Raw genomic sequence first — 115,343 nt, 5'->3', positions numbered from 1 at the left:
GCTACTTTTGCGGCTATATTTCACAGGTATAGCCCTATAAGTTAGCTGGCTAGCACTTGTTGAGTATAACTTCTCTGCTCTCTCCGCTATCCTATTGTCACCCGGTCAACGGCACTGTTTGTGGTGCGTGCGGCCCTGCTTACCTGTATTTACATGAAGAACACTTGTGTCGGCTTGCTGTGGAGCTGGCTTCTTCTACTCCTTGTTTCGGGACCCGCCGCCGCTCAGGATCAGCCTGCGGCCCCGGCTGCCCAACCCGCGGCTCCCGCGGCCGCCCCGGCAGCAAAGGCCGCCAAAATTGTGCTGGATGGTCAGTGGAAAGGCGAGCTGCCGGTTCCCGGTGGTAGCCTGCCCGTTGTCATTACGGTTACTGACCTGGCGGGCGGTGGCTATTTTGCCGTGCTCGACGTGCCGGCTCAGCGCATCAGCCACGCTATTCTGAACGTGCAGCAGCGCGGCGACACGCTGCGGTTTATCTCCGATGAGCTGGGGTGCCACTTCACCAGCCAGCGCTCCGCCGATGGCAAGCAGCTGGTGGGCATGTGGCAGCTGCAAACCTACCAGACGCCCCTCACGCTGAACTTCGCGGCCAAGAGCGGCCCGTCGAAAAACTTCAAGTTTCCGCCGCCTTACCGCGTCGAGGAAGTATCGTTCCCCAATCCCCAGGATAACGTCAAGCTCAACGGCACGCTTACGATTCCTCCCGGGGAAGGGCCTTTCCCCGGCGTGGTGCTGCTCAGCGACATGGGCCCCCAGGACCGCGACGCTACCCAGGGTGAATTCAAGATGTTTGGCGCCCTGGCCGACTTCCTTACCCGCCACGGTATTGCCGTGCTGCGCCTCGACGACCGGGGCGTGGGCCAGTCGGGCGGCGACTACACCACGACGACGACTGCCGAGCGAGTGCGCGACATCCAGGTCAGCCTGAACTTCCTGCGCACCCGGCCCCTCATCGACTTTGGCAAGCTCGGCCTGATCGGGCACGGGGAAGGCGGCAACGTAGCCCTGCTAACGGCCGCCCAGCCCCTGCCGCCCGCCTTCGTCGTGACGATGGCCGCTTCGGGCATGGGTGGTACCGATGTACTCAGCCAGCAGGCCATGGGCTTCCTCAAGGCCGGTGAAGCCGATACCGCGCAGGCGGCGCTGGTAAAACGGCGGCTGCAGGACCAGTGGCTGCTCAACCAGAAAATTGCGCAGCTGCGGGCCAAAGGTGCCAACACCGCCCAGATTCAAACCCTCGAAATTCAGTACAACATGCGCCAGCGCGCCGAGGAGAAAAAGGTGCAGGAGGCTATTGCCAAGCAGCAGCGCGCCATTCTGGACGTTATCCGGCAGACGGCCGACAACACGCAGGCCCTGCCGATTGTCACGAATATGCTCACGCAGGCCAACCCCGGCCTCGACCAGGCCCAGATACAGGCCCGCGCCAACCTTATTACCAGCCGCTGGTACCGCTCCTACCTGGATTTTGACCCGCAGCTGGAACTGGGCAAAGTAAAAGGTGCGGTACTGCTCGTGCACGGCACCGAAGACAACCAGGTGAACATCAGCAACCTGACGGCGCTGGAAAAAGGTCTGAAAAGCAAAGGCAACAAGCGCGTCGACGTGCGGCGCCTCTCGGGCATCAACCACCAGTTTCAGCCCCCCGTCACGGAGTGGCCCCTGATGGGCACGGAGCCTAAGCCCGTCCTCTCGCCCCTGGTACAGCAAACCGTCCTCGACTGGATCAACCTGAAGCTGGCCGAATAGACCGCCTCCATAGCTCCTGCCAAACAAAACAGCAACGCGTCCGGCTGATTCTCCCACGGGAATCGACCGGACGCGTTGCTGTTGGTAAGCTGGGCTATTTCAGGCTGTAGATCCGCTCGATAATCTCCACGACCTTCATGCCTTCCAGGGCATTGGTGGTGGCGAAGCCGCGCTTCTGCACAGTATCCACCACGTTTTCAATGACCTGCACGTGGTTGGCGGCGCTGCCCTGGTAGGGGCCGTAGTCGTTGGCCGGGTTGGTGGGCGGCAGCGCGGGCAATTGGTAGTCGCGCAGGTGGCAGTATTCTACCTTGTCCATATACTGCCCGCCCAGCTTGAGGCTGCCGTGCTCGGCTACTACTGTCAGGCTGCTTTCCAGGTTCCGGTCCCACACGGCGGTGCTGTACTGCAACGTGCCACTGCCCCCGCGCACTAAGTCGAACGTCACCAGGCCGCTGTCCTCAAACTCGGTGATGTCCTGATGGTTGAAGTCGCGGAAGCGGGCCGAGATATTGGTAATGTCGCCAAACACCCAGTAGAGCAGGTCGATGAAGTGGCTGAACTGAGTGAAGAGCGTGCCGCCGTCCTGCTGCTGCGTGCCTTTCCAGCCCCCGGCCTGGTAGTAGCGCGCATCCCGGTTCCAGAAGCAGTTGATTTGCACGAGGTAAATCTGGCCCAGGCGCCCCTGCTCATACACTTGCTTGAGCCAGGCAGCGGGCGGCGAGTAGCGGTTCTGCATCACCCCGAACACCAGGCGGCCGGTTTGCAGGGCGGTGTGCACAATGGCTTCGGCCTCGGTTTTGCCCAGGGCAATGGGTTTTTCAATGACGACGTGCAGGCCGTGGCGCAGCCCGGCAATGGCCTGGGGCGCGTGCAGATGATTGGGCGTGGCGACGGTCAGCACGTCGGCGGCCGGCCCGTGGGCGAGGTAGTCTTCCAGGGAGGTGAAAAAGGGCACCCCGGCAAACTCGGCGGCCAGCGTTGGGGCCAGCTCGGCCCGCACGTCAATCAGGGCCACGAGCTGGGCGGCCGCATGGTGCTGGACGAAGGTGGCGTGGCGGCGGCCGATATGACCAACTCCGCAAATGGCAAAATGAACGTGGGCAGCAGTATTCACAGACTGCGAATGTAGCGGAATACCCTGCTTTCCGGGCACTGCTCCCAATAAAAGCTCGAGAGCAAGGCCGCAATGGTCACTGAGCCAGCAGTTGGGTTCATTCACACAGCGACTACTGCCAATAGGATAAGTTTTTTCCATTCCTACCGGCCTTTTCTGAGTTTCGCAGCGGATTAGCCATGCTCTTGCTTATCCGCACAGCAAATTCTTACTCCTTTCGGCGTATGCCCATCAGACAAGCTCTTGCGTTTCTTCAGTTTCTGGTGTTGGCTCTGGCCTGCTTCGGCGGGGCGTATTATTTTGCCCGGCAGCACCCCTTAAAGTCAGCTTCCGTTGCCTCACGTGCGCCGTTGTCTCATTCCCCAGCCTTTATAGCGGCCCGTAAATAGCTACCAAGCTGCCTGCTACTGCTACGAGCTGAACGCCCGTACAGCTTCGACCACGCGCTGCTGCTGCTCCTGGTCCAGGCACGGGTGAATGGGCAACGAAAGCACCGTGCGGCACAGCTGCTCGGCCACCGGAAACTGCCCGGCGCGGTACCCCAGGTATTGATAGGCCGGCTGCAAGTGGGTAGGCACCGGGTAATACACCACACTGGGCACACCCTGCTCCCGCAGATACGCCTGCAGCGCGTCGCGCCGGTCGGGCGCCACAGTGATGGTATACTGGTGAAATACGTGGGTGCTGCGCGGGTCCCGGACCGGGATGCGCAGGCCGGGCAGCTCAGTCAGAGCAGCATCATAATAAGCGGCTACCTGCTGCCGGGCCGCCGTCCAGGCGGGCAGGTGGCGCAGCTTCACCCGCAGCACGGCGGCCTGCAGCGTGTCGAGGCGGGAGTTCAGGCCGATGTGCTCGTGGTAGTACTTGCGCGTCTGCCCGTGGTTGGCCAGCTGCCGCAGGTACGTGGCGCGGGCCGGGTCGCGGGTAAACAGCGCCCCACCGTCGCCGAGGGCCCCAAGGTTCTTCGACGGAAAGAAGGACGTGGTGCCCACTTCCCCTACCGTGCCCGCTACTGCAGGCGGACCGTCGGCCAGTTGGTAGGTGGCCCCAATGGCCTGGGCATTATCCTCAATAAGGGCCACCTGATGCTGGCGGGCCAGGCGCGTGAGAGCCCCCAGGTCGGCGCACTGACCAAACAGGTGCACGGCAATAATGGCGCCGGTGCGGGGCGTAATGGCCGCCGCTACGGCCGCCGGGTCGAGGCCAAAGGTGCCGGGCAGCACGTCGGCGCATACCGGCCGCAGCCCCAGAATAGCCACGGCTTCCATCGTGGCCACATAGGTGAAGGCTGGCACGATGACCTCGGCGCCGGCGGGCAGCCGCAGGCTCATCAGGGCCAGCTGCAGGGCGTCGGTGCCATTGCCGCAGGGAATTACTTCGGCCTCTCCCAGATACTGGCTTAGCTCCTGGGCAAACTGGCCCACCGCCGGCCCCTGAATGAAGGCTGCCGCGCGTAGCACCCCCTGCAGGGCCGCCTCCATTTCCGCCTGAATGGGAGCATGTTGGGCCGCTAAGTCGAGCAGCTGAACGGGGATGACGGGCGCAGGTAGGGTTGGCAAGGCAGACAGGCAAATCGGGGTGAACCCCAAAGATAGAAGGCCCCGGCAAACCGGCCCGGAATAGCAGCTGGCGCAACCTGAACCGAAAGGCTTGCGTTAAGCGGGCCAAACGCCTGTATTAAAAGCGGGCTATATTCTTCTCCCACCAACCGTCCACACCATGTTTAAAAAGCACCTCTCCATACATGCCCTGGCAGCTATTATGCTGCTGGGTGGCGCCACGTTCACGCAAACCAGCTGCTCGCAGGCCGATAAGCAGGAAGTGTCGCAGGAAAGCGACCAGGCGTACGAAGACTTCAAAACCTTCGTGAATACGGCTGAAACCCAAGCCGACAACGTTGGCGACAAGGCTGAAGCTGACTTCGAGCGGGAAACCACGGAGATGCGGAGCGAATTCGACGCCAAAGTAGCGGCCGTGGATAAATATGCCGACCAGTACGACGACACGCGCCGCCAGGAAATCGAGCAGCTGCGCACCCGCTACACCACGGCCTTCGACAAGCGCGACATGGCCTGGAAAAACCGGCCCGGCAGCGTTGCCGGCACCAGCACCACGGGCGGCACCACCACGCGCCTGTATGAGTCGGCGGCCGGTAAGTACGGCGGGCTGACGGCGGCTAACATCCGCGGCACCTACGAAGCCTTCACGGCTCAGATCAAGCAGAACGAGAACCGCTACGGCATCGAAGACTGGCGCGCCGTGAATGCCGACTGGAAAGCCCTGGACGACCGTTACGACCAGATCAAGAACGAAGTAAGCACGGCCGACCGGGCTGAAATTGCCAAGGAAAAGCTGAAGTACGCCGCCTTTAAGTCGTACGACAAAACCGAGGCCCGCGTAGCGCAGGGTGCTGATGCTGTGCAGGGCGGCGCCCAGAACGCCGAAGCCGAAACCCGCGACGAGCGGCAGGCTGTTGGCACCGCCGCCTCCAACACGGCAGCTGACGTGAAAAACGCCGGCAAGTCAGTAGGCCAGAAAATTGGCAACGCCGCCCAGAAAGTCGGTGAAAAAACCAAGGAAGGCTACAAAGAAGTGAAGTCGGAAGTAAAGAACACCGACAACGACTAGCCTGCTGAATCTAACGTAAAAAAGCCCGCTGAAGCAGTTCAGCGGGCTTTTTTACGTTCGGCCGACTGGCTCAGCTCCTGCAGCAGCCAGTAGAGCTTCAGCAGATCCAGCTTCCGCAGGTTGGGCGCGGACGAAAGCAGGTTGCGCCGCAGCGCGGGCTGCACCAGCCGCACGGTAGCCTGCAGAAACCTGCACAGCCTGGTTTGGCGCACCTTCAGGGCCAGGCGCATCAGGCGAGTGTCGCCGCCCAGCTTTTCGCGCTGGTAGAGCAGGGCCAGGTTGCGGACGGCCTCGTGGGTTTTTGCCAGAAATACGTCGGCCGGCTCCAGGCCGTCGTGCAGTACCGGGTTGTCGATATGGCGCACGGCTACCTGGGCCTCGCGCAGCAGCCAGCCAAACTTGGTATCCTCGTGGCCGTAGCGCGTCAGGTTCTCATCAAGGCCAAACTGCCGGAATACGTCGGCCCGGATGAGCATGTTATTGAGTGTCAGCTGGGCGTGGGGCTCGCGCTGCCGCTCTTTGGCCCGGCGGGCCTCCCGCTGCCGGCCGTAGTGCCAGCGCAGGCGCAGCTCGGGCTCGGGCGGCGGGGCCGGGTCGTAGGTAGTGCCCCCGATGAGCACCGGCGCCAGCGTGCGGGCCTGGGCGTAGCGGGCCACAAACTGGTCGTCGGGCAGCAGACTGTCGTTGTCGAGCAGCAGCAGCCAGGAGTGCGTGGCCCGGGCCGCCAGCTGGTTGCGAATTGCCGACCGGCCCACGTTGCGGGGCAGCTCGCAGTAGCGCACGGCGGGCCACACGCACAGCAGGCGGTTCAGCTCCTGAAAGTCGGGGGTGGAGGCATCGTCCAGGCACACGATTTCGGCCGGGCCGCCCCAGTCCGGCAGCTGTTCCAGCAGGGTGCTCACCAGCGGCGTTACGTCGCGGTTGTACACCGGAATCAGGACCGAAAGGCCGGGCGCGGGCATAGAGTCAGAGTTACTCGGGCAAAGCCACGGCTACCCGGGCTGAGTCGAGCAGTTGGCCGTTTTCGCACTTGAGAATCCGCTTGGGGTACTGGCGGATAATCTGGTAGTTGTGCGTGGCCATGAGCACGGCCGTACCCGCGTTGTTGATTTCCACGAACAGGCGCATGATGCTGTCGGCCACATCGGGGTCGAGGTTACCGGTAGGCTCGTCGGCCAGCAGCAGCACGGGCTCATTGAGCAGGGCACGGGCAATAACGACGCGCTGCTGCTCGCCGCCGGAAAGCTGGTGAGGCATTTTGCTGGCCGAGCCGGCCAGGCCCACGCGCATCAGCACTTCGGAAATGCGCTGCTGAATCTTGGCCTTGCCGCTCCAGCCGGTAGCCTTCAGCACAAACAGCAGGTTTTCGGCCACGGTGCGGTCAAACAGCAGCTGGAAGTCTTGGAAGATGATGCCCAGCTTGCGGCGCAGGTAGGGCACTTTGTCGGTGTCCAGCTTCAGCAGGCCGTAGCCGGCCACGGTGCCCACGCCCCCGCCCATGGGCAGGTCGGCATACAGGGTTTTCAGCAGGGAGCTTTTGCCCGAGCCGGTGCGCCCCACCAGGTACGCAAACTCGCCTTTCTCAAGCGTGAAAGAGACTTTCTGCAGAATGGTATTAACATCCTGCATCACGTAAACATCGTGCAGCTCGATTACCGGCGCGGAAGAAGTGGGCATGCTGTGAAGAAAACCTTAGAGAATACAGCTCCAGGCTTGAACCAGGAACGGGAAAAGCCAGCGGCTGGCCGGCAGGCCGAAGGTTAAGCCAGCTCCAGCTTCTGCAATTTACCAAACAAAAGGCCCTCAATGACGGCCGCCAGCTCGGTTTCCTTGCCTTCCAGGCCGTAGCGGTGCAGGTCTTTCAGCGGCCGGTCGGCCCGGAAATAGGCAATGAGCACGAAATTCTCGTCCCGCAGCTGAATGTAGTCCGGAATCTTGGCCTTGCCTTTTACCTTGATGATGTACATGAGACTAATCTGGCAAATGTGAAAAATGTGGCTGAATGTGGGAAATGTAAAAATGGTGCTTGGAAAGCATTTGCCACATTTCCCACATTCAACCACATTCGCACATTAAGAGTTAACCTTCTTGTGGTCGGCCAGGAACGTAGCCAGGCCGTTGTCGGTCAGCGGGTGCTTGAGCAGGCCGGTGATGACGTTCAGGGGGCAGGTAACCACGTCAGCCCCGATTTCGGCGCACTGAATCAGGTGGGGTACGTGGCGCACGGAGGCGGCCAGCACCTGGGTAGGGTAGCCGTAGTTGCTGAAAATATCCACGATCTGCTGCACCAGCACCAGGCCGTCGTGCCCAATGTCGTCGAGGCGGCCCACGAAGGGCGACACGTAGGTAGCACCGGCTTTGGCGGCCAGCAGGGCCTGCCCGGCCGAGAAAATCAGCGTGCAGTTGGTTTTAATGCCTTTTTCGGAGAAGTACTTAATAGCCTTTACCCCGTCGCGCGTCATGGGCACCTTCACCACGATGTTCGGGTGCAGATCGGCCAGCATCTCCCCTTCCCGCACCATTTCCGCGAAATCGACGGCAATAACTTCGGCCGATACGTCGCCGTCCACGATTTCGCAGATCTGCTTGTAGTGGGCCATTACGTTGTCAACGCCCTTGATGCCTTCCTTGGCCATCAGCGAGGGGTTGGTCGTCACGCCGTCCAGTACGCCTAAGTCAACGGCTTCCTGAATATCCTTGAGATTGGCAGTGTCAATGAAGAATTTCATGCGGGATTGGGTTAAAAAAAGAATCCCCAAAGCTAACCGATTGCCGGCAAAAGCGGCGCGGGGAAGCGTTGGGGACAGGACAAAAAAATAGCGAGCCAAAATCGCACCGCTCAACCACCTACCCTTGCTACCTTCCGGTCCTGGGGGAGTTCAGCAGGAGCTGGTCGTTCTGACTCGCCGCTGCAAATATACACGGCTTATTCGGCAGAAAGCTAAAATGGCGTCAAGATTTTTGTCTTAACGCCATTTAGATGCAGAGTATCAGCTGTTTTATTTTTCCAAAGCCGGCTTTTGGCGGGCTTCTACCGGTTGCTTAGTGCTTCCAGGCCTTGGTAGCGGCCTTGCTTTGCTTCTTTAGCTGCCGCTCGTAGTTTTCGATGGGGTCCAGGCGAAAAGTAGTTGGCTGCAGCGAGTTGATGGGCAGCTGCAGCTCCTGGTAGCCGGCATAGCTGGCCCGCAGCACGGGCGTAGCCGCCGTCGACTGAATCATGAACTGGCCGTCGGCATTGGTGGTAATTACCTCCCCTTTCTCCGACATGATGGTGGCCCCGGCCAGGGGCTCGCCCGCCTCGTTGAGCACGTAGCCCGTCAGCACTTTGGTGGCGTTTTTCACAACCGGGGCCTTTTTCACGACCTCCGCCGGAGCCGCTTTGGCTGCCGGATCGAGCACGGCTACCGCTTCGGCACCTACTTTTTGCCGGGGTGCACCCGACTTGGGGGCCGTTTGGGCCGCTCCTAGCAACGGAAACAAAACGCAGGCTAAGCTGCAAACAGAACGAGTCAAGTGCTTCATCCAGAGATGGGTAAAGTGAATAACAGGTTACCTCCCGGGCTTTCCTTCGGGTAAGTGCCAGGGGTATACGCAAGAGTCCGGCTGATGGCTTAGCCGCCTACTGCCGGCCCCTTTCACCGCTGACAGTACGGCCCTTAACGCAAAAAAGCCCCTGGCTGATACAGCCAGAGGCAACAGGATTTTGGCCAAAACGCTTCCTCTGCAAAGGAAAGCCTGGCGTCGGGCCCGCTATTGCCGGCCGCTGCGGGCCAGCTTCTTCTTGTTGGGGGCGGGCACCATGCGCACGGCCGTGGGCAGAAAGTTGCTGGCTTTCAACTGCTGGTCCTCGTAGCCGGCGTAGCTGAAGGTGAGCGTGTTTACGCCCGAAGGCACGAGCAGACTGTACTCGCCGTCGGCGTTGGTGCTGGCAATGGCGGCCACATCCTTGGCAAACACCACCACGCCAGCCAGGGGCTTGTTCAGCTCATCCAGCACCCGGCCTTTCACCGTCACCAGCTCGGCCGACGCGGCAGTGGCTGGGGCAGTTTCGGCCGCCGTTGTGACGAGCGAATCAGGGCGGCCGGCCGGGCCGGCGGCCGGCGGCGGGGTGGCTTGCTTTTCTACCTGGGCCGCAATCAGCGAAGGGTTGGCGGCAGTCTGGGCCTGGGCGGTGCCCACGGAAGCCAGCAGGCAGAAAAGGCCATATACTCGTAGAAGGTGGGACATGGAAGCAGAAGTTAAACCGATTTTTTTTCCAAATATGCCCCCGATATGCTGGCAGGAAAAGGCTAAAAGGCTCTTAACTGTGAAGTTAACAATACCGCTATTACATAGCAAAAAACCTATTTAACCGGGTGTGGTCCGGCTTTTATATAACTCAATCCTCTGATTTACCTACCATTTGTGACAAGTCTTTAGCTAGCCTAGCTACTTCGGCCTTGGGCAAATGATAATGCAAAACCGTTTGGCGCGCGTGGCGGCGGTTGCTACCTTTGCCCATGCCTCAACAGATTTTAATTCTCGATTTCGGCTCCCAGTACACGCAGCTCATTGCCCGACGCATTCGGGAATTGAACGTTTACTGCGAGATTCACCCGTTTACGCACGCCCCGGACCTCACTGAGGATATCCGGGGCGTTGTGCTTTCAGGCTCGCCCTGCTCGGTACGCGACCCGGAAGCGCCTAACCCCGATCTGAGCCGCTACCTGGGCAAAGTGCCGGTGCTGGGCGTGTGCTACGGCGCCCAGCTGCTGGCCCAGCAGCACGGCGGCGAAGTGCTGCCCGCCACCATCCGGGAGTACGGCCGGGCCCGCCTCAGTCACCTCGACGAGAGCAACCCGCTGACCCGGGAGCTGACCAGCGGTTCGCAGGTGTGGATGTCGCACGGCGACACGATTAAGACCCTGCCCGCGGGCTTCGAAATTATTGCCAGCACCCCGGAAGTGGACGTGGCCGCCTACCACGTGCGGGGCCAGCAAACCTACGGCATTCAGTTTCACCCCGAGGTGACGCACTCCACCGAGGGCAAACTGCTGATGCGCAACTTCGTGGTGGATATCTGCGGCTGCGACCAAAGCTGGACGCCCGAGCACTTCGTGGACAGCATGGTGCTGGCCCTGCAAAACACCATCGGGCCCGACGACAAGGTAATTCTGGGCCTTTCGGGCGGTGTCGATTCGTCGGTGGCAGCCCTGCTGCTGCACCGGGCCATCGGGCCACGTTTGCACGGTATTTTCGTGAACAACGGGTTGCTGCGCAAAGACGAGTTCGAGAGCGTGCTGCACTCCTATAAGGACCTGGGCCTGAACGTGCGCGGCGTGGATGCTTCCCAGGAGTTCTACGCGGCCCTGGCCGGCATTTCCGATCCGGAGGGCAAGCGCAAGGCCATTGGCCGCACTTTCATTGAGATTTTTGACCAGGAAGCCCAGAAGGTGGAAGGCGCCCGGTGGCTGGCCCAGGGCACGATTTATCCGGACGTTATTGAGTCGGTGTCGGTGAAAGGGCCGGCCGTGACCATCAAGAGTCACCACAACGTGGGCGGTTTGCCGGAGAAGATGAACCTGAAAATCGTAGAGCCGCTACGGGCCTTGTTCAAGGACGAGGTGCGGCAGGTAGGCGACGCGCTGGAACTGCCCCACAACATTCTGCACCGCCACCCCTTCCCCGGCCCCGGCCTGGGCATCCGGATTCTGGGCGACGTGACCCCGCACAAAGTGGATTTGCTGCAGCGCGCCGACGCTATTTTCATCGACGGCCTGCGTGAATTTGGCCTGTATGAGCACGTATGGCAGGCTGGCGTGATGCTGCTCCCGATTCAGAGCGTGGGCGTAATGGGCGATGAGCGGACCTACGAGCAGGTAGTGGCCCTGCGCGCCGTGACCAGCGTGGACGGCATGACGGCTGACTGGGCCCATCTCCCCTACGACTTCCTGGCCCACGTGTCCAACAAAATTATCAACCAGGTGCGTGGCATCAACCGCGTGGTCTACGACATCAGCTCCAAGCCCCCGGCAACCATCGAGTGGGAGTAATCCAGCCCCCGGATTCGGCGGATTATTTGAGTTGGTCGGATTTCGTAACTGATTACAGTTCCTAAAAAAGCTGCTCCGGAGATTCTGGAGCAGCTTTTTTGTTCCCGGCTTTAATCGTTGCGGAGCCGCAGGAGTTTCTACTTTTGCCTGAATTACAAATTGGAACGTGTATGGTGGCTGCCGCTTTAGTTGTTGCTTTTATTAGCCTGTGGATGGCCTGGCCGGGGTTGCAGCGCACAGCTGGCACTACGCCCCTGAGCTACTCGCTGCGGTGGGTGCTGTTTGGGCTGCTGGTGGGTAGCACCGTGTTTCTGCTGTATCTGTTCTACGGCATCAAGACGGGCGCCCCAACTCCTTAAGCCCCTGAAAGGCCGGCATGGGCAGTACCCCCTCCCCTGTTTTCTTACGGCCGCCTATTGACGCACTTCCAGGAGCGCCTCCCCTTGGATGTCATAGGAAACCGTATCGTGCCGCACCCGCCGCAGGATAGTTCGCAGAAACAACGTTAGCGCCACCTTCGGGGAAGCGGCGTGCAGCGTCAGGCTGGCGTTGGGCACTTCCACGGCCTCCTGCGGGTCGGAGCCGTGCTGGCGGGCCAGCGAGTCGCCGACGGCGCTGATGGGCAGGCTGAGCTGCCGCGCCCATTTGCCGGTAGAAGTCAGCTGGTCCAGATGTAAGACGTTACCCCGATTTTCAGTCCGCAGCCGGAAAGTACCTTCCTGGGCCTTTATTTCCAGCCGCATTGGCTCGTCGGAGAGATATGAGTTCACCGAGCTTACCCAGTAGCGTCCTTGGCCCAGGGCCTGAAAGTCGGGCCGCTCGGTGCGGAAATGCGCCAGCTGCTGGTCGTCGCCCTCGTGGTACCTGTCAGTGGTTTTAATGCCGCTTAGCTGCTGCAGATGGCTGGAAACCCAGCTTTCCTGCTCCCAGCGCTCCTTGCTGCGCATCGAATCGGGTAGCGCCAGGCTGGCCGTGAAATACGGCTGGAGTTGGTCCAGCGCATTCCGGTCGTGGAAATACTCAAAAATCGAGGCCAGGCGTTTTCTGACGGGCCGGGCCAGATTCGGGACGCGCTGCGTGATGTTATCGAGCTTGCCGTTACGCAGCAGCTGGTATTGCCCGACCAGCTCCCGCAGCTGCCCCAGCTGGCTGCGCTCGGCCACGGCAAAGGCGCCCCAGGGCCCGCCGGCCGCCACTAGGGCCACCACTGCCAGCGAGGCCGGAATCCAGATAATGCCCTGCCCCCGGCGCCGCAGAAAATACGTGGCCATCAGTGCCAGCCACCCCGCCAGCAGCAGCACGAAGTAGCGTTCCTCGGTGATGCCGTAGGCGCGGATGCGCGTGCCGATGGCCACGGCCAGCAGGCCCAGGAGCGGAAACAGGGCCCGGTAAAACCAGCGCGCGAAGGTGCGGATCCAGGTGTTTTCGGCCGCGTGGCGCACCGGGTGAATCAGGAGCAGGGCGAAGATGCCGGCCACCGACAGCGCCAGTATCAGCACCGACACCCAGCCCTTGGGCAGCTCCCACTGCAGCACAATGCGCCCCATGTAGGCGTACAGAATGCCCAGGTACAGCACCACCAGCGGCAGCAACACAAACTGCGTGAACAGCTTGAGGCCCTTGGGATAGGGCGCGTGCTGTTCCAGCGCCGCGAAGTCGTGGGGCACGCCAGCCAGGAAAAACCAGGTATTGAAGACCGTGGCCAGCACCGTGAATAGGTGCTGGTAGAGGTAGCGGTCCAGCTTGACGTCGAACAGGTTTTCGACTGCAACCAGGGCCAGCGCGCAGCCCGCAAAAAGCACCCCGGAATAGAGCCCCGCAATGAGAATGCGCAGAAACAGTGTTTCGTTGTAGCGCCAAAAACCCGGCGTATCGGCCTGGCGGCGCAACTCGGGCAGATACGGCACCACGGCCACCAGCAGGTGCTGGGCCACCAGCAACAGCAGCAGGCGCAACTCCCAGACCGTATCCGAAGCGGCCGGGCAGAGGGCGTACCAGAGGCCGAGCAAGGCCAGGGCGCCGGCATTGGCTGCCAGCTTCCGTCCCGCCGACCAGCGGTAGCGCTCAGCTGCCAGGGCCACGGCCAGCGTCAGGGTAAGGCCCAGCGCGGCGGTAGAGAGGGTGGGAAAGAGCCACTCCCGTTGGTTTTCCTCCTCGGAATTAAGCCGCTGGGCATAGATACCAACGCCGCATAACACAAGGCTGCACAGCAAAGTCAGGGAGAAGCGGCGTGCCACGCGGGCGGCCTCCGCCGTAACACGACGCAGGGAAGGAAGCTGCATGAAGGAAGATGAGGGGACGAATAACTTCGTCAAGAAACAGCTTTCTGTCGAGTTTCGATGAGCCGTCGGCGCCGCATGTCACCGCGTGACTTGTGCGCTGCGCGTGGGCCAACCACAGCCTCCGACGCCCCTCTTCGGTGGTAGCGTGGCGCATTGGCACGCCTGTGGCTGGCGCTTGCTAGCCCTAGGAAGGAACCGCACTCAGGCGCCCCATAAGGCGCACGGTGCTGTAGCCCAGCAGCAGAAACACGCCAAACAGCAGCGTGACGCCCCAGGTGCCGGGGTGCTGCACCGGATGCAGTACGCGCGTCAGAATGTCGTAGAACAGGTTCAGCGGGTTGGTAATGATGTCCCAGCTGTTGAAGCGCAGATAGCGGCCCAGATAGATACCGAAGCTGCTGAGCAGCAGGGCCACGACCACAAACGCCCAGCTAGCGGCTTGGCCCAGCCGCCGCCGCACCAGATTCTGCATGTCCAGCAAGGAGGCGTAGGCCAGCATCAGCCCGTTCCAGGCGCAGCTCAGAATCAGGGCCAGGTCGTACCAGTAAGGCACGCCGTTGCGGGGCTCCAGGTGGAATAAGTCGGTGAGGATGTAGGGCGCGTTGGGAAAAAACAGCAGCCACACGGCACCCACCGGCAGCAGCACCCGGGCCCTTACCGGGCCGGCGGCCAGCCCCAGCATGGTGCTCAGGCCAAACGGAATCAAGGCCAGAAACAGGTTCCAGAGTAGAAAAACGAAGTATATCTGCTGGGTCAGAAACACCCGGAAGGCTACCAGCGCCACGCTCAGCGCCAGCGAGGCGCCCAGCACCAGCAGCAGATTGAAGCGTTGGCGCAACTCGGGCTGGGAAAAAGCAGCTGGGGACGTTGACATAGGCACTACCGAAACTATAGATCTAAGGGCGCAGACAAGTACGCCATTCCAGACGAAACGAACCGACGCGGGCCGTATTGTAGCGGCGGCCGACAAGTTGCCCTTACGCTACGGCCCCGCCCCTATTGTGCCCCGGTGCGGCAGCAGGCCGCACGGCGCGGCCTGCTGCCGCACCTTATTGCGCGGCTTGGGCGCCGCCGGCAGCCCAGCGCAGGGTGGCCTGGGTTTGGGCATATTTGGCCTGCAGCTCCGCCAGCTTCACCCGGGCACTCACGAGGGAGGCTTCCCGGGTGTTGAGCAAAAACACCGAGCTTTCCCCGTTCTCAAACCGGATTTGCTCCCCGCGCCGCATCCGCTCGGCGTTCTGCACAATCTGTTCCTGCAGGCTCAGCTGCTCGCGCAGGGCTTCCCAGTCGTTGGCCACGGTGCGCACTGTAGTTTCCACCGTGCGGGTGTCCTGCTGCAGGCTCAACTCGGTTTCCTGCAGCTTGAAGCGGTTGAGCTGCAGCTTGCTGCGCTCCTGGCGCAGCAGCAGCGGATAGGCAAAGCTGACGCCCAGCTTGTAGTTGTTTTGCAGGTAGCTGCCGTTCAGGCTGGCGGGTTTCTCGGCGCTGAACGGCTGCCCGGCCTGCAGCAGGTTGTAGTCGAGTGAGAGTTTGGGCAGCAGCTTGTTGGACAGCAGCCGCCGCTCGATGCTGAGCTGGCTGAGCTTAGCCCGGCTTTTCTGCAGGTCGGGGTGAATCTGGCGGGCCAGCTCACTCAGGGCCGCTACCGAATCGGGGGGCAGCGTGGGCCAGGTGGCGGGCAAGGGCTGGGGCCGCACGGCGGCGGGCAGCTCCACGGGCTGGTTTTGCTCGTTCCAGAGGTAGTTGCTCAGCAGCAGCGTGGCATTGCGCCACTGCACCCGGGCCTGGGCCAGCGTGGCCTGCCGGTTTTGCAGCTCGGTCAGGGCTTCCACCGAGTCGATGGCGGCCAGGTCGCCCTGCCGCACCCGCTCGCGCACGGCCCGAAACCGCACCTGGGCCAGGTCGACGTTGGTGCGCAGCAATTCCAGGCGCTGGTAGTTCAGGCTCCAGTCCCAGTAGTCTTTGGCGGCCTGCAGCACCAGCTTGTTCAGGGCGCCGCGCCGCTCGGCTTCGGCCAGCCCGCGCAGGGCCTGGGCCTGCCGCACGGAGGCCCGCCGCTCATCTATCAACAGGCCCTGGGCCAGGGGCACCGACACGCCCAAATAGCTCAGGCCGGCCGGGGCCGTGTAGTTTTCGGGGTTGACGTAGGTGCCCGTACCCCGCTCAAAGCCGGCTTTCACGTCGGCCCCAAACCAGAGCGGCACCCGCAGCTGGGTGTCCCAGTCGTGGAAATACTCCTTGCCGCCGAGGGTTTTACCGTAGTACTTGCTCGTGGCATTGGGGTCGAACAGGCCGCGGGCGTAGCGCACCTCCTGCTGGGCGCGCTCGGGCAGCAGGGCCGCCTGCCGCGCCACCGGGTGGCGCAGCGTCACGAAGGTCAGCAGGTCAGCCAGGGCAAAAACCGGCGCGGCCGAATCGGGTGGCGCGGCGGCCGTGGGGGCGGGCCGAACCGGGGGCTGGGCGGCAGCCGGACTTATCAGCAAGCCGCCCAGCAGCAGCATTATGAGCGTCCTCATTTGGCTTCCTCCTCCTCACTGCCACCCGCTTTTGCGGTTTTGTCGGCTTTCTTTTCCTGACCGGACTTCCCATCCTTGGCGGGGCTGCCCACGAAGTTCGGCGGGAAGCCGTTGAGCTGCCGCCACAGCTCGTACCAGATAGGCACGTCGTCGAGCAGGGCCCAGCCGTACACGCCCGAGCCCACGCGCAGGGGCCGGGGCCAGGCCTCCAGCGCCGGGTCGGGAGTTACCAGAATGCGGTACTGTCCCTGGGAGTCGATGTTGTCGATAACCGATACTACCCCGCCGAACGTGCCGAAGCTGGTGCCGGGCCAGCCGCTGAACACCAGGGCCGGCCAGCCGTCGAACTGCAGGCGCACCTTGCGGCCCACGCTCAGCAACGGAATGTCCATGGGCTTCACGTACAGCTCGGCGGCCAGGGCCGGGGCGTTGGGCATCACCGTCACCACCGGCTCGCCTTCCTTCACAATTTCGCCCAGGCCTTCCTTCAGGGCGCGCACCACGTAGCCATCCTGCGGGGCCGTGATATGGTAGTAGCCGGCCCGGATGCTGAGGTTAGCCAGCTCGTTGCGCATCTTGGCAATCTGGCCTTCCGTGTCGAACTGGTAGCCTGTAGTCGAGCGGCGGTCCGACTCCGACTTGGCCAGCTTGTCCTGGTACTCGGCCTGCAACGACGACAGCTCCAGCTGGGCATTGATAAGCTCCTGGCGGCTGGCGGCCAGCTTGTTTTCCACGGCCTGGCGCTTGGCCGTGCTTTCCTGGAACTTGAGGCGGCGCTGCTCCAGCTCGGTCAGCGACTTGAGGCCCTGCTGGTAAAGGTTTTCCTGGCGGGCCAGTTGCTGGCGGGCAATGTCGAAGTCGTTGGCAGCGGCCCGCAGCTCGGCTTCCTCCGAATTTACCTTCAGGCGCGTCTGGCTGACTTTGTTGCGGGCCTTTTCCAGGCTCACCTGCAAGCCGCTGCGCAAGGCCACCTGCTGGGATTCGAGAGCGGCACCCTTTGCCCGGTTTTCGCGCAGAGAGGCCATTTTGGCTTCCAGCTGCTCCTGGGTGCGCTGCAGCAGCTCGGGGTCGAAGTACTTCTCCTTGATTTCGGCAATGGCCACCAGCGTGTCGCCCTTCTTCACCGACTGGCCTTCCTGCACCAGCCACCGCTCGATGCGGCCCCCGATGGTGCTGGGCACAGTCTGGGGCCGGTCCTGGGGCCGGAGCGTGGTAAGCGTGCCGGCCGAGCGGATGTTCTGGGTCCAGGGCAGGAAGCCGGCCAGCAGCACCAGCACCCCCAGCCCGGCTGCCCAGCGCGCCAGCGTGCGGCCCGCCTCCGGCGTCTGCACCCGCTGATACGAGCGGAAGCGGCTCGTAAAGGGGCTGGTTTCGTCAAGAGGTTTCTCTGCAAAAGGCATGGAATACGGCGTGTTTGTGTTCGTAATCAGCAAGGGATGATAAACCGGGAGAAGCGGTGGCTTAGGCCAGCAGCTCCTGAAACTCGGCTTGTTGCACGATGTCGGCGTAGGCGCCGTCGGCTACCAGCTCGCCTTCGCGCAGCAGCGCCAAGCGTGGGCAGTAGGCCAGCAAGCGCAGGTCGTTGGAGGCCAGCACCACCGTCCAGGCCTGGGCGGGCTCCAGCAGGCGCTGCAAGATCCGGCGAGCCTCGGCCGGCTCCACGCCCGGCAGGAAATGGTCGAGCAGCAGCAGGCGAGGGCGGCGCACCAGGGCCCGGGCCAGCAGCAGCTTCTGGCGCAGGCTGTCGGCCAGGGGCGTGCCGATGCCCAGCGGGGTATTCAGGCCCAGGGGGCGGGCGTAGATGTCGTCGCGCAGGCCCACCAGCTCCAGGGCCCAGGCTACGTCGCCAGCGCTGATGTTGGGCTGCTTTAGGGTCAGGTTTTCCAGCAGGGTGCCTTCAAACAAGTTCTGGTGCGAGATATTGTCGCCCACCACGCGGCCCAGGGTTTCGGCCTGAATGTCCTGGAGCGCCAGTCCGTCGTATGCCACCACGCCGGTGTAGCCCTGCAGCAGCCCGGCCATGACGCGCAGCAGCGTGGTTTTGCCCGAGCCGTCGAAGCCGGCCAGGCCCAGGTGCTCACCCGGCGCCAGCACCAATGACAGACCCTGCACGGGCTTTTTCTGGCCGCCCGGATATTCGTAGGCCAGCTGGCGCAGCTCCACGCTCAGGCCCGCCGATGACTCAGGCAGCGTCAGGCCCGCGCCGGGAGTAGGCGTCACTACCGGCAAGTCCAGCACGTGACCGATTTTGTCGATGGAGGTCAGCGCGTCGTAGACCACGTCCAGCTTGAGCAACACTTTTTCGATGGCCGAAATCGTCATGATGATGATGATTTCGGCGGCAACGAACTGGCCGATGTTGATTTGCTTGTTAATCAGCAGCCAGCAGCCCAGAATAAGCAGAGCTGCGGTGATGAGCGTTTTGAAGGCCACGAAGCCCATATACTGCGTGAGCAGCACCCGAAAGTGGCTTTGGCGGGCCGTGATGTAGCCTTCCACCAGCTCGTCGGTGCGGCTATGGGCCAGCTCCTGCCGCGGGGAGTGCCGGAAGGTGTAAACCGTGCGGGCCACGTCTTCGAGCCAGGCCACCACCTTGTACTTGTATTTCGACTCGGCCAGGCTGGTACTGAGCCCTTTGGGGCCGCTGAGGCGTAGCAGCAAGGCCAGCAGAGCCACCAGCAGGGCCCCAAAGGCAATAAAGATGGGATGGTAGAACGAGAGCAGCAGCAGGCCGAAGAGAATCTGCAGGGCCGCCGCCGAAAACTCGACCAGCAGCGTAGCCATGCCCTTCTGCAGGGTGGGCACGTCGAGCAGGCGGTTCATCAGCTCCGGCAGGTACTGCCCGTTCAGGGACTCGGTCCGGACCCGGGGCAGGCGCACAGCAAAATCCAGGGCCATGCGGGCAAACAGGCGCTGCTGCATAAACTCGACCAAGTAAATCTGCATCACCTGCAAGGCCCCGACCAGCAGCGTGCCGAGCACGATAAAGCCGATGAGCACAATCAGCGAGGTGCTGACGGCCCCGCTGCTCACGAAGCCAATGACCGACTGCACCCCCAACGGGAGGGTCAGGCTGATGAGGCCGGCCAGGGCCGCGTATACATAGAGGTAGGTGATGTCGCGGCGCTCGAAGGACAGCAGCCGAAACAGGCGCTGGCCGGGGGTAAGCGAAGACGAATTCTCAGCCATGCTTGCTGGTACTTAATTAGTTGAGTAAAAAAACCGGGAGACAGCCGCACCCATCGGGTGCGCAGCCGTTACGCCGAAACGGGCTCGGCTTACGCCAGCACGCCGAAAGCCAGGCCCTCGAGAAAGGCCAGAATATCGGCTTCCACGTCCTGGCGGGTCTTAGTATCGGTGAGTGAGGGCAGGTGCTGGGCGTAGAAGAGCTGCTTGCGCGCCGCCTCCAACACGGTGCTTACCAAGGCGTGGGGGAACGGGTAGTCGGGCTTGATGGCACTGACAATAGCCGCGACATCGGCTACCAGGCTCTTGTGCTCCCGAAACAGGCCGGCCCGGTTGTCCTCGTCCACGTCCCGGGTCAGGTACGACTTGGATGCTTCGTTCACCACCACCCGGTACAGGGCCGCCTCGTCGAGCGGAGTGGTGGTGGGGTCGTCGTGGTGGGCCCGGGTGAGGATTTCCAGCACCAGGCGCAGGCGCTGGCGGGGTTCGGCCACATTGTGAGTATGAAAACGAATCTGGAACCGCAGCGAGGCCCAGTACCACGACACGAGGTAAACCAGCAGGCGGTGCTTGTTTTCGAAGTAGCGGTAGAGCGAGGCCTCGGTGGAATCGATGCGCTGGGCCAGCTTCTTAAAGGTGAACTGCTCGAACCCGATTTCGTCGATCAGCTTCACGCTTTCCGCCACCAGCCGGCGGCCCAGGTCCGTGTCCTGAGGGTTGCGCAGGTAGAGCTTGGCGTTGAGGTCGAGGCGCAGGGAAGTAGTCATGGAAAACAGGAAAAAAAGTACGGCTCAACGGCAGTCAATCAGGGCTGGCAGCAGGAGGAAATGCACCGGCCAGCGGCCAGCTTATTTTCCTCCAGCGGCACAAATATACGGGGCCGCGTTCATTCTGATAGCAATACTATCACATTAAATAGTTTTAATATCACATTAAATAGCTTTAATATCCAACTTCCTTCTCCCAATCTTCCTTGCGGTTCCTGCGTACCTTTGTCCGGCGAAGCCAGCTGTCTCCCTGGGGCAGTTTGGCCGCTTTTACATCATTCTACCTCTTGGTTCCGCTGGTATGAGGCATTTTTGCGCCCCGCGACTATTTGCGTTATGTTCTCTTCTGGCCGTGAGCTGCGTTTCCTGGGCCCAACAGCCTGCTACGCGGCCGGCCACTGCCACACCAGCACCGCCCAAGAAAGCCCCCGTTACCCCCGCAGTCAGCAAGCCCGGCACCGTGGCCGCGCCTACCCGCAGCACGACGCCCGCCAAAACGGCCGCGCCCACCACTGCTCCCAAGCCCGGCGCTACGACCACCAAACCCAGCCCGACCGGCAAAACCCCGGCTACATCGGCCAAGCCCAGCCCGACCAGCACCGCGCCCGCCAAGCCCGCCACGTCGGCAGCCACAGCGGCTCCGAAGCCGGTGGTTACGGCCCCGGCCAAGCCCGCCGGTCCGCCCCTGCCCACCAACCTGGGCTCCTCGGACCCAACCGTGCGCTACCAGAACGGCAAGACTTTGATTACCCAAACCCGCTACGACCTGGCCATGCAGGAACTGGAGCCGCTTACGCCGCCCGCCGCCCGGTTTGAGCGCGCGCCCGAAGCTGCGTATCTGTATGCCGTAGCCGCCACGCGCGCCAAGAAGTGGGCCGAGGCCGAGCAGATGCTCAATTTGCTGCGTACCGAGTATTCTGCCTGGCCGAACATGGCCGAGGCCTTTTTCCTGCAGGCCCAGGTTTCCTTCGAGCTGGGCGAGGCCGACAATGCCCTGAAAATGTTGACCCAGATACCGGCCGGCCGCCTCGAAACCGAGCGGGAAGCCATGAAAGCCGTGTATCTGCCCCGGGTGAAAGACAAGCTGCTCTACCAGACGCTGCTGCAGCACTACCCCCAGGACGCGGCCGTAGCCCGCGCCTACGCCGACAAGCTCGTGAACGGCGGCTGGTACACCGATGCCGACAAGCCCGTACTCGACCAGCTCGTCACCCAGTTCAGCCTCGACCGGACCCGCTACACGCCCCGCCCCCGGGCTCAGAAGAAAAGCAGCTACAACGTGGCCGTGCTGCTGCCCTTCGAGTTTGATGACCCCAGCTGGGAAAAGCAGCGCAAAAACCAGTTTGTGACGGACCTCTACGCCGGCATGCGCCTGGCCCAGGACTCTCTCCAGCGCGAAGGCCGCCCCATTCAGCTCTACTCCTACGATACCGGCGCCGACACGCTGCAGCTCAAGCAAGTATTGGCCCTGCCCGAGCTGGCCTCAATGGACATGATTATCGGGCCCGTCTACAAGTCGGGCAGCAAGATTCTGGCCCGCTACGCCCAGCAGCGGCAGATTATCTGCATCAATCCACTGTCGCAGGACGGCGACCTAGTGCTGGATAACGGCTGGCACTACCTGTTCGAGCCCAGCACTGTGACGCAGGCCAAGGCTGCCGCGCAGTTTGCCATTTCCCGCTTCACGAGCCGCACGGCGGTAGTCGTCTACGAAGATACCAAAGATGAAGCCGCCTTCGGCCAAGCCTACAAAACGGCCTACGAAGCCCTGGGCGGCAAGGTCCTGCAGCTGCGCCGCGTCAACTCCGACGTGGAGGAATCCATTGGCGCCGGCTTCGCGGGCATCGACCTGAAAACCGTGGGCCACCTCGTCGTTGCCTCCGACCACCGCAAGGCCGGGCCCTATACCCTGGGCGTGTTGCAGGCTCAGGGCGCCCGGCTCCCGCTGCTCACCTACGCATCGTGGCTGGAAAATTCCCGGGTGAGCCTGGGCCAGCTCGACGCGCGCGACGTGTTTTTCATTCATCCCAAGTTCCTCGATAAGACGGCCTACGGGGTGCGGCGCTTCCGCCAGCTTTACATTCAGCGCCAGAACCTGCCGCCCTCCGTGTTTGCCTTCACCGGCTTCGAGCTGCTGTATTACTTTGCTTCCCAGCTGCACCTGCACGGCCCCGGCTTCCAGCAGAACCTGGCTGCCTCGGGCCCGGTTTCCGGCTCCATCTTTCAGGGCATCGGCTACCCGGCCGGCGCCCACGACAACCAGTACGTGCCTTTCACCAAGCTCGAACGTCTGGAAGTGGAAGTACAGAACCCCGTGGGCATCCGCTAGGTTATAGCTACGCCCCGGCCCTTGAGCACTGTCTGTTCCTGGCCGCTGGTTACTCCCAACGCTTTCATTTCCGACCCGATTTCTCTTCTATGAACTCCTCCCCGACTGCCGCTACGCTCAACCTGTCTACTTCCGACGCGCTATTTACCCGCGCCAAAGACCATATTCCCGGCGGCGTCAACTCGCCGGTGCGCGCCTTCCGCGCCGTGGGCGGCCACCCCGTGTTCATGCAGTCGGCCAAAGGCGCCTGGCTGACCGACGTGGACGGCAACCGCTACCTGGACTTCATCAACTCCTGGGGCCCGATGATTCTGGGCCACGCGCCAGACGTGGTGCTGGAAGCCGTGCAGCAGGCCATTCCAGCTTCTCTCTCGTTTGGGGCGCCCACCCGCCGCGAGGTGGAAATGGCCGAGCTGATCAAGCAGATGGTGCCTAGCATCGAGAAGGTGCGGCTGGTAAACTCGGGCACCGAAGCCACTATGTCGGCTATCCGGGTGGCCCGCGGCTACACCGGCCGCAACAAAATCATCAAGTTTGAGGGCTGCTACCACGGCCACGGCGACTCCTTCCTGATTGCGGCCGGCAGCGGCGCCCTGACCCTGGGCACCCCCGACTCGCCCGGCGTAACTGCCGGCGTAGCCCAGGACACCATCACCGTTGCCTACAACGATTTGGAAGCCACCCGCCAGGCCATCGAAGCCAATAAAGACCAGGTGGCCGCCCTGATTCTGGAGCCCGTGGTGGGCAATATGGGCCTCGTGGCGCCGGCCGAAGGCTACTTGCAGGGCCTGCGCGACTTGTGCACCGAGCACGGCATCGTCCTGATTTTCGACGAGGTAATGACCGGTTTCCGCCTGGCCCGCGGCGGCGCCCAGGAGCGGTTCGGCATCACGCCTGACATGACCACATTGGGTAAAATCATTGGCGGCGGCATGCCCGTGGGGGCTTACGGCGGCCGCCGGGATATTATGGACTGCGTGGCCCCGGCCGGCAAGGTGTATCAGGCCGGCACGCTCTCGGGCAACCCCATTGCCACCGCCGCCGGCATTGCCCAGCTCACCTACCTGCAGCAGCACCCCGAGCTCTACACCGAGCTGGAGCGCATCACCACCCGCATTGCCGACGGCACCCGGCAGATTGCCGCCGAGCTGGGCCTGAACTACACCGTGAACCAAGTGGGCTCAATGTTCAGCGTATTCTTTACCTCGGTGCCCGTCAATAACTTGGAGGACGCCAAAACCTCCGACACCGAAGCCTTCGGCCGCTACTTCCGCGCCATGCTGCACCGCGGTATCTACCTGGCCCCGGCCCAGTACGAGGCCCTGTTTATCTCCACGGCCATTACCGACGAGCTGGTCGACACCTACCTGACTGCCTGCCGCGAGTCGATGATTGAGGCCCACGGCTTGTAAGCCTGCACCTGTCCTTGCCAGGACGCAGGACGAAGCACCCGAAGGACAGCGCAGCTAATCCGTCCGCTGATAGTGACAGACGCTCTTTTAACAGAAAGCCCTTTATCGTTAGTTCGATAAAGGTCTTTTCAGTTTAGAAGGCTCCGCCCATTTCAGCGGACGGATTAGCTGCGCTGACCTTCGGGTGCTTCGGCTAGCGCCCCGCAAGGACATGCTTTCCCCGCCTCACCCACAGTTTTTCCGCTCCTTTTCCCAACCACGACGGCAACTGGTTACCTTTGCGGCCAATCTGCTTTGCTGCCATGCGCCAATTTCGCCTTCTGTTCTCCCTCGTTTTCCTGCTTGTCGCCTCGCTGGGCCCCTTGCATGCCCAGGTAGAAGCGCCGGCCGCCGCCAACAAGCGCCTGTTCGACCGCACCGTGGACGAGCTGAATTTCCGCACCATGGAAACGGTCTACGACAAGTCGTTTACCCGCAACAAGTTTCCCGTGACGCTGCGCAGCCACAAGGCCCGCAAGGAATTCGACGGCTTTGGTGGCAATGCCAACCTGAAAAAGCTGTTTCTGAATTACAACGACGTGTCGGAGCGCTTCAAAAGCCGCTTCGGCAGGGGCCGCACCGACCTGGCCGAGTTCGAGAAGCAGCTCAACGCCCTGCTGATTGACAAGAACTTCGAGTTCTTCATCCGCGTGCTGCCCCGCGACGAGCGGGTGGCCCTGATTCGCTCCCTGCAGCGGGCCATCAAGCAGGCCTCGGCTCAGTTCAACGCCTCCGAAGACCCCAACCCCGAGGACGTGGCCGTGGATGAAGCCGCCGTGCCCCCGGCCGACATCGACGCGGTGCCCACGACTACCGACCCGGTGGAAGACCCTGCGCCCCAGCCCGATGCGGCGGTCGGCTCCTCGCTTAGCTCCCCGTCGGCCTTGGCCCGGCCCCTGGATATTTCCGTGCGCCACGACTGGGTTGATTATCTGGCCCTGCTCCTGTCGGCCACGTCCACGCTGCTGCTGGTCTATATCATCACCACCGTGCTGCCCGACCTGCGGGCCCGGCTCGATGGCCTGGCCGAGGAGCTGGAAGAGCGTCAGCCTGCCGATGCCATGCGGCCTCGCAAGCGCCCGGCCGGCTCTCTGCCCCAGGACCGCTACGGCGACGAGGACGACCCGGAATAAGGCTTGTTGTTGAGTGTTGGTTGCTACTTGCTGCTTGCGTGAAGTGCTTCGGCAGGCAGCAACCTCGAACATTCAACAACCACCCAATAGCAAGTAACAACCAGCAATCAACAACACCCTTTTCATGATTCTTACCGATCAGCAGATCCTGGCCGAAATTGAGCGCGGCAATATCGTCATCGAGCCCTACGACCCGAGCTGCCTGGGCACCAACTCCTACGATGTGCACCTGGGCCGCTACCTGGCTACCTACCGCGACAAAGTGCTGGATGCGCGCAAGCACAACGAAATCGACGTGTTTGAAATATCGGCCGAGGAAGGCTTTGTGCTGGAACCCGGCGTGCTGTACCTGGGCGTTACGGAGGAATATACCGAAAGCCACGCCCAGGTTCCTTTCCTGGAAGGCAAGTCGAGCGTGGGCCGGCTAGGCATCGATATCCACGCCACGGCTGGCAAAGGCGACGTCGGCTTCTGCAACACCTGGACCCTGGAAATCTCGGTAACCCAGCAGGTGCGCGTGTACCCGGGCATGCCCATCGGTCAGCTTATCTACTTCGCTGTGCAGGGCGACGTGCAGACCTTCTACAACCGCAAAGCCAACGCCAAGTACAACGACCGCACGGACAAGCCCGTGGAGTCGATGATGTGGAAAAACACCTGGTAGAGTTTCTCTACCGCCCTGACGTTCTCCGCACCTGTCCTTGCAAGTGAAGCGCAGCCATCCGGCCGCTGCGCAGTCACAACTGCTCCTTCAGTGAAAAGCCCTTTATTCCAGCTGGAGTAAAGGGCTTTTCACTGAAGGAAGCTCAGCACATTTCAGCGGACGGATGACCGCGCTTCGCTCGCAAGGACAAGACGAGCAGTAGCACCTGAACCCTGGTTCCTGCTAGCTTCCCCTAAAACTTATACGAACTCCCTGGCACAGTTTTTCGTTAGGGAATGACATCTGCCGGGCGCTGAGGCTTTTATTTCAGCCGGTGGCAGCCTTCCATCTATACATCAAACGCTTCTACATCATGAGAAATCAACTTGCCACCGCCGCGCTGATTCTGGCTGCAACGCTGGGCGCGCAGGCTCAGCAGAAGCCCGCCATAGTTCAGCCCCAGGATAAAACCCGCCCAACGGCCCGCCTGAATCCGGTGCAGGAGCGCGCCAAACGCCTCTCCGACCAGATGGCCCGCGACCTTCGCCTCAATGGCTACCAGTCTTCCCGCCTTCGGGCCATCAACGAGGATAAAGTTGCTAAAATGGCCGCCATTGAGCAGCGCAACGCCGGCAACACCCGCCTGATTGATGAGCAGTGCGGGGCCGTGTGCCGCGAGCGGGACCAGGAACTGCGCGGTGTACTGAGCAACTCCCAGTATAGCGCCTACTACGACTCGCGCGAAGATTTCTACAAGTACGACAAGGACTACGCCAAGCAGACCAATGCCGTATTCGTAAAATCGGTGCAGAACCCGCTGCCCGCCAGCAGCCGAGGTGCTACCATCGGGCCAGCCCGTACTTCCACTACCGAAACCACCCGCTAGAACACGTAGCGTACCAGCATAGAAAAGCCCCGCCGGATTCGTCCGGCGGGGCTTTTCTATTTACTTACCTAAACGAGGTAGCGGCGCATACTTGCGTCGCTACGCGCGCCGACTAGCGCTGCTCGGCTTCCTGCTTGTTCAGGTAGTCGGTCAGCTCGCGGCAAAGGTTGCGCATTTTGGTGGCCATTTCCGTGTCATTGGTGGCCGTTACCAGGCTTTCGGCCATAGCCCCCATCGTGTCCACGCAGAAGCGCTTCATTTCATCAACGGGCATTTCCTTGGTCCACAAATCGATTTTCATCGTGCCCCGCTCGTCCCGGTCCCAGAGGGCAATGTTGATGGCCTTGGCAAAGTGAATATCAGGACCCGCGTCGGTGGCCGTCCAGCTGATGGCCTCGGGCACTTTCTTATCGTCGAGGGCAATGCTGAAGCGGATTTCGGATTTTTTCATCGGTTGGGTGTTCTTGTAAAAAAGGTGTCATCCTGAGCCCAGCGAAGGACCTTATTGCAGTTGAACGATGGTCGTTGAAGCGACTCGTTCTGTCGTGATAAGGTCCTTCGCTGGGCTCAGGATGACAGATGATTTGAGTTGGCAAAGGGGCTACTGCGCTGTCTAAACCGCGCTTACACGTAGTTGTTCAGCATCACCGGCATCACCAGCATCAGGATGCTTTCGTTGTCGTCGGCGACGGTGGGCATGAGCAGGCCGGCGCGGTTGGGCGTGCTCAGCTCCAGAGTGATTTCCTCGGAGTCGATGTTGGACAGCATTTCGGCCAAGAAGCGGGCATTGAAGCCGATTTCCATGTCTTCACCTTCATACTGGCAGGCCAGCCGCTCGTTGGCTTCGTTGCTGAAGTCAAGGTCTTCGGCCGAGATGGTCAGCTCGGAACCGGCCAGGCGCAGGCGCACCTGGTGGGTGGTCTTGTTCGAGTAGATCATGATGCGCTTCACCGAATTCAGAATCTCGGCTCGGCTGATGATGAGCTTATTGGGGTTGCTCACCGGAATTACGTTTTCGTAATCGGGGTAGCGCTCATCAATCAGGCGGCACACGAGGCGCATCTGGTTGAAGCTGAAGAAGGCATTGGAATTGTTGAACTCGACGCGCACGGTAGTTGCCTCGGAGGGCAGGGCACCTTTCAGTAGATTAAAGGCCTTGCGCGGAATAATCAGGTTGGCCGTCTGGCCCGCACCTACGTCGGAGCGGCGGTAGCGCAGCAGGCGGTGGCCGTCGGTGGCCACAAAGGTTACCTGTGAGTCGGCCAGCTGCACCAGGATGCCGGTCATGGCGGGGCGCAGCTCGTCGGTGCTGACGGCGAAGATGGTCTTGGTAATAGCGCGCGACAACGACGAGGAGGGAATCTCAATCGGCGAGGAGCCTTTCACCACCGGCACGCGGGGGAAGTCGGTGGCATTTTCGCCGGCCAGCTTGTAGCGGCCGTTGGCCGAGGCAATTTCGATGGTATAGGTTTCCTCGTCCAGGGTGAAGGTCACGGGCTGGTCGGGCAGGTTCTTCAGCGTATCGAGCAGAATGCGGGCCGGGGCGGCAATGCGGCCACTCTCGCGGGCTTCCACGGGCAGTTCGGTAATCATGCTGGTCTCCAGGTCAGAGGCCGTAATCGTCAGTTTGCCATCCTCGATTTCAAAGAGAAAGTTCTCCAGAATCGGCACCACAGGGTTGTTGGTCACCACGCCATTGATGCTCTGCAGCTGCTTGAGCAAGGCGGAAGACGATACGATAAACTTCATATAGGCGGGGTTGGCTGGCGGTTGTAAGGAAGAGGACAAAGATAGGAAACCGCAGCGGGGTTTTCTAGCGCCATTGCCGGGCAGTTTCAGGTGCCCCGGGCCTCTTTTCGTGGGCCTGGGCGCTGCTACTGCCCAGGTTGGCTGCCCCGCCACCCGATTTTATTGAACCGCCTGCGTTGCGTTTCTGTCGTAATAGCGTTTACTTAATATTGCTACTTCTACCCGATGTCCTCCCACCCGCCCCAGCTTCTGCACCACTTAGCCTATCAAAGCACCGCCACGGGCCTGCCCACCGAGCAGGATCTGGAGGAACTGCTGGTGCAGTCGCGCACTTCCAACCTGGCGCACCACATCACCGGGGTGCTGCTTTACTGCGAGGGTCGTTTCATGCAGGTGCTGGAAGGCCGCAAGGAAGACGTGCACTTGATTTACGCCCGGATTGAGCGCGACGTACGGCACCACGATGTCACCAAGTTCACCGACGGGCCCATTGCCCAGCGCAGCTTCTCGCAGTGGTCGATGGGCTTCAAGTCGGTGCATCCCGAGGACTTCGAGCACCTGGCCGGCTACCTTAATCCGGCCGCTCCTACCTACCCCGCCCTCTACGCCAGCAAGGGCGGCGTGTCGCTGCACACGCTGCTGGCCGCCTTTATCACCGACGAGCAAATCCGGTACTAAGCTGCCGGTAACCGCCCCGGCGCCCGAGCGCCGGATAGGCTCTGTTCGGTCAGGGCCTTGCGCTGCCCTTACCCCTCTCGTTTTCCTGTTACCACCTATTTGCGCTGCATGCCTTCCTCCTCCCTCTATCACTTAGTGTATCAGAGTGCGGCTACCACCCGCTTCACCGACCACGACTTGGAAGCTCTTTTGGTGCAGTCGCGGGCCTGGAACCAGGCCCATCAGCTGACTGGGGTGCTGCTCTACTGCGACGGCGACATTCTTCAGGTGCTGGAAGGTCCCGAAGACGAAGTGGAGTACATCTTCCGCCGGATTGAGCAGGACCCGCGCCACTACGATGTCACCAAACTGGCCGACGGGCCCATTACCCAACGCAACTTCTCACAGTGGTCGATGGGCTTCAAGTCGGTGCATCCCGAGGACTTCGAGCACCTGGCCGGCTACCTCAACCCGGCCCAACTGGTGGCGGAAGCCAAGGCCCCATCCCTGCACGAGCTGCTGGCTTCCTTTGTCACGGATAAGAAGATTCGCTACTAGATCGGGGCTACGTTTGGCTCGGAGAAGCTTTCAAAGCTGGTATTGTATTCGGGCTCACCCAACTCAAACAATTTTGGGCAAACAATTTAAATTGTTTGCCCAAAATTGTTTGAACTTACTACGGTCGTTACCCCCATCGGTATGTCTCAGGAAACCCGCGCCATGTTTGGCCTCACCCAAGAGCTTATGGCCAGCTGGCTGGGCGTGCCGCGCGCCAGCCTCGCGCTGGCCGAACGCAACCATCAGTATCTGAAGTCGGACTTGAGCACCAGCGTGCAAGGCCTGCGACTATATCTGGCCGGAGAAGGCAAAGTGCTGGACATGTCGGGGGTGCATGCCACGGTGCCCCCCCTGTCGCCCCCCGCCCCCGAACCCAAGCCTCTGGAACGGCGGCTCCGCGACTGTCAGTATCAGCTGCTGCGCCTGCGCCGCGACCTGGAAGCCATGCAGAAGAAGGCGGCGCAACTGGAGAGGCGCCTGGTGGCCCTACCCGCCCTGCGGGCCTGGGCTGGGGAGGTAAAGAATCCGGCCCGGGAGGAAAACTGGCTGGCTTTGTTTGAAGGAGAAGCAGTCAGCGGCCTGCTCTATGACTGCGGTGCCGGGCCTCAGAAGCTGCTGGAGACCCGCATTGCGGGGCTGGAGCGGGAACTTTGTTATTTGCGTACTCCGCGTCGTTTGGGTTATAGCAATGATTATCGTTCAGGTGCGCGAACTACAATGTTCGCGCTACTACCAAACTTATCTTAACATGCACCAACGGCAATGAACGGCATGCTAGCTAAAGGTCTTCTAGGTGAACTGCTGCCCAAGGCTTACCAGCCCATTTCGGAAGCTGATATACGTTTTCTGACATCCCACCCAGTTGATTCAGCACATACAGCACTGAGCCCTCTACGTAATTCCATTTCGGGGTTTCCGATTCTACCCTGATACAGCGACGACCAGTTTGGTTAATCCAATCCAGGCCAACGGCTGACCTTGAATGTGTTGGGTGGATTATATCCAGACAATTTTCAAACTCTTCATTGAATTGTAAAGGCAAGCCAGTCAAGGCGGCTAGTTTCTCTTTAATATCTTCCTTGGTAGGGTTGCACTCAAAGTGAACAATGTGCAATCTAATTCCTCCCATGACTCATATAGAGAATATCCCCCGCTACACCGCAGCTTAGAACGACGCGTAGCGCCGCTTCCTTCTCCACGCCCGCAGGGCTCCGAAGAGTCCCAGCAGCACCAGCGGGGCGGCCAGGTTCAGAAGCTGCCAGCGGCTTTTCTGCTCGATGACTTTGAGCTTGTCCAAGGGGCGCAGGGTGATTTGCTTGCCGCGCACCGAAATCAGGCCGCTTTCGTCGAGCATATAGTCCACCGCGTTGAGCACCAGCTCACGGTTGGCAAATTCGGTGTTGGCCAGGCGGTCGAAGCCCAGGCGGTAGGGGTTGCCGGTTTTGGGGTCCAGCTCGGAGCGGATAAAGTCGCCGTCGGAGATGACCAGCACTTTGGAGGGCTTGGCGTTGGCGGCAGCAGCCGACTGAAAGTTGCTGGTGCCGGGCTCGGCGCGGTTGGCGTAGAGCGACTGAAACTGGCCTTCGAGCAGGTAGCCCACGGGCTTGAAGCTTTCCTTGTAGAGCTTCTGGTTGGGCTCCAGGCGGGCATCGTTGAAGTTGATGGGCACCGGCGCGGGCAGCACGCGGGTATAGCGGGAGGTAAACATGAGTGGCGTCTTGCGGATGCCGGCGGCCTTTACCGTGTCGATGGTGCTGACGAACTTGGTGTACACCGCGTCGAGGTTGCGGGTGATGGGGTGCTTGCTGAAGGAGTTGATCAGGGGGTAAAACTGCCAGGGCATAGGCTCCACCTTGGGTTTGTCGCCCTCGGTGCCGGTTACCAAGGGGATGACGCCGGAGTTGAGGTCGAGCAGCAGGTCGGGATTCACGCGCACGCCGTACTTGAAAAGCTGGTCTTCCAGGTTTAGATCCAGCGGGAAGGACAGCATGCCGCCGCGGTTGGCACTGTCCAGGTTCACGCGCATGGCATCCACGAAAAACAGCGCGTTGCCGCCCTGGGTAATGAACTGGTCGAGCTTGAACTTCTCAGGCTCGGTGTAGGGCGTGCTGGGCTTGGCCACGACGATGGCGCTGAGCGTGCGCAAGTCCTGGGGCCGGGTTTTGCGCAGATCCACCCGGAACACGTCGTAGTACTGCTGCAGGGAGCCGATGATGTCGCCGGCTTCGGCGTTGCTCAGCTCCCCGTGGCCTTCGAGCACCCCGATGCGCTTGCGCTGGCCGGGGTTGAGCTTGCGCACGGCGCTGGCCAGCTCGTATTCCAGGCCTTCAATGCTTTGGTTGAGGCGCACGTCGGAGGGCGCGGCCTGGTTGCCGCGCAGCAGCAGCACCTGCTCTTCCTTGCCCCCGGCCGCTACCGTGGCCCAGGGAAAGATGATTTTCTCAACCCGCTTGCCGTTTTCGTTGGCTCCCAGGTTGGTGGGCCGCAGCCCTTTCTTGATGAGCGAGGCATAGTACTCGTTGCGGGCCTTTTCGCTGCCGGCCGCCGAGGGGTCCACGAATACGTAGTGCAGATTGGAGCCGCCGTACACCTGCATTTCGTTCAGCGTCTCGCGCACCGACTGCTGCAGGCGGCGGAAGCCGGGCGGGAAGTCGCCGTCCAGGTACACGGTCACCGTCACGGGCTGCTTCAGGGTTGAGAGCAGCTGCTTGGTGGCCGGAGCCATGGTGTAGCGCTTTTCCTGGGTCAGATCGAGGCGGAAGAAGAACTGCTGGGCCAGGAAGTTGAGCAGCAGCAGCGCGCCTATTACCGCCAGAAAGCGGAGCAGGTCGCGGCGTTTGCGGGAAGTAGCGGGAGCAGAAAGTTCGGGCGTATCGGAAGCCATAGAGTGGCAGCAGTTTTAGAGCTATTAGAGCTAGAAGCACCCCTCCTTTTTTCAAGGAGGGGTGGCCAGAGGCCGGGGTGGTTAAAAGCTAGTGCTAATCCTTGTTCAACGAAACGAACGATTAGACCACCCCGCCCTTCGGGCACCCCTTCTTAAAAGAAGGAGCGGAATTTGTTCTTGGTTACCAGTTGCGGCTTTGCAATATCAACCGTGTAGCCAGCAGCAGGCCGATGATCAGGCTGAAGAAGTAGAGCAGGTCGCGCGAGTCGATGAGGCCTTTGCTGATGTCGCGGTAGTGGGCGGCAATGCCGAGCTGGCTGATGTAGTAGGCCGGGGCCCCGTCGAAGACCGAAGCCAAGGAATCGAAGCCGGAATAGACCAGAAAGCAGCCCACCACGGCCACCAGAAAGGCAATGATCTGGTCGCGGGTAATGGCCGAGGCGAAGATGCCGATGGCGGCAAACACCGCCGCTAGCAGCGCCAGCCCGATGTAGGAGCCCACCGTCGCGGCCGAGTCGATGTTACCGGCCGGGTTGCCGAGCTGGTATACCGAGTAGTAATAGAGCAGCGTGGGCACCAGGGCCAGCAAGGCCAGCAGCAGGCAGGCCAGGTACTTGCCGCCGATGATCTGCCCGTCGGTGAGCGGGCGGGTGAGCAGCAGCTCGATGGTGCCGGCCTTTTTCTCCTCGGCGAAGGTGCGCATGGTAATGGCCGGAATCAGAAACAGGAAAATCCAGGGCGCCATGTTGAACAGCGTCTGCAGGTCGGCGTAGCCGTAGTCCAGCACCGAACTGTCGGGAAACACCCACACGAACAGGCCGGTAGCCACTAGAAACACCCCAATCACCACGTAGGCGACCGGCGAGCTGAGGAAGGCGTTGAATTCTTTGCGAAGGATGGCAAACATCAGGTGCGAAATAGAGTCAAAAATCGTCTGTCATCCTGAGCAGAGCGACGGACCGAATAGGATACGAACGATCATCGTAACAGCGTGTCGTTCCAACGTGATAAGGCCCTTCGCTCTGCTCAGGATGACAGAAGTAAAGTAGATGCGTTCTTTTCAATCATTTCGTCAACGACTGAAACACCTGCTCCAAGGACTGCTCCTCTTGGCGCAGGCCGAGCAATATCCAGTCCTGCTGGGCGGCCAGGCGGGAAATAGCGCCGCGCATATCCGTGCCCGCCGCCGCCCGGATGCGGTAGCGGTTGCCGGCTTCGGCTTCCACACCCAGAATGCCGGGCAAAGCCCGCAGCGGGGCTACGTCGATGGGCTGCTCAAACTCGGCGCGGATGATGGTTTCGCCGGCGGCCTTGGCGCCCAAATCAGCCACGGGCGAGTCGGCCACGAGCTGGCCGCGGTTGATGATAACCACCCGGCTGCACAGGGCCGTGACTTCGGGCAGAATGTGGGTGCTGAAAATAACGGTCTTGTCCTGGCCCAGCTCCCGGATCAGGGTCCGGATTTCGCCAATCTGGTTGGGGTCGAGGCCGGTGGTGGGCTCGTCCAGAATCAGCACGCCGGGGTCGTGAATCAGGGCCTGGGCCAAACCGACGCGCTGCCGGTAGCCTTTCGACAGAGCCCCGATCAGCTTGTTCTGCTCCCGGCCCAGCCCTACCCTATCCACCATTTGCTGCACCCGGCTGCAGCGCTGCTGACCCTTGAGGCCGTGTACCGAGCCGATGAATTCGAGGTACTCGTGCACGTACATATCCAGATAGAGCGGGTTGTGCTCGGGCAAATAGCCCACGCGGCGGCGCACTTCCAGGGCATCGGTCTGCACGTCGTAGCCAGCCAGCTTCACGGTGCCGTGGCTGGGCGGCAGATAGCCCGTGGCAATCTTCATCGTGGTCGACTTGCCCGCCCCGTTGGGCCCCAGAAAGCCCAGAATTTCGCCCTTGCCGACGGAGAATGAAATGTCATTCACGGCCGTCTGCGTTCCGAATACCTTACTGAGCTGTTGTACTTCAACCATAGAATACGAGTGTCATTGCGAGCAGAGCGAAGCAATCCGTCCTCTGAGATGTGCGGAGCCTTCTACCATGACAAGCTCCAACGGTTGGGGCTTTCGGTGAAAGGCCAAATTGCACTGCGCAGAGGACGGATTGCTTCATCATACCTCCTCGCAATGACAGCTGTTTATTTTTTCGGCTGCAAGGGGCGCATTTCAATATCCACGATATGGAAGTTGAACGGCGTTTCCAGCGCGTAGACAATAGTATCGGCAATGTCCCGGGGCTGCATCATCGAGGCGTTGGCCTCGGTGCCGGGAATGTCGTCGAAGAAGTTGGTTTCCGTGGAGCCCGGGTAGAAGCACGTCACCTTGATACCGTCGTTGCGCACTTCCTTGAACAAGGACTGTGAGAAGCCTCGCACGGCAAACTTAGTGGCGCAGTAGCCCGCCATTTTCTCGATGCCGGTGGTGCCCGCAATAGACGAAATGTTGACGATATGGCCCAGCTGCTGCTTTTTCATTTGCGGCAGCACGGCCTTGGTGCAGTAGAAGGTACCGTGCACGTTGGTATCAAACAGCAGCTTCCAGTCGTCGGACGAAAACCCGTCGACTTCCCCGGCGATGCCCAAACCGGCGTTGTTGATCAGCACGTGGATTTCCTCACCCAGCTCCCGGCGCGTGTTGACGTAGGCTTCCTGCACGGCCACTTCGTCGCGCACGTCGCACTCGAAAAACTGAAACCGCTCGTGCCGCAGGCCTTCCGGCGCGGTGCGGCCCCAGCCGGCCACCAGGGCGCCTTTGGCCAGCAGAGCCTCGGCCGTAGCGCGGCCTATGCCTTTGCTGACGCCCGTCAGAATAGCTATCTTGCCTGTCAGGTCCATAGAGTAAAGATGTTTCGAAGTAGCATTTGCCCGCAAGTTAAGCGCACCCCGCGGGTTTTTGGTGTTTACGCCCTAGTGGCCGCCGCGGCCACCCTGCTGACGGGCTGCGGCAAAGGTCACGAGCTGGACTGCCTGAAAAGCACCGGCGACGTAAAAAAGGAGCGGCGCGAGCTGGCGCCCTTCCGCACGCTCATGGCCTACGACAACGTGGACGTAACGTTGGTGCAGGACGCGCAAACCTACGCCGAAGTTCGGGCCGGGGAGAATCTGCAGGAAGATATCGAGCTGCGCGTAGAAAACGGGCAGCTCTCGATTCACAATACCAGCCGCTGCAACTGGGTGCGTACCTACAACACGCCCCGCCAGGTAACCCTGCATGTACCCAGCCTGCGCGACCTGTTTCTGCGGGGCCAGGGCAACGTGCGCACCGCCGGCGTTTTCCGGGCCGACAGCCTGTTCTGCCACCTCGTCGGGGCCGGCGACTACGATCTGGACATCAACAGCAAGTACCTGAACCTGGACATGTTTGAGCTGGGTAACATCAACCTGCGGGGCTCGGCCGAGGTGTTTACACTGGTGGTGGGCGGCAACGGCAGTTTGCAGGCGGGCGGCTTGCAAACCAGGCAGTGCTACTTCAAATTCAACCACGACAGCAACGGCAACGCCTACGTGCGCGCCACCGACTTTCTGGGCGGCACCAATGCCGGCACGGGTACGCTCTACTACCAGGGTAGCCCGGCCCAGACCGACATCAAGGTAACTGGCAAAGGCCAGGTAGTTCAGCAGAAGTAGCCCTCCTCCCCCGTTTTCTTTTCTATGGCTACCATTCTTGGGCTACTCGTCCCAATGCTGCTCCTGCTGCTTGTTGTCTGGAAAGGCACGCTGCGGCACAGCCGGCCGTATTTTCAGGCGACCCTATTGGCTTTGTCAGGCCTGCTTGTCGGTTTCTTATTTAAGATCCAGCACCGGGAAAGTGCCGTGGGCATTCTGCTGGCAAGCGGCCTGCTGCTGATCGGCAGCTACGGCCTGTGGTTTGCTCGCAAAACAAATAAAACCCGCCTCGATTTTCTAAAGCTGGCCTTGGTCGTAACGATGGGCGCCTGGGCTATCGGCCTGGGCTTTTCGGCGCACGGCGTGCTGCGCTGGCTGAACAGCTTGCGCAGTATGGCGTTCTGGGCCGTCCTGCTCGACTTCGGCTACGTCACCTTCATCCACCGTCCGGCCCGGGCCTAGCCGTTCGGCTCCGGCCGCCGGCTACAAGTCCCCGAGCTGCGGCCGAATCAGCAGCTCCTCGATAACGGCCTGCGGCGACAGGGAATAGGCCCCGAATACCGCTTCGGCCACGTCTTCGGCCCTTATGAACCGCTCGGCCGGCAAATCGACGCCTTCCCAGCTGGCCGTGAGCGTGGCACCGGGCAAAATGGCCGTTACGCGCAAATTATGCTCTTTCAGCTCCTCGCGCAGCCCTTTGGTCATGCCGTACAGGGCAAACTTGGCGATGCTGTAGGACCCACCATTGGGGTAAGCCATGATGCTGGCCGTGGAGCACATATTAAAAATGTGGCCCTGGCGGCGCGCTATCATGCCCGGCAGCAGGGCACGGGTCACGTCGTAGGCGCTATACAGGTTCACGTCTATCATCTGGCGCAGCTGCGAGCCGTCGGTGGGCTCGTCCTGCAGGCGGCCGGGAATGAAGGCACCGGTATTGTTCACCAGCACCTCGACTTCCACGCCCAGGCCCAGCACGAAATCCGTAAAGCGCCGGGTCTGCTCAGCCACACCCAAATCGGCGGCGAAGGTGTGTACTACCGCGCCGGGAACTTCCTGGCTCAGAGCGGTTGTGAGGGCGGCCAGGTCCCGCGCTGAGCGGGCGCAGGTGATGATGCCGAAGCCGGCCCGGGCAAAGCGCTGGCTAATGGCGCGGCCGATTCCTTTCGTACCTCCCGTAACAACGATATATTTTTGCATTCCTTTGATTGACGATTTGGTTTTTACGTATGGTAGGCAAGCTCCGAGCTGGGCGCTAGCCACCGGTGCCAGCGTCGCAAGTTTGGGCTTTTATCCTTTCTGATTCTCTTTTTATGGTTAAAACCTTTGGTGAATTCCTGATCTTCATGCAGAGCATGCTGGTTCGGAAGGAGCGGTTGGCCGTGCTCTGGCAACGCATGCTGGATGAAGCCATTCTTATCGGTATCGACTCGGTCTTTATCGTCTCCATCGTCTCGGCCTTTATCGGGGCCGTTACCTGCGTCCAGATTGCCTACAACCTGATTAACCCCCTGATTCCGAAGTCGACCATCGGCTTTATGGTGCGGGAAATGACCATTCTGGAGCTGGCGCCCACCATTACCAGCATCGTGCTGGCGGGTAAAGTCGGCTCCAGCATTGCCGGCGGCCTGGGCACCATGCGCATCACCGAGCAGGTCGATGCGCTGGAGGTGATGGGCATCAACTCAGCCTCCTACCTGGTGCTGCCCAAGATTGTGGCCGCCATGCTCATGTTTCCGCTGCTGGTTATTCTGGCCATGGTTCTTTCCATTCTGGGCGGCTATCTGGCCGGTACGTTGTCCGGCGCCATGTCGGCCCAGGAGTACGTGGAAGGCATCCGGACTGATTTCGTGCCCTACAACATCGTGTTTGCCCTGATTAAATCGGTGGTATTTGCCTTCTTGGTGTCGGCTATTTCTTCCTACAAAGGCTACTACACCAAGGGCGGCGCCCTGGAAGTTGGGGCCGCCAGCACCGGCGCCGTTACCAATTCCATTATTGCCATTCTGCTGGCCGACTACGTGCTGGCCGCGGTTCTACTGTAATGTGGTGAGAGTATGCGAATGTGGCTGAAGGTGTTGCTGTGCAAATGAATTATTTCATTTCTCACATTTCTCACATTCCTCGCATCAGCACATTAATTCTATTAGTAAATCAGCACATCCGCATGATTGAAGTTCATAACATTCAGAAATCCTTCAACGGAAATCCGGTTCTGAAAGGCATTACCTGCACGTTCGAAACGGGCAAGTGCAATCTGCTGCTTGGCGGCTCGGGTACGGGCAAAAGTGTACTGTTGCAGTGCATCGTAGGGCTGATGAAGCCCGACCTGGGCAGCATTACCTTCGACGGGCTGGTGTTCACCAACAACAAAGTGGACATCAAGCAGGAAATCCGCCGCAAAATCGGGATGCTGTTCCAAGGCGGCGCGCTGTTCGACTCGATGACGGTATTCGAAAACACCGAGTTTCCGCTCAAGATGCTCACGCCCGAAATGAGCAAGGAAGAGCGGCGCGACCGGGTCGAGTTCTGCCTCAAGCGCGTGGGCCTGGAAAACGCGGGCACCAAAATGCCCTCCGAAATATCGGGCGGTATGAAAAAGCGGGTGGGCATTGCCCGGGCCATTGCCCCCAACTGCACCTACCTCTTCTGCGACGAGCCCAACTCCGGCCTCGACCCGGCTACCAGCATCAAGATTGACGAGCTGATCTACGAAATCACCCACGAGTATGGCATTACCACCGTCGTCATCACCCACGACATGAACTCGGTGGTCGAAATCGGGGACCATATTATTTACCTGCACAAGGGCCAGAAGCTCTGGGACGGCAACAAGGACGAAATCCTGAATACCACCGTGCCCGAGCTCAAGGAGTTCATCTTCAGCAGCAGCCTGGTACGCGCCGCCAAGAAAGTGGACGAAGAAACTGAAGGCGGCTTGGCCGCCGCTACTTCCGACGAAGCCATCAATATTTGAGTACTACTAACAGTCACAGAAAAGCCCCGCCGACAGCTGTCAGCGGGGCTTTTCTATGGGTTCAGGTGAGCTTCTAGAAACCTTCCCGGCGGCGTAGCTCGGTAATGTGTGCCAGGTGGTGCTGTCCGTGCCAGGCATACATGGTCAGGGCTTCATCCAGGGTGAAGCTCCGCTTGGAGCCGGGATGATAGAACGTGCGCAGCCACTGCGCATCGGTAAGCTGACGCAGCAGGATTGTCCAACGGATGTGCAGGGCCTCCAGCAGCGCCAACGACACGGCCACGGGCGTAGCTTGCACATCGGGCAGCTCGGCCCAGGCCTGCTCGTCGTAAGGGCAGATGGTCGGAGTTTCCTCCGTCAGGGCCAGGCGGAAGCGCGTGTAGGAGTTCAGGTGCGAATCGGGCAGGTGGTGCAGCACCTGGCGGACGGTCCACCCGCCGGGCCGGTAGGGCGTATCCAGCTGCGCGGGGGTCAGGCCGGTTACGGCGGCGCGCACCTGGTCGGGCAGCACGGCAATTTTGGCTATCAGCGCCAGGCGGCTGCCCTGGTTCAGGGTTTGTTCGGGTAATACCAGCGGGCCAATGGGGTAGCGCAGGTCGGGAGCGGTGGTGGTGTCCATTGCAGACGGGTTAAGTGACGAGCTGCAAGGTACTAAAAGCGGCTTGGCCGGTGGAAAAAACAGTTTCTTTCCCGGCGCGTTCCCCCTACCGGCTACCAGCTGGGCCGGTCAAAGTCCATGGGGCGCAAGGGTTCCGGCCGACGGAGCCGCACCGGCAGATAGTCCTGGTCCTGCTCCCCGGGAAGCGGGTCATTTTCGACGGAGAAGTGATAGTGCATCCGCTCGTAAGGATTCACTTCTGGCTGGGGCGAACTGTGCTGGGGAACTACAGATTTGCTTTTCATGGCGTGGTCATTTCAGATTGAGGATGACGGTGCGGGCTGGTGGGCCAGCAAGCACTCATCAAACGAATCCGACGCCCGTCAAGTCGACCAAAACAAGCCTACAGGGCCCAAAATCAGTATTTTAACGGTAGGTTATGCTATAATTACTCAGCCCCAGGGCATAAAAACGGACCGGGGAGTTTCCCGAGTGGCATAACGCTCAGCTATGCCTGTGTGCCGCTCCGTAGTACCAGCTCCGTAGTACCATAAAAAAAGCTCCTCTGGACCAGAGGAGCTTTTTTTATGTCGTGCAGAACACCTTATCCGTTACGCTTGTTAAGCTCGTCCCGAATTTTGGCAGCCTTCTCGTAGTCTTCGTTGGCCAGCGCCTGGCTCAGCATCTTGTTGAGCTCTTCCAGGGACACCTGGCCGCTGGGGTCGCGGGGCGTAGGCTCCGGCTTCGAGCTGCCGCTGGTGTCGTCATCCTCGTCCTCGTCATCCTCGTCGGCATCGTCTTCGGCGTTTTCGTCCAGGTCGCTCAGGATGATACCGGCTTCGCTCAGCACGCTTTCCACTGTGAAAATCGGCACACCGAACCGCAGGCCAATGGCAATGGCGTCGCTGGGGCGGGCATCGAGCTCGAAGGTCGTGGCGCCGTCGGTGCACACGATTTTGGAGTAAAATACCCCCTCTTTCAAATCCGATATCAGCACCTCCAGTACGGCCACGTGCACATGCTCGGCAAACGACTTGAACAAGTCGTGCGTGAGCGGCCGGTTCGGATTGATTTTTTCAATCTGGATGGCAATACTTTGAGCTTCGAACATGCCAATGATGATTGGCAGACGCCGGTTGCCGGTTTTCTCTCCCAGAATCAGGGCAAAAGAGCCGGACTGTGACTGGCTGGACGAGAGGCCCAGAATTTCGAGCTGTATTTTTTTCAAGGTATCTAGGAGCTTAGGGTCTTGGGAGCTTGGGGTCTTGGTCGCGTCAGAGCGGCAAAGCTAGGCTTTCTCATTTCTGAAACCCAAGACCCCAAGACCCTAATTCAATTCCTTTACGGCTTGGGTGAGTTTGGGCAGCACTTCGAAAACGTCGCCTACGATGCCATAATCAGCAGCTTTGAAGAACGGCGCTTCCGGATCTTTGTTGATTACGACAATCACTTTCGAGGAGTTTACCCCCGCCAGGTGCTGAATAGCGCCCGAAATACCGCAGGCAATATACAGGTTTGGCGAAACGGTGATACCCGTCTGGCCTACGTGCTCGTGGTGAGGGCGCCAGTCGACGTCCGACACGGGCTTGGAGCAGGCCGTAGCCGCACCCAGGGCCTGGGCCAGCTCTTCAATCAGGTGCCAGTTTTCGGGGCCTTTCATGCCGCGGCCACCCGATACCACGCGGTCAGCCTCGGGCAGCAGCACGCCGCCGGCCTGATCCTGCATCACGACCTGCTTGGGCGCATCGGTGAAGTCGGCATCCGAGAGGCTGGCCGAGAACGACTCTACCTGGGCGGTTTTGCCGGCTTCGTGCAGGGCTTCAATCGAGTTTTTCTTCACGGCCAGAATCTTCCGGTCACCGCTCAGCACCACGTCGGCAAAGGCTTTGCCCGAGAAGGCACCGCGCTTCACCGTAAAGCTGCCGCCATTATTCTTAGGCAGCTCGACTACGTTGGTGGCCAGGCTGGCCTGCAGGCGCACCGACAGGCGCGAACCCACGGCGGCGCCGATGTTCGAGTTGGCCAGCACGATTACCAGCGCGCTTTCCTTTTCGGCAGCGGCAGCAATCAGCTTGGTGTAAGCGCCATTTACGAAGTCCTTCAGGCGGGGCTCGGCGTCGTACAGCACTTTGCTGATGCCTTGCTCGCCGAGCTTGGCCAGATTGGCTTCGGTGGCCTCGCCCACGGCTACGGCCGTAGCCGTGGTGCCGAGCATCTGGGCCACCTGGCTTCCGTACGAAGCCACTTCCAACGACGATTTTTTAACCTCGCCGCCATCACATTCAACTACTACTAGAACGGACATTTCTTTGGTTTTTTGAGTTTGGTTCTTGGTTTTTGGGAATTCAAACGGGCTGGTTAATGGAAATTGAACAGGGCCAACAACCAAAAACCAGAGACCAAAAACCAACTAGATAACCTTGGCTTCGTTGCGGAGCAGCTTGATCAAATCACCGGCCGATTCGGCGGGAATGAGCTTCACGCCCTGCTTCTTGGGGGGCAGCGCGTATTCGGCTACCGAGGTGCGGGCACCTTCACCCACGGGCTCTACTACTTTCAGGGGCTTGGTGCGGGCCGTCATGATGCCGCGCATGTTCGGAATGCGGGGCTCGCACATGGGCTGCTGGCACGAGGCCACGAAGGGCGCCGCTACTTCCACGATTTCCTTGCCGCCTTCAATTTCACGCTCCAGCGTGGCGGTGGTGCCGCTCATATCCAGCTTCATGGCCGGGGCCACGGTCGGGATGCCGAGCATTTCGCCCACCATGCCGTGCACCTGGAAGCCATTATAATCAATGCTTTCCTTGCCCATCAGAATTACATCGTAGGCGCCTTCCTTGGCAATGGCGGCAATCTGCTGGGCCACGAAATAGGCATCTTTCGGCGCGGCATTTACGCGGATGGCGTCGTCGGCGCCGATGGCCAGGGCTTTGCGAATGTTAGGCTCGGTGTCGGCTTCGCCAACGTTGAGGACGGTTACGGTGCCGCTGCCCTGGGCTTCTTTAAGCTCAATGGCGCGGGTGAGGGCGTATTCATCCCAGGGGTTAATCACGAATTGCACCCCGGCCTTGTTGAACTCCTTGTTATCGGGCGTGAAGGTGATTTTGGTGGTCGTGTCGGGAACGTTGCTGATGCAAACGAGAAACTTCATCTACGGCTGCTTGTGGATGGGAGATAAACTACGGGAAAGCCCCTAATTTCGGGCGAAGATACAGAAAACTCCCTCCCGATGGATACTACGCCGACCCGCCTGCAGCAGCTGCTGACCTTTTACAACGAAGACCCGAACGACCCGTTCATCATCTACGCCCTGGCTACTGAATATCGGACGACGGAGCCCCAACGGGCTATGGAGTACTATCAAAAGCTCCTGGATGAACACCCTGAGTACGTGGGTACGTATTACCACGCCGGCAAGATGCTGGAGTACTTACAAAATCCGGAAGATGCGGAAAAGGTTTACCGCCGCGGCCTGCAGGTGAGCCGCAAAGCCGGGCAGATGCACGCGGCCAGTGAGATTCAGCAGGCCCTGAACCAGCTGCTCGGCCTCGACTACGAAGACGAGTAAGCCGGCCGGTTTCTGCACGCGTGGGTTTCAGGGTCAGGGCACGGATTCGGTCATCGGCGAGGAAAGTAAGACGGGGCTGGAAAAAATACGGCTGACTGGCTTTTCACCGGCTGCTGTCATGGTAGCTAGCTAACTGCCCCGCAAAATACGCTGCATGCCGAGTATTATTCAAGCTAAATGAGAAATAAATTGCAACCTGGTAAGAGCAATTGCGTTTAAACGAGGCTTTTGCACTTTTTACCGAACTATAACGCCATAGTCGGTGTCAGGGGGCATGCGTAAGACCACTCTGCTGACTACCGCCGGGCTTCTGCTCGGCGGCGTTGCCCGCACCCTGGCTCAGACCACTGACCCTAACTTCGGGAATGAAAACACGCCTTTCGTGCGTAATATTCGCCCCGACCGGCCCGGGCAGACCATCACCACCAACATGCTAAATCCCGGCCAGTTTCAGCTGGATGCCGGTATCAGCCAGCCCGACCCGTTCAACCCGGGCAGCCTCAGCAACCGCGCCCTAACCACGGGCCTGCTGCGCGTCGGTTTCTTTAACAACATTGAGCTGCGGGCTTCGCAAAGCTATCTGGCCCCCGTCAAGACCCTGACCACGGGCGAGAGTGGCGGCGCGGTGGTCCCCTCCGGCCTCACTCCGCTAACCCTGGGCGCCAAGTTCCTGGCTTCCACCAACCCCAATGCCCGCTCCCAGGTGGTAGTGCTGGCCGAAATGACCTTGCGCAACGGCGACAAATCGTATCAGACCACCGCTTATGAGCCGGCCGGCCGCCTGCTGATTTCGCAGCAGATTGGGGAGCGTTTTGGCCTGGAGGTCAACCTGGGCTTCCGGCAGCGCGGCTTTAAGGCCGCCGACACCAAGCTGGGCACCTACCTGGGCACTCTGGCCCTGAACGGCCCCCTGGGCAACTCCTTTGGCTTTTTCGCCGAAACCTATGCCACCTGGCAGCAGCAGGCTAAGCTGGCGCCCGGCGTCACGTCGGGGCTGTACTGGCGGCCCTGGTCGGGGCTGCGGCTCGATGTTACGGCCGGGCGCACCTTCTCTGGGGTCATCAGTGGTCCTACGTTTGGTGGCGGCTTGAGCATTCGGCTGCCCAAGTGAAGTATCTGCCTTTAGCGCTAACCCAAAGAATTTCCGACCTCCACGTGTAGGCCAGAAATTCTTTGGGTTATTTTTTTGGTATTAATTAAATATTTAATTATACTTGATCAATAACAAATCTTCTTAAATCCCTGTATGAAAAACTACTACGCACTTGCCTCTACCCTTCTTTTGGTGCTTACTGCTTACTCTGGGGCCCAGGCGCAAATGGCCATGAATGTGCAGTACCGGCCCAGCAGCGGCCTCAGTGACCCCGAGTTACCTGATCCGCGCTATGCCGGAACGGTGGAAGTAGCGGAGCTGAAGGAACAGGTCAAGTCCCTGACCGAAGCCTACAGCCGCCTGGTGGAGCAGCACAACCTGCAGGCCGACCAGCTGCAAGCCCTGGAGCGCCTGATTCGTACGGCTGGCCCCCCACCTCCCCGGGCGCTACCCAACTCTACCTTATCCATTCGCAAGCTCTGATTAAAGGCTATTGCGCATTACATATTACCACTAAATACCTATCTATTAGCTCTTTAGCAAGCAAACGCCCAATCTACCGCGGGTAGATTGGGCGTTTGCTTGCCACCGAAGACATAGGATATAGTGTAGGCTAAGGGCGCTGGCCGGCGGTTTCGGCGCTGATGCGGGTCGGGGTTTGCTGCCCGGCCACAATGCCAGAAGCGCTGCGGGCAATGGCATTGATAACAGCTGTCATGTTCGCCAGATCCAGGCTTTCAATTTCATCGTCGACGGTGTGGTAGCGCTTGTCGGTCGGAATCTGGTCGGTGCTGATGGTGTGGGCCGGCACGCCCAGGCGGGCCAGCGTGGCATTATCGGAGCGGTAAAACAGGTTTTGGTCTGGATAGGGGTCGGGTTCGAAGCGGAAAGGCGTGCCCACTAAGTTACGCTGCAGCAGTTTGCCAAAATCCGACTTGTCGAAGCCCGTGATGAAGGCCGTGTTGGGGCCGAATTTGGCTTGCTTGCCAATCATCTCGATGTTGAACATGGCCACAATCTGCTGCGCGTCGAGCTGGCGCGAGAAGTGCTGGGAACCGAAGCCGCCGATTTCTTCCGCCGTAAAGGCCGCAAAGATGAGGGTACGGGCGTTATCGTTCCTCTTTTTGAAGTACTCGGCCAGGGCCACTACGGCCGTAGTGCCACTGGCGTCATCATCGGCGCCGTTGGCAATCTTGTCGTTATTTACCGGCTCCACGACGCCCAGATGGTCGTAGTGCGCCGAGAAAACCACCTTTTCTTCGGCCCGGGCCTTATCCTGGCCTGGCAGCACGGCCACTACGTTGCGAATCTCGATGGGCCGCACGGTAGAGTTGGCTGCCACCCGAAACTTGACGCCGGCGTTGGGCGTGGCCGTCACCACGGCCACGCAGGAGTACGGGCCGGGCTTTTCGGCCTGAATGCGGCCTTTCTTGGTGTAGTTTACCAGCTTCTGGAATGCATCGGCGTGGGCGGGGTCCAGAATAATGAGCAGGTTCTCGGTAGGCTCCAGAATCTGGTTGTATACCTGAGCCGGCAGCGTCTGAGGTCCGATAACCATTACGCGGGCAGCCGGGTCGTCGGTATCCGTCCAGTTCAGGTGCGGCTGTCCCGATACCAGCAGCGACTTATCCGCCGGAATATTGACGCCGTTAATAGTAACGTACAAAGCGGCTGTCTTGGCCTCATACACTGGAAAAACCTGCTCGTAGCTGGTAGCACCGGGCAGCTTTTCCAGGCCCAGGCGCTGAAACTCGGCCGCCAGAAACTGGGCGGCTTTCAACCCTCCCGGCTGCGTAGATGCCCGGCCTTCCATGTCATCGGCGGCCAGTGCCCGGGCTACGCGCTCAACCGTTGCGGCCGAAACGGTTGGCGCGGTAGTTGTCGCAGCGGCCTTTTTCTGGGCAAAGAGGGTAAAAGGCGCCAGAAATAGAAATAAGACGATGGGAGGGATTTTTTGCATAACGCAAATTAAGCCTTTTGGAAAGTCTTCAATAAAATTCTGGCAGCATTTCCACATTTTTTCTGTCTCCCTCGCCCTTTCAAGCATCTTTCCTTCTTCTTGTTCATGATCCGCACGTTCTTTTTTGCCATCGGCACCCTCTCCGTGGCCCTGCTGGCAGGCTGCCAGACTACTGCGCCCACTGCCCCGACAGCTCCGGCGGCTTCGCAGGCAATTACCACGCCACTGGCCGAGCTGCGCAACACGCGCTGGGTACTGCGCCAGTTGAATGGGCTGCCCGTGGCTACTCCGGCGGCCGGCGAGGCCTACCTACTGCTGCGCAACGAAGAGCTGCGGGCGGAAGGACACGGGGGCTGCAACCGGTTCCGGGGCACGTTTGAGCTGCCGGCTGCCGGGCAGCTGCGCTTCGGTGCTCTCCTCTCCACCCGCATGGCCTGCGCCGATGCGCAGGGCAATAGCACGGAAACCGGCTTTCTATCGGCCCTGACCAATACGCGCACCTACCAAATCAGTGGCGACACGCTGCGGCTCTACGCGGAGCCGGCCACGACCCCGGTGGCGCTGCTGCATGCGGTATACCTGCGGTAGAACAGCGCCGTCCGAGCATAAAAAGGCCGGAATGCGGGTGCATTCCGGCCTTTTTTGACTTGCACCGGGTTTAGCCCAGCGTCAGGACCAGGTCATCGGCGTTGACCAGAGTGCCTTCGGGGAGCTGCACGCCCTGCACCGTAGTGTCGTCGGGGGCCGTGATGGTAGTTTCCATTTTCATGGCCTCAATAATGAACAGCGGCGCATTGCGTTTCACGGGCTGTCCGCTCTGCACCAGCACTTTGGAGAGCATACCCTGCAGGGGCGCACCCACCTGGCGCGGATTGGCCTTGTCGATTTTCTGGTTGCGTACCGTCTTGACTTCTACCGACCGGTCGCGCACTTCCAGGTTGCGGGTCTGGCCGTTGAAGGAGAAAAACACTGTACGGCAGCCGTCGTCGTTGACCTCCCCTACCGAGCGCAGCTTGACAATAACGGACTTACCGCGGGCAATGTCGATGATGGTTTCCTCGCCGGGCTTGAGGCCGTAGAAAAACACCCGCGTGGGCACCAACGACACGTCGCCGTACTGCTGGAAGTGGGCCCAGTACTGTTCGAACACCTTGGGATAAAGCAGGTAGGACAGCAGATCGGTGAACTTGACGCCCGCGCCGAACTTCTCCTCAAATTTCTTCCACTCCTTCTTGAAGTCAACCGGCTTGAGGTGCTCGTTGGGCCGGTCAGTGAAGGGCGTTTCGTCCTTGAGAATCAGCTTTTGCAGCTCCTGGGGCCAGCCGCCCTCGGGCTGCCCGATGTCGCCGCGGAACAGGCTCTGTACCGACTCGGGGAAGCTCAGCGTCTGGCCTTTTTCCAGCACGTCGGCCGTGGTCAGGTTGTTGGATACCATGAACAGGGCCATGTCGCCGACGACTTTCGACGAGGGCGTCACCTTCACGATGTCGCCGAACAGCTCATTGACGTCGGCAAAGGTCTTTTTCACCTGCTCGAACTTGTCGCCGAGGCCCAGGGCCGCCGCCTGGGGGCGCAGGTTGGAATACTGGCCGCCGGGAATTTCGTGCTGGAACACCTCCGAAGTGCCGGCCTTGAGGCCCGACTCGAACGGATAGTAGTATTCGCGCACGGTTTCCCAGTAGTTGGAGAAATCGTTGAGGCTGTCCTGGTCGAATTCGCGGTGCCGGGGCGTGCCGCGGAACATTTCCACCACCGAGTTAAAGTTGGGCTGGGAGGTGAGGCCCGACAACGAGCCCATGGCCACGTCGATAACGTCGACGCCGGCTTCCACTGCTTTCAGGTAGGTGGCGGGCTGCAGCGACGAGGTGTCGTGGGTGTGCAGGTGAATCGGAATCTTGACCGTATCACGCAGGGCCGTAATCAGCTCAGTGGCCGCGTAGGGCTTCAGCAGGCCGGCCATGTCCTTGATGCAGAGGATGTGAGCCCCAGCATCCTCGACCTGCTTGGCCAAGCGCAGGTAGTAGTCGAGGGAGTATTTCTGGTTGCGTTTGGGGTCCAGAATGTCGCCGGTGTAGCAGATGCTGGCTTCGGCCAAACCCTTGGTTTTCTTGCGCACAAAGTTGATGCAGGATTCCATGCCCGGCATCCAGTTCAGCGAGTCGAAGATGCGGAACACGTCGACACCGGTTTCCCAGGCCTGCTGCACAAACCGCTCGGTCAGGTTGTCCGGATAGGCCTTGTAGCCCACGCCGTTGGCCCCCCGGATCAGCATCTGAAGCAGGATATTGGGCACGGCCTCCCGGATTTTGGCCAGCCGCTCCCAGGGGTCTTCGTGCAAAAAGCGCAGGGCCACGTCGAAGGTCGCGCCGCCCCATACTTCCATCGAAAACGTCTGGGGGTGCATCTTGGCGTAGCGCTCGGCCACCTTCAGCATGTCGAAGGTGCGCATGCGGGTGGCCAGCAGGCTCTGGTGGGCGTCGCGGAAGGTGGTGTCGGTGTAGTGAATCTGTGGGTCTTCGCGCAGCCACTGGGCAAAGCCTTCGGGGCCCAGCTCGGTGAGCTTGTTTTTGGTGCCGGGCTGGTAGTCGGCGTCCAGATCGAACTTAGGCAATACGGGCTTGCGCAGCTCCCGCTTGGGGTCGGTGAGGCCCTTCACGTCGGGGTTGCCATTCACGATAACGTCGCCGACGAAGCCCAGGATTTTGGTGCCCCGGTCCTGACGCACCTTGAACTTGAACAGCTCGGCGTGGTCCTTGATGAAATCCACGTTGGCCTGCCCGCTCACGAAGGTGGGGTTGGCGATGATGTTCTGCAGGAACTGAATGTTGGTGCGCACCCCGCGAATCCGGAACTCGTCGAGCGTGCGGGCCATCTTGGAGGCCGCTCCTTCCAGCGTGGGCGCGTGGGCCGAGACTTTGACCAGCAGCGAGTCGAAGAAGGGCGAAATCTTGGCTCCCTGGTACACCGAGCCCTGGTCGAGGCGGATGCCGAAGCCGCCGGCCGAGCGGTAGGCCACGATGGTACCGTAGTCGGGCTTGAAGTCGTTTTCGGGGTCTTCGGTGGTAATTCGGCACTGAATGGCGTACCCATTTTTCATTGGCCGGCCACCTACTTCCAGCCCAATTTCGGGGTCCGAGAGCTTGGCGCCGTCGGCAATGTAGATCTGGGTTTTGATCAGGTCGATGCCGGTAATCATCTCCGTGACGGTGTGCTCGACCTGGATGCGGGGGTTTACCTCGATGAAGTAAATCCGGTCCATTTCCGGGTTCACCAGAAATTCGACGGTACCCACGTTGTTGTAGTTCACAGCCCGACCCAGGCGCAGCGCGTACTCATATAAGAGGTGGCGCATGTGGTCGGGCAGATTCAACGAAGGCGCTACTTCTACCACCTTTTGGTAGCGGCGCTGCACCGAGCAGTCCCGCTCATACAGGTGCACGATGTTGCCGTGGGTGTCGGCCACGAGCTGCACCTCGATGTGCTTGGGGTTCTCCACGAACTTCTCCAGGAACACTGTGTCGTCGCCGAAGGCTTTCAGGGCCTCGTTGCGGGCCTCGAAGAAGCCGCGCTCCAACTGCTCATCGTCGCGGATGACGCGCATGCCCCGGCCCCCACCGCCACTGGCCGCCTTGAGCATCACCGGGTAGCCGATGCGGTTGGCCTCGCGCTGGGCGGTTTCGAAATCGTTGAGGTCCTCGATGCTGCTCTCGATGATGGGCACCTGGCACTGCACAGCCACTTTTTTGGCGGCCACTTTGTCGCCTAGGGCTTCCATTACCTCGGGGCGCGGACCCACGAAGATGATGCCTTCCTCGCCGCAGCGCCGCGCCAGCGTGGCATTTTCCGACAGAAAGCCGTAGCCGGGGTGAATAGCATCCACCCCGTTGTCTTTGGCCACGCGCAAAATGCCCTCAATGTCGAGGTAGGGCTTCAGCGGGTCGTCGTCGCGGCCAATCTGGTAGGCTTCATCGGCTTTGTAGCGGTGCAGCGAGTAGCGGTCCTCGTAGGTGTAGATGGCCACGGTGGGGATGCCCAGTTCGGTGGCGGCTCGTAACACTCGAATGGCAATTTCGCCCCGGTTGGCGACCAGCAGTTTGCGGATGTTCATAGACTACGGTAGACGTGTTTGGCAGTGGAAGGAGCGTTGAGAGCGGAAAGCTAGGAAAAAGGCAGAGCAAACCCAGAATTTTGCAGCGAATTTTTGCTAAACGCTACAATTCGCAAACAAACATTCGTTATTCCATCCGTTAAGGTTACAATATAAAAACCTTGGGCAGCTAGCTCAGTTGTGAAGGCACAACCTCGACCCTCATTCCCCAATGAATTTTTCCGAAAAGAATATCCTGCTCGTTGGCGCTTCCTCCGGCATTGGCCTGGCTACGGCCCGGCTGCTGCACACGCTTGAAGCTAAGCTGTTTACCATCTCCCGCCATTTGTCGCCCGAGCTGGCCGAGCTGAATACCACGCACCTGGCCGCCGATGCCACCCAGCCCCTGGCCGCCGAGGTGCTGGCCCAGCTGCCCGAAGTGCTCCACGGCGTAGTGTATTGCCCCGGCAGCATCAAGCTGCGCCCTTTCGAGCGGATTCCGCTGGATGATTTCCGCTCCGACTTTGAGCTAAATGTGCTGGGGGCCGTGCAAGTGCTGCAGGCCACGATGAAGCGGCTGAAAAAGGCCGAAGGCGCGTCGGTAGTGCTGTTCAGCACGGTGGCGGCCACAACGGGCATGAGCTTTCACACCAGTATTGCCACGGCCAAGGCCGCCGTGGAAGGGCTGACCCGGGCCCTGGCCGCTGAGTACGCGGGCAGCAACATCCGCGTCAATGCCATTGCTCCTTCCCTGACCGACACGCCCCTGGCCGCGCCCCTGCTCAATACGCCCGAAAAGGCCGAGGCCGGCGCCAAGCGCCACCCCTTGCAGCGCGTGGGTCAGCCCCAGGACATGGCCTACATGACCAGCTTCCTGCTTTCCGACCACAGCGGCTTCATTACCGGCCAGGTAATGCCCGTCAGCGGCGGCATGTCGAACCTAAAATAGGCAGTTACTTGCTTCGGTAATTCATGACTAAGATTGTTCTGTTCTGGCACCGGCGCGACCTGCGGCAGCACGACAATGCCGGGCTAACGGCCGCCCTGCAAAGCGGCTTGCCGGTCGTGCCGCTGTTTATCTACGACCGGGAAATCCTGGATTTGCTGCCCAGCCGCCGCGATGCGCGCGTCACTTTTATCTATGACGAAGTGGAGCGCCTGGCCCGGCAGACGGAGCAGGCCGGCGGCACGTTTCTGGCCGAGTACGGCCGGCCGCTGGCGGTTTTCGAAGCACTGCTGGGCCGCTATGAGGTAGCGGCCGTGTACACCAACGAGGACTACGAGCCCTACGCCGCCGTGCGCGACGCGGCCGTGGCCGAGCTACTGGCGCGGCATGGTGCCGGGCTGCACAGCTTCAAGGACCAGGTCATCTTTGCGAAAAACGAGCTACTCGGTAAATCGGGCAAGCCGGCCAAGGTGTTTGGGGCCTACAGCAAAGCCTGGCTGGCGGCGGTGCAGGACGAGCACCTGGCACCTTATCCGTCGCAGGAGCTCTACCGGGAGGCCAACCTGGTCCGGCTGCCCGAGGCGGCACCGCGCCCCACGCTGGAGCAGATGAACTTCGTGCGCCACGAGCAGCAGGTGCCCGCCGCCGAGCTGCCCGATGAGGAGCTGGTGCGCAACTACCACAACACCCGCGACAAACCCGGCCTGATTAACAGCAGCACGCGCCGCTCGGTGCACCTGCGCTTCGGTACGCTGAGCGTGCGGGAGCTGATGCGCCAGGCCCGGGCGCTGAATCCCAAGCTGCTCAACGAGCTGATCTGGCGCGACTACTTCATGATGCTGCTCTGGCATTACCCCTTCACGGCCACCGAAAGCTACGACCCACGGCTACGGAATGTGCCTTACCGTAACAATGAGGCGGAGTTCCAGGCTTGGTGCGAGGGCCGCACGGGCTACCCGCTGGTGGATGCCGGCATGCGGGAATTGAACCAGACGGGCTACATGCCCAACCGGGCCCGCATTGCCGCGGCGGGCTTTCTGGTGAAGCACCTGCTGATCGACTGGCGCTGGGGCGACCGGTATTTTGCCGACAAGCTGCTCGACTACGACATGGCGCAGAACGTGGGCAACTGGCAGTGGATGGCCGGTACGGGAGTGGTGGCTGCGCCCTGGTTTCGCGTCTACAGCCCCCAGAGCCAGCAGGAGCAGTACGACCCCTCGTTTGCCTACGTCTGGCAGTGGATTCCCGAGTTCGGCACCTGTGAATACCCCAAGCCCATCGTCGACCATAAGTTTGCCCGGGAGCGGGCCATTGCTACCTTCCGGGCGGCGTACCAGGCCCGGGAGTAGTCGGCGGGCCGATGGCAATTAATCGGCTGAAAAAGCAACTTACAGGGCGTAACACGGTTATAAGAACATGGATAAGGACCGCATCAAACAGGCTTACCTCGACTACGTGCTGCGCAAGGGCACCCCGCCAGCCTCCGTGTTTAAGCTCACCAGCAAGCTGAGCCTTCCGGAGGCGGAATTCTACCGTTACTATGCCAACTTCGACGCTATTGACCGCGAAATCTGGGCCGACTTTGCCCGGGAGGCGCGGCAGCGCGCGGCCACCGAGCCGGTGTGGGAACAGTACGGGGCCCGCGAAAAGCTGCTGGGCTTCTACTACACGCTGCTGGAGATTCTGAAGCAGAACCGCAGCTACGCCCTCAACTCCCTGCACCGCTCTTTGACGGTACTGCCGGGCCTCACCCCGCGCGTACTCGACGATTTCCGGCAGGACTTTGAGGTCTTCGTGCAGGACATTCTGCAGGAGGGCAAGCGCACAGAGGAAGTAGCCGTGCGGCCGTTGGTGCAAAGTCAGTACCCGCGCCTGTTCTGGCAGCAGGTGCTGTTTGTGCTGGGCTTCTTCGCCAAAGACGACTCCCTGAACTTTGAGCGGACCGACGCGGCTATTGAAAAGGCCGTGACGCTGAGCTTCGACCTGGTGGGCCGCAACACCCTGGACTCGGCCCTGGACCTGGCCCGCTTTCTGGTGCACCGCCGCTAATGAGTGACCACACCAGTACTCCCGATGCGCCGGTGCCCGGCCCTGACGCGGGTCGTCAGCTAGCGTCGTTGCCCACCACGAAAGTGGCGCGGGCGGCCCGCTTTGCCAAAACCGGCCTGAAAGTAGGCGCCAACTACGTGAAGCACTACGCTAAGCGCGCCGCTGGCGTCGCCAGCGAAACCGACGACCTGCACGCGGCCAACGCCGCCGAGCTGTACGGGGCCCTGAGCGAAATGAAAGGATCGGTGCTGAAAGTGGCCCAGATGCTGGCCATGGAGAAAAACATGCTCCCCACGGCCTACTCCGACCGGTTTGCCCAAGCTCAGTACCAAAGTCCGCCGCTGTCGGGGCCGCTGGTAACCAAGGTGCTGCGCGACGCCTTTGGCCGCTCCCCGTTTGAGGTGTTCGATGAGTTTGACATCAACGCCCGGCAGGCGGCCAGCATCGGGCAGGTGCACCGGGCCTGCAAGGACGACCTGGAGCTGGCCGTGAAGGTGCAGTATCCCGGCGTGGCCGACAGCATCCGCTCCGATATCCGGCTGGTAAAACCCATTGCCCTGCGCGTACTGGGCCTCGATGAAGCCCAGGTGCGGCCCTACCTGGACGAGGTGGAAACCCGGCTGCTGGAGGAAACCAACTACGCCCTGGAGCTGCAGCGCGGCACCGAAATAGCCGCCGAGTGTGCCCACCTGGCCCACCTGCAGTTTCCGCGCTACTACCCAGAGCTGTCGACCAACCGCGTGCTGACGATGGACTGGCTGCCGGGGCAGCACCTGAAAGAGTTTCTGGCTACCGACCCCAGCCAGCAGGTGCGCAACCAGCTGGGCCAGGCGCTGTGGGACTTCTACGCCTTTCAGCTGCACACGCTGCACCGCGTACACGCCGACCCGCACCCCGGCAACTTCCTGCTGCGGGTCGACGACGGCGGTACGGTGGGCGTCCTGGATTTTGGCTGTGTCAAGGAAATTCCAGCCGATGTGTACGAGCTGTTCACGGCCCTGCTCACGCCCGAAACCCTGGCCGACGAAGCCCGTCTCGCCGCTCTGCTAACCCGGGCCGGTGTGCTGCGCCCCGACGACAGCCCGGCCCGGCAGGCTTTTTACCGGCAAACTATGCAGGCTTCCCTGGAGCTGGTAGGCCGCCCCTTCCGCCAGGCTACCTTCGACTTCGGCGACCCGGAGTACATGGCGGCCCTCTACCAGCTGGGCAACGAGCTGATGCAGGAGCCCGAGCTGCGGCAGCAGCGGGAGCCCCGGGGTTCGGAGCACTTTATCTACCTGAACCGTACCTACGTGGGCCTCTACGCCCTGCTGACGGAGCTGCGGGCCTCAGTGCAGACCGGCGCGGATGATACCGCCAAAGACTAAACCATTTTTGAGCTCGTCAGTTGTTAGCTTCAATTCGCGTTTTTAGGGCCTTGGCGGCTGTAAAAACGGCTTTCTACTCTACACCACCGTTCTGCTTTTATGAAAAAAATATGGACTCTGTGCGCTGCCTTGCTCAGCGTAGTTTCCGTGGCTTCGGCTCAGGTAAGCACGCCGCAACCTAAGATGACGTGCTGCTCACGGCCCGCGGCCGGCACCAATGCTACCGAGGTATTTGCTATGCTGGCTTCCAACGAAGACTTCTCCGGTGGCCACGATGCGCCCCTGCCCTACACCTATGAGGGCCAGGGAGAGATGATTGAGTTCAAAACCACCGATGGGCAGACGGCCAAGGCCTTTGAAATCAAAAGCAACGTGCGCTCCGACAAGTACCTGTTCGTGATTCACGAGTGGTGGGGACTGAACGACTACATCAAGAAGGAAGCCGCCACCTATGCCAACGAGCTGAAGGGCGTCAACGTCATTGCCCTCGACCTCTACGACGGACAGGTAGCCACTACTCCCGACGAAGCCGGCAAGCTGATGCAGGGCGTGAAAACCGAGCGGGCCGAAGCCATCATCAAAGGAGCGCTGCTGCATGCCGGGCCCAATGCCAAGGTATCGTCGGTGGGCTGGTGCTTCGGCGGCGGCTGGTCGTTGCAGACGGCTCTGCTGGCCGGCCCCAAGGCGGTGGGCAGCGTGGTGTACTACGGCATGCCGGAGAAGGACGTAGCCAAGCTCAAAACCCTGAACACCGACGTGCTGGGCATTTTTGCTACTCAGGACAAGTGGATCAACCCTGAAGTGGTCAGCCAGTTCCAGAAGGATATGGCCACAGCCAAGAAGAAGGTGACCATCAAGAGCTACGATGCCGACCATGCCTTTGCCAACCCCTCCAACCCGAAGTACAGCCGGGAGTTTGCCGCCCAGGCCCACGCGGCCTCACTCGAATACCTGCGCAAGAACTTCAAGCTAAAGGGCTGATACAGCTGGTGCTGGGCCCGCCCGGAAATTATTCAGAAAGCTACTCCGTTCGGGGTGGCTTTTTCTGTTTTATTCTCTACTTTATTTGCCGCCAATCTGCCCGCTGCCGGCCAGACGTGGCGCCTTATTTCCATCCTAGCTCTACCCCCATGACCACCTTACCCGCCCTGCTCGATGAATATGGTGAAAGCCACCAGAACCCGACCAACAAACTGGTGCACTGGGTGTGCGTGCCCCTGATTATGTTTTCCCTGCTGGGGCTGCTCTGGTCGGTGCCCCTACCCGGGGCCCTAGCCCGCGTTAGTCCCTGGCTGAACCTGGCGACGCTGGTAATGGTGCTGGCCGTGGTGTACTACCTGCGCCTGTCGGTGCCGCTGGCTTTGGGCATGGTGCTCATCAGCCTGCTGATGGCCGTGGGTTTGCACCAGCTCGACGAGCATGCCGGGTTGCCTTTGTGGGCTATTTGCCTCATTATTTTTGTCCTAGCCTGGATTGGGCAGTTCTGGGGCCACAAGGTGGAGGGCAAGAAGCCCAGCTTTTTAAAAGACCTGCAGTTTCTGCTCATTGGCCCGCTCTGGCTGCTGCATTTCGTGTACCGAAGCCTGGGCTGGCGCTATTAAGCGGCCTGGCAAGCACCCTGCGGCCCGCCTCTGCCTGGGCTCCAACCACCCTGCCCGGAGAAGTTTGCTTGGTTTCCTGCAGTATTAGTTAAATAATTCTATTTAGTTATACTTTAGTAACACTACACGCTTACATTTGCTCGTTCTCGCTCCGCATTACCCCCGCAACAGTTTCATTTCTCACACTTATTTCACGTTAATGACCGTATTCCTACGCGTACCCCTGGCTGCCTTTGTCGCAGCCTTTTTGCTGTTACTTATTTCAGCTTCACCTGCCCGGGCCCAGGGGCCCGGCACGGGCGGCCCCCGTCCCGGTGCTACCAACGCGCCTATTGACGGCGGCGTAGGCCTGCTCGTAGCGGCTGGCGCGGCCTATACCCTGCGCCGCCTGCGCGCCACGCCACCCCAGGACTAAGTAACATCGGCCACTCAGACGCTGAGCGACGTTGGCTGCTAACCTCTCGCTTATACCCCTACCCTCACTCTATTCCTACATGCAACACGCCTACTACCGCCCCCTGTTTCTGGGAGCCTTATTAGTTACCAGCGCCCTTACGGCCCAGGCCCAGCGCTTCGAACTAGACTCTAGCTTCGATGCCGACGGCCGGGTAACAACGGCCCTTACCCCGCCCACTTCCAACGACAACGTTACCAAGCTCTACCCGCAAGCCGATGGCAAAATCATTGCCTTGGGCCGCAGCCGGCTGGGCGGGTGGGTTACCGTGCGCTACGATGCCAACGGCTCAATCGACACTTCCTATGGCACCAATGGCGCAATCAGCTATGACCTAGCCACGCAACGTCCCAATACGGCTTTCACCCTGGCCCAGCTGCAGCTGCTCCCCGACGGTAAGCTGCTGGCAGTAGGGGCACCCAACGGCGCGCCAGCCGATTCGGAAACCGCCGTGGGTGGTATACTCCGCTTCAACGCGAATGGCACCATTGATGCGAGCTTCGGCGACAATGGACTGGTGACCCGCCCTACCGTGGCGGCCACCCAGGAGCGCGGCAGTGTTTTCCGCACGGCGCAAGTGCAGGCCGACGGAAAAATCGTGGTAGTCGGCTCCCGTTACGTAAGAGTGTCGGCTTCGGGCACCCAAAACTACTTGCTGGTGGCTCGTTATAATGCCGACGGCACTCCGGATATGGAGTACAGTACCAACTTTATATTGCCCACCGTTACGTTCCCATCGGAGAATGATACCGATGGCTACAGTCTGGCCCTTTTGCCCAATGGCACCATTCTGGCGGGTGGGCGCTTCGGCCAGAGCTCCCAAAGTGCGTTCCGGGCGGTATTTGTACGCCTGCTCCCCGATGGCACGCCCGATGCATCATTTGGCACCGCTGGTCGTCGGCTCTACACAGAGTTGAACTACTACGCCAACAACCGCCAGATTCTACTCTTGCCTGATGGCAAGTTTTTAACCAATCTGGGCCTGGGCGCATCCTTTACCTACAACGCCAGCTTTGCACGCTTTTTGCCCTCCGGCGACCTTGATACCACTTTTGGCGTCAATGGGGTTGCCAATTTTCAACACGACTCCACCCAGCCTACCCTCTACGACGGCCCTTATGACGTAGCCGGTGGGTACAACAACGGGGAACTGGCGTTGCAGGCCGACGGCAAAATTGTCGTCAATGGCGGCAATGGCACCAACTTTGGCCTGCTACGCTTGAATCCCGACGGCACCAAGGACAGCTCCTTTGGCAGCAACTTTGACCAGACTATCCGCACTGAATTCACCGACTCCGCTTATCCGGGCTACTACCAGACGTCAGGGACTTCCAGTGTGGTGGTGTTGCCCGACGGCAAAATCGTAGCGGGTGGCGGGTATTACCGCAAGAAAGGTCCGTTACCCACTTCCCCACCCGTGGAGGAGAATTGGCTGTTTGCCCTGGCCCGGTATTCGGCGGTGCCTACCAGCACTCTTCCCAACGGCGTGTGGAACGGCAGCGTAAGCACTGCCTACGATAACGCCCAGAACTGGAGCAACAGCGTGCTGCCCGCCGACACGGCCACCAACGTGCTGATTCCCAAAGCCTCGACGCGTTACCCGGTTTTATCGACTACCGCCATCAGCCGCAACCTGACGGTGGAAGAAGGCGCCACCTTCACCCTGGCCGCCACCGGCACCCTGACCGCAATGGGCAGCCTCACGCTCAATGGCATGGTGCTGGGCAATGGTACGCTGCGGACACGGGGCAGCCAGGTGCAAAACATTACCAGCAGCGGCAGCCGGGAGTATGCCCTTATCAGCACGCTCGATGTAGGCCCGGCCGGCGCCCGCCTGGCGGGCCCGCTGAACGTGACGCAGCTGCTGCGCCTCAACGGTCCGCTGACCACCAATGGACAGATACTGCGCCTGGTTTCGACCAATTCGACCAGTGCAATGGTCGTAAACAACACGCCTACCGGGGTGGTAACCGGAGCCGTAACTGTAGAGCGCAACATCAACCCGGCCCTGAACCTGGGCAAAGGGTACCGCCACTACTCCTCACCGGTCAGCAATGCCGCCTTCAGCACTCTGGCCTACAACGGGTTTGTGCCCGTGCGCAACCAAGCCTATAATACCGCCGCCGACCCGGGCTCGGTTACGCCTTTTCCCAACATCTTCGAGTACAATGAGGCGCGGCTGAGCGCGGCTAATCCCGGCTTCGACCAGGGCTGGCAGGTGCCGGCCGATGCGCTTGAGCCCGGCAATGGCTACACCGTAAATACTTCCTCGTTTTCGCTGGGCGGCTCTCCCATTTCATTTGTGGGCACGCTCAACAACGGCACTATCACCCGCACGCTCACGGCCGGTACGCAGGCCGGGTCGGGTTGGAACCTGGTGGGCAACCCCTACCCCGCCCCGCTCGACTGGAACCTGGTCAGCCTGCCGGCGGGTCTGGACGCGGCGGCTTACGTGTTTCGCAGCAGCGGTGAGTACAGCGGCTCGTATGTGAGCTACGTCAACGGGGTGGGTGCGGGCAACATCCTGCCGGCAATGCAGGCCTTCTTCGTGCGGGCCACAGCGCCTTCCGTCACGCTGCAGTTCACCAACGCGGCCCGCCTGACGACCTACGCTAATCCGGACTTTTACCGCGCCGCGGCCGAAACCCGCCCCCTGCTCCGCCTCGACCTGACGGCTCCCGGCCAGGCTCAGCCGAGCGACGCGGCCTACGTCTACTTCCAGCAAGGAGCTACCGCCCAGGCCGATTCTCAGTTTGATGCCTACAAGCTACCCGGCAGCAACGGCGCCCAGCTCAGCACGGTGGCCGGCCAAACCGAGCTGTCCATCAACGGCTTGCCTCTGCTTTCCAGCCAGGGTACCAGCGTAGCCCTCCACGCCTGGCTTGACCAGGCCGGTACCTACACGCTGACGGCCGGCCAGCTGCTCAACTTCAACAGCGCCACTCCGGTGCTGCTGGAAGACAAGCTCACCGGCACCTGGCACGACCTGCGCCAACAGCCCGCCTATTCCTTTACCGTGGCCACGGCCAACGCGGCTCTGACCTCACGCTTTGTGTTGCACTTCGGCCAGAGCCGGACCCTGGCCAGCCAGCCAAGCCTGGGGGCTGCCACGGTAAATCTGTTTCCGAACCCGGTTACGGGTGGGCAGCTCCGCATTCAGCTCAGCGGCCTGACCGGCCCAAGCCAGCAGGTTGCCGCGCATTTGTACAACCCCCTCGGCCAGGTAGTGCGCCACCAGACACTGACCATCCGGGCCGGCTCTCTGGATGGCGTACTATCGGTGCAGGGGCTGAGCAAGGGCGTGTATACGCTGCGCCTGACCAGTGGTCAGCAGGTATCCGCGCACCAGATTATCATTGCTGAATAACACCGGATGTACCTCATTAAAAAGGCCGCTTACTTCTGTAAGCGGCCTTTTTGTTGGGGCTGGTTCTAGAAAAAAGCAGCGGCTACGCCACCTGCAGCTGCCAGCCGCTGGATAGCAAGGCGGCGAGTTCCGCCACGCTTTCCGTGAGCTGGTCCCAGCTGTTGAGCACAAAATAATGCTCCTGCAGATGCGCTTCGCTGTATTCAGTTTGCAATACGGTAGCCAGGTCGAAGGCACGGCGCGTGCTTTCGTCGGCTACGCAATGGTGAATTTCACCCGACGATGAGAGCAGACCGGCGCCGTACATGCGCGTGGCCCCCTGCTCCTGCACCAGTCCAAACTGCACGGTGAAGCCGTACAGCCGCTCCAGGCGGGCCAGAGCGGGTGCATCATGCAGGTGCTGAGCGGCAACGCGCCCCAGAAAATGCAGAAAGTCGGCAAAGGCCTGATCCATCAGCAGGGGCACGTGGCCGAACACACCGTGAAACAGATCGGGCTCCTCAGTGAAGTCGAACTGCTCCATGGACCGGATCCAGACGGTGGCCGGAAACTTGCGCTGGGCCAGCAGGCCAAAGAAAGTAGCATCGTCGAGCATGCCCGTGACGGGCTCCAGCTGCCAGCCCGTAGCCTTCTGCAGCCGCTTGCTGATTTCCTCAAACCGGGGCAGCGCGTTGCGGTGAAGGCCCGCTTTGGCCAGGCCCACACTAAACGCCGCCGCCGCCCGCTTGTGCAGCAGAGCCGTTTGGCGGTCAAACAATACTTTCCAAACCAAATGGTCTTGGGTGGTGTACCGGTCGTAGTGTTGTTGTACCATGACGTTAGGCATAAAAAAAAAGGCCCGGCTCCTGGTAGGAGTCGGGCCTTGACGATTTTCAGAGGGTTAGTAGCATGTGCTTCTAGCTTCCGTACCGGCAATACAGCCCGACTCCGTCCTTGACGGGACGAATATTTAGGCACATGTATTTCGCGGTTTGGTTCATCATACTGAAGGCAAATATATAGAATTATGGAAATAGGTTGTATATGCAAACCCTATATTTTTTTCAGTCATTATGGATAGATACTTCACACTATACGCAAACACACCTTCCACAAGAGGGAGTTAGCAGCATATTAAGACAATAAAACCCAATTACCCCCTCAAAATATATACCCCTACTTTAATCATGGGTAGTAAAGTAGCAGCTAATGCCCTTGAATGCTCGAGCGTAAGTCTACCAATGAAAAGAATAGGTATTCCGCGTCACAAACTCCTCACTAGTGGCATACTTAACCTGTTTGCTTACTGAAAATTGCGTCGCAGATAGCACGAGGGTTTTGCGGATAAGGCAGCTTTTGCCATCATCCTGCCCCCGCCCTTCCAGCACCAGTTCGGCAGTATGGTCGGGAAGCGGGGTTTTGCTTATGACTTGCAGCAAAACATCGTCCCACTCGACGGTAGCGCCATCTGCCGAGAGGCGCAGCTGGTCGGCACCCGTCACTTGCTGGCCGCTGGGCTCGGTGTAGACAAACTGCAGCGTCAGCTCCCGGGGAGCCGACTGCCGGGCACCGAGGCTGGTAGGCAGGCTCACGGGCTGTTTGGTCGAGTAGTCCAGGTAGGTGAGCGTGCCGTTCCATTGCCGGGCCACAGGCAGCAGCTCCTGCATGGTAACGGTTGGAAACTGGGTTTGGGCCTGAGCCGACGGGCTAGTGAGCAGCAGGAGCCCGCCGGCTGCAGCAGTGGCAAGTAGGCGCGCATTTGCTGCTAATGGCCATTCTCGGTGAGCCAGCCAATAATCGAGGGAATAGCGCCCCCCGCCGACCACGGACACGAGCACAAAAGACCAGAACAACAGCTGCTGGTAGTACATGCCCAGCAACGGCTCGGGCTGCTCGAACCACAGAAAGGCAATAACGAAGAACTGGAAGGCCAGCTGCGCAGCCCCCAGGCGCGTAAGCAACCCCAGCGCGATGAGCAGGCCGCCGATAAGCTCGCCCCAGATAGCCAGGGAAGCCCACAGGTAAGCCCACAGGTAAGCCGAGGGAAAGGTAAAGCCCAGAGCAGCCACCTGCTGCACAAACCAGTCGGGCGCGCCGGTTATGGCATGCCCCGCTAGCAGCTTGCTTAGTTCGGTAGCCGAAGTGAGCTGCACCAACTTGGCCCAGCCGGCCCCAACGGCAATGGACAGGCCCAGGTGCAGGCGGAAGAGCAGCAAGGCCGCATCAGCGGCCCGGGACGCCATGGGCGCGGCCGGAAACAGTAGCTTTTTCATGATGCGCCGGGATTACAGCTTACCGCTGGGCTCGTAATTCATGCTCAGGTTGTTCGTGTCGCCGGTGACGTGCAGGTTCACGTTGGCCCGCTGGGCTGACGGGTTGAGCAGCACCGCCGACGAGCCGGCCATGTAGCGCAGCGTGGCCGACTGCCCGGGCTGCAGCGTGGCTTTTCCGAAGATGCCGCCGTTGCGGGGCCGCTCCTTGAACTCCACGGCCACCTTGCCCACGTTGCGGGCCGCTACTCTGAAAGCGCCGGGTTGGCCGCCGCCCAGCACGAACTGCTTGCCGGGCTCAATCAACAAGTCGGATTTGATGCCGGCCCAACCGCAGGATAAGATACCGGTGAGCCCCAGTAACAGGCCCGCCACCTTCAGGGGGCGGCAGAAGAAAGGAGTAAGCATAGCAGTGGGGTGAAGTGAAACCATGCCCCAAAGGAAGCTACTGCTTCTTCCCCAAACGCCCCGATTTACGGCATGGGACGTCCCAATCTATAGTTTGACACCTGCGGCTCCCTACCCCTGGCGCGCTACTTCGCCCGGCGTGATGCCGCGCAGCTTCTTGAACACCCGGTTGAAAGTCGACTTGGAATTGAAACCGGCCTCTAGGGCCACGGCCAGCAAGGTGTAATGCCGAAACTGCGGGTCGAGCAGGCGCTGTTCGGCTTCCCGTACTCGATACTCATTGATGAAATCGTTGAAATTCTGCCCACAGCCCGCGTTGATAACCCGCGACAACCACGAGGTATTCGTTTGTAGCTGAGCGGCCAGCTCCCCCAGCGTCAGCTCGGGCGCTAGATAAGGCCGGGCAGTATCCATGTGCCGCAGCAGACGGGTGGTCCAGCGGGTCAGCTCGGCATCGGGGGCCGAAGGTGCCACGTCTGCAGCGTCGATACCAGCCTCTTGCTCGGCAGCCACGACCAGGCCGGGCGAGGTCGTCGTTGCCACCACTTCGGGAGCTGCCACGGACTGGGGTACACCCGCCGGCTCACGCGTCGGCTGGAAGTGCAGGCTGGCCAGTTGGTGCCCGGTCAGCAGCCCGGCAATGCTCAGGTAATAAATCAGCAGGCCGGTGAAGAGGTAGTCGTACCAGGCTTGATAGTAGCTCAGTGGGCTGACGAAGCTGTTGACAACGCCAAAAACCAGCGTCACGGCCGTTCCGAAGAGCACGGCCACCAGCACGTTGCGCAGCCAACGGAACCGAATCCGGTCGGTGTCCGAGAAGTTGTCATTCAGATAATGAGCATAGGCGCGGTATTCGCGCAGGGTGCGCAGCGCATAGCCGCCGATAAGCAGGTAGCCGGCCACATCCAGCGCGTAATCAAGCGGCAACTCGTTGAGCCTCGCCGCCAGCGGACCTTTGGTGCCGAAGTGAGCAGGCAACGGGTGCGCCCGCAGCCCATGCCACCAGCCCAAATCGTAAAGAAAAACGCCCAAGTGCTCGGCCAGCGGCAGCAGAGCCGGCACGAAGTGCAGCCAGTGGCGTCTTGCAAATCGAAATTCCTGGTTTGTGAGGCTACGGAAATAGAAGTACAGCGCCGGCCCCACCGCCAGCCAGTTGCTGAAGGGAAAGTAAAACATAAACGTGGAGAAGCCGTCGTGGGAGTCGTACCAGCCGGCAAATCCCAGCATCCACTGGGCCAGGCGCACCGTGTGCAGCACCAGCAGCAGCGCCAGCCAGGCGTCGGCCGCGGTGCCGTGGCGGCGGCTGCGCCCCAGCAGCACAATGCTCACGACGATACCCTGCAGGAAAAACGGCAGCAGCAACGCACTGTAGGCACTGAAAGTGAAGGGCATAAAACGGTTTTTGGTTGCCAGCTGACGTCTAAACCCGGCACTACGGCCCAGGTTTAATGCATCAACTAACAACCAAAAACCAACAACTAAAAACCCGCCGCTTATTCCAGCTCCTGGCGCAGGGCGTACACCTTGCGCATGTTCTGAATCAGGCGCGCCGACTCCGCAAAATTCAGGGTTTGCTGGCCGTCGGAAGCGGCTTCTTCGGGCTTCTCGTGGGCTTCGTACAGGATGCCGTCGGCCCCGGCCATAATGCCCGCCAGCGCCATCGGCGCCACGTACTCGCGGATGCCAATGCCGTGCGAAGGGTCAACCACCACGGGCAGGTGGGTCTTCTCCTTCAGAATCGGTACCGCGTTGAGGTCAAGAGTATTGCGCGAGGCCGTTTCGAAGGTCCGGATACCCCGCTCGCAAAGAATCAGCTTCTCGTTGCCGCCCGAAAATACGTACTCAGCCGACGAGAGCAGCTCCTCAATCGTGCCCGAAATGCCGCGCTTAATCAGTACGGGCTTATCAACGCCGCCCAGGGCATCGAGCAGGTTGAAGTTCTGGGTGTTGCGGGCGCCCACCTGGAACACGTCCACGTAGTCATGCATTTCCTCTACCTGCGACACCTGCATTACCTCGGTCACGATTTTGATGCCCCGGGCCCGCGCCATCTGGTGGAACAGCTTCAGGCCGTCCATGCCCAGGCCGCGGAACGAATAGGGCGACGAGCGGGGCTTGAACACGCCGCCACGCATCAGGCGCACGCCATTTTCGACGAGGTGGTCCATGATTTTTTCCATCTGGGCCTCACTTTCGATGCTGCAGGGGCCAGCGGCAATGCTCAGTTGGCCTTCGCCGATGTAGACTCCGTCGCCGAGGTCGAGCACGGTGGGGCGCACTCTCCACTTGCGGCTCACCAGCTTGTAGTCGTCCGACACGCGGTGAATGTCCAGGATGCCGGGCAGCTGGCCCAGGGTGCGCAAATCGACGTCGGCTTTGCCAATGCCCACCAGGTAGCTGGCGCGCTGCGTGTCGACCTCGGTTACTTTGAACTTAGCGTCCTTAACGTGGGCAATGATGTCGGCCTTTTGTTCGGCCGAGGTGGTTTTTTCGAGTTGAATAATCATGGCTGGATGAGTGGGGTCAGCGGAAGAAAATATCTGCTAACTAATTTAAGATAAGATAGATGAAACAAATTTTTGGGCAGCCTGCGGCGCGTCGGCCGTGTCTTCCAGGGCCCGGATGAAGGCCGAGCCGATGATGGCGCCGTGGGCATACTGCGAAGCCCGCTGGAAAGACGCTTTGTCGCCGATGCCGAAGCCGATAAGGCGCGGATTGCGCAGGTTCATGGCCGCAATCCGCTCGAAATACGCTTCCTGCGTGCCCGCCTCCTGGGTGTTGGCGCTGCCCGTCGTGCCCGGCCCCGATACCAGATACAGGAAGGCATCGGTTAAGGTATCCATGTGGCGGATGCGCTCTGGCGCGGTCTGGGGCGTAATCAGGAACACCGGCTGCAGGTTGTATTGCTTGAAAATGGCCTGGTATTCCTGCTCGTATTCCACCAGCGGCAGGTCGGGCAAAATCAGGCCATCAACGCCGGCGGCGGCAGCTTCGCGGCAGAAGTTCTCCATGCCGAACTGCATAATCGGGTTCAGGTAGCCCATCAGCAGCAAGGGCGTGTCGGGCACCTGCTGGCGGATGTCTTTAAGCTGCTCGAACAGCACATAGAGGTTCATACCGTTGGCCAAAGCCACCGAGCTGCTCTGCTGAATCACGGGACCGTCGGCCAACGGGTCGGAAAAGGGCATGCCGATTTCAATCAGGTCGGCGCCGGCCGTGGTCAGGGCCTGAATCAGGGGCACGGTGTCCTGCAGCTTGGGGTAGCCGGCCGTGAAATACACGTTGAGCAGGTTTTGACCTTTCTGCTCAAAGGCTTTTTGAATGCGGTTGGTCATATTACTTGAGCTGATCGGCGTATTTCATGTAAGTTTCCAGGTCTTTGTCGCCGCGGCCCGAGAGGTTGATAACCACCACTTCGTCGGGCCCGGCGCCCAGCTGCCCCAGTGCGGCCAGGGCGTGGGCCGTTTCGAGGGCCGGAATAATGCCTTCCAAACGGCTCAGCTCGGCCACGGCTTTCAGGGCCTGCTCGTCCTCGATGCTGATAAACCGGGCCCGGCCCGAAGCACCCAAGTGCGCGTGCAGCGGCCCGATACCGGGGTAGTCGAGGCCAGCCGACAGCGAGTAGGGCTCGGTAATCTGGCCGTGCTCGTCCTGCATCAGCAGCGTGCGGCTGCCGTGAATGATGCCCGGCGTGCCCAGCACTGAGGTAGCGGCCGAGTGCCCGGAGTGAATGCCGTGCCCGGCCGCTTCCACGGCCACCAGCTGCACCGAGGGCTCATCCAGGAAGTGGTAGAAGGCGCCAGCGGCATTGGAGCCGCCGCCCACGCAGGCCACCACGTAGTCGGGCAGCTCGCGGCCTACTTTTTCCAGCAGCTGCTTGCGCATTTCCTCACTGATGACCGACTGCAACCGCGCCACCAGATCGGGGTACGGGTGCGGACCCACCACCGAGCCGATGATGTAGTGCGTATCCACGGGGTTGCCGATCCAGTCGCGGATGGCCTCGTTAGTGGCATCTTTCAGGGTCTGGCTGCCGCTGGTCACGGCCACTACTTTGGCCCCGAGCAGACGCATGCGCTCCACGTTGGGCCGCTGCCGCTCGGTGTCGGTTTTGCCCATATACACGATGCACTCCATGCCCATCAGCGCGCACACGGTAGCCGTGGCCACGCCGTGCTGCCCCGCGCCGGTTTCGGCAATGATGCGCGTTTTGCCCAGCCGCCGGGCCAGCAGAATCTGGCCTACGGTGTTGTTTACCTTGTGGGCGCCGGTGTGGCACAGGTCTTCGCGCTTGAGGTAGATGCGCGTGTTGTAGCGCGCCGACAGTCGTTTGGCTTCAAACAGCGGCGTGGGCCGGCCGACATAGTCGCGCAGCAGCTGCTGGTATTCGGCCTGGTACTCGGGGTCGGCCAGAATCTGCAGGTATTGCTCGCGCAGCTCTTCCACGTTGGGGTAAAGCATTTCCGGAATGAAAGCTCCCCCGAATTCGCCGTAGTAGCCGCGGGCATTGGGTTGAAAGGTCGTAGTCATGATGGTTTTTGCAGGGATTCGCGCAGCGGGTTTGGCCGCGTGGAATGCTTGGAGGTTGAGGAAGTCAGGACCGGAGCTGGCGGAACATGGGCGCCAGCCGGGCGGCGTCTTTGATGCCGGGCTGGATTTCAAACCGGCTGTTCAGGTCGACGGCGTACAAACCGGGCAGCTGCAGCTGCTGCAACGCGGCGGCGTGTTCCAGCTCCAGGCCGCCGGCCAGAAAGTAGGGCACCGACAGGTCGTAGCCTTGCAGAATGCGCCAGTCGAAGGCCGTGCCGTTGCCGCCGGGCTGCTCCCCTTTCGTGTCGAACAGAAAGTAAGTGCAGCTGCTCACGTAGGGCCGCAGCTGGTCGAAGTCAAACACGGCGTCTACCGCAAAGGCTTTGATAACCGGAATGCCCGCCGCCTGCAGCTCAGCGCACTGCGCCGGGGTTTCGTCGCCGTGGAGCTGCACCAAATCGAGGCCCAGCTGGGCCACTTTCTCCCGGATAACAGCCGTCGACTCATTGACGAACACGCCTACTTTGCGGCAGCCGGCCGGCAACTGCGGGAGCTGCGCGGCCGTGAGCGTGGCTGGCACGCAGCGCGCCGACTTCAGGTAGAAGATGAAGCCCAGAAAGTCCGGTTCCAGCGCCCCGACGGCCGCAATATTTTCCGGCTGCCGCATGCCGCACACCTTGATACGCAAAGTAGCAGCGGGGACAGATGAAGCAGCGGAAAAGCTCATGGCAGGCAGCACGTGGGGTTCCGACTAAATCAGGGTGGTCGACTCGGTGGCGTGCAGCTCCTGCACCAGCGCGTGGCAGGCTTTTTCGGGGCGGCTGCTGCGCATGAAGGCTTCCCCGATCAGGAAACCGCGGTAGCCCACGGCGCGCAGCTCATTGATGGCCGCCGCCGAGGTCAGGCCGCTTTCCGTCACCTTCACAAACTCGGCGGGAATCTGCTCGGCCAGCTCCCGGGAGGTGTCGAGGCTCAGGCTGAAATCGTGCAGATTGCGGTTGTTCACACCCACCAGATTTACCGCGTCGGGGTGCAGGGTGCGGTCCAGCTCTTCGGCATTATGCACTTCCAGGAGTACTTCCAGGCCCAACGAGCGGGCCAGCTGCCCGAAGCGCAGCACTTCCTCGGGAGTCAGCACGGCAGCAATCAGCAGAATAGCATCGGCGCCGATGCTCTTGGCTTCCAGAATCTGGTACTCGTCTACCACGAAGTCTTTGCGCAGAATCGGGCAATAATTGAAGCGGCGGGCAATGGTCAGGTCCTCATTCTTGCCGGCAAAAAACTCGGCATCGGTCAGCACCGACAGGGCCGAAGCACCGGCCTGCATGTAGCCCAGCGTGGTGCGCTCTACCGGCGCATGCTGGTTGATCCAGCCCTTGGAGGGCGACTTGCGCTTGAATTCGGCGATGATACCGCTCAAATCGTCGCGCTGCAGGTACTTGCGCAGCGACAAAGGCTGGCTGTTGAAGTAGATGCTGCGCTCGAGCAGCTTGGCGGGCACCAGGCTCTGGCGCTCGGCTACCTCACGGCGCTTGTGCGCCACGATTTTGTCCAGGATGGTGGTCATTGTGGGAGTACTAGTCATAGGAAAGTGAATCGAAGTGGCCCCTACCGGAACCGTTAGAAAGTGAAAAAAGTAACCGAATCGATGTCCGCCGGATATAAAAGGCTGACCATTAACAATTGAAAGACACTGATTTAAGTAGAAAGCAAGGTATTGAAAGCCCGACTAGCCCGGCCCGAATCCAGGGATTCGCGGGCCTGGTCCAGGGCTTCGGCAAAGGATAAGGTGGGGACCACGCACTGAATGCCCAGGGCCGCGTTGGCCGTTACCACGTCGCGCTGGGCGGCCGTGGCCCGGCCTTCCAGCACCCCGCGAAACAGCGCCGCCGACTCGGCCACGGTGCTGCCGCCGGCTAGCTGCTCCGGCGCGTAGGTAGTCAGGCCCAGGTCTTCGGCGGTGAAAAACTGCTCCCCGCGAATTGAGCTGGTTTTGGCCGCTCCGGTCAACGACAACTCATCGTAGCCATCCAGGGCGTGCACCACGGTGTAGCTGGTAGTGGTTTGCTGAAACAGGTAGTTGTAGAGGCGCAGCAGCTCCAGGCTGAACACGCCCGCCAGCTGGGCCGTAGGCCGCGCCGGGTTCACCAAGGGGCCCAGAATATTGAAGAAGGTGCGCACCCCCAGTTCCCGCCGCACGGGCCCGGCGTGGCGCATAGCCGGGTGAAAGGCCGGGGCGTGCAGAAAGCAGATGCCCGCCTCGTCCAGCTGCCGCCGCAGGGTATCGGAAGAAGCCTCGAAGTCGTAGCCGAAGTGGGCCAGGATGTTAGAAGAGCCGCAGATAGACGACACGCCGATGTTGCCGTGCTTAGCCACTTTGTAGCCCGCGCCGGCCACCACGAAGCAAGCCAGGGTGGAAATGTTGAACGTGTCTTTGCCGTCGCCGCCGGTGCCCACAATGTCGAGCACGTCGCGGGTGCCCAGCTGCGGGTCGCGGCACAGGTCGAGCAGCGCGTCGCGGAAGCCGGCCAGCTCGGGCACCGTGATGGGGCGCATGCGGTACACGGTCATGAAGGCCGCCGTTTCGGCCGGGTTAGACTCGCCCTGCCCGAGCTGCGACAGGGCTTCGTGGGCTTCGTCCCGGGTCAGGGTTTGCTGGTCGAAAAGGGTGGTGAGAAACTTTTTCAAGAGAGGAAGTGCGAAAGGAAGAAAGCAGACTGGTTTGAAAGCAGGTGCAGGGCCAGCCCCGCAGGTACAACAGCTAGCCTTCCAGCCAGTTTTTCAGCATCTGATGGCCGTGCTCAGTGAGGATAGATTCGGGGTGAAACTGCACGCCGCGCACGTCATAGTTGCGGTGGCGCAAAGCCAGAATCTGCCCGTTGGTGTCGCGGGCCGTTACTTCCAGCTCCTCGGGGAAGTTTTCCGGCGTCACCACCCAGGAATGGTAGCGGCCGACTTTGAACCGCTCGGGCAGGCCGTTGAACAGCCGGTCGTCGCCGGCCACGATGTCGGCGTCGGTGGCAATGCCGTGGAGCACAGCCGGCAGATTGTACAGCTCGCCACCAAAGGCTTCGGCAATGCCCTGGTGGCCCAGGCACACGCCCAGCATGCGCTTGGTGGGCGCATAGCGGCGAATTACTGCCGGCATCAGCCCCGCCTCCGACGGTACGCCGGGCCCGGGAGACAACATTATGGCATCGTACTGCTCAATGTCGTCCAGATTGATTTTATCGTTGCGCACCACGTCGGTGGCGGCCCCGTAGCCCAGTTCGCGCAGCAACTGCACGAGGTTATAGGTAAAGGAGTCGTAGTTATCGAGAACCAGGATTTTCATGGTGTTGGTCTGTTGGGTTGTAATTCGCCCGTCATGCTAAGCGCAGTGTAGCCGAATATCTTTACCGTGGTTGTATGCAGGTTTCACGGCAGCAGAAATGCTTCGGCAAGAGGGCGCTAGTGAAGCAGGACGTTCTGATTACGAACGTTCTTCTACTTGTTAAACAGCGGCCGTCAGCTTCTCGCCTACTGCCTCGGCGGCTTCCAGGGCTTTGCGCAGAGCCGCCAGCTTGTGGTGCACCTCATTCAGCTCCGAGTTGATGTCGGAAGCGGCCACTACGCCGGCGCCCGCCTGGTAATACAGCTGGTTGCCGGTGCTCAAAAACGAGCGAATCATGATGGCGTGGTTGAAGTCGCCGTTGAAGCCCAGATGGCCCAGGCAGCCGCCGTAGTAGCCGCGGCCCGTAGGCTCCAGCTGGTCGATGAGCTGCATGGCCCGGTGCTTGGGCGCGCCCGAGAGCGTACCGGCCGGGAACGTGTCGGCTACCACCTGCAGCGGGGCCACGCCAGGCGCCAGCATGGCATTCACTTCGCTCACGAGGTGAATGACGTGGGAGTAAAACTGGATTTCGCGGAACACCTTCACTTTCACCTCGTCGCCGTGGCGGGCCAGGTCGTTGCGGGCCAAGTCCACCAGCATCACGTGCTCGGCGTTTTCCTTGGGGTCGGCGGCCAGCTGCTGGGCCAGCTCGGCGTCCTGGGCATCGTGGCCGGTGCGGCGGAAGGTGCCGGCAATGGGAAACAGGCTAGCCTGCCGCCCTTTAATCAGCAGCTGCGTCTCGGGCGAGGAGCCGAAGATCTTGAAGTTGCCGTAGTCGAAATAGAATAGGTAGGGCGACGGGTTCACCGACCGCAGCGCGCGGTATACGTTGAACTCGTCGCCCACAAAACCCTGCTGAAAACGCCGGGACAACACAATCTGAAATACGTCGCCGCGGCGGCAGTGCTGCTGCCCGGCGGCCAGCGCCGTCAGGAATTCGGCATCGGTCTGGTTGGTCTGCTCCTCGCCTAGTAGTCCGAAGCCAAACTCGGGCAGACTCGGGTTGCGGATCAGGTTGACCAGGCGCTTGAGGCCGTCGTGGTCAGTGGGCTCATCCGAAGGCGAGTGCTCAAACACGAACAGCTCGTTGCGGAAGTGGTTGATGGCAATGACGTAGCGGTAGGTGCCGTAGATGATGTCCGGAATCTGCCCCGCTGCTTCCTTCTCAGCATTCAGCGTCAGGTCCTCGAAGTACTGCACGCCTTCGTAGCCAATGTAGCCAAACAGGCCGCCGGTGATAAAGTCGAACCCGGATTCTTCGGTTTGGAAGCTGTCGGCAAACTCCTGCAGGCGCGTCAGGGCCAAGCGCGGGGCAGCCAGGGTTTCGGTGGTTACGGAGCCGTCCACCAGGGTTTGGCGCAGCTCGCCGCGGCTGACCTCGAAGCGGGCCAGGGGCTCAAAGGCCAGGTAGCTGAAGGCATTTTGCTGGCCGTGGTAGTCGGAGCTTTCCAGCAGCAGGCAGTTGGTGTACTGGTCGCGCAGGCGCAGATACAGGCCCACGGGCGTCACCGTGTCAGCCAGCAGCCGGACATGGCGGGTTTTGAGATGAACGTGTTTCATTCGGTTTGCCCAGAGAAAACGGGCAGGTTATAGATAAAGTGATAGGAAATAGCGGCACTAGATATCGAGCTAAAATAAAAAAGCCCGGCTAGTGGCCGGGCTTTCCTTTATGATTGATGCAAGGTTGAAATGATGACCTTACCGCACGCACAGGGTTTCCCGTCCAGATTTCCGGAAAGGCCACCACCATGCTTGCTGAATAGTATCTACTGGACAGGTCATCATGAGGGGCAAATTCTCTCCTTCTTTCGGGCTCTAATGCTGCAAATATAAATGGGTTTTGGGGTTTCCCAACTCTTTCGCAACTTTTCTTACCGAATTCGCACATGAACCGCACTGCCCCTGCGGAATCCCCAGAAAAGCAGGCCTGGAATTACGAATTCTACTCCTTAATCAGTGCCTGGCTGCCTGACTGCTTGCCAGCCGTCAGGCGCATGAAGTACGTGCCTTTGGCCAGCCTGCTCACATCCACCGTCTGCCCGCTGCGCACTTTGCCCTTCAGCAGCACGCGGCCCGTCGAGTCGAGCACTTCCAGCCGGGCTTCCTTCACTGGTTCGGGCAGTTGCACCGTCAGGGCTTCCTTGGCCGGCATGGGATAGGCGCTGAAGGCCAGCGCCGCCTGCGGACTTTTGGCGGCCGTAACGCTGCCGGGGGCCATCAGCCACTGGTAGGCGGCGCCAAACTCGCGCTTCCAGAACCACTCGGCGTGCTGCCCGTCGGCACGCGGGTTGAAGCTCAGGTTGGCGGCCGGCACTCCCCCACTCTGCAGGGCGTCGCGCATGCGCTGCATGAGGGGCACCATGGTCTGGCTTTCCTGGGTGCCGCTCACAAAGTAAAAGCGCGTGTCAGGATTGGCCGGATTTTGCTGCACGTACTGGAAAAGCGGCTGCTCGGCAAACCAGAAGGCCGGCGAAAATACGCCCACTTTGCCGTACACGGCCGGGTATTTCAGGGACGCGTACACCGAAATCAAGGCGCCCATGCTGGAGCCGGCAATGCTGGTATACTCGCGGCCGCTCAGGGTGCGGTAGTTCGTATCGATGTAGGGCTTCAGGGTCTGGGTCAGGAAATCAACGTACACGTCGCCCTGGCCGCCACCGTACGCGGGGTTGTTCCAGGGCGAATACTCATTCAGGCGCTGGGCGCCGTCGTTATCAATTGCCACCACGATGCTGCCCGTGGGGTCCTGGCCCGACTGCTGCAGCTGGCTCAGAGTCTCATCGATGCCCCACTCGCCCGAGAAGCTGGTGCAGTTGTCGAACACATTCTGCCCGTCCTGCACATACAGCACGGGGTAGCGCTTGGTGGAGTTGGTAGCGTAGTCGTTAGGCAGATAAACCCACACGCGCCGGGCTCGGCCCAGTTGCGGCATGGCAAAGGCTGTGGTCATTACCCGCACGTTGGGCTGCAGCGCCGACGACTGGCAGCTGCCGCCACCGGCCAGATCTTCCCAGTTTAGCACCGTGTGCGTCACTGTTGCCGGTCCCGTTCCAAAGGTATAGCTGCGGTTGGGTACCGAGCCGTTGGTGGCATTGGTTTCCACGGAGGCCCAGGCGCCGCGGGTAAACTTATACTCGATAGTGCCGCTCTGGGCCGGCAAGGTCAGCTGGTAGGTGCCGTCCGCGTTTTTGGTCAGGGCATGGACCGCACTGCCCGGGTTCCAGTTGTTGAACGAGCCGGCCATATACAGTGTGGCGCTGGCGGGCGTATTGGCCGGCACTCCCGTCAATTTGAAGGTTACCTGGGCCGGCGCCGTGGCGGCAACCAGCAGCAGCAGGAACGTGAAAAAGTGTTTCATGCTCTAAAGTATCGGAGTTCCTTCTACAAACCCATTGGCCGGGCGGCAGTAGCCGCCCGCAGGCGGCCTAAAGCCCTAGCTGCCTTGCAAATACAAGGCTAATTTTTCTACGCAAAAAATTGGCTTGTCGAATTGGATTCAGTCCGCAAAAGCTCAAGTGAAAAAAAACAGCATTTTCCGCCCTTGGCCTACCCGCAAAAAGAGGCTGAATAATATAGGACAAAAACAAGGTGATTGACTTGCCACTTTTCCCCCTCCGCAAGGCAGTTGGTGACTCCGCACTTACCGCCTAAAGGCTTTTCCCGCTCCCTCTGGAAAATGCCTGCGCTTTATTTTAAGGCCTCAGGCTATGTTAAGGACGTGTTAAGGCACATTTCAGGCCTGTGCAAACCTTTGCACTGAAAATAGGCTGAAAACTATTTTCAGGAGGATATTAGCGTGTGTTGTATTTGTGGTTTTCAAAACTTTATCTTGCGTAGTTTATTAACGAGAAAGGTGATGTTGCACGAAGACAAAACCAGACGAAATCATGTTTTCAACACCATCGATTTCGTCTGTCCCGTCGGCTTGCAGCAGCATCCCACCACTGGCCCCGCCAGCTCAAAAATTCCCTCTCCTAACCCATTTTCAATGAAACACACTTACCTAGCGAAACTACTGTTTCTGCTACTCTTCGTCTGTGCCGGCTTCACCGGCGCATTCGCCCAAACCGGCGCCGTGAGCGGCCGTGTGCTGGACGAAAAAAGCCAAGGGGTTCCCGGTGCGACTGTTCTGATTGAAGGCACCACACTGGGTAGCTCGACCAACGCGGATGGCACCTACCTGATTCAGAACGTGCCCGCTGGTCCGCACACGGTAGTAAGCTCCTTCGTGGGCTACAACGCCAAGCGCGTGCCCGTGACCATTACTGCGGGTCAGACCACGGCTCTGGCCGACATTGCGCTGGCCGAAAATACGACCATGCTCAGCGAGGCAGTGGTAGTAGCCTACGGCACCCAGCGTCGGCAGGACGTGACGGGCTCAGTTGAGCAGATCTCCGAGAAACAGTTTGTGAAAGGGCAGGTAACCAACCCCGAGCAGCTGGTGCAGGGCAAAGTGGCGGGTCTGCAGATCACCACCGGCGGCGCCCCCGGGGCCAAGTCGGAAATCCGCATCCGCGGTGGTTCTTCGCTGAACGCCTCCAACGACCCGCTGATCGTAATTGACGGCGTACCCGTGGATAACAGCACGCTGAAAGGCGCCAGCAACCCCCTGTCGCTGATCAACCCCAATGATATTGAGAGCGTGACGGTGCTGAAAGATGCCTCCTCGACGGCCATCTACGGCTCGCGCGGCTCCAACGGCGTTATCATCGTGACCACCAAGCGCGGCCTGCAGGGCGAGGCGCTGCGCGTGAACGTGAACACCCAGTTCTCCGTGGCTACTCCCGCCGACTACGTACCCGTGCTGAACGGTGACCAGTTCCGGGCGCTTGTGAACCAGCGCGGCACGGCTGCTCAGAAAGCTGCTCTCGGCACTGAAAACACCGATTGGCAGCGCGAAATCTACCGCACGGCCTACACCACCGACAACAACGTCAGCGTGCTGGGCTCGGCGGGCAAAGTACCGTTCCGCGTATCGGGCGGCTACCTCGGCCAGCAGGGCTTGCTCCTGGAAAACACCCTGAAGCGCTATTCGGGCTCGGTCGGCGTGTCGCCGCTACTGCTCAACGACAACCTGCGCATCGACATCAACATCAAAGGCACCCAGATTGAGAATAACTTCTCGGATCAGGGCGCGGTGAACTCGGCCGTTTTCTTCGACCCAACCCAGCCGATTACCTCCAATGACCCGCGCTTTTCGCGCTACGGCGGCTATTTCGAGTTTGTGGATGCCGCTGGCAACCTCAACACCCTGGCGCCCCGCAACCCGATCAGCTCCATCAAGCAGCGCAGCGACCTGAGCACCGTGCGTCGCAGCATCGGCAACGCCCAATTCGACTACAAGCTGCCCTTCCTGAGCGGCCTGAGCGCCAACCTGAACCTGGGCTACGACATCCAGCGCGGCAAAGGCACCACCAACGTGCCCATCACGGCTGGTTCGCAGTTCAACCGCGGGGGCCTGAGCCAGCAGTACCGCCAGGACCTGAACAACCAGCTGCTCGAAGCCTTGCTGAAATACAAGCGCGACTTCGGCTCGGCCAAGTTTGACATTCTGGGCGGCTACTCGTGGCAGGAATTCCAGAACAAGAACTTCTTCTTCGATGACCTGCGCGCCAACGGTACGGTGTATCAGGCCGCTGAGCGGACCTACGACAACAAGGACCAGTACACCGACCAGTACAACCTGCTCTCGTACTTTACCCGGGCCAACCTGAACATCAACGATAAGTACCTGCTCACGGCCACGGTACGCGCCGACGGCTCCTCGCGCTTCAGCGAAGACAACCGTTGGGGCTACTTCCCCTCGGCAGCCGTTGCCTGGCGCATTAAGGGCGAAGACTTCCTGAAAGACTCGAAGGCCTTCTCCGACCTGAAGCTGCGCGTAGGTATCGGCCAGACCGGCCAGCAGGACCTGGGTGGCAACTACTACGGCTACCTGCCCTTCTCCACGCTGAGCGTTAACTCGGCCCAGTACATCATCAACGGGGTGCCATACCGCACGCTGCGCGGTGACTTCTACAACCCGAACCTGAAGTGGGAAACCACGACGACCTACAACGCCGGTATCGACTACGGCTTCTTCGACGGCCGTCTCTACGGTTCGGTTGACATTTACCAGCGCGATACGAAAGACCTGCTGAACGAAGTGCTGGTAGCCGCTGGCTCCTATCCTTCCAACGGCGGTACCCTGAACGTAGGCTCGCTGACCAACAAGGGTCTGGAAATCACGGCTAACGTGGACGCCGTGAAGAGCGAGAAGTTCAACGTGTCGGTGAATGCCAACGCGACCTTCAACCGCAACAAGCTCACGAAGCTGACCGCCAGCGACGACGTGCAGCAGGTGGACTTCCTGACCGGTGGTATCAACAACTTCGACAACGTCGGCAACGGTGACATCCAGGTAAACTCGGTGGGCTACCAGGCGCAGTCGTTCTACGTGTACCAGCAGGCCTACGGCGCCGATGGTAAGCCAATCGAAGGCGTGTTCGTGGACCGCAACGGCGACGGCGCCATCACCCTGGCCGACCGTTACCGCTACAAGTCGCCCCGTCCGCAGGCCGTGTTCGGCTTTGGCTCCAACGTGAGCTACGGCAAAGCCAGCCTGGCTTTCACGATGCGTGCTAACGTGGGTAACTACGTGTACAACAACATCCGCTCCCGCTCCCTCTACGTACCTACCAGCGGCTTCAACCGCAACTCGACGACGGAGGTACTGGAAACCGGTTTCGGCACGACGTCGGCCAACCAGATCCTCTCCGACTACTACGTGGAGAACGGCTCATTCCTGCGCATGCAGAACATCACCATCGGCTACGATTTCGGCAGCCTGGTAAAGGAGAATTCGAACCTGGGCGTCTCGTTTGCTGTTCAGAATGCGTTCCTGATTACGAAGTATCAGGGTCTGGATCCGGAAATCGAGAGTGGTATCGATAACACGGTTTACCCCCGTCCGCGCACGTTCACTGTTGGGCTGAATTTCGGCTTCTAACCCTTACCTCAAATTCCCCATGAATACTTCCTTTACCCGTAGTCTGGGCACTTTTGCCCTTGCTGCCTCGCTGTTCACCAGCGTATCCTGCACCAAAGACCTGGACCAGAAGCCCAGCTACCGTGCTAGCGCCGACGTAATCTACAGCGACCCGGCCCAGATTTTCCAGGTTCTGACCCGCCTGTATTCGGGCCTGGCCGTAGCCGGTCAGGGCCAGGTAGGCTCGAGCACCGAACGCGGCGACCTGGTGAAAATCAACGCCGACTACTCCAACTACGTCCGTAACTACTGGAACCTGCAGGAAATCACGACCGACGAGGCCACGCTGGCCTGGGGTGACCCCGGCATTCCGGACTTCAACACGCTGACCTGGAACCCCGACAACCAGTTTATCCGGGGCATGTACGAGCGGTTCTACTTCCAGATTTCGGCCTGCAACGAGTTCCTGCGCCAGACCACGCCCGAAAAGCTTTCCGAGCGGGGCATCTCCGCCAGCGGCGAAGTGGCCAACATCGGCCAGTACCGGGCCGAAGCCCGCTTCCTGCGCGCGCTGAGCTATACCCACCTGATGGACCTCTACGGCAACGTACCGTTCACCACGGAAGCCTCCGTTATCGGCGACCTGCCCCCGCAAAAGTCGCGGGCTGAGCTTTTCGCCTTCATTGACACGGAGCTGAAGGAAATCGAAAACAGCATGCTCGCGCCCCGCACCCAGTACGGCCGGGCCGACAAAGGCGCCCTCTGGGCCCTGCAAACGATGGTGTACCTGAACGCGGAGGTATACGCAAAAACCAACCGCTACACGGATGCCATTACGGCCGCCAAAAAGGTTTTGAGCGCCAACTATTCGCTGGCTCCGGAGTATCGTTCCCTGTTCCTGGCCGACAACCACGAAGGTGCCGCCAAGAATGAGATGATCTTCCCCATCGTTTTCGACGGCGTATACACCCAGAACTTCGGGGGCACGACTTTCCTGGTGCACGCCTCGATTGGCGGCTCGATGAAAGCCGCTGAATTCGGTGTGAATGGTGGCTGGTTTGGTCTGCGGGCCAAGAAAAACCTGGTCGATCTGTTCCCCGGCGGTGCCACCAGCACCGACAAGCGGGCCATGTTCTACACCCAGGATCAGTCGAAGGAAATCACCAACTTCAGCGACTTCTCCCAGGGCTACCCCGTAACGAAGTGGCGCAACGTGAAGCTGGACGGCACGCCCGGCTCGTGGTACCCCAAGCCTGACGGCAGCGGCGGCAACGGCGACTTCGTCGACACGGACTTCCCCCTGTTCCGCTTGGCTGACGTGCAGCTGATGTATGCCGAAGCCGTGCTGCGCGGTGGCACGGGCGGCGACGCCGGCCAGGCCCTGACCTACGTAAATGCTATTCGTACCCGCGCTGGTGCTACGCCGCTGGGCTCCATCAGCCTAGATGATATTCTGGCCGAGCGTGGCCGGGAGCTGTACTGGGAAGGCCACCGTCGGACGGACCTTATCCGTTTCGGCAAATACACTACCGGTGCTTACCTGTGGCCATTCAAAGGCGGGGTAGCCGAGGGCCGGGGCGTAGCCGACACCCGTACGCTGTTCCCCATTCCTACCTCCGACCGGATTGCTAACCCGAACCTCAAGCAGAACGACGGTTATTAATCGAAGCGGGACTCCGGAAGGCCGGCGCTTCGCCGTGCCGGTCTTCCCCCAACTTTCTTGGTATCTCACTTTCACTTTCGTTGTATGAAATCTCGCTTTACTCAAGTAGTTCTGGGGTTATTTACCCTGGCTACTTTTACCCTCGCATCCTGCGAAAAAGACGAGGTCCGGGCAACCGTGACTCCGGACGGCGCCCCGGCCTTTTCGGCCTCTACCAGTGCCGTGGTGCTGCAGCAGGCCAATAGCAGCGACAACGCTGTTACTTTCACCTGGTCGCCCATCAAATCGTTTACCTGGTCGAACGCCGAAAAGCCTTACAATCTGGAAACCAAGTACACGTTCCAAATTGATAAGAAAGGCAACAACTTCGCGGCTCCGGTTTCGGTTGATGCCGGCGCGGGCCCCACGACCAGCCTGACGGTAGAAAAGCTGAACGAGAGCCTGATCATGCTCGGCCTGGCCCCCAACGTGGCCGCGCCGGTTGAAATCCGCCTGAAGGGCAGCTACTCGCCCAGCGCTCAGCTGTATTCGCCTGTGGTGTCGATGACCGCGACTCCCTACAAAGTATGCGTGGCTCCTACTTCGGATGTCTGGGGCATCGTGGGCTCGGCTGCCATCAGCTGGGACACGGACGCTGTTATGACCTACGACTGCGACTCCAAGACTTACAAGCTGACGCGCACCATGGGCGTGGGCGAGTTTAAGTTCCGCGCCAACCGGGCCTGGACGGTTAACTTCGGTGACGACGGGGCTGACGGCACGCTGGAGCAGGATGGCAAAAACATCAACGTCACGACGGCCGGGGTGTACACCATCACCCTCGACCTGGCGGCGAAGAAGTACACGATGGTTAAGTAGGCACCGTTTCAGCCTACAGCCATAAAAAAGGAGCCGCTCTACCCGAGCGGCTCCTTTTTTATGGCTGTAGGCCAGCTTCAATATCTGCCCATAAAAAAAGGTGAGCCACGCGGCTCACCTTTTTTTATGACGTGGCCGGAGTGGCCGGCTATTGCACGAACACCTTGCGGGTATCCATTTTGTCGCCGATCTGCAGGCGCATCAGGTAGGTGCCTGTGGCCAGGCTGGCGGTGCTGATGGTTTTGGTTTGCAAACCAGCCGGACTCAGGCCGCTTTCGATTACGCGCACCGGACGGCCCAGCAAGTCGGTCAGCACGATGTTGACCTGCTCGGCGCGGGCTCCTACGTTATATACCACCGTGGTGGCGCCTTTGGCCGGGTTAGGGTAAACTCCCATAGCCAAGGCGGCGGCATCGGCGGCTTTGCTGCCCAGTACCGTTACGCCGGTGGCGCTGCCCACCACTACCGTCGCCGACTGAGTGCCGGGAATGGTGCGGAAGTCGGGGTCAGTAGCTAGGTTGGGCGCGGCGGGGAAAGAAGCCGGTAATGGGCCGGTGTTCTGCGGGATAAAGTCGCTGGACAGGTAGCCGCCATCGGCGTTGTTTTGCAGGCCGAACACTCGCACGTTGCCGCCGGCCGCTGCCAGTGCAATGGAAGCGCGGCTGATGGCTATTTCGAGGCCGAAAGCCGGTACTGCGCCCGAGCCGGCCGTGCCGTAGCCGGGGTTGCTGTTCAGGTTGGCCGCCGTGCGGTAGGCCACCCGCGCGCCATTGAATACGGCCAGGTTACCGGTCTGCCCCGAAACGGTGGCTACCGTCCCGTTGGCGGCCACGCCGGTGGCACCGCTCAGCACGGCCGCCGTAGCGCCGGGCGTGGTACCGCCGGTATAGACGACTCCATCAACCTGAAACTGGGCCGCGGTGCCGTTGCCTTTAATACCGATACCCATGTCGCCGGCCTGGTCGAGGAAAGGCGCGAAATTCTGGAAGGACGTGCTGCCCGTAGGCTTAGGCAGCCGGGTGCCAACGGGCACACCCGCTACGCCGGGCCGGGCCACGAGCAGCTGCAGGGAGTTGGAGATGGTGGCGGGCGTACCGTCGTTCTGCAGCGTGGCAACCAGGAAGAAATACAGGTTGGTGGCGTCAGCGGCGGCGTACATGGCAATCAGGCCGGCATCGTTGGTGGCTGAGGGCGCGAAGCCCCGCGGGCCCGTGTCGCGGCCTACCAGGGTATAGCCCGTGGCACTTACTTCGGCCGTCGTCAGCTGACCGTCGACGGTGACCTGGGCCTGGGCCTCAAAGGCACCAGCGGAAAGCAGCCCCAGAGTGGCGAGAGTAAAAATCTTCTTCATAAACGAGGAGGTTGGAGAGGGATGAAAGAAAAAATTGGTACCTGAATGCGTGAATTCGTCCGTCTTGCAGAACGGATTCAGGTAAATATACTACGCAAATTATAAAATATAACACCCGTGAGTTATTACTCACTATTAATGAGTTACCACCACCAAAAACAGTCTTTAAATACCCCGTTCGTCCTTTTCACACTACCCAGGCCTACTTCCCAACCGCCGCCCGCTCTGCGGCGCCGGACCTAAACTCGGCAGAAGGTGCCGTACGTTTCGGCTAACCTGCTAGCTTCGCAACCAAATAGCCAGCCTCCGGGACCGGGCTATCGGCTGAAACTGACAGCGTAGACCAACGACCGGCTTTGCGGGTTGTAGCGGGCTGCGGGGTCGTTTTGGCTTCACTCTCCACATACCTTATCATCTACCGTATGATTCTCATTGCCGACGGCGGCTCGACCAAGAGCAGCTGGTGCCAACTTGACGAGACTGGCAACCGGGTGTACTTCAACACTGAGGGCTACAACCCCGACTTCATCAAGACGGAAGCCATTGCCGCTTCCCTCGACAAAAACCTGCCCGAGACCCTGCCCCGCGACGAGGTGCGCGAGGTGCACTACTACGGAGCGGGCGTGTCGTCGTCGAAAAAGGCGGATGTCATTGCCCAGGCCATGCGGCAGATTTTCCCCAACGCCAACGTCACCGTCGACCACGACCTGCTGGCCGCCGCCCGGGCCCTGCTGGGCCGCAAGCCGGGCTTTGCCGCCATTCTGGGCACAGGCACTAATTCTTGCCTCTACGACGGCGAGAAAATCACCTACAACGTCGATTCGCTGGGCTACTTCCTGGGCGACGAAGGCAGCGGCTCCTTTATTGGCAAGCGCCTGATGCGCGACTACCTGCGCGGCCTGCTGCCCGATGGCCTGCAGGATATATTCCGCCAGGAGTTCAACCTCACCCGCGAGGATATTCTGGACCGGCTCTACAACCAGCCCCTGCCCAACCGGTTTCTGGCCAGCTTCGGCAAGTTTGCCTACGACCACAACAACATCAGCTACTGCCGCGAAATCGTGCTCCAGGGCTTCGAGACGTTCTTCGAGAACATCGTGCTGCATTACCCCAACTACCAGGATTACTCCTTCAACTGCGTGGGCTCGGTGGCCTACAACTTCCGCGACGCCCTGACCCAGGTAGCGCGCCACCACAGCATGGAAGTCGGCAAGATTATCCGCTCCCCCATCGATGATTTGGTGAGCTACCACGAAGCAGAGCTGAAAGCTTAGCTTTCCTACCAGCACCAAAAAAGGCCGGCTCCCACAGTGGGAGCCGGCCTTTTTGTTGGCATTGGGCGCAGCGGTTAGTGCTGCACTACCAGGCGGGTGGTCTGAACCTGCTCACCAGTGCTCAGGCGGATGAGGTAGACGCCGTTGGCCAGATCCTGCACGGGCAGGCTCAGCTGGTGGGCGCCGGCGGGCTGCTTGGCCGTGGCCTTGATGGTGCGCACGGTAGCGCCCAGCAGGTTCTGCACCGTGACGGTCACGGCGGCGGGGGTCGTCAGCTCGTAGTGCAGGCGGGCCGTGCTGCTCGTTGGGTTCGGGGCGGCCGTCAGGCGCAGCGCGTCGGTGGCGCGGGCCTTGTTGCTGAGCACCGTGGATTTCTTGAGCAGGCGCGAGGTGTACACCGCGTACTGGCCGGGCTGCAGCGTGATGTTGGCCGTAGCGTTGGTCACGGTGATGGAGTCGCCGGTGAGGTAGTTGTACCATTTGCCGGTTTGCTGGAACTCGGGGTTGATGGGCTGGGCCGTCACGTCGAAGTTGCCGATGACGGTCACCTTCAGGTTGGCATCCGAGAGGTGAATGGACTTGGTAGCGCCGCTCAGCTTCTGGGTGTAGGTGCCGGTTTTGAACACGGGCTGGGTTTTCTTCAGGGCAATCAGCTCCCGGTAGGTGTTATACAGCTTGCGGCGGTTGGCATTCTGGTAGTAGTTCCAGAGGATGGGCTTGTTGCCCACGCGGCCGTTCTGGTCGATGCTGATGTCGTAGCCGACTTCGCCAAACTGCCAGATCATCTTGGGGCCGGGCACGGTGAAGAAGAAGGCGGCGGCGGCTTCGTTGCGGGCCAGGGCCGTGTTCAGGTCGCGCGTGTTGTGGGCGGGGTTGGTCTGGTTGCCGTAGGTGATGTTCTTGAACATGAGGCGCTCCTCGTCGTGGCTTTCCATGTAGCTGACCAGGTTGGGCGTAGTCCAGCCGCGGGCCCCGGCATAAACGCCGCTGAAGTCCGAGTTGGCGTTGTAGCCCATCGTAGCTTCGTTGTAGGCGTGGCTCATGTTGCCCCACAGCATCATGCCGTAGTCCGAGAGAACCTTCTCCTCGGTGTTGTCGGCGAAGTGCTCCAGGATGCAGTACACGTTGGGGTCTACGGTCTTCATGAAGTCGTAGTAGTCCTTCCAGATGTCAATGCGCGACTGGTCGAAGTTGCCCCAGGCGCCCACGTCGGTTGGGGTGTTGCGCTGGGTGAAGCCCTTGCTCAAGTCGAAGCGGTAGCCATCCACCTTGTATTCCTGCAGCCAGAACTCCATCACGCGCTTCGAGAAGTACTTGGTGAAGGGACTTTCGTGGTTGAAGTCGTAGCCCACGTTGAAGGGGTGCGTGGCATCGGGGTTAAACCAGGGGCTGTTGGCCGCCGGCTTATCACCCTGGAAGTAGAGCTGCACCATCGGCGACTGGCCGAAGGAGTGGTTCAGCACCATGTCGAGCACTACAGCCATACCGCGGCGGTGGCACTCGTCGATGAGGCGCTTCAGCTCGTTTTTGGTGCCGTAGTATTTGTCGGGGGCGAAGTAGAACGAGGGGTTGTAGCCCCAGCTTTCGTTGCCCTCAAACTCGTTGATGGGCATCAGCTCCACGGTATTGATACCCAGGCGCTGCAGGTAGTTGAGCGTGTCGCGCAGGGTGGCGTAGTCGTGGCGGGCCAGGAAGTCGCGCAGGTGCAGCTCATACACCACCATATCGGTGCGGGCCGGGCGGGCAAAGTTGGTCGTCTGCCACTGGTAGGCCGTCTGGTTGGTTTGCAGCACCGACACGATGCCCGTAGTCAGGCCCGTGGGGTACGGCTTCAGGCTGGGGTACGTCACGGCCGGAATAAACGAGTCGTTGTTGGGGTCCAGAACTTTCTCCGAGTAAGGGTCGGCCACGCGCAGGTTGCCGTCTACCAGGTACTGGTAGCCATACTCGCGGCCGGGCGTCAGACCGTTAATCTGAATCCACCAGTTGTTGCCGTTGGGCGTTTTGTTCATGTAGCCGGCTTCCGTGGGCTGCCAGTTGTTGAACTCGCCGAGCACATAGGCAAACTGCTTGCCGGGGGCCGTCAGGTTTAGAATAACCGAAGTGCCGCCGTTGAGGTAGGTGATGCCGTCCTTGGCCCCAGCGGGCAAGGCCGCCACGTTCACCGCCGAGCGGATAACGACGACCAGGGAGTCGGAAACGGTGGTGCTGCCGCTGGTGGCCGTCAGGCGAATTACGTTGCGCCCCGGCTGCGTGGCCGTTACCGTGCCGCTGAGCGTGGTGGCGTTGGTCTGCTGGGTTACCAGGGTCTTGTTCAGGTACAGGGCCAGCGTGGAAGCCGTCGAAGCCGTGCCGCTCACGCTGATCTGGGTGTTGGCATTCACGAACAGCGGATTGCCGCCGCCCGGGGCTACCGGCGCCGTGATGCGCACCGACAGGGCACCCTGGGCCACGTCAACGAAAATGTCGCCGCCACCCGTCGCGCGGCCGACTACCGAGCCGTCGCCGCTCTTGAAAATCATGGCCAGCTTCAGAATCTGATCCGTTGCGGGCACGCCGTAGAAGGTACGGGGCGTGAAGGTGATGGTGTACAGGTTGGGGTTGGTGGTGCTGCGCGTCATTAGGGCAGCCGGGTCAGGCTGGCCGAACGAGGGGCTCTTTACATACTTCCAGTCGGAGTTGGAAGTGCTTTTGTCGGTGATAACGCCGGTCCAGATGTAGACCGGGCCGGTGAAGCCCGCCAGCGCCGCGTTGCCTTGGGTGGCATCGAAGCTGAGCGTGACTTGGTCCGTGTCGCGGAAGAACGTGGGCTGGGCCGTCACGACCTGGGCCTGGGCCGTCGTGAAGGCGCCGCACAGGAGCAGAAGCAGCCCCAGCAGGAGTCGAAGTTTTCTCATTGAGAATGTGGGAATTATTGGAAGATCAGAAACCAGCAAAACATGAAAATATTACGCAAGTTAAACACGATCCTGACGTAGACAAACCCCGGCCTGCTTATCCCTTCGTTATGGGGTCGGGCAGTCCGCAGGCGGCATTTGTTCGTAGCTTTGGCACCCCACCGCTGTGGCTGGCTTTCCTCTTCGAATGACCTTTCCGTTTCCTGTCTTTGCTGCCCTTTTCCGCGCCGGCCTGCTGGGGCTCATCGTGCTGCTGACCAGCGCACTGCCGGCGCGGGCCCAGCAGCCCGGCGCCGGGCCGCTCAGCGCAGATTCTGCAATGGCCGTCCGTCCCACGGCTCTGCCCCGCGCCGCGCCGCCCGACTCGGCGCGCCTGCTGCGCCGCCTGCCCGTGCTGGCCGGAGGCCTGGCCGTCACCTACACCGGCCTGCTCTACGTGCTCGACCAGGGCTGGTACACGGGCCCGCGCAGCGACTTTCACTGGTTCGACGACCTGCCCGAGTGGCAACAGCTGGATAAGGCAGGGCACTTCTGGGGCGCGTTTCACCAGAGCCGGGGCGCGGTGGATATGCTGCGCTGGGCCGGCGTGCCCGACCGCACTGCCACCTGGTACGGCGGCTTCGTGGGCTTTCTGCTGCAAAGTCCCATCGAGCTGCTCGACGGCCGCGACCCGGCCTACGGCGCGTCGGCCACTGATCTGGCGGCCAACTTTCTGGGCTCGGCCGCCCTTATCGGCCAGCAGCTGGCCTGGAACGAGGTACGCCTGATGCCCAAGTACTCGTTTCATACTACCCGCTACGCCAAGCTGCGGCCCAACGTGCTGGGCAAGTCCCTGGCCGAGCAGCACCTGAAGGACTACAACGGGCAGACCTACTGGCTCTGCGCCGACCTGGCGGCCTGGCTGCGGCCCGAAAGCAAGTGGCCCAAGTGGCTGCAGCCGGCCGTGGGCTACGGGGCCCAGGAAATGGTGTTCAACGACCCGGATGCCAATGCCGCGCTGGGTTTGCGCTCCTACCGCCAGTACTACCTGAGCCTCGACGTGAACCTGCGCCGCATCCCGACCCACAGCAAGCTGCTGAAGCGGGTATTTTACGTGGCCAGCATTTTTCATTTGCCGGCCCCGGCCCTGGAATACAGCTCGCGGCGCGGCCTGGTGCTGCACGGCCTGTACTTCTAGGGCACAATTGGCCGCCGGGGCGTGTTGACTACTCCCGGGGCTACGGCCCGCCCAAAGCTACGGACCAATTCTGCGTACCTTGCAGCCTGGCCCTGGCTGAGGGCGGTGGCAGGCGGCAACGCTTATTCAGCCGTTTTTACGGCTACTGCGGCCCCATCAGCCCTTATCCATCAACACCCACGCAACTAACCTTTCCGATATGAACGTAGGAGACCGGGTCCGTTTACTGACCGGCCGCGAAGAAGGCATCGTCACCCGCCTGCTCGATAACGAGCTGGTTGAGGTGGCTATTGATAACGATTTTACCATTCCCGTGCTGCGCCGCGAAATTGTGGTGGTAGCGGCCGAGGAAACCAAAACCTTCGGCCTGAGCGCCAGTGCCGTGGCCGCGGAGAAGAAAATGGCCGCCAACGGCGCGGTACAGGCCGCCAAAGCGGCCAAAGCCGCGGGCACCCCTACCCCGGCGGCCCCCGCTAAAAAAGCCGAAGGCCCCGAGGCTCCGCCCGCGCCCAAAGCCGCCCCAGTGCAGAAAGGCCTCTACCTGGCCCTGACGCACCAGTCGCCCGAGTTGCTGGCCCTGCACATCATCAACCACACGGAGCGCGACGTACTCTTCACCTACGGCGAAGAGCTGCAGGGTAAATACCGCGCCCTGTATGCCGACAAGCTCAAGGCCAAATCGGTGAGCGCGCCCCTGGGCCACTGGCACCTGAAGGACTTCGACAAGTGGCCCGCGCCGGTTATCCAGCTGCTTCCCCACCTGCTGAACGACTCGACGGCCTACGAGCTGCTCACCAAGCGGGTGCAGTTCAAGGCCAACAGCTTCTACACCAGCCGCCAGGCCACCGTGCCCGTGCTGCAGCGCGAAGCCTACTTGTTTCAGCTCGACGAAAAGCCGCCCGTGCCGGTGGCCGTAGCCCCGGAGAAGCTGGCCGAAACCCTGCAGCAGCAGCTCAGCGGCAACGCCCCGGCCAAGCCCGCCGCCGTGGCCCCCGTTCCGGAGCCGGCCAAAGCCCTGGTAGCCCCGCCCCACGAGGTAGACCTGCACCTGGAGGCCCTGGACCCTGAAGCGGCCAAAGCCGAGCCGCCGCTGAGCAACACGGCCATTCTGAAGCTGCAGCTCGAAGCCTTCGAGGACACGCTCAGCCGCGCGTTGGCCACCAACATGCACGAAATCATTTACATCCACGGCTCCGGCAACGGTACGCTGCGCAAGGAGCTGCACAAGCTGCTGAGCCGCAACAAGGACATCAAGTTCTTCGAGGACTCCCAGAAGGAGAAGTTCGGCTACGGTGCCACGCTGGTACGCCTGAAGTAGCGTCCTTTCCTTTTTCCGTTTGTCATGCTGAGCTTGCCGAAGCATCTTTCCCGCAGTAGTAATCCTAGTTACTGTGGCGGGAGATATACTTCGGCAAGCTCAGCATGACGCTTTTACAGTCGATTAGAATTTCTTCCTCCATGCCCGCCGTTTTTGCCCAGCCTGTTCTTATCAAGCTCCCCGACGGGCGCCAGCTGGAGGTGCTGCGCTACGGCGACCCGGCCCACCCGGCGGTGCTGTTTCACCACGGCTATGCATCCTCGGGCCTGAGCATTCCGCCCAACGCGGAGCTGCTGGACCAGCTGCAGCTCCAGATTCTGGCGCCCAACCGGCCCGGCTCCGGCCGCTCGGATGTGCACAAGGCCATGACCCTGGAGTCGTTTGCGGCCGACGTGTTTTTTGCCGTCGATGCCCTGCAGATTCCGGGGCGCCTGGGCCTGCTGGGCTGGTCGGCGGGCGGCCTGTACGCCCAGGCCCAGACGGCGCTGTTTGCCCCGCGCGTGGCCGCCCTGCACCTGCTCAATACCTGCCTGCCGCTGGGTGAACCCGAAACCTACCAGGCCCTGCCGAAGCGCTGGAAAACCATCAAGTTTCTCAACGACTACGCCGCCGGGCTGGCCCAGCCCATGTTTCGCCGCCTCAGCCGCCAGTGGACGCTGGAGCCGGACCGCATGATTGACCGGTTTATGAATATGCTGGGCCCCGCCGAGCAGGAGGAAGCCAACAACCCGGTGTCGCGCATCGTGCTGCGCGACGCGGCCCAGCACGCCTTCACCCACCGCGGCCAGGGCGTGTATTACGACGGCCGCGCCCTGTGTCGCCGCCCCGAGTTTGCGCTGGCCGCCATTCAGGCGCCCACTACCCTCTGGCACGGCACCGATGACTTTATCTGGCACCCCGCGCCTATTCAGTACCTGGCTTCCCGCCTGCCCCACGCCACCCTGCGCATGCTGCCCGGCGAGGGCCACATGCTGTTCCTGAAGTACTGGCGCCAGATTCTGGAACAGGTGCGCGGGGAGCTGTAGCTTTTATCTTTCCCGTTTCGTCTCTCATCCTGAGCTTTGTGAAGGGCCTTATCATGCGAGCACGAGTCGTTGTTACGTCAGTCGTTCGTATCCCATAAGACCCTTCGCAGGCCCAGGACGACAGCTTTTTACTTATTCACTGCCTTATGTACGATCTTATCGGCGACATTCACGGCCATGCCGACGAGCTGCGCCAGCTGCTGGCCAAGCTGGGCTACACCGACCAGCACGGCGTGTACCGCCACCCCTCGCGCCAGGTTATCTTCGTGGGTGATTTCGTGGACCGCGGCCCCAAGATCCGGGAGACATTGCAGATTGTGCGGGCTATGGTTGATGGGGGCGCGGCCCGGGCCGTAATGGGCAACCACGAGTACAACGCCATCTGCTTCTATGAACCGCACCCGCAGGGCGGCCACCTGCGGCCCCATATGCCGCGCAACATCCTGCAGCACCTGCGCACCATCGAGGAGTTCAACGGCCGGGAGCTGTACCAGGAGTGGCAGGACTACATTCAGTGGTTTAAGACCCTGCCCCTGTTTTTGGACCTGGGCCAGCTGCGCGTGGTGCACGCCTGCTGGGACCCGCGCCACATCGACTTCCTGAACTCGGTGCTGACCAACGGCTGCCTGACCGATGCGGTGCTGCTGCGCGCCGCCGACCGCCGCACCCCCGAGTACCACGCCATTGAGGAAACGCTCAAGGGCAAGGAAATTACCCTGCCGCCGGGCCTGAGCTTCCACGACAAAGACCGGAATGAGCGTACCAAAATGCGTATCCGCTGGTGGTGCAACCCCCAAAGCTGCACCTACGCCGACTACTACCTGGAGCGGATTCCGGCCCTCGACCCCCACCCCGTCGACCACGCCAGCCTGCCCGATGCCTACCACTACGCCGAGGAAACGCCGGTGTTTTTCGGGCACTACTGGCTGCGCGGCACTCCGCAGGTGCTACGCCCCCACGCCGTGTGTCTCGACTACAGCGTGGCCCGGGGCGGCGAGCTGGTAGCCTACCGCTGGAGCGGGGAAAAGGAATTGCGACCCGAAAATCTGGTCGTGGCCGGCGAGCTGGCTTCCAGCAGGTAGCCGCGCCTGCCTTTTCCCGATGTTGTAACAATTTCCCTTGTAACAATTTCTTTTTGTTACAAGGGAAATTGTTACAACATCGGCAGACTTGCCACCGTGGATTACCCTATTGCTGCCAACAGAGGGATAGGAAAGCCTGACCCCCATTAATGCTTCACGCAGCCCTGCGCCCATCCTCGTTACTTTGCAGAAACCTTCTGCCTTTTATGCGCCTACCGTTTCCCCAGTTTCTCGCCACCGCCTGCCTGTTGCTGCTCGGCACCGTGGCCCTTGCCCAGCAGCCCCTGCCCATTCCGCTGAACCTGCAAAAGACCTACGCCCAGGGCACCCGTGCCGCTAATGGGCAGCCCGGCCCGAAGTACTGGCAGAACACGGCCGACTACGATATCAAGGTCAGCTTCGAGCCCCAGAGCCGCGTGGTGGCCGGCACCGTGAACATTAGCTACGTCAACAACAGCCCCGATTCCCTGCGCCAGCTCTGGTTTAAGCTCTACCCCAACCTCTACCAGAAAGGCGCCCCCCGCTCCTCCACGTTTTCGCCCGAGGACATCCACGACGGGGTGAAGATTTCGGCCCTGAGCATCAACGGGCAGGCCTTCGACGTGCAAAAGCTGCGCATCGACGCCACCAATATGCCGGTACCCATCAAGGGCCTGGGACCGAAGCAAACGGCCAAAGTCGCCATTACCTACTCCTACACCCTGAACAAAGGCTCCCACATGCGCACCGGCGAGATTGAGCCCGGCGCGGCCTTTGTCGCCTACTTTTTTCCGCGCATCGCCGTTTACGACGACATTGACGGCTGGAACCGCTTCGCCTACAACGGCTCGCAGGAGTTCTACAACGACTTCGCCAACTTCAAGGCGGCCATTACCGTGCCCCGCAACTTTGTGGTATGGGCCACCGGCGACCTGAAAAACGCCGACAAGGTGCTCACGAAAAAGTACGCCAAGCGCCTGGCCGACGCCGAGCAGAACGACGCCGTGGTGCACATCATCGACGAAGCTGACCTCAAGCGCCAGGACATTACGGCCGCCAGCGCCCAGAACACCTGGCTGTTTGAGGCCCAGAACGTGACGGACTTCGTGTTTGCCACCGCCGACCACTACGTCTGGGAATCGACCAGTGTGCTGGTAGACCCGGCCACCAAGCGCCGCACCCGCGTGGATGCCGTGTACAACACCAAGCACAAGGACTATAAGGAAGTGGTGCATTTCGCCCGCAAAACGGTGGAGGCCATGAGCTACACCTTCCCCAAGTGGCCCTTCCCCTACGCCCACGAAACCATCTTCGACGGCCTCGACCAGATGGAGTACCCGATGATGGTGAACGACAACCCGGTGGCCACCCGCGAGGACGCCATTACCCTCACCGACCACGAGATTTTCCACACGATGTTCCCGTTCTACATGGGCGTGAACGAAACCAAGTACGCCTGGATGGACGAGGGCTGGGCCACCATCGGCGAGTGGATTATCTCCGGCATTATCGACCCCAAGCTGGTGGACGACTACGGCGTGGAGCCCTACGCCCGCGCCGCCGACTCGGAAAACGACCTGCCCATCGTCACGCTCACCACCCAGCAGAACGGTACGCCCTTCTTCCTCAACTCCTACCCCAAGCCCGCCATGGGCTACTACTACGTGCGGGATTTGCTCGGCGACGAGCTGTTCACCAAGGCCCTGCACACCTACATCCGCAACTGGAACGGCAAGCACCCGATGCCCTACGACTTCTTCAACTCGATGAACGAGGGCGCGGGCCAAAATCTGAACTGGTTCTGGCAACGCTGGTTTTTCGACGCCGGCCACCCCGACCTGGCCCTGCAAAGCGTAACCCAGCAAAGCATCATCGTGGAAGCCAAAGGCAGCAAGCCCGTGCCGGTAGACCTGACCGTGACCTTCGCCGACAACTCCACCCAGAAGCTGCACCGCACCATTGCCGTGTGGCAGGACGGCAGCAAGACCGTCACGGTGCCGCTGGACGGCAAAAAAGCCGTGAAGAAAGTAGTGCTGGGTCACACCTACACCCCGGATAATAACAAGGCAAATAACGTGTGGGAAGCGAAGTAATTTCGGGCTTCCACTTTCTATCCTATGTCCCGCAACCTTCAGTTCTCAGCTACTAATTTTGATGTCGAATCCTTGAGGGGAGGACTTGAACTTGAGTTAGAAGAGATTCATAAGCAAGGCGAGCCACTTTATGTAGGCGGCCCTCCTTATTCAAATTCAGGCTTCCTAATTACCTATAGCAAAGCTGATTTCGATTCCTTCCAGCAGCAGATTGAGGATGCAATAGCTTTCATAAAGAAGCATAAGCATGACCTAAAGCTCTTAGGGGATTTAAAAGCAAGTTTGCCTGACAGTGAATATGTTTTTTGCTTCTGTATCCATACCAGGATGTCTAATGACTATTTACAGGAAGATCAGTTCCCAAATGAATTATTGAAGCTTTTAGGTGAAATAGGAGCAGGTCTCAGCCTTACTCAATTTCATCCTTATACACCAGAAGAGGAAGGGGAAGAAGAAAGCAACTATTAACCCCTACCTTTGCCCCAGTGATGGGTCGCCCCACCGCGGCAAGGGAGGCAACTCCGGCGACGAGGAAAGTCCGGGCAACGCAGAGCACCCTGCTTCCTAACGGGAAGGACTGGCACGCGTAAAGCAAACCAGGACAGCCAGTGCCACAGAAAAGTACCGCCTACGTCGCCCTCGGGCGGCCGGTAAGGGTGAAAAGGTGCGGTAAGAGCGCACCAGCGGCTGGGCAACCACGCCGGCTGGGTAAACCTCAGGGGTTGAAAGACCAAATAAGCTGGTACGCAAGCCGCAAGGCCTGCACCGGGCGGCTCGTCCGGCGCCAGCGGGTAGGTTGATGGAGCCTTTCCGCGAGGACTGGCCTAGATAAATGGTGGGGCCGCTCCTGCTCGCAGGGGCGGACAAAACCCGGCTTACAGACTCATCACCGGCTTCAGACGGCCGCCGCAGCTTCGGGTGCGGCGGCCGTTTTGGTGTGTAGTGCGGCTACGCGAATCTCGTAGAGATGCCGCGCAGACCAGATCCATTTGTTTTTATGCCCCGCAACCGGAACAGGGCTCAAAACCATTTGTTTCTGAGCCCCGCAACGGTTGCAGGGCTCGGAAACAAATGGTTTTATGCTCCGCAACCGTAGCAGAGCTTAGAAACAATCGTTTTTAGACGCCGCTACGGTTGCGGAGCACAGAAACAAATGTTTCCGTGCTCCGCAACCGTAGCGGCCCGGCCTTTTTCGCGTAGGCCCACACTGTGCGGCTCACACTTTTCGTTACATTCGCTGCCTACACCTGTTCCAACCTTATGCCCAGAATCCTGATAATTGACGACGAAAAGGCCATTCGGAATACTCTCAAGGAGATTCTGGAGTACGAGAGCTACACCGTCGACCAGGCCGAGGACGGCCCCACCGGCCTCGACATGCTGATCAAGAACAAGTACGACGTGGTGCTCTGCGACATCAAAATGCCCAAGATGGACGGCATTGAAGTGCTGGAGCGTGCCCAGATTGCCTCTCCCGACGCCGCCTTCATCATGGTGTCGGCCCACGGCAACATCGATACGGCCGTGGATGCCACCAAGAAAGGCGCGTTCGACTTCATCCAGAAGCCGCCGGATCTGAACCGGCTGCTGGTAACGGTGCGCAACGCCCTGGACCGCACCAAGCTGGTGACCGAAACCAAGACGCTGAAAAAGAAGATTGCCAAAAGCTCGGAAATGATTGGCTCCTCGGCCGAGCTGGAAGCCGTGCGCAAGCAGATTGCCAAAGTAGCCCCCACCGACGCCCGGGTGCTGATTACGGGCCCCAACGGCGCGGGCAAGGAAATGGTAGCCCGCAACCTGCACGAGCTCAGCAACCGCGCCAACGGGCCCATGGTGGAAGTCAACTGCGCCGCCATTCCCTCCGAGCTGATCGAATCAGAGCTGTTTGGTCACGAGAAAGGGTCGTTTACCTCGGCCGTGAAGCAGCGCATCGGCAAGTTTGAGCAGGCCGACGGCGGCACGCTGTTCCTGGACGAAATCGGCGACATGAGCCTCTCAGCCCAGGCCAAGGTGCTGCGCGCCCTGCAGGAAAACAAGATTACCCGCGTGGGCGGCGAGAAGGAAATTTCGGTGAACGTGCGCGTGATTGCCGCTACCAACAAGGATCTGCAGCAGGAAATTGCCGACCGTAATTTCCGCGAAGACCTTTACCACCGCCTCTCGGTCATCCTGATCAAAGTACCGGCCCTGAACGACCGGCGCGACGATATTGCCGACCTGGTGCAGCGCTTCCTGCAGGATATTGCCCGCGACTACGGCGACAAGCCCAAGAAAATCGACCAGGCCGCCCTCGACTACCTCAAAGCCCTCGACTGGCGCGGCAACATCCGGGAGCTGCGCAACGTGGTCGAGCGCCTCATCATCATGAGCGACGAAACCATCACCGAAGCCGACGCCCGGGCCTTTGCCGGGAAGTAACCTCCCCCCGGCCCGGCTCTGCTTTATGCACAGAGTCCTTGAGAGAGGGAAGCCTTTCGACATCGTTATAGGGAGTTAGGTTGGTTTATTGAACTGACACTTCCTGTTTCATAACGCTCAATAATATCAATAAAGGCCTCCGCTGCACAGTGGAGGCCTTTATTATGTTGCGCCATCAGGCTCCCCTCTCCTCAAGAAGAGGGGCCGGGAGTGAGGTTACACCATCTGATTACAGCCGCGCACGTCCGAGTTGTCCAGGCGGCCCAACACCTCAAACGAGCCGTCGGAGTACTGGCGGGCCAGGTCCTTGGTTTCGATAAATGCGCAGGAATCCACGTTGGCCAGGTCGATGACGTTGATGCCGCCGTCGGGGCGCGTGGTGGATACCGAGAACGGGTCGGCAGGGTCGCGCAGCAGGATGCGCAGCGGAGCCGGACAGTGAAAACGGCCGTCGCCGAGGCTGTAGGCCTGGGAGAGCAGCTCCGTCATGCCGTACTCGGAATGAATACCGGCGGGCCCGAAAGCCTGCTGCAGCTCGGCGTGCAGCTCCTCCCGAATCATTTCGCGGCGGCGGCCTTTCATCCCGCCGGTTTCGAGCACCGTCAGGTTCTGCAATTCGGGCGCGGCCCCATACTCAGCTACCAAGTCCAGCAACGCATAAGACACGCCAATGAGCATGACGCGCCGCGTCGTATCCCGTTTAGCCTCGGCCAGAGCTTGCAGCAGGGCGGCGTGGTCGTGCAGGAAGAAGGCGGGCTGGGTTTGCCCCGACTGCCGGGCGAAGTAATCGACCATGGCCACCAACGATGACTGGCCCTGCTCCAAGTACGAGGGCAGCAGGGCCAGAAACGTCCAGCCGGTAAGCGGGCGGCCATACACCTGCTCGAAGATGCGGGCGGCATTCCGGCGGTAGAGTTGCGGGTCGCGCAACAGGTGGCGGCTGCGCTGCTGCTGAGTGGTGCCGCTGCTCAGAAACACCTCCTGCGGCTCCCAGGCCGCGGGCTCGGTGCGTACTTCGTGGGTTTTGAAAAACTCGATGGGCAGAAACGGAATATCGGTCAGCTGCTGCACCGCATCGGGCTGGCAGCCCAGCTGGTGCAGCCACTGCTGGTAGGGCGGGCAATGCCGGGCCTGGTGCCGGAACAGCTGCAGGGCCAGGGCCTCGAACGAGGTGGCCGAAACAGCGGAAAGTGCCGGCAGGTAGGTGTCGCGGAAACTCATTGAATGGTGGCGTGGTTAGCGAATTAGTATAACAAACGCGGTGGCTCTTCGTTGAGAAGTTGTACCTTCCTCCGCAGGATTCAGCTCCCGTTTACGCCCTCTATTGCTGCTTGCTATGACCATGTTTCGTACTCTTAAGATTGGAACCGCGGCGGCCCTGGCTGCAACAGCCGGCCTGCTCCCCTCCTGCATCGAGGCCCCGGACTATCCCGACGCGCCCCGTATCGAGTTCAAGGAGCTACGGGTAGAGCGCAACGCGCCCGGCGGGGTTTTCGTCCCGATTGATTCGGTGAAAATAACCGTTGACTTCACCGACGGCAATGGCGACCTGGGCCTGGAACCCGACGAGCTAAGCGCCCCCTACAACCCGCGCGACGCCAACGGCAACTACAACCGCACGACTGATAATTACTTTATCAAAGCCTTTCGCCGTAGTAGTCCGACTGCAGAATTTGTTCCCTACGAAAGTGGTAGCACACAAGGGTATAGCAGCCGCTATCCGCGCCTTTTCAGCCCTGATGGGAAAACCGGGCCGCTGAAAGGCAGCATCACCTTCACACTGCCCCTGACGCTGGGCAGCCCGTTTTTCCCCGGCGAGGAATTGCGCTTTGAGGTCAGCATCATGGACCGCGCCCTGAACGAGAGCAACAAGATTACCACGTCGAGCTACATCGTGCAGCCCCGCTAGCTTCGGCGGGAGCCCACACGAAAATGCCGGCCGGATGCAGACGCGTCCGGCCGGCATTTTTGTGTTTGCGTGGCTAATAAATAGCCGGAAAACGCTTGGGGTCAGCCTCGTGCATCAGCTCGTACACGGCATCGAATACATCCTCGGCGTTGGGCTTCGAGAAATAGTCGCCGTCGGAGCCGTAGGGCGGGCGGTGGGCCTGCGCGGCCAGGCAGCGGGGCTGCGAGTCGAGGAAGCGGTAGCCCAGTTGCTCATCCAGCACGTGCTGCATCATGTAGGCCGTGGCCCCACCGGGCACGTCTTCGTCGGCAAACAGCACGCGGTTGGTTTTGCGCAGGCTGTCGGCAATGATGTGCTCCACGTCGAAGGGCAGCAAGGACTGCACATCAATAATTTCCGCTGAGATACCAACTTCGGCCAGCTGCTTGGCGGCGTCCTGCACAATGCGGCACATCGAGCCGTAGGTCACGATGGTCACGTCCTGGCCTTCGCGCAGGATTTCGGGCACGCCCAGGGGCACCGTGAATTCGCCGACGTTCTGCGGAATCCGCTCTTTGAGACGGTAGCCGTTCAGGCACTCAATCACCAGTGCAGGCTCGTCGGAGCGCAACAGCGTGTTGTAGAAGCCGGCCGCCTGGGTCATGTCGCGGGGCACTAGTACATGCATACCGCGGATGCTGCTCAGAATCATGCCGATGGGCGAGCCGGAGTGCCAGATGCCTTCCAGCCGGTGGCCGCGGGTGCGCACAATCAGCGGGGCTTTCTGGCCGCCTTTGGTGCGGTACTGCAGGCAGGCCACGTCGTCGCTCAGAATCTGGATAGCGTAGAGCAAATAGTCCAGGTACTGAATTTCGGTAATGGGACGCAGGCCCCGTAGCGCCGCCCCGATGCCCTGCCCGATGATGGTGCACTCCCGGATGCCGGTGTCGGTAACGCGCAGCTCGCCGAATTTCTCCTGCAGACCGGCAAAGGCCTGGTTTACGTCGCCAATCTTGCCCACATCCTCGCCAATGGCGAAAATGGTCGGGTCGCGACGGAAGTTGGCCTCGAAGCAGGCCTGCAGCACTTCCCGGCCATCCACCTGGGGCGTATCGGCGGCAAACTCGGCCGGCACGACTTCGATATTCAACGCGGCCTGCTCGCTCTGGCTGAACAGGTAGGAGTTATACCGGTCGGCGTTTTCGGCCAGAGCCTGCTCCAGATAGTCTTTCAGTTCCTGGCGGGCGGCGCTGCGGCGCTTGTCGCGCACGAAGCGCAAGGCCCGCTTCACCGTGCGCACAATGTCGGCCCGAATGGGCGTCGGGTTGTGGCGCAGCAGCTCCACCATCTCGTGCAGGGCGTTTTCCTCCCCGGTTTCGGCTACCAGCTTTTCCAGCAGTGCCACGGCTTCGTCGCGGTCCTGCTTGATGGGGTTGAAGAAGGCATCCCAGGCGGCCACGCGGGCCTTTTTCACCAGGTCTTTGGCTTCGTTCTCAATCTGGTCGAGCTCTTCGGCCGTGGCGTAGCCTTCGCTGAGCACCCACTCCCGCATTTTGCGCAGGCAGTCGTGCTCTTCCTCCCAGCTCAGGCGCTCCTTGCTCTTGTAGCGCTCGTGCGAGCCGGAGGTGGAATGGCCCTGGGGCTGGGTTACTTCCGTCACGTGAATCAGCACGGGCACATGCTCGCGGCGGCACACCTCGGCGGCCCGCTGGTAGGTATCGACCAGGGCCGGGTAGTCCCAGCCTTTGACCACGAAGATTTCGAAGCCCTGCTCGCCGGGCGCGTTGCGCTGGAAGCCGGCCAGAATCTCGCTGATGCTCTGCTTGGTGGTCTGGTATTCGGCGGGAACGGAGATGCCGTAGTGGTCGTCCCACACCGAAATCAGCATCGGAATCTGGAGTACGCCGGCCGCATTGATGGCCTCGAAGAACATGCCTTCCGAGGTACTGGCGTTGCCGATGGTGCCGAAAGCTACTTCGTTGCCGTTCACCGAAAACTGCGTCAGCTCGTGCAGCTCGGGGTTTTGGCGGTAGAGCTTGGAGGCATAGGCCAGGCCCACGAGGCGGGGCATCTGGCCGGCGGTGGGCGAAATATCGGCCGAGGAGTTCTTCAGCTCGGCCAGGTTCTTGAAGTTGCCGTCCTCATCGAGCAGGCGGGTGGCGAAGTGGCCGTTCATGGCGCGGCCGGCGGTGGCAGGCTCGGCTTCGGCATCGGGGGTGGCGTAGAGCTGGGCGAAGTACTGCTGCAGGGTCAGCTCGCCGGCGGCCAGCATGAAGGTTTGGTCGCGGTAGTAGCCCGAGCGGAAGTCGCCGGGCTGAAAGGCGCGGGCCATGGCCAGCTGGGGCAGCTCTTTGCCGTCGCCGAAGATACCGAACTTGGCCTTGCCCATAAATACTTCCTTGCGGCCGGCCAGGGAAGCATGCCGGCTTTCCCAGCCCAGGCGGTAGTCGCGGAGCAATTCTTCTTTGCTAAGGGCGGCCGTGGCCGCTACAAGGGATTCAGCAGTGGACATATAGAAAGGAAGTAGGCGGGAATTAGAGGCAGAAAAATCGGGTGGGAAAAGGCCCGCACGGAAGCCGGCCCGCAAAAGTACGGATTTGGGCGCGAGCTTTCACGAGGCAGCTTTTTGCCACCCCTACGCAACAGGCGCGTTTTTGTCTATCTTTGGGTTACAGAGAGCCTGGCGGCCGGCTGTTTCACCTGATTCGTATTTATTCTACTTCCTCCTATGAAAAACCTTGTCTCTTTTTTCCTGGCCGCAGTGCTCGGCCTGGCTCAGCTGGGGGCGCGTGCCCAGGGCGTGATGACCTTCGAGAAAGAAACGCACGACTTCGGCAACGTGGCTGAGGGCACGATGGCCACGCACGAGTTTAAGTTCAAGAACACCGGCAACCAGCCCATTATCATTGCCAACGTGCAGGCCAGCTGCGGCTGCACCACCCCCGACTGGACCAAAACGCCCGTGCTGCCCGGCAAGAACGGCATCATCAAGGCCATGTACAGCAGCGCCGGCCGCCCCGGCATCTTCAACAAGACTGTGACCGTGACCAGCAACGCCGCCACGCCCAGCTCGGTGCTGACCATCAAAGGCAACGTGCTGAACAAGGACGAGGTGAAGGCCACCCTGACGCCGGCCCAGCTGGCGCAGTCGCCCCGCCTGGTGCTGGACCGCACCACCCACGATTTCGGCAAGATGGAAGCCGGCCAGCAGCCAGTGGCCAAGTTCACGGTGAAGAACACGGGCAAACAGGATCTGGTGCTCGGCACGCTCACCTCGGGCTGCAACTGCGTGGGCTACAAAACCACGCCTCCAACCATCAAGGCCGGCCAGAGCAGCACCATCGAGCTGATTTACGGCCAGCGCCAGGTCGGCAAGATGGCCGATGTGGTAACCATCAGCTCCAACGACCTGAACGGCGACACCAAGCTCACGCTGAAAGCCAATGTGGTGCGCGACCTGAACGCGGCCAGCATGGTGAAGGAGAGTGGCGTAGCCGTACCGTTTAAATAAACCGGAAGCAGGGCTTCTTTCTCAACCGTCATCTGGTCTGAAGCTGAGCGTGAAGAAGTGACTTCTTCCTTGTTCTGCCAAACTTCATTCAATGCAAAAAGCCCTTTGCCACTACATGGCAAAGGGCTTTTTGCATTTGTTCATCTTTTATAAACCAGAGGAGCAGCGTGCTTCACTTTGCGTGCGCCGGAGGAAGGATGACAGGGTAAACAGATAAGAAAGGCAGGCGGCTGATTCGCCATTAATGCAACCCGGCGGAACCTTCCTTGTCAATAGCCGCATTTTACACCCATCGAAGCCGGCTTCTTTTGTATCTTTGCGGCCGTTTTCAGCAAGTGTATTCCTCCACCCCCACCTTAGTTTCTGCCATGATCATCGGCGTACCGAAAGAAATCAAAAACAACGAAAACCGTGTCGGCCTCACCCCTGCTGGCGTAGCCGAATTCCGCAAGCATGGCCACGAGGTATTCGTGCAGGCTACTGCCGGCGAAGGCAGCGGTTTTCCGGATGCCGAGTATGAGCAGGCCGGTGCCACCATCCTCGCCACCATCGAGGAAGTGTATGCCAAGGCTGAAATGATTGTGAAGGTGAAGGAGCCGATTGCCTCGGAGTACCCGCTCATCAAGGAAAACCAGCTGTTGTTCACCTATTTCCACTTTGCCTCCGGTGAAGAGCTGACCCACGCCATGATTGAGCGCAAGGCCGTGTGCCTCGCCTACGAAACCGTGGAGCTGCCCTCGCGCGCCCTGCCCCTGCTCATTCCGATGAGTGAAGTGGCCGGCCGCATGGCTCCGCAGGAAGGCGCCAAGTACCTGGAGAAACCCCTGAAAGGCCGCGGCATTCTGCTCGGCGGCGTACCCGGCGTGAAGCCCGCCAACGTGGTAGTACTCGGTGGTGGCATCGTGGGCACGCAGGCCGCCAAAGTAGCCGCTGGCTTAGGTGCGCAGGTAACCATCATGGACATCAGCCTGACCCGTCTGCGCGAGCTGGACGACTTCATGCCCAAGAACGTGGTGACGCAGTACTCGAACGAGTACAACATCCGCGAAGCCATCAAAACTGCTGACCTCGTGGTGGGCGCCGTGCTGATTCCCGGCGCCAAGGCTCCCCACCTGATTACCCGCGACATGCTCAAGACCATGCGCCCCGGCACCGTGCTCGTGGACGTGGCCGTGGACCAGGGCGGCTGCATCGAAACCTGCAAGCCGACGACCCACGAAAACCCGACCTACATCATCGACGACATCGTGCACTACTGCGTGGCCAACATGCCGGGCGCGGTACCTTACACCTCTACCCTGGCGCTGACCAACGCTACGCTGCCCTACGCCGTAAAGCTGGCCAACCTGGGCTGGCAGGAAGCCTGCCGCCGCGACGCCTCGCTGCGCCTGGGCCTGAACGTGGTGCACGGCGAAGTGGTGTACCCCGGTGTAGCTGAAGCCTGGAACCTGCCGCTGGTAAGCGTGGATTCCGTACTGGAAGCAGCGCACGCCTAAGTTAAGTTTTAAGCAAAACAAGCCTTCCCGATCTAACCGTCGGGAAGGCTTTTTTGTAACGTACTCCATGAAAGGAATTCTGTATACCGGCGGCGAGCTGACCGACCTAGTAAGCTTTGCCCGGCTTCCCTCCTACCTGCAGGCTTTTTTGCGCGAGCAGAACGGCGTGGTGGCTTACTTCGGCGGGCTCCATATCCGGGGCTGCGTGAGCGAGCCGGCCTGGCACGCCCTGCACCCCGTTTGGCAGGGCGACACGGCCTTCTGGCGCACCTACGAGGCCGTGCTGGAAACCGACATTCCCTTTGCCCAGGACTGCGTGGGCAACCAGTTCCTGCTACGCGGCGACGCGGTGCTGTTTCTGGACACCGAAACTGGCGAACTAGCCGATCTGGAAGTCGACTTCAAGCACTTCCTGTTCGGCATTGAGAAGTTTCCGCTCGACGCCCTGGGCATGGAGCCGTTGCGCGGCTTTCAGCAGCGGGGCGGCGCGTTGCAGCCCGGCCAGCTGCTGAGCCTGTACCCGCCGGTGTGCATTGCCTCGGCCGCCAACAAGCCGCGCCTGAAGCTGCAGCCCGTAGCCGAGCGCCTGGCCTGGCTGGCCGACTTCTACCGCCAGATCAAGGACTTGCCCAGCGGACAGCGCGTTCACCTCAAGCCCAGTCAGGATTAACGTTTCTTCGCCCGCATGATTCCCCCGCTGTTGCGTCTGCTGCTGCGCCGCCTCTCGTTGCTGATGGCGGCCTACGTGTTCTTGCGCCTAGGCTTTTACCTGGCCAATCGGGAAGCATTTCTGGAGGCCAGCACCAGCCAGGTCTTGTGGGCGTTCTGGCACGGCTTCCGGTTTGATATTTCGGCCATCCTGCTGCTGAATACGCCGTTTTTGCTGCTGTCCCTGATACCGGCATTCGGGCGCAGCTGGCAACGGGCCCTGCGGGGGGTGTTCCTAGTGCTGAATGCCCCGGCCCTGGCCGTCAACATCATCGACAGCGTCTACTTCAAGTTTATCGGGCGCCGCACCTCCGACGAGTTATTTACCATCACCGGCGACATTCAGCGGCAGGCCGGGCAGCTGGTGGGGCACTACTGGTTTCTGCTGCTCCCGTTTTGCGTGCTGTTTGGGCTGCTGTGGTATTTCTATCCACTGCCCACGGCCCGGGATGCGGAGTACTACGCCCAGGAGCCACGCACCATCCGGCGCTTTGCCCGTCCTGTTCTGGAAGTGCTGATGCTGGCCGCGCTTACCGTGCTGGGCATCCGGGGCGGCCTGCAATTGAAACCCCTGCGCACCGGCCACGCCTTCATGCAGACCTCCCCCCCGATTCTGGGGCACGTGGCGCTGAACAGCACCTTTACGTTCCAGAAAAGCTTCGGCTACCAGCCGCTGGAGCGGCGCCAGCACTTCCCGTCGGCTGAGGCACTGCGGGCGGCACTGGCCATTCATAAGCCGGCCCCACGCCCTGCGGCCCCGCGCGACAACGTGGTGATTCTGCTGGTGGAAAGCTTTTCCTCCGAATACAACGGCATCGAAAATGGCGGCAAGGGCTACACACCCTTCTTCGATTCGCTGGCCGCCAAGGGCCTGCTGTTTCGGGAGCATTACGCCAACGGGCGCCGCTCCATCGAGGCGTTGCCGGCGGTGCTGGCGGGTTTGCCGGGTTTGATGGAAAGCTCCTTTATCACCTCCAAGTTCCAGACCGACGAGCTGCACGGCCTGGGTGAGCTGCTGGGCCGCCACGGCTACGCTACCTCCGTGTTTCACGGGGCCCAGAACGGTACGATGGGCTTCAACACTTTTGCCGGCATGGCGGGAATGCAGCGCTATTTCGGGCTGAACGAATACCCCGGCGGGGCTAAAAGCCCGGATTACGACGGGCACTGGGGCATTTTCGACGAGCCCTACCTGCAGTACTTTGCCCGGGAGCTGAGCAAGCAGCAGGAGCCATTCCTGTCCACGGTCTTCACCCTGACTTCCCACGAGCCGTTCCCGGTACCGGCCAAGTACCAAGGCAAGTTCGCGGCCGGTGAGCTGCCCATTCACGCCTCCATCGGCTACACCGATTTCGCCCTGGGGCAGTTTTTCAAGGAAGCCGCCAAGCAGCCCTGGTTTAACCGCACGCTGTTTATTCTGCTGGCCGACCACACCTCCCAGACCCTGCGCCCCGAGTACCAGAACGTGCTGGGCTCCTTCAAAACGCCGCTGCTGCTCTACCGCCCCGGCGGACCGCTGCCCGCCGCCGACGTGCACCGCATCACCCAGCAGGCCGACGTGACGCCGACGGTGGTGGATTACCTGGGAATTCGGGCCGACCAGCAGCTGCTGCCCTTTGGCTATTCGGTGTTTGATTCGACCACCACGGGGCGGGCCATTTTTCTGCGCGACAACTCCCACTTTCTGGTGCACCGCGACTTCGTGACGGAGCTGACGGCCACCAACGAGGTGCGCCTCTACCCCTACCAAACCCACAGCATGCCGGCCGAGCCGCTCCGGAATCCTGACCCGCGCAAGCTCAAGCAGTACGGCGACGAGCTGAAGGCCTGCCTGCAGCTGTTCACCAACGGCCTGCTCGACAACTCCCTCTACAAATATTAAGGCTGTTGCCGCCGCTGGCCCTACTCCTGGCCGGCCTCGTTCACTAGCTGCGACTGAATAGCGCGGATTTCTCCCCTGTCTATCGGCTTGTGAATCAGGCCCGACACCAGCTCGTATTCCCTGGATCTTTCCAGGTCGGCCAGAGCCAGGGAAGACGTGAGAATGTAGATGTGGCAGTGGCCGCGCAGCTCCTCCCGGTAGGGCGCCAGCGCATCCAGAAACTGCCAGCCGTTCATCAGCGGCATGTTCAGGTCCAGAAAAACCACCGTTGGCGCCGCCGCATCCTTTTCCCGCATCAGCACCGCCAGCGCCTCGGTGGCCGACTGAAACGTGCAAATGGTGTTCGAAAACCCTTCGGCGCGCAACAACTGCTCGGTGAGGTAGATACCAAGGTCGTCGTCGTCAATCAGGTAGGTTTTCATCAGCGGCATATAGGCTAAAGTAGAGAATAAATTGGGTTCCCTCGTTTACTCGGCTTTCTACGGTAACCTGTCCGTGCATCGATTCGACGTGGGCCTTCACCAGAAACAGGCCGATACCACGGCCGGGTTTGTCGGGGTGGAAGCGCCGGTAGAGCTGAAACAGGTTGTCGCCGGCCTGCTCCTGGTCGAAGCCCAGGCCATTATCGGCCACCACAATAGTGGTATCCTGTGCCGGACTGGTGGTGGCCGAAATGTTAATCTGCAGGGGCCGCGCATCCGACCGGTATTTGATGGCGTTGGAAATCAGGTTGTGGAAGATACTGTGGAAATAGGCCCGGCTGCCCAGTATGCGCAGTTCGGGCGGAATATCGATGTGCAGCTGACCGCCACACTCGCGCAGTAGCTCCTCCAGGCCATGCAGCGCCTGTCGGCATACCGCAGCCAGGGCCACGGGCTCGGGCCGGTAGCCATGCTGACGGTCGCGCACCGATAGAATACCGTTGACGTCGGTGAGCACGCCATCCAGCTTCTGCAGGCTGGTTTGCAGGTTTTTCAGCGAGTCGTCGAAGACAGTGGACTGCTTATCAACGCGGGTGAGCAGGTTGGCAAAGCCCAGGGCATTAGCCAGCGGGGCCCGCAGGTTGTGCGACACGATGTAGGTGAACTGCTGCAGGTCGGTGTACTGGGTTAGCAGCTTCCGCGCCATCTGCTGCTGCAATTCCTCAGCCTCCCGGCGCTCGGTGATGTCCTGCATGGCCCCAATCATGCGCACGGGCTGGCCTTGCTCGTCGCGCAGCAGGTAGCCCCGGTCGAATACCACGGCCCAGGAGCCATCGGCGCGGGCAAAGCGGTACTCTTTCTGCCAGAAAAAGGTGTCGGTGGCCAGCGCTATTTTGCGCAGGCCGGCTACCACGCGCTGGTAGTCTTCGGGGTGCACTTTGTCGCCCCAATAATCAAACGGGGTGGGATTATGGGGCAGCTGATAGCCAAACAGCGTCTCGAAGCCCTCCCCCCAGAGCAGCGTGTCGGCGACTACACTCCAGTCGTAGAGGGCGTCGGTGGTAGCCTTCAGCGCGAAATGAAACCGCTCGTTGCTGGCCACCAGCTCTTCTTCCGCCTCCTTCTGCTGGGTCTGGTCGTGCACGATGCCCACCAGCCGGTGGCAGGTACCCGTATCATCTACCACGGGCGTCACGCTGACCTCGCCGACGACGCGGCCGGAGGGATAGTGGGAAGTTTCGAGCCACACGACCCGCTGCCCAGTGGTAATGGCCTCGTGGTATTTTTCCAGCACCAACGATAGGGAGGGCTCCGGAATAATGTCGTGCACGTAGCTGCCCACCACTTTTTCGACCGACAGACCGGTGGTTTTCTCGAAGGCCTGATTGACGAAGCCGAAGCGGTAGCGCCCGGCCGCCTCCACGTTCAGCACGAAGGTAACGTCGGCTATGTTATTGAAGATGATGGACAAGTACCGCTCCCGTTCCAGCAGCGCCGTGTTGGTCGCTGCATCGGACGAGGCCGGCTTCACCAGGCCGTACACGCCTGCCCGGGGGCCCGCCACCCCGGGCAGCGGCAGCAGCGTCACCCAGAGCAGCAGCACTTCGCCCCGCAGCACTACCTGCACCTTGTAGCCCACTACGCCACCAGATGCCGCGTACTCCAGCGGGGGCGGCGTGTGCGCGGGGTCGGCGGGCCGCAGCAGCTCCAGCAGGCGAGCTTCCGTGAACTGCCCCGGCGGCTCGCCCAGCCACTCGGCCAGTCCGGCCGTGGCGTGCAGCAGTTCCCCCCGCTCATTTAGCACGAAGGCGGCCGTAGTCCGGCTCAGCTCAAACGGCATGCTACCCACAGATGCGGCGGAATTCATCATAAGCCCGAAGAATACGTGTCAGAGCAGCCGATTGGCCCCCGCCAGCCGGGGCAGTTCGCCCATAGGCGAAAGAACAAAAATTGGCGGATAGCCACTCTATGACGCCGCATAAATCTGCTCTGGCTCAGGCCCGCACGGCGTCGGCATACGACGGAATGGCGGCCAGTCGCTCGTTGGTGCGCGTGGCGAAGTTGACGCGCCAGCAGTAGTGCTCCAGGCCATTGGTAAGCAGCAGCAGCGGGGCCCCGATGGTTAGGTTGTAGGTGGCTGCCTGGTGGGCCACGGCCGCCGTAATGGGCACCGAGGGCCGTTTGCATTCCACCAGCAGCAGGGGCTTGCCGGCAGCATCAAAGGCGCAGAGGTCGGTGCGCTTCTGGCGCTGGTTGTAGGCGTGGCCCCGCTCCAGGCTCAGCAGGCTTTTCGGATACCCCAGATGGTCAATCAGGTAGTGTACCACGTGCTGGCGCACCCACTCTTCGGGCGTCAGCACCACTTGTTTGCGGCGCAGAATATCCCAGATTAGCAAATTTTCGCCGGATTGGGTAACTTTGTACGCGAAAGGCGGCAGACTCAGTTCTTGCATCACCTACAAAGGTACGGCCCGGAGCCTCTGCACCAGCTTTTCATCCGGGTACCGTCGTACAATCGTTCGACGGTTTTTTTGTACCCAACCCGGTGATTTAGCGAGTCGGTGATTTAGCGAGTTTTTCGTTCGAAAGCCCATTATTTCCACAACCCGCCAAACCACATGCTCACTAAATCACTAACTCACTAACTCACCATATGAAAACCAAAGCCGACATTGTCGAGAACTGGCTGCCCCGCTACACCGGCGTGCCCCTGAACGAGTTTGGCCAGTACATCCTGCTGACCAACTTTATCAACTACGTAACCATGTTCGCTGAGCAGTTCGGCGTTGAAATCCGGGGCATCGACAAGCCCATGCAGACGGCTACGGCCAACAACATCACCATTATCAACTTCGGTATGGGCTCCCCTATGGCCGCCACGGTAATGGATTTGCTGGGTGCCATCAAGCCCAAAGCGGCCCTGTTTCTGGGCAAGTGCGGCGGCCTGAAAAACAAGACCAAGCTCGGTGACCTCATCCTGCCCATCGCCGCTATCCGGGGCGAAGGTACTTCCGATGACTACCTGCCGGCCGAAATTCCGGCCCTGCCCTCGTTCCGTTTGCAGCGGGCCGTGTCGTCGATGATCAAGAAGCACGAGAAGGACTACTGGACCGGCACGGTGTATACCACCAACCGCCGCGTGTGGGAGCACGACGAGAACTTCAAGGACTATCTGCGCCAGATCCGGGCCATGGCCGTGGACATGGAAACGGCCACCATTTTCACCGTCGGCTTCGTCAATGAGATTCCCCACGGCGCCCTGCTGCTGGTGAGCGACAACCCGATGACCCCCGAGGGTGTGAAGACCTCGGAGAGCGACAAAAAGGTGACGTCTGACTACGTGACGTCCCACCTGCAAATCGGTATTGACTCGCTGATTGAGCTGCAAAACTCGGGCGAATCGGTGAAGCACATGCGCTTCGAGTAGCGAAAGATGTTGCTACACACGATTTTATAAGTGGCAGTAACTCTGCAACAAATCCCCGGTACCGCCAATGGTGCCGGGGATTTTTCGTAATCTGCGGCCTCAAACCTGGATTCCGCCCTTTCTTAACCGCACATTATTGTTCTGCTTATGCCCGTGTTTTCTACCCCGTATCTGGAAATTTACCACGACGCGCCCCGGCAGATACTGACGGCCAAGTGGCTGCGCGGCGTGATGCCCTTCGAGCTGCACCGGGGCTACCATGCCCTGCTCGACCAAGCCGTGGAGCGCGACTGCCGGTTCTGGCTGCTGGACATTCGGCGCCGTGCCTGCATCGACTCCTCCGACGTGCTCTGGACGCTGAACGAGTTTTTGCCCCAGGTGTATCCCCGCCTGAAGCGCCCAGCGTATCTGGCCTTCCTGATGGCGCCCCACCACCTGGCCGGCGACCTGGCCGACGGCCGCGTGCCCGACCCGGCGTACTACAACGAGCGGCCCTACCGCAACGAGCGGTTCACGGACAAAGAGGCGGCACTAGAGTGGCTGCAGCACTGCCACCAGCTCGAAGAAGTAGCCCGCTAAGGCCTTGCGCGCAGCAAGGCGCGGGTGCGTACCTTCGCACCCATGACTCCAACTCTGCGCTCCTTTCTACTGCTGCCGCTGCTGGGCTTTGCGGCCTGCACCTCCTCCCCCTCCCGTCAGCCCGCCGACCTGCTGGTCTACAACGCCACGGTCTACACCGTCGACTCCACCTTCTCGCAGGCCCAGGCCTTTGCCGTGCGCGAGGGCAAGTTTGTAGCCGTGGGCCCGGCCGATTCGCTACGGCAGCAGTTTCAGGCCGCGCGGGAAGTCGATGCCCAGGGCCAGTTTGTGTATCCAGGCTTTTACGACGCCCACTGCCACTTCTACCGCTACGCCCTGGGCCTGCGCGACGCCGATCTGGTGGGTACCACTTCCTGGGCTCAGGTGCTGGAGAAGCTGCAGCAGCACCGCAAGCAGTACCCGCAGGCCGCCTGGCTCACGGGCCGCGGCTGGGACCAGAACGACTGGAGCAGCAAGCAGTTTCCGACCAAAGATGAGCTGGACCGCCTGTTTCCCGACGTGCCGGTATTCATCATCCGCGTCGATGGGCACGCCGCGCTGGTGAACCAGAAGGCCCTGGAGCTGGCCGGCGTCACGGCCGCTACGCCCATCAGCGGCGGCACAATTACCAAAGCCGCGGACGGCAAGCTCACCGGCTTGCTCGTGGATAACGCTGTGGACCTAGTATCGGTCAAGATTCCGGAGCCAACCCCGGCCGAAGCCAACACCCTGCTTCTGCAGGCCCAGCAGCTGTGCCTAGCTGTAGGCCTGACCAGCCTCGCCGATGCCGGCCTCGACAAGCCCAACATCGACCAGATGGCGGCTTTGCAACAACAGGGCAAGCTCAAGCTGCGCCTCTACGCCATGCTCAACCCGACGGCGGCCAACAAGGAGTTTTACTTTAGGAACGGGCCCGTGTTTCAGGACCGGCTCACGGTGAACTCCTTTAAGGTGTATGCCGACGGGGCCCTGGGCTCCCGCGGCGCCTGCCTCGTCGAGCCCTACCACGATAAGCCCAAGGAAACGGGCTTCCTGCTGTCTACCGAGAAAGAATACCGGACCCTGGCCCGGGAAATTGCGGCCAGCAAGTTCCAGATGAACACCCACGCCATCGGCGACTCGGCCAACCGCATCATCCTCAGCATTTATGGCGAGGCGCTGAAGGGCCGCACAGACCGGCGCTGGCGCATCGAGCACGCCCAGGTCATCACGCCCGCCGACATGCCCAAGTTCGGGCAGTTTGGCATCGTGCCCTCGGTGCAGCCCACTCACGCCACCTCCGATATGTACTGGGCCGGCGAGCGACTAGGCCAGCAGCGCCTGAAAACGGCCTACGCCTACGAGGAGCTGCGCAAGCAGTACGGGCAGGTGGCCATCGGCTCCGACTTCCCGGTGGAGGACATCAACCCGCTGTTTGGCTTCCACTCGGCCGTGGCCCGGCAGGATGCCAAGAACTACCCCAACGGCGGCTTCCAGATGGAAAACGCCCTGAGCCGCCCCGACGCCCTGCGCGGCATGACCACCTGGGCCGCCCACGCCGGCTTCGAGGATAAACAGAAAGGCAGCATCAAGCCCGGCATGGCCGCCGACTTCGTGGTGCTGAACAAAGACCTGCTCAAAGCCCCCGCGGCCGAGCTGCGCGGGGCCCAGGTACAGCAAACCTGGATTGCCGGCGAGCAAGTGTATAAGAGATAATGTGGAGAATGTGCTGATGTGCTAATTCTCTGTCCTTGCGAGGACGAAGCACGAAGCAATTCGTCCGCTGAAACGTGCTGAGTGCCCTGAAGTGAAAAGCCCTTTCCCACGCGAGTAGGAAAGGGCTTTCTGGTAAAAGAGCGTGTCGTGCTGCGCAGAGGACGGATGGCCGCGTGTCTGCTTCATGCGCAGAATACTCGCAAGGACACGCTGATTATTAGCACATTACCGCACGGGGGCTTCGTCGGCGGAGCCGCCGTAGATGGCGGGCACGGGAATATCGAGCAGGCGCAGATACACGCTCATCTGGCCGCGGTGGTGAATCAGGTGGTTCAAAACCAGGGTGCGGGCCACGGCGGCGCGGGGCAGCTGCATAAAGACCTGCTCGCCGCGGCGCATGGTCCACAGGTCGTGGAAGGTGGCATCGTCCACGTCGGCCAGGGCTTTGTGAATGTTCTCGGCGTTGAGGTCGAAGCGGCCCAGTACTTCGTCGGTGGTGGTGGGCGACGGTAGCGGCGTGACGGTGGCCAGGTCGGTTTCGGGACCCTGCAACGACATTTCCAGGAAGCCCACCAGGTTGGCCATGTGCGAAGCCAGCGTACCCAGCTTCATGGATTTGGGGTGGGGCTGCCAGCCGAACTGCTCGGTGGGCACCCGTTCCAGCAGGCGGCGGGTGAGCAGCAGTTCGCGCTTGAGCTCCTGGCTAAGGGCAGTTTGCAGGGAAGGCTGAGTGGCGGGTGTCGACATAACGGGCAGGATTGAGAGTGGTGGAAACGACGTTACAAGCGGAATCCGGCCGAAAAGTTAAGCGCCGGCCGGAAACCCCACTAAAAAAGCCCCGCCTGGGGGCAGGGCTTTTTCAGGCAACGGCGGGCCGGCTACTTTACCGAGGCCGGCATGCCCACGTTGGGCGTGGCCGGCGGTGGGCCCACGGCGTTGACGGCAAGTGGCGGCTCGTCGCGCAGCTTGCGGCCCCGCAGGGTGAGCAGGAAGATCAGGCCCAGCACGAAGAACACGATGAGCGACAGAATGCTGTTGCGCATGGAGCCCGTAATCTGGGCAATGACCCCGAACACGGCCGTGCCAATGACGATGCTGAGCTTCTCGGTGACGTCGAAGAAGCTGAAGAAGGCGGCAGTATTGGGCGTATTCTCGGGCATAATCTTGGAGTAGGTGCTGCGCGACAAACTCTGGATGGCGCCCATCGTGAGGCCGATAACCGAGGCCAGGGCGTAGAAGCTCCAGCCGGCCTGCACGTAGTAGCCCGCCACGCAGATCAGCATCCAGATGAACACCGACCAGCTCAAGGCCCGGGTGTTGCCGATGCGCTCCGAGAGCTTGGAGAACAGCCAGGCGCCCAGAATACCCACCAGCTGCAGCAGCAGGATGGTCAGAATCAGGGCCGAGCTTTCGAGCTTCAGCTCCTCGTCGCCGAAGATGGTGGCCACGTACATCACCGTCTGCACGCCCATGTTGTAGGTGAAGTAGGCCAGCAGAAACCGTTTCAGGTTGGGCAGGTGCTTAAGCTGGTCCCAGACCTTGCCCAGCTCCCGGAAGCCGTTGAGCAGCCAGCCGGCTTCGTCGTTGGCCCCGGCGGGGCGGCCCGGGTCGGCGGGCAGGGTGAAGAAGGGAATCTGGGCGAAGCCGGCCCACCAGATACCGGTCAGCAAAAAGGCCAGGCGGGTGGCAAAGCCTTCTTCGAGGCCCAGCGTCTCGTGGCCCATAATCAAACCCAGGCAGATAACGAGCAGCAGTACCGAGCCGATGTAACCCATCGAAAAGCCCCGGGCCGAGAGCGAGTCGTACTTCTCCTCCGAAGCAATAAGCGGCAGGTAGGAGTTGTAGAACACGATGGAGCCCGAGAAGCCAATCGTGGCCGAGATGAAGACGAAGGTGCTGGCCGTGAAGGTATCCGGGGTGAAGAAGAACAGGGCCGTGCAGGAGGCCGCGCCCAGGTAGCAGAAGATCTGCATGAACAGCTTCTTGCGGCCCGAGAAGTCGGCCAGCGACGTGAGGAAGGGGCTAATCAGGGCAATAAGCAGGAAGGCGGCCGATATGGCGTAGGTCAGCAACGACGAGCCCGGCACCTGGAAACCCAGGAAGTCGACGGGGCTCTTGCCGCTGTCGGTGCCCGTGACCTGCTTCACCATCGCGCCCCAGTAGATGGGGAAGATGGAGCTGGTAATCACCAGCGGGTAGACCGAGTTGGCCCAGTCGTAGAAGGTCCAGCCGCGGGTGATGCGCTTGTCGTCCTTGGGAATGTCACTGAAGGAAGCATCCGGCGCGGCGGCCGGCGTAGTAGAGGCTGTGGTCATGCGGGCAGAGGTTGGCAGTGTGGTGCTGGGCAAGATAACGGGAATTCCGCGCTGCCGTTGCCGAGCTTGCCCGGCCCGGACTCAGGGGCGCAGGTTATAGTAGGTAGCATCCGGGCTGTAGAGGTAGCCCCGCCGGCCGCCGGTGAGCAGGGCCCCGCTGCTGGTCACGAAGGACGCGTACTCGCTCTTGCCGCCCCAGACGGTGCCATCGGCAAAGCGCGTGGGGTAGGTAAAGGTGGTAAAATCAAGGGTGCGTACCAGGCCCTGCCCGCCGGTGGTGAAATAAAAAGCCCCATTGGCTTTGAAGATGGACGAGATAAGACGGGCGTCGCCTCTGGTTTCCGCTATCTGGTACACCTGCTGCCAGGTAGTGCCCTGGTTCATCGAGCGGAATATCCCGCCGTAATTGGTAGTCAGGTACAGGGCCCCACTGGCGGGGTCGGCCAGCAGGTCGCTGCCCTTGTCGGAGGGCGCGCCGAGCAGCTCCCAGCTCGTGCCCCCGGTGGTGGAGCGGTAGAGGCGGGAGTTGAAGTCGAACACGTAGAGCCGCCCGGCCGCGTCCTCGGTCAGGTGATGGAAGGGAGCCACGTTAAAGGCGCCCACCGGCATCGGGGCTTTCGTCCAGCTCAGTCCCTTGTCGTCGGAGTAGAACAGGCCGTTGTAGGAAGCCCCCACCAGCAGCCGCCCGGCCTTGGTGTAGAGCACGGCCCCGTGTTCCTGGTTGGGCGCGTCGGCGGCGTTGGGGCGCATCTGCCAGGTTTGCCCGTTATCGGCCGAATAATAGATTTCCGTGTCGAAGCTCAGCGGCGTATCGGCCCACACCAGTAGCTCACTCGGCCCGGCCGCCATGAACTTATAGATGGTCGAGGCCGGCGACACAAACGGATGCGGCTGCCAGGTCTGCCCGTTGTCGTCGGAATACAGCGGAAAGTCATTGGCCAGCCCGGCCAGCAGGCGGCCATTGGGGTACTGGTAAAAAGCCTTGGCCGGGCTGGGCAGGCAGGCAGCCGGGTGCCAGCCCCGGCCGGTGGGCCGCACCACCTGGATGGCGAGCAGGGTATCGATACGTACCACACCCAGCGAGTCGTAGGCTCGGACGCGGATTTGCTGCTGGCCTTCCTGGCTGGTGAGGCGCCACGGCGTGCCGCCGCGCCCGGCGCGGTTGGTGTTGGTTCCGGAGCTTATGAGCGGGACAGTCGCCCCCTTGCAGGTCTCGAAATCAAAGAGTAGCTGATGATAGGGCAGCGGCCGGGTGCCGTACCGGAAGCGCACCACCACGCTGTCGTGCGTGTAATGCCCGATGGTGTCGACCTGCCGGGTGCCTTTGAGCACGTCCAGCGCGTATTTCTTGGCGGGCGGCGGGGCCGGGGCTTCTTCTTCCTTCTTTTCGCAGCTGCCCAAAGCCAGGCTGCTGAGTATAACGAGAATAAAACGGGCAAACTTCTGAGACGTAACCACCGGCCGGAATGCTATACACAAGGATAAAAACCGGGTAAAGCTACGCCCCTGGAGCCGCCACGGCAAGTCATGGCGGGCCGCTAAAAAATAATGCTGCCGGCAGTAGCCGACATTCAGAAACCGGGTATTATAAAGGAGCCGTCCGTTTAACAAAATCGTCCCGTCCATTTTAGAAACGGACGGGACGATTTTAAAAATAGACGGGTCCGTTTTTGAAATGGTGCCGTCCGTTTTCCGGCTACTTAGCGCCGCTGATTTTATCCGCTTCAGCCCGGCGCAACTGGGCTCCCTGCATGGCCTGGTCGAAGAGGCGGCCTGGGCTGAAGCTCACATTTACATCCGTAATCAAGCTAGCATCAAAGGCTTTTACCGATTCGGCTCCTTCGCCGCGTAGCGTCACGCGGAAAGAGCCAAACTCACCCATGCGCACGATGCGGCCACTGGTTAGCTCACGGGGCACGGTCTGAAATAAGGCTTCCAGCACGGCCATTACGTCGACGGTACTCACCGTGGAAATCTCGCTGATGCGCTCGGCCAGATCACGCACAGTAGTTTCGCCGCTGCTTTTGGCATTGGCATAAATCTTTTTGGGAGCTGAGGCAACAGCTCCAGGCTTGCCGCGCTCCACCAATGTATATTCGATAGGCATATTGAAAAGAGTTAAGAATGAGGCAGTAATATAGCCGAGGTATTTAGCAATAACATCGTATTCAAGCCTATATTTTGAAATATTTGCAATGTTTACATGTTCCAAGCTGCCTGCTGTAGAGACGCATACTTGCGTCTCCCCGTCGAACGATTTCCCGGAAACAAGCCGATGTAGCAAACACACGTGGCACAGACGCCGAGACGCAAATATGCGTCTCTACAGTGTGCTGAGGGCTTTACCGTTGGTCCGAATTGGCAGCCAGCAGGGCCGCGTACTGCGCGGGGGTATCCACGTCCACGGCGGCGGCCGGGAAGGGCACGGCGGCCACCAGCTCGGGGTGGCGACGCAAAAGCTGGGCGGCCCCGGCCGCATCGGGCAGGGCGCGTAGCAAGGGCAGCGCGGCGCCGGCAAACAGC

General features: G+C 60.8%; 100 protein-coding genes and 2 other RNA genes (1 of these 102 running past the window's edge). 48 read left to right on the top strand and 54 right to left on the bottom strand.

All coding sequences use genetic code 11. The features are described 5' to 3' along the window. The first annotated feature begins 153 nt into the window (after positions 1-153). Complete coding sequence (locus tag LGH70_RS16375; RefSeq protein ID WP_226187719.1) at positions 154-1,749, top strand: serine aminopeptidase domain-containing protein; 1,596 nt, start codon at positions 154-156, stop codon at positions 1,747-1,749. A 94-nt stretch (positions 1,750-1,843) separates the two neighbouring features. On the opposite strand, the gene LGH70_RS16370 is transcribed toward LGH70_RS16375, so the two are convergent. Together LGH70_RS16370 and LGH70_RS16365 are read right to left on the bottom strand one after the other, a co-directional pair. Further along, positions 1,844-2,866 carry a Gfo/Idh/MocA family protein gene (locus LGH70_RS16370; RefSeq protein WP_226187717.1) on the bottom strand — a complete coding sequence of 341 codons (1,023 nt, stop codon included), beginning with the start codon at positions 2,864-2,866 and terminating at the stop codon, positions 1,844-1,846. Between the two features lie 410 nt (positions 2,867-3,276). After that, positions 3,277-4,425 carry a DegT/DnrJ/EryC1/StrS family aminotransferase gene (locus LGH70_RS16365; RefSeq protein ID WP_226187716.1) on the bottom strand — a complete coding sequence of 383 codons (1,149 nt, stop codon included), beginning with the start codon at positions 4,423-4,425 and terminating at the stop codon, positions 3,277-3,279. Between the two features lie 160 nt (positions 4,426-4,585). Between LGH70_RS16365 and LGH70_RS16360 the strand changes: the two genes are divergently transcribed. Then, complete coding sequence (locus LGH70_RS16360; protein ID WP_226187715.1) at positions 4,586-5,494, top strand: DUF6565 domain-containing protein; 909 nt, start codon at positions 4,586-4,588, stop codon at positions 5,492-5,494. A gap of 38 nt (positions 5,495-5,532) precedes the next feature. On the opposite strand, the gene LGH70_RS16355 is transcribed toward LGH70_RS16360, so the two are convergent. From LGH70_RS16355 to LGH70_RS16325, 7 genes are all read right to left on the bottom strand, one after another. Then, the gene (locus tag LGH70_RS16355; RefSeq protein ID WP_226187714.1) at positions 5,533-6,456 is read right to left on the bottom strand and encodes a glycosyltransferase; all 924 of its coding nucleotides are present in this window, start codon (positions 6,454-6,456) and stop codon (positions 5,533-5,535) included. 10 nt (positions 6,457-6,466) lie between these two features. Continuing rightward, positions 6,467-7,171, bottom strand: a complete 705-nt coding sequence (locus tag LGH70_RS16350; RefSeq protein WP_226187713.1) for a cell division ATP-binding protein FtsE — start codon at positions 7,169-7,171, stop codon at positions 6,467-6,469. An 83-nt stretch (positions 7,172-7,254) separates the two neighbouring features. Continuing rightward, the gene (locus LGH70_RS16345; protein ID WP_226187712.1) at positions 7,255-7,461 is read right to left on the bottom strand and encodes a fructose-6-phosphate aldolase; all 207 of its coding nucleotides are present in this window, start codon (positions 7,459-7,461) and stop codon (positions 7,255-7,257) included. 105 nt (positions 7,462-7,566) lie between these two features. After that, positions 7,567-8,223 carry a fructose-6-phosphate aldolase gene (gene fsa, locus LGH70_RS16340; RefSeq protein WP_226187711.1) on the bottom strand — a complete coding sequence of 219 codons (657 nt, stop codon included), beginning with the start codon at positions 8,221-8,223 and terminating at the stop codon, positions 7,567-7,569. Between the two features lie 84 nt (positions 8,224-8,307). After that, positions 8,308-8,404, bottom strand: an RNA gene (ffs, locus tag LGH70_RS16335) — signal recognition particle sRNA small type. Between the two features lie 132 nt (positions 8,405-8,536). After that, complete coding sequence (locus LGH70_RS16330) at positions 8,537-8,974, bottom strand: carboxypeptidase-like regulatory domain-containing protein (protein ID WP_226187709.1); 438 nt, start codon at positions 8,972-8,974, stop codon at positions 8,537-8,539. A 270-nt stretch (positions 8,975-9,244) separates the two neighbouring features. Then, on the bottom strand, positions 9,245-9,721 hold the full coding sequence (locus LGH70_RS16325) for a carboxypeptidase-like regulatory domain-containing protein (RefSeq protein WP_226187706.1): 477 nt from the start codon (positions 9,719-9,721) through the stop codon (positions 9,245-9,247). 272 nt (positions 9,722-9,993) lie between these two features. Between LGH70_RS16325 and guaA the strand changes: the two genes are divergently transcribed. Beyond that, a complete protein-coding gene (gene guaA / locus LGH70_RS16320; RefSeq protein WP_226187703.1) occupies positions 9,994-11,526 on the top strand; it encodes a glutamine-hydrolyzing GMP synthase in 1,533 nt (510 codons plus the stop codon). Positions 11,527-11,696: 170 nt separating this feature from the next. Next, positions 11,697-11,885, top strand: a complete 189-nt coding sequence (locus LGH70_RS16315; RefSeq protein ID WP_226187700.1) for a hypothetical protein — start codon at positions 11,697-11,699, stop codon at positions 11,883-11,885. A gap of 54 nt (positions 11,886-11,939) precedes the next feature. Here LGH70_RS16315 and LGH70_RS16310 read toward each other — a convergent pair whose 3' ends face one another. The 6 genes from LGH70_RS16310 to LGH70_RS16280 all read right to left on the bottom strand — a co-directional run bounded on the left by LGH70_RS16310 (position 11,940) and on the right by LGH70_RS16280 (position 20,277). Next, complete coding sequence (locus tag LGH70_RS16310) at positions 11,940-13,808, bottom strand: DUF4153 domain-containing protein (RefSeq protein ID WP_226187698.1); 1,869 nt, start codon at positions 13,806-13,808, stop codon at positions 11,940-11,942. A gap of 184 nt (positions 13,809-13,992) precedes the next feature. Beyond that, entirely contained in the window at positions 13,993-14,682 is a 690-nt protein-coding gene (locus LGH70_RS16305) for a DUF1361 domain-containing protein (protein ID WP_226187695.1), read from the bottom strand. A 175-nt stretch (positions 14,683-14,857) separates the two neighbouring features. Then, the gene (locus LGH70_RS16300) at positions 14,858-16,324 is read right to left on the bottom strand and encodes a TolC family protein (RefSeq protein ID WP_226187693.1); all 1,467 of its coding nucleotides are present in this window, start codon (positions 16,322-16,324) and stop codon (positions 14,858-14,860) included. Continuing rightward, the gene (locus LGH70_RS16295; RefSeq protein WP_226187691.1) at positions 16,321-17,724 is read right to left on the bottom strand and encodes an HlyD family secretion protein; all 1,404 of its coding nucleotides are present in this window, start codon (positions 17,722-17,724) and stop codon (positions 16,321-16,323) included. Before LGH70_RS16295 ends, LGH70_RS16300 begins: the two co-directional genes overlap by 4 nt. A gap of 61 nt (positions 17,725-17,785) precedes the next feature. Beyond that, positions 17,786-19,513, bottom strand: coding sequence for an ATP-binding cassette domain-containing protein (locus LGH70_RS16285; protein WP_262905380.1), 1,728 nt, complete (start codon positions 19,511-19,513; stop codon positions 17,786-17,788). A gap of 89 nt (positions 19,514-19,602) precedes the next feature. Continuing rightward, a complete protein-coding gene (locus LGH70_RS16280; protein WP_226187688.1) occupies positions 19,603-20,277 on the bottom strand; it encodes a TetR/AcrR family transcriptional regulator in 675 nt (224 codons plus the stop codon). 352 nt (positions 20,278-20,629) lie between these two features. Between LGH70_RS16280 and LGH70_RS23870 the strand changes: the two genes are divergently transcribed. The 5 genes from LGH70_RS23870 (at position 20,630) to LGH70_RS16255 (ending at position 26,719) form a co-directional block, all read left to right on the top strand. Then, entirely contained in the window at positions 20,630-22,606 is a 1,977-nt protein-coding gene (locus LGH70_RS23870) for an ABC transporter substrate-binding protein (RefSeq protein ID WP_226187685.1), read from the top strand. Positions 22,607-22,695: 89 nt separating this feature from the next. Next, positions 22,696-24,018: a glutamate-1-semialdehyde 2,1-aminomutase gene (gene hemL / locus LGH70_RS16270; protein ID WP_226187682.1), complete on the top strand. Its 1,323-nt coding sequence runs from the start codon at positions 22,696-22,698 to the stop codon at positions 24,016-24,018. A gap of 302 nt (positions 24,019-24,320) precedes the next feature. Then, positions 24,321-25,190 (top strand): hypothetical protein, encoded by an 870-nt coding sequence (locus tag LGH70_RS16265; RefSeq protein ID WP_226187679.1) that lies wholly within the window; start codon positions 24,321-24,323, stop codon positions 25,188-25,190. A gap of 124 nt (positions 25,191-25,314) precedes the next feature. Beyond that, positions 25,315-25,854: a dCTP deaminase gene (dcd, locus tag LGH70_RS16260; RefSeq protein ID WP_226187676.1), complete on the top strand. Its 540-nt coding sequence runs from the start codon at positions 25,315-25,317 to the stop codon at positions 25,852-25,854. A 352-nt stretch (positions 25,855-26,206) separates the two neighbouring features. Then, complete coding sequence (locus LGH70_RS16255) at positions 26,207-26,719, top strand: DUF4890 domain-containing protein (RefSeq protein WP_226187673.1); 513 nt, start codon at positions 26,207-26,209, stop codon at positions 26,717-26,719. 112 nt (positions 26,720-26,831) lie between these two features. On the opposite strand, the gene gldC is transcribed toward LGH70_RS16255, so the two are convergent. Together gldC and dnaN are read right to left on the bottom strand one after the other, a co-directional pair. Beyond that, positions 26,832-27,170, bottom strand: a complete 339-nt coding sequence (gene gldC / locus LGH70_RS16250; protein WP_226187670.1) for a gliding motility protein GldC — start codon at positions 27,168-27,170, stop codon at positions 26,832-26,834. A 173-nt stretch (positions 27,171-27,343) separates the two neighbouring features. Continuing rightward, positions 27,344-28,468 carry a DNA polymerase III subunit beta gene (dnaN, locus tag LGH70_RS16245; protein WP_226187668.1) on the bottom strand — a complete coding sequence of 375 codons (1,125 nt, stop codon included), beginning with the start codon at positions 28,466-28,468 and terminating at the stop codon, positions 27,344-27,346. 225 nt (positions 28,469-28,693) lie between these two features. Here dnaN and LGH70_RS16240 point away from each other — a divergent pair, with 225 nt between their 5' ends. The 3 genes from LGH70_RS16240 (at position 28,694) to LGH70_RS16230 (ending at position 30,430) form a co-directional block, all read left to right on the top strand. After that, complete coding sequence (locus LGH70_RS16240) at positions 28,694-29,146, top strand: BLUF domain-containing protein (RefSeq protein ID WP_226187665.1); 453 nt, start codon at positions 28,694-28,696, stop codon at positions 29,144-29,146. Between the two features lie 108 nt (positions 29,147-29,254). Next, positions 29,255-29,683 (top strand): BLUF domain-containing protein, encoded by a 429-nt coding sequence (locus LGH70_RS16235; protein ID WP_226187662.1) that lies wholly within the window; start codon positions 29,255-29,257, stop codon positions 29,681-29,683. Positions 29,684-29,824: 141 nt separating this feature from the next. Next, a complete protein-coding gene (locus tag LGH70_RS16230) occupies positions 29,825-30,430 on the top strand; it encodes a hypothetical protein (RefSeq protein WP_226187660.1) in 606 nt (201 codons plus the stop codon). Positions 30,431-30,848: 418 nt separating this feature from the next. Here LGH70_RS16230 and gldG read toward each other — a convergent pair whose 3' ends face one another. From gldG to LGH70_RS16210, 4 genes are all read right to left on the bottom strand, one after another. Continuing rightward, positions 30,849-32,567: a gliding motility-associated ABC transporter substrate-binding protein GldG gene (gldG, locus tag LGH70_RS16225; RefSeq protein ID WP_226187659.1), complete on the bottom strand. Its 1,719-nt coding sequence runs from the start codon at positions 32,565-32,567 to the stop codon at positions 30,849-30,851. Between the two features lie 181 nt (positions 32,568-32,748). Then, positions 32,749-33,474, bottom strand: coding sequence for a gliding motility-associated ABC transporter permease subunit GldF (gene gldF / locus LGH70_RS16220; protein WP_226187658.1), 726 nt, complete (start codon positions 33,472-33,474; stop codon positions 32,749-32,751). Between the two features lie 157 nt (positions 33,475-33,631). Next, on the bottom strand, positions 33,632-34,540 hold the full coding sequence (gene gldA, locus LGH70_RS16215; RefSeq protein WP_226187657.1) for a gliding motility-associated ABC transporter ATP-binding subunit GldA: 909 nt from the start codon (positions 34,538-34,540) through the stop codon (positions 33,632-33,634). Between the two features lie 164 nt (positions 34,541-34,704). Then, the gene (locus LGH70_RS16210; RefSeq protein ID WP_226187656.1) at positions 34,705-35,400 is read right to left on the bottom strand and encodes an SDR family oxidoreductase; all 696 of its coding nucleotides are present in this window, start codon (positions 35,398-35,400) and stop codon (positions 34,705-34,707) included. A 75-nt stretch (positions 35,401-35,475) separates the two neighbouring features. On the opposite strand from LGH70_RS16210, the gene LGH70_RS16205 reads away from it, so the two are divergent. Then, positions 35,476-36,192, top strand: coding sequence for a head GIN domain-containing protein (locus LGH70_RS16205; RefSeq protein WP_226187655.1), 717 nt, complete (start codon positions 35,476-35,478; stop codon positions 36,190-36,192). A gap of 24 nt (positions 36,193-36,216) precedes the next feature. Then, positions 36,217-36,633, top strand: a complete 417-nt coding sequence (locus LGH70_RS16200; RefSeq protein ID WP_226187654.1) for a hypothetical protein — start codon at positions 36,217-36,219, stop codon at positions 36,631-36,633. A gap of 21 nt (positions 36,634-36,654) precedes the next feature. On the opposite strand, the gene LGH70_RS16195 is transcribed toward LGH70_RS16200, so the two are convergent. Next, entirely contained in the window at positions 36,655-37,368 is a 714-nt protein-coding gene (locus LGH70_RS16195; protein WP_226187653.1) for an SDR family oxidoreductase, read from the bottom strand. A gap of 113 nt (positions 37,369-37,481) precedes the next feature. Here LGH70_RS16195 and LGH70_RS16190 point away from each other — a divergent pair, with 113 nt between their 5' ends. Together LGH70_RS16190 and LGH70_RS16185 are read left to right on the top strand one after the other, a co-directional pair. Then, on the top strand, positions 37,482-38,213 hold the full coding sequence (locus LGH70_RS16190; RefSeq protein WP_226187652.1) for an MlaE family ABC transporter permease: 732 nt from the start codon (positions 37,482-37,484) through the stop codon (positions 38,211-38,213). Between the two features lie 122 nt (positions 38,214-38,335). After that, complete coding sequence (locus LGH70_RS16185) at positions 38,336-39,145, top strand: ABC transporter ATP-binding protein (protein ID WP_226187650.1); 810 nt, start codon at positions 38,336-38,338, stop codon at positions 39,143-39,145. 73 nt (positions 39,146-39,218) lie between these two features. On the opposite strand, the gene LGH70_RS16180 is transcribed toward LGH70_RS16185, so the two are convergent. The 5 genes from LGH70_RS16180 to LGH70_RS16160 all read right to left on the bottom strand — a co-directional run bounded on the left by LGH70_RS16180 (position 39,219) and on the right by LGH70_RS16160 (position 42,894). After that, positions 39,219-39,764 carry a YfiT family bacillithiol transferase gene (locus tag LGH70_RS16180; protein WP_226187649.1) on the bottom strand — a complete coding sequence of 182 codons (546 nt, stop codon included), beginning with the start codon at positions 39,762-39,764 and terminating at the stop codon, positions 39,219-39,221. 92 nt (positions 39,765-39,856) lie between these two features. Next, a complete protein-coding gene (locus LGH70_RS16175) occupies positions 39,857-40,048 on the bottom strand; it encodes a hypothetical protein (RefSeq protein WP_226187648.1) in 192 nt (63 codons plus the stop codon). A gap of 299 nt (positions 40,049-40,347) precedes the next feature. Continuing rightward, positions 40,348-40,971, bottom strand: coding sequence for a bifunctional nuclease family protein (locus tag LGH70_RS16170; protein WP_226187647.1), 624 nt, complete (start codon positions 40,969-40,971; stop codon positions 40,348-40,350). Positions 40,972-41,070: 99 nt separating this feature from the next. Further along, positions 41,071-42,048: an electron transfer flavoprotein subunit alpha/FixB family protein gene (locus tag LGH70_RS16165; protein WP_226187646.1), complete on the bottom strand. Its 978-nt coding sequence runs from the start codon at positions 42,046-42,048 to the stop codon at positions 41,071-41,073. Between the two features lie 105 nt (positions 42,049-42,153). After that, complete coding sequence (locus tag LGH70_RS16160) at positions 42,154-42,894, bottom strand: electron transfer flavoprotein subunit beta/FixA family protein (RefSeq protein WP_226187645.1); 741 nt, start codon at positions 42,892-42,894, stop codon at positions 42,154-42,156. Positions 42,895-42,972: 78 nt separating this feature from the next. On the opposite strand from LGH70_RS16160, the gene LGH70_RS16155 reads away from it, so the two are divergent. The 3 genes from LGH70_RS16155 (at position 42,973) to LGH70_RS16145 (ending at position 44,887) form a co-directional block, all read left to right on the top strand. Beyond that, positions 42,973-43,311, top strand: a complete 339-nt coding sequence (locus tag LGH70_RS16155; protein WP_226187643.1) for a tetratricopeptide repeat protein — start codon at positions 42,973-42,975, stop codon at positions 43,309-43,311. 274 nt (positions 43,312-43,585) lie between these two features. After that, the gene (locus LGH70_RS16150) at positions 43,586-44,422 is read left to right on the top strand and encodes a transporter (protein WP_226187640.1); all 837 of its coding nucleotides are present in this window, start codon (positions 43,586-43,588) and stop codon (positions 44,420-44,422) included. A gap of 174 nt (positions 44,423-44,596) precedes the next feature. After that, positions 44,597-44,887 carry a coiled-coil domain-containing protein gene (locus LGH70_RS16145; RefSeq protein ID WP_226187637.1) on the top strand — a complete coding sequence of 97 codons (291 nt, stop codon included), beginning with the start codon at positions 44,597-44,599 and terminating at the stop codon, positions 44,885-44,887. Positions 44,888-45,017: 130 nt separating this feature from the next. Here LGH70_RS16145 and LGH70_RS16140 read toward each other — a convergent pair whose 3' ends face one another. After that, the gene (locus tag LGH70_RS16140; protein WP_226187633.1) at positions 45,018-46,364 is read right to left on the bottom strand and encodes a M20/M25/M40 family metallo-hydrolase; all 1,347 of its coding nucleotides are present in this window, start codon (positions 46,362-46,364) and stop codon (positions 45,018-45,020) included. 105 nt (positions 46,365-46,469) lie between these two features. On the opposite strand from LGH70_RS16140, the gene LGH70_RS16135 reads away from it, so the two are divergent. After that, entirely contained in the window at positions 46,470-46,952 is a 483-nt protein-coding gene (locus LGH70_RS16135) for an META domain-containing protein (protein ID WP_226187631.1), read from the top strand. Positions 46,953-47,022: 70 nt separating this feature from the next. On the opposite strand, the gene LGH70_RS16130 is transcribed toward LGH70_RS16135, so the two are convergent. After that, complete coding sequence (locus LGH70_RS16130) at positions 47,023-50,472, bottom strand: pyruvate carboxylase (protein WP_226187628.1); 3,450 nt, start codon at positions 50,470-50,472, stop codon at positions 47,023-47,025. 211 nt (positions 50,473-50,683) lie between these two features. On the opposite strand from LGH70_RS16130, the gene LGH70_RS16125 reads away from it, so the two are divergent. From LGH70_RS16125 to LGH70_RS16090, 8 genes are all read left to right on the top strand, one after another. After that, positions 50,684-51,400 carry an SDR family NAD(P)-dependent oxidoreductase gene (locus LGH70_RS16125; protein ID WP_226187627.1) on the top strand — a complete coding sequence of 239 codons (717 nt, stop codon included), beginning with the start codon at positions 50,684-50,686 and terminating at the stop codon, positions 51,398-51,400. Positions 51,401-51,423: 23 nt separating this feature from the next. Continuing rightward, positions 51,424-52,746 (top strand): cryptochrome/photolyase family protein, encoded by a 1,323-nt coding sequence (locus LGH70_RS16120; RefSeq protein WP_226187625.1) that lies wholly within the window; start codon positions 51,424-51,426, stop codon positions 52,744-52,746. 67 nt (positions 52,747-52,813) lie between these two features. Then, complete coding sequence (locus LGH70_RS16115; RefSeq protein WP_226187622.1) at positions 52,814-53,446, top strand: TetR/AcrR family transcriptional regulator; 633 nt, start codon at positions 52,814-52,816, stop codon at positions 53,444-53,446. Next, positions 53,446-54,813, top strand: a complete 1,368-nt coding sequence (locus tag LGH70_RS16110; protein WP_226187618.1) for an ABC1 kinase family protein — start codon at positions 53,446-53,448, stop codon at positions 54,811-54,813. The genes LGH70_RS16115 and LGH70_RS16110 overlap by 1 nt, the downstream gene beginning before the upstream one ends. 99 nt (positions 54,814-54,912) lie before the next feature. Further along, positions 54,913-55,794 (top strand): dienelactone hydrolase family protein, encoded by an 882-nt coding sequence (locus LGH70_RS16105; RefSeq protein WP_226187614.1) that lies wholly within the window; start codon positions 54,913-54,915, stop codon positions 55,792-55,794. A 149-nt stretch (positions 55,795-55,943) separates the two neighbouring features. Next, positions 55,944-56,414 (top strand): Mpo1 family 2-hydroxy fatty acid dioxygenase, encoded by a 471-nt coding sequence (locus LGH70_RS16100; protein ID WP_226187611.1) that lies wholly within the window; start codon positions 55,944-55,946, stop codon positions 56,412-56,414. 199 nt (positions 56,415-56,613) lie between these two features. After that, positions 56,614-56,829: a PID-CTERM protein-sorting domain-containing protein gene (locus LGH70_RS16095; protein WP_226187609.1), complete on the top strand. Its 216-nt coding sequence runs from the start codon at positions 56,614-56,616 to the stop codon at positions 56,827-56,829. A 79-nt stretch (positions 56,830-56,908) separates the two neighbouring features. Next, positions 56,909-60,235, top strand: a complete 3,327-nt coding sequence (locus LGH70_RS16090; RefSeq protein ID WP_226187606.1) for a DUF8693 domain-containing protein — start codon at positions 56,909-56,911, stop codon at positions 60,233-60,235. 82 nt (positions 60,236-60,317) lie between these two features. Here the strand turns inward: LGH70_RS16090 and LGH70_RS16085 are convergent, their stop codons facing one another. The 13 genes from LGH70_RS16085 to LGH70_RS16025 all read right to left on the bottom strand — a co-directional run bounded on the left by LGH70_RS16085 (position 60,318) and on the right by LGH70_RS16025 (position 74,153). Beyond that, positions 60,318-61,049 (bottom strand): phenylalanine 4-monooxygenase, encoded by a 732-nt coding sequence (locus LGH70_RS16085; RefSeq protein ID WP_226187605.1) that lies wholly within the window; start codon positions 61,047-61,049, stop codon positions 60,318-60,320. Between the two features lie 400 nt (positions 61,050-61,449). Then, positions 61,450-62,487 (bottom strand): DoxX family protein, encoded by a 1,038-nt coding sequence (locus LGH70_RS16080; RefSeq protein WP_226187604.1) that lies wholly within the window; start codon positions 62,485-62,487, stop codon positions 61,450-61,452. A 12-nt stretch (positions 62,488-62,499) separates the two neighbouring features. Then, positions 62,500-62,892 carry a hypothetical protein gene (locus tag LGH70_RS16075; protein ID WP_226187603.1) on the bottom strand — a complete coding sequence of 131 codons (393 nt, stop codon included), beginning with the start codon at positions 62,890-62,892 and terminating at the stop codon, positions 62,500-62,502. A 111-nt stretch (positions 62,893-63,003) separates the two neighbouring features. Continuing rightward, positions 63,004-64,284, bottom strand: coding sequence for a helix-turn-helix domain-containing protein (locus LGH70_RS16070; protein WP_226187602.1), 1,281 nt, complete (start codon positions 64,282-64,284; stop codon positions 63,004-63,006). Positions 64,285-64,385: 101 nt separating this feature from the next. Then, positions 64,386-65,399 carry a 3-deoxy-7-phosphoheptulonate synthase gene (gene aroF, locus LGH70_RS16065; RefSeq protein WP_226187601.1) on the bottom strand — a complete coding sequence of 338 codons (1,014 nt, stop codon included), beginning with the start codon at positions 65,397-65,399 and terminating at the stop codon, positions 64,386-64,388. A 45-nt stretch (positions 65,400-65,444) separates the two neighbouring features. After that, a complete protein-coding gene (trpA, locus tag LGH70_RS16060; RefSeq protein ID WP_226187600.1) occupies positions 65,445-66,227 on the bottom strand; it encodes a tryptophan synthase subunit alpha in 783 nt (260 codons plus the stop codon). 1 nt (position 66,228) lies between these two features. Beyond that, positions 66,229-67,422 carry a tryptophan synthase subunit beta gene (gene trpB / locus LGH70_RS16055; protein WP_226187599.1) on the bottom strand — a complete coding sequence of 398 codons (1,194 nt, stop codon included), beginning with the start codon at positions 67,420-67,422 and terminating at the stop codon, positions 66,229-66,231. 64 nt (positions 67,423-67,486) lie between these two features. Further along, a complete protein-coding gene (locus LGH70_RS16050; RefSeq protein ID WP_226187598.1) occupies positions 67,487-68,149 on the bottom strand; it encodes a phosphoribosylanthranilate isomerase in 663 nt (220 codons plus the stop codon). Between the two features lie 24 nt (positions 68,150-68,173). Next, the gene (trpC, locus tag LGH70_RS16045; RefSeq protein ID WP_226187597.1) at positions 68,174-69,007 is read right to left on the bottom strand and encodes an indole-3-glycerol phosphate synthase TrpC; all 834 of its coding nucleotides are present in this window, start codon (positions 69,005-69,007) and stop codon (positions 68,174-68,176) included. A gap of 113 nt (positions 69,008-69,120) precedes the next feature. Next, a complete protein-coding gene (gene trpD, locus LGH70_RS16040) occupies positions 69,121-70,110 on the bottom strand; it encodes an anthranilate phosphoribosyltransferase (protein ID WP_226187596.1) in 990 nt (329 codons plus the stop codon). Positions 70,111-70,183: 73 nt separating this feature from the next. Beyond that, entirely contained in the window at positions 70,184-70,756 is a 573-nt protein-coding gene (locus LGH70_RS16035; protein ID WP_226187595.1) for an anthranilate synthase component II, read from the bottom strand. Positions 70,757-70,915: 159 nt separating this feature from the next. Further along, a complete protein-coding gene (locus tag LGH70_RS16030) occupies positions 70,916-72,355 on the bottom strand; it encodes an anthranilate synthase component I family protein (protein WP_226187593.1) in 1,440 nt (479 codons plus the stop codon). Between the two features lie 382 nt (positions 72,356-72,737). After that, positions 72,738-74,153, bottom strand: a complete 1,416-nt coding sequence (locus LGH70_RS16025; protein ID WP_226187591.1) for an alpha/beta hydrolase-fold protein — start codon at positions 74,151-74,153, stop codon at positions 72,738-72,740. Between the two features lie 630 nt (positions 74,154-74,783). Here LGH70_RS16025 and LGH70_RS16020 point away from each other — a divergent pair. The 3 genes from LGH70_RS16020 to LGH70_RS16010 all read left to right on the top strand — a co-directional run bounded on the left by LGH70_RS16020 (position 74,784) and on the right by LGH70_RS16010 (position 80,283). Beyond that, the gene (locus LGH70_RS16020; RefSeq protein ID WP_226187589.1) at positions 74,784-77,783 is read left to right on the top strand and encodes a SusC/RagA family TonB-linked outer membrane protein; all 3,000 of its coding nucleotides are present in this window, start codon (positions 74,784-74,786) and stop codon (positions 77,781-77,783) included. A 19-nt stretch (positions 77,784-77,802) separates the two neighbouring features. Continuing rightward, on the top strand, positions 77,803-79,425 hold the full coding sequence (locus tag LGH70_RS16015; RefSeq protein WP_226187587.1) for a RagB/SusD family nutrient uptake outer membrane protein: 1,623 nt from the start codon (positions 77,803-77,805) through the stop codon (positions 79,423-79,425). A gap of 84 nt (positions 79,426-79,509) precedes the next feature. Further along, a complete protein-coding gene (locus tag LGH70_RS16010) occupies positions 79,510-80,283 on the top strand; it encodes a SusE domain-containing protein (RefSeq protein ID WP_226187583.1) in 774 nt (257 codons plus the stop codon). Positions 80,284-80,431: 148 nt separating this feature from the next. On the opposite strand, the gene LGH70_RS16005 is transcribed toward LGH70_RS16010, so the two are convergent. Continuing rightward, positions 80,432-81,634, bottom strand: coding sequence for a T9SS type A sorting domain-containing protein (locus LGH70_RS16005; RefSeq protein WP_226187580.1), 1,203 nt, complete (start codon positions 81,632-81,634; stop codon positions 80,432-80,434). Positions 81,635-82,056: 422 nt separating this feature from the next. Between LGH70_RS16005 and LGH70_RS16000 the strand changes: the two genes are divergently transcribed. After that, the gene (locus tag LGH70_RS16000; protein ID WP_226187578.1) at positions 82,057-82,908 is read left to right on the top strand and encodes an N-acetylglucosamine kinase; all 852 of its coding nucleotides are present in this window, start codon (positions 82,057-82,059) and stop codon (positions 82,906-82,908) included. A 74-nt stretch (positions 82,909-82,982) separates the two neighbouring features. Here LGH70_RS16000 and LGH70_RS15995 read toward each other — a convergent pair whose 3' ends face one another. Then, complete coding sequence (locus LGH70_RS15995) at positions 82,983-85,805, bottom strand: alpha-amylase family glycosyl hydrolase (protein WP_226187576.1); 2,823 nt, start codon at positions 85,803-85,805, stop codon at positions 82,983-82,985. Positions 85,806-85,992: 187 nt separating this feature from the next. On the opposite strand from LGH70_RS15995, the gene LGH70_RS15990 reads away from it, so the two are divergent. From LGH70_RS15990 to LGH70_RS15955, 8 genes are all read left to right on the top strand, one after another. After that, entirely contained in the window at positions 85,993-86,982 is a 990-nt protein-coding gene (locus LGH70_RS15990) for a DUF2279 domain-containing protein (RefSeq protein ID WP_226187574.1), read from the top strand. 199 nt (positions 86,983-87,181) lie between these two features. Next, positions 87,182-88,300, top strand: coding sequence for a Smr/MutS family protein (locus LGH70_RS15985; RefSeq protein WP_226187573.1), 1,119 nt, complete (start codon positions 87,182-87,184; stop codon positions 88,298-88,300). 140 nt (positions 88,301-88,440) lie between these two features. Further along, on the top strand, positions 88,441-89,325 hold the full coding sequence (locus LGH70_RS15980; RefSeq protein WP_226187572.1) for an alpha/beta fold hydrolase: 885 nt from the start codon (positions 88,441-88,443) through the stop codon (positions 89,323-89,325). A gap of 146 nt (positions 89,326-89,471) precedes the next feature. After that, complete coding sequence (locus tag LGH70_RS15975; RefSeq protein ID WP_226187571.1) at positions 89,472-90,407, top strand: metallophosphoesterase; 936 nt, start codon at positions 89,472-89,474, stop codon at positions 90,405-90,407. Between the two features lie 206 nt (positions 90,408-90,613). Then, positions 90,614-92,479, top strand: coding sequence for a M1 family metallopeptidase (locus LGH70_RS15970; protein WP_226187570.1), 1,866 nt, complete (start codon positions 90,614-90,616; stop codon positions 92,477-92,479). 24 nt (positions 92,480-92,503) lie between these two features. Then, positions 92,504-92,947, top strand: coding sequence for a DUF4279 domain-containing protein (locus LGH70_RS15965; RefSeq protein ID WP_226187568.1), 444 nt, complete (start codon positions 92,504-92,506; stop codon positions 92,945-92,947). 17 nt (positions 92,948-92,964) lie between these two features. After that, positions 92,965-93,373, top strand: an RNA gene (gene rnpB / locus LGH70_RS15960) — RNase P RNA component class A. Between the two features lie 366 nt (positions 93,374-93,739). Then, complete coding sequence (locus LGH70_RS15955) at positions 93,740-94,897, top strand: sigma-54-dependent transcriptional regulator (RefSeq protein ID WP_226187566.1); 1,158 nt, start codon at positions 93,740-93,742, stop codon at positions 94,895-94,897. A gap of 216 nt (positions 94,898-95,113) precedes the next feature. On the opposite strand, the gene LGH70_RS15950 is transcribed toward LGH70_RS15955, so the two are convergent. Further along, positions 95,114-96,118 (bottom strand): phenylacetate--CoA ligase family protein, encoded by a 1,005-nt coding sequence (locus tag LGH70_RS15950; RefSeq protein WP_226187564.1) that lies wholly within the window; start codon positions 96,116-96,118, stop codon positions 95,114-95,116. Between the two features lie 121 nt (positions 96,119-96,239). On the opposite strand from LGH70_RS15950, the gene LGH70_RS15945 reads away from it, so the two are divergent. Then, positions 96,240-96,806, top strand: a complete 567-nt coding sequence (locus LGH70_RS15945; protein ID WP_226187561.1) for a hypothetical protein — start codon at positions 96,240-96,242, stop codon at positions 96,804-96,806. Between the two features lie 73 nt (positions 96,807-96,879). Here the strand turns inward: LGH70_RS15945 and LGH70_RS15940 are convergent, their stop codons facing one another. After that, a complete protein-coding gene (locus tag LGH70_RS15940) occupies positions 96,880-99,297 on the bottom strand; it encodes an alpha-ketoacid dehydrogenase subunit alpha/beta (protein ID WP_226187557.1) in 2,418 nt (805 codons plus the stop codon). 216 nt (positions 99,298-99,513) lie between these two features. Between LGH70_RS15940 and LGH70_RS15935 the strand changes: the two genes are divergently transcribed. From LGH70_RS15935 to LGH70_RS15920, 4 genes are all read left to right on the top strand, one after another. Next, positions 99,514-100,296 carry a DUF1573 domain-containing protein gene (locus LGH70_RS15935; protein WP_226187554.1) on the top strand — a complete coding sequence of 261 codons (783 nt, stop codon included), beginning with the start codon at positions 99,514-99,516 and terminating at the stop codon, positions 100,294-100,296. A gap of 368 nt (positions 100,297-100,664) precedes the next feature. Continuing rightward, positions 100,665-101,792 carry an alanine dehydrogenase gene (gene ald / locus LGH70_RS15930; RefSeq protein WP_226187551.1) on the top strand — a complete coding sequence of 376 codons (1,128 nt, stop codon included), beginning with the start codon at positions 100,665-100,667 and terminating at the stop codon, positions 101,790-101,792. Between the two features lie 67 nt (positions 101,793-101,859). Next, positions 101,860-102,462, top strand: coding sequence for an SMI1/KNR4 family protein (locus LGH70_RS15925; protein ID WP_226187544.1), 603 nt, complete (start codon positions 101,860-101,862; stop codon positions 102,460-102,462). A gap of 15 nt (positions 102,463-102,477) precedes the next feature. Further along, a complete protein-coding gene (locus LGH70_RS15920) occupies positions 102,478-104,382 on the top strand; it encodes an LTA synthase family protein (RefSeq protein WP_226187541.1) in 1,905 nt (634 codons plus the stop codon). Between the two features lie 20 nt (positions 104,383-104,402). On the opposite strand, the gene LGH70_RS15915 is transcribed toward LGH70_RS15920, so the two are convergent. The 3 genes from LGH70_RS15915 to LGH70_RS15905 all read right to left on the bottom strand — a co-directional run bounded on the left by LGH70_RS15915 (position 104,403) and on the right by LGH70_RS15905 (position 107,200). Beyond that, positions 104,403-104,813, bottom strand: a complete 411-nt coding sequence (locus LGH70_RS15915; RefSeq protein WP_226187539.1) for a response regulator — start codon at positions 104,811-104,813, stop codon at positions 104,403-104,405. After that, positions 104,785-106,674, bottom strand: a complete 1,890-nt coding sequence (locus tag LGH70_RS15910) for a sensor histidine kinase (RefSeq protein ID WP_226187537.1) — start codon at positions 106,672-106,674, stop codon at positions 104,785-104,787. Before LGH70_RS15910 ends, LGH70_RS15915 begins: the two co-directional genes overlap by 29 nt. 124 nt (positions 106,675-106,798) lie before the next feature. Continuing rightward, positions 106,799-107,200 carry a type I restriction enzyme HsdR N-terminal domain-containing protein gene (locus LGH70_RS15905; RefSeq protein ID WP_348533751.1) on the bottom strand — a complete coding sequence of 134 codons (402 nt, stop codon included), beginning with the start codon at positions 107,198-107,200 and terminating at the stop codon, positions 106,799-106,801. A 257-nt stretch (positions 107,201-107,457) separates the two neighbouring features. On the opposite strand from LGH70_RS15905, the gene LGH70_RS15900 reads away from it, so the two are divergent. The 3 genes from LGH70_RS15900 (at position 107,458) to LGH70_RS15890 (ending at position 110,505) form a co-directional block, all read left to right on the top strand. Further along, positions 107,458-108,231: an AMP nucleosidase gene (locus LGH70_RS15900; RefSeq protein ID WP_100335335.1), complete on the top strand. Its 774-nt coding sequence runs from the start codon at positions 107,458-107,460 to the stop codon at positions 108,229-108,231. A gap of 147 nt (positions 108,232-108,378) precedes the next feature. Continuing rightward, positions 108,379-108,810 carry a hypothetical protein gene (locus LGH70_RS15895; RefSeq protein ID WP_226187532.1) on the top strand — a complete coding sequence of 144 codons (432 nt, stop codon included), beginning with the start codon at positions 108,379-108,381 and terminating at the stop codon, positions 108,808-108,810. A gap of 42 nt (positions 108,811-108,852) precedes the next feature. Further along, complete coding sequence (locus LGH70_RS15890; RefSeq protein ID WP_226187530.1) at positions 108,853-110,505, top strand: amidohydrolase; 1,653 nt, start codon at positions 108,853-108,855, stop codon at positions 110,503-110,505. 225 nt (positions 110,506-110,730) lie between these two features. On the opposite strand, the gene LGH70_RS15885 is transcribed toward LGH70_RS15890, so the two are convergent. The 5 genes from LGH70_RS15885 to LGH70_RS15865 all read right to left on the bottom strand — a co-directional run. Further along, positions 110,731-111,252, bottom strand: a complete 522-nt coding sequence (locus LGH70_RS15885) for a DinB family protein (protein WP_226187528.1) — start codon at positions 111,250-111,252, stop codon at positions 110,731-110,733. Positions 111,253-111,383: 131 nt separating this feature from the next. Then, positions 111,384-112,820 carry an MFS transporter gene (locus LGH70_RS15880; protein WP_226187526.1) on the bottom strand — a complete coding sequence of 479 codons (1,437 nt, stop codon included), beginning with the start codon at positions 112,818-112,820 and terminating at the stop codon, positions 111,384-111,386. Positions 112,821-112,901: 81 nt separating this feature from the next. Beyond that, positions 112,902-114,278, bottom strand: a complete 1,377-nt coding sequence (locus tag LGH70_RS15875; protein ID WP_226187523.1) for a sialidase family protein — start codon at positions 114,276-114,278, stop codon at positions 112,902-112,904. 238 nt (positions 114,279-114,516) lie between these two features. Further along, on the bottom strand, positions 114,517-114,927 hold the full coding sequence (locus LGH70_RS15870) for an HU family DNA-binding protein (protein ID WP_226187520.1): 411 nt from the start codon (positions 114,925-114,927) through the stop codon (positions 114,517-114,519). Between the two features lie 235 nt (positions 114,928-115,162). After that, positions 115,163-115,343, bottom strand: partial view of a nucleotidyltransferase family protein gene (locus tag LGH70_RS15865; protein ID WP_226187517.1) — the final stretch only. 419 nt of this gene lie beyond the right edge of the window; 181 of the gene's 600 nt are visible here — the last part of the coding sequence; the start codon falls outside the window, past its right edge; the stop codon is at positions 115,163-115,165.

This window comes from Hymenobacter nitidus (assembly GCF_020447315.1).
GTDB lineage: Bacteria > Bacteroidota > Bacteroidia > Cytophagales > Hymenobacteraceae > Hymenobacter > Hymenobacter nitidus.
This window is presented reverse-complemented; position numbering and strand designations above follow the sequence as displayed.

Coding starts and splice junctions, on each gene's coding strand:
- LGH70_RS16375 (WP_226187719.1), top strand. CDS start 154: ATGAAGAACACTTGTGTCGGCTTGCTGTGGAGCTGGCTTCTTCTACTC.
- LGH70_RS16360 (WP_226187715.1), top strand. CDS start 4,586: ATGTTTAAAAAGCACCTCTCCATACATGCCCTGGCAGCTATTATGCTG.
- LGH70_RS16355 (WP_226187714.1), bottom strand. CDS start 6,456: ATGCCCGCGCCCGGCCTTTCGGTCCTGATTCCGGTGTACAACCGCGAC.
- LGH70_RS16350 (WP_226187713.1), bottom strand. CDS start 7,171: ATGCCCACTTCTTCCGCGCCGGTAATCGAGCTGCACGATGTTTACGTG.
- LGH70_RS16345 (WP_226187712.1), bottom strand. CDS start 7,461: ATGTACATCATCAAGGTAAAAGGCAAGGCCAAGATTCCGGACTACATT.
- fsa (WP_226187711.1), bottom strand. CDS start 8,223: ATGAAATTCTTCATTGACACTGCCAATCTCAAGGATATTCAGGAAGCC.
- LGH70_RS16325 (WP_226187706.1), bottom strand. CDS start 9,721: ATGTCCCACCTTCTACGAGTATATGGCCTTTTCTGCCTGCTGGCTTCC.
- guaA (WP_226187703.1), top strand. CDS start 9,994: ATGCCTCAACAGATTTTAATTCTCGATTTCGGCTCCCAGTACACGCAG.
- LGH70_RS16315 (WP_226187700.1), top strand. CDS start 11,697: ATGGTGGCTGCCGCTTTAGTTGTTGCTTTTATTAGCCTGTGGATGGCC.
- LGH70_RS16310 (WP_226187698.1), bottom strand. CDS start 13,808: ATGCAGCTTCCTTCCCTGCGTCGTGTTACGGCGGAGGCCGCCCGCGTG.
- LGH70_RS16305 (WP_226187695.1), bottom strand. CDS start 14,682: ATGTCAACGTCCCCAGCTGCTTTTTCCCAGCCCGAGTTGCGCCAACGC.
- LGH70_RS16300 (WP_226187693.1), bottom strand. CDS start 16,324: ATGAGGACGCTCATAATGCTGCTGCTGGGCGGCTTGCTGATAAGTCCG.
- LGH70_RS16295 (WP_226187691.1), bottom strand. CDS start 17,724: ATGCCTTTTGCAGAGAAACCTCTTGACGAAACCAGCCCCTTTACGAGC.
- LGH70_RS16285 (WP_262905380.1), bottom strand. CDS start 19,513: ATGGCTGAGAATTCGTCTTCGCTTACCCCCGGCCAGCGCCTGTTTCGG.
- LGH70_RS16280 (WP_226187688.1), bottom strand. CDS start 20,277: ATGACTACTTCCCTGCGCCTCGACCTCAACGCCAAGCTCTACCTGCGC.
- hemL (WP_226187682.1), top strand. CDS start 22,696: ATGAACTCCTCCCCGACTGCCGCTACGCTCAACCTGTCTACTTCCGAC.
- LGH70_RS16265 (WP_226187679.1), top strand. CDS start 24,321: ATGCGCCAATTTCGCCTTCTGTTCTCCCTCGTTTTCCTGCTTGTCGCC.
- dcd (WP_226187676.1), top strand. CDS start 25,315: ATGATTCTTACCGATCAGCAGATCCTGGCCGAAATTGAGCGCGGCAAT.
- LGH70_RS16255 (WP_226187673.1), top strand. CDS start 26,207: ATGAGAAATCAACTTGCCACCGCCGCGCTGATTCTGGCTGCAACGCTG.
- gldC (WP_226187670.1), bottom strand. CDS start 27,170: ATGAAAAAATCCGAAATCCGCTTCAGCATTGCCCTCGACGATAAGAAA.
- dnaN (WP_226187668.1), bottom strand. CDS start 28,468: ATGAAGTTTATCGTATCGTCTTCCGCCTTGCTCAAGCAGCTGCAGAGC.
- LGH70_RS16240 (WP_226187665.1), top strand. CDS start 28,694: ATGTCCTCCCACCCGCCCCAGCTTCTGCACCACTTAGCCTATCAAAGC.
- LGH70_RS16235 (WP_226187662.1), top strand. CDS start 29,255: ATGCCTTCCTCCTCCCTCTATCACTTAGTGTATCAGAGTGCGGCTACC.
- LGH70_RS16230 (WP_226187660.1), top strand. CDS start 29,825: ATGTCTCAGGAAACCCGCGCCATGTTTGGCCTCACCCAAGAGCTTATG.
- gldG (WP_226187659.1), bottom strand. CDS start 32,567: ATGGCTTCCGATACGCCCGAACTTTCTGCTCCCGCTACTTCCCGCAAA.
- gldF (WP_226187658.1), bottom strand. CDS start 33,474: ATGTTTGCCATCCTTCGCAAAGAATTCAACGCCTTCCTCAGCTCGCCG.
- gldA (WP_226187657.1), bottom strand. CDS start 34,540: ATGGTTGAAGTACAACAGCTCAGTAAGGTATTCGGAACGCAGACGGCC.
- LGH70_RS16210 (WP_226187656.1), bottom strand. CDS start 35,400: ATGGACCTGACAGGCAAGATAGCTATTCTGACGGGCGTCAGCAAAGGC.
- LGH70_RS16200 (WP_226187654.1), top strand. CDS start 36,217: ATGGCTACCATTCTTGGGCTACTCGTCCCAATGCTGCTCCTGCTGCTT.
- LGH70_RS16195 (WP_226187653.1), bottom strand. CDS start 37,368: ATGCAAAAATATATCGTTGTTACGGGAGGTACGAAAGGAATCGGCCGC.
- LGH70_RS16190 (WP_226187652.1), top strand. CDS start 37,482: ATGGTTAAAACCTTTGGTGAATTCCTGATCTTCATGCAGAGCATGCTG.
- LGH70_RS16185 (WP_226187650.1), top strand. CDS start 38,336: ATGATTGAAGTTCATAACATTCAGAAATCCTTCAACGGAAATCCGGTT.
- LGH70_RS16180 (WP_226187649.1), bottom strand. CDS start 39,764: ATGGACACCACCACCGCTCCCGACCTGCGCTACCCCATTGGCCCGCTG.
- LGH70_RS16175 (WP_226187648.1), bottom strand. CDS start 40,048: ATGAAAAGCAAATCTGTAGTTCCCCAGCACAGTTCGCCCCAGCCAGAA.
- LGH70_RS16165 (WP_226187646.1), bottom strand. CDS start 42,048: ATGTCCGTTCTAGTAGTAGTTGAATGTGATGGCGGCGAGGTTAAAAAA.
- LGH70_RS16160 (WP_226187645.1), bottom strand. CDS start 42,894: ATGAAGTTTCTCGTTTGCATCAGCAACGTTCCCGACACGACCACCAAA.
- LGH70_RS16155 (WP_226187643.1), top strand. CDS start 42,973: ATGGATACTACGCCGACCCGCCTGCAGCAGCTGCTGACCTTTTACAAC.
- LGH70_RS16150 (WP_226187640.1), top strand. CDS start 43,586: ATGCGTAAGACCACTCTGCTGACTACCGCCGGGCTTCTGCTCGGCGGC.
- LGH70_RS16140 (WP_226187633.1), bottom strand. CDS start 46,364: ATGCAAAAAATCCCTCCCATCGTCTTATTTCTATTTCTGGCGCCTTTT.
- LGH70_RS16135 (WP_226187631.1), top strand. CDS start 46,470: ATGATCCGCACGTTCTTTTTTGCCATCGGCACCCTCTCCGTGGCCCTG.
- LGH70_RS16130 (WP_226187628.1), bottom strand. CDS start 50,472: ATGAACATCCGCAAACTGCTGGTCGCCAACCGGGGCGAAATTGCCATT.
- LGH70_RS16125 (WP_226187627.1), top strand. CDS start 50,684: ATGAATTTTTCCGAAAAGAATATCCTGCTCGTTGGCGCTTCCTCCGGC.
- LGH70_RS16120 (WP_226187625.1), top strand. CDS start 51,424: ATGACTAAGATTGTTCTGTTCTGGCACCGGCGCGACCTGCGGCAGCAC.
- LGH70_RS16115 (WP_226187622.1), top strand. CDS start 52,814: ATGGATAAGGACCGCATCAAACAGGCTTACCTCGACTACGTGCTGCGC.
- LGH70_RS16110 (WP_226187618.1), top strand. CDS start 53,446: ATGAGTGACCACACCAGTACTCCCGATGCGCCGGTGCCCGGCCCTGAC.
- LGH70_RS16105 (WP_226187614.1), top strand. CDS start 54,913: ATGAAAAAAATATGGACTCTGTGCGCTGCCTTGCTCAGCGTAGTTTCC.
- LGH70_RS16100 (WP_226187611.1), top strand. CDS start 55,944: ATGACCACCTTACCCGCCCTGCTCGATGAATATGGTGAAAGCCACCAG.
- LGH70_RS16095 (WP_226187609.1), top strand. CDS start 56,614: ATGACCGTATTCCTACGCGTACCCCTGGCTGCCTTTGTCGCAGCCTTT.
- LGH70_RS16090 (WP_226187606.1), top strand. CDS start 56,909: ATGCAACACGCCTACTACCGCCCCCTGTTTCTGGGAGCCTTATTAGTT.
- LGH70_RS16085 (WP_226187605.1), bottom strand. CDS start 61,049: ATGGTACAACAACACTACGACCGGTACACCACCCAAGACCATTTGGTT.
- LGH70_RS16080 (WP_226187604.1), bottom strand. CDS start 62,487: ATGAAAAAGCTACTGTTTCCGGCCGCGCCCATGGCGTCCCGGGCCGCT.
- LGH70_RS16075 (WP_226187603.1), bottom strand. CDS start 62,892: ATGCTTACTCCTTTCTTCTGCCGCCCCCTGAAGGTGGCGGGCCTGTTA.
- LGH70_RS16070 (WP_226187602.1), bottom strand. CDS start 64,284: ATGCCCTTCACTTTCAGTGCCTACAGTGCGTTGCTGCTGCCGTTTTTC.
- aroF (WP_226187601.1), bottom strand. CDS start 65,399: ATGATTATTCAACTCGAAAAAACCACCTCGGCCGAACAAAAGGCCGAC.
- trpA (WP_226187600.1), bottom strand. CDS start 66,227: ATGACCAACCGCATTCAAAAAGCCTTTGAGCAGAAAGGTCAAAACCTG.
- trpB (WP_226187599.1), bottom strand. CDS start 67,422: ATGACTACGACCTTTCAACCCAATGCCCGCGGCTACTACGGCGAATTC.
- LGH70_RS16050 (WP_226187598.1), bottom strand. CDS start 68,149: ATGAGCTTTTCCGCTGCTTCATCTGTCCCCGCTGCTACTTTGCGTATC.
- trpC (WP_226187597.1), bottom strand. CDS start 69,007: ATGACTAGTACTCCCACAATGACCACCATCCTGGACAAAATCGTGGCG.
- LGH70_RS16035 (WP_226187595.1), bottom strand. CDS start 70,756: ATGAAAATCCTGGTTCTCGATAACTACGACTCCTTTACCTATAACCTC.
- LGH70_RS16030 (WP_226187593.1), bottom strand. CDS start 72,355: ATGAAACACGTTCATCTCAAAACCCGCCATGTCCGGCTGCTGGCTGAC.
- LGH70_RS16025 (WP_226187591.1), bottom strand. CDS start 74,153: ATGAAACACTTTTTCACGTTCCTGCTGCTGCTGGTTGCCGCCACGGCG.
- LGH70_RS16020 (WP_226187589.1), top strand. CDS start 74,784: ATGAAACACACTTACCTAGCGAAACTACTGTTTCTGCTACTCTTCGTC.
- LGH70_RS16015 (WP_226187587.1), top strand. CDS start 77,803: ATGAATACTTCCTTTACCCGTAGTCTGGGCACTTTTGCCCTTGCTGCC.
- LGH70_RS16010 (WP_226187583.1), top strand. CDS start 79,510: ATGAAATCTCGCTTTACTCAAGTAGTTCTGGGGTTATTTACCCTGGCT.
- LGH70_RS16005 (WP_226187580.1), bottom strand. CDS start 81,634: ATGAAGAAGATTTTTACTCTCGCCACTCTGGGGCTGCTTTCCGCTGGT.
- LGH70_RS16000 (WP_226187578.1), top strand. CDS start 82,057: ATGATTCTCATTGCCGACGGCGGCTCGACCAAGAGCAGCTGGTGCCAA.
- LGH70_RS15995 (WP_226187576.1), bottom strand. CDS start 85,805: ATGAGAAAACTTCGACTCCTGCTGGGGCTGCTTCTGCTCCTGTGCGGC.
- LGH70_RS15990 (WP_226187574.1), top strand. CDS start 85,993: ATGACCTTTCCGTTTCCTGTCTTTGCTGCCCTTTTCCGCGCCGGCCTG.
- LGH70_RS15985 (WP_226187573.1), top strand. CDS start 87,182: ATGAACGTAGGAGACCGGGTCCGTTTACTGACCGGCCGCGAAGAAGGC.
- LGH70_RS15980 (WP_226187572.1), top strand. CDS start 88,441: ATGCCCGCCGTTTTTGCCCAGCCTGTTCTTATCAAGCTCCCCGACGGG.
- LGH70_RS15975 (WP_226187571.1), top strand. CDS start 89,472: ATGTACGATCTTATCGGCGACATTCACGGCCATGCCGACGAGCTGCGC.
- LGH70_RS15970 (WP_226187570.1), top strand. CDS start 90,614: ATGCGCCTACCGTTTCCCCAGTTTCTCGCCACCGCCTGCCTGTTGCTG.
- LGH70_RS15965 (WP_226187568.1), top strand. CDS start 92,504: ATGTCCCGCAACCTTCAGTTCTCAGCTACTAATTTTGATGTCGAATCC.
- LGH70_RS15955 (WP_226187566.1), top strand. CDS start 93,740: ATGCCCAGAATCCTGATAATTGACGACGAAAAGGCCATTCGGAATACT.
- LGH70_RS15950 (WP_226187564.1), bottom strand. CDS start 96,118: ATGAGTTTCCGCGACACCTACCTGCCGGCACTTTCCGCTGTTTCGGCC.
- LGH70_RS15945 (WP_226187561.1), top strand. CDS start 96,240: ATGTTTCGTACTCTTAAGATTGGAACCGCGGCGGCCCTGGCTGCAACA.
- LGH70_RS15940 (WP_226187557.1), bottom strand. CDS start 99,297: ATGTCCACTGCTGAATCCCTTGTAGCGGCCACGGCCGCCCTTAGCAAA.
- LGH70_RS15935 (WP_226187554.1), top strand. CDS start 99,514: ATGAAAAACCTTGTCTCTTTTTTCCTGGCCGCAGTGCTCGGCCTGGCT.
- ald (WP_226187551.1), top strand. CDS start 100,665: ATGATCATCGGCGTACCGAAAGAAATCAAAAACAACGAAAACCGTGTC.
- LGH70_RS15925 (WP_226187544.1), top strand. CDS start 101,860: ATGAAAGGAATTCTGTATACCGGCGGCGAGCTGACCGACCTAGTAAGC.
- LGH70_RS15920 (WP_226187541.1), top strand. CDS start 102,478: ATGATTCCCCCGCTGTTGCGTCTGCTGCTGCGCCGCCTCTCGTTGCTG.
- LGH70_RS15915 (WP_226187539.1), bottom strand. CDS start 104,813: ATGCCGCTGATGAAAACCTACCTGATTGACGACGACGACCTTGGTATC.
- LGH70_RS15910 (WP_226187537.1), bottom strand. CDS start 106,674: ATGATGAATTCCGCCGCATCTGTGGGTAGCATGCCGTTTGAGCTGAGC.
- LGH70_RS15900 (WP_100335335.1), top strand. CDS start 107,458: ATGAAAACCAAAGCCGACATTGTCGAGAACTGGCTGCCCCGCTACACC.
- LGH70_RS15895 (WP_226187532.1), top strand. CDS start 108,379: ATGCCCGTGTTTTCTACCCCGTATCTGGAAATTTACCACGACGCGCCC.
- LGH70_RS15890 (WP_226187530.1), top strand. CDS start 108,853: ATGACTCCAACTCTGCGCTCCTTTCTACTGCTGCCGCTGCTGGGCTTT.
- LGH70_RS15885 (WP_226187528.1), bottom strand. CDS start 111,252: ATGTCGACACCCGCCACTCAGCCTTCCCTGCAAACTGCCCTTAGCCAG.
- LGH70_RS15880 (WP_226187526.1), bottom strand. CDS start 112,820: ATGACCACAGCCTCTACTACGCCGGCCGCCGCGCCGGATGCTTCCTTC.
- LGH70_RS15870 (WP_226187520.1), bottom strand. CDS start 114,927: ATGCCTATCGAATATACATTGGTGGAGCGCGGCAAGCCTGGAGCTGTT.